This is a genomic window from Pseudomonas sp. TH21 (assembly GCF_016651025.1).
Taxonomy (GTDB): domain Bacteria; phylum Pseudomonadota; class Gammaproteobacteria; order Pseudomonadales; family Pseudomonadaceae; genus Aquipseudomonas; species Aquipseudomonas aylmerensis.
On record NZ_JAEKEQ010000001.1, the window covers coordinates 867,215 to 979,864 of the forward strand.

108 protein-coding genes, 1 other RNA gene, 1 pseudogene and 1 riboswitch (2 of these 111 only partly in view) are annotated in these 112,650 nt (G+C 61.8%); of the genes and pseudogenes, 67 read left to right on the forward strand and 43 right to left on the reverse strand.

The genetic code is table 11. The features are described from left to right. From JFU04_RS03760 to gatC, 6 genes are all read right to left on the reverse strand, one after another. Nucleotides 1–69, reverse strand: the 5' portion of a protein-coding gene (locus JFU04_RS03760) for a carboxymuconolactone decarboxylase family protein (RefSeq protein ID WP_065900684.1). The gene continues 315 nt to the left of window position 1, outside the view; the window shows 69 of its 384 coding nt (coding positions 1–69); it begins with the start codon at nt 67–69; its stop codon lies off the left edge, out of view. Further along, on the reverse strand, nt 66–1,112 hold the full coding sequence (locus JFU04_RS03765) for a calcium/sodium antiporter (protein ID WP_177343924.1): 1,047 nt from the start codon (nt 1,110–1,112) through the stop codon (nt 66–68). The genes JFU04_RS03760 and JFU04_RS03765 overlap by 4 nt, the downstream gene beginning before the upstream one ends. 58 nt (nt 1,113–1,170) lie before the next feature. Continuing rightward, complete coding sequence (locus JFU04_RS03770) at nt 1,171–1,542, reverse strand: septal ring lytic transglycosylase RlpA family protein (RefSeq protein ID WP_106805152.1); 372 nt, start codon at nt 1,540–1,542, stop codon at nt 1,171–1,173. A 144-nt stretch (nt 1,543–1,686) separates the two neighbouring features. Then, nucleotides 1,687–3,132, reverse strand: a complete 1,446-nt coding sequence (gene gatB, locus JFU04_RS03775) for an Asp-tRNA(Asn)/Glu-tRNA(Gln) amidotransferase subunit GatB (RefSeq protein ID WP_106805151.1) — start codon at nt 3,130–3,132, stop codon at nt 1,687–1,689. A 10-nt stretch (nt 3,133–3,142) separates the two neighbouring features. Continuing rightward, nucleotides 3,143–4,594 (reverse strand): Asp-tRNA(Asn)/Glu-tRNA(Gln) amidotransferase subunit GatA, encoded by a 1,452-nt coding sequence (gene gatA, locus JFU04_RS03780; protein ID WP_201143536.1) that lies wholly within the window; start codon nt 4,592–4,594, stop codon nt 3,143–3,145. A gap of 16 nt (nt 4,595–4,610) precedes the next feature. Further along, nucleotides 4,611–4,898, reverse strand: coding sequence for an Asp-tRNA(Asn)/Glu-tRNA(Gln) amidotransferase subunit GatC (gene gatC, locus JFU04_RS03785; RefSeq protein WP_065900690.1), 288 nt, complete (start codon nt 4,896–4,898; stop codon nt 4,611–4,613). Nucleotides 4,899–5,108: 210 nt separating this feature from the next. On the opposite strand from gatC, the gene mreB reads away from it, so the two are divergent. From mreB to tldD, 8 genes are all read left to right on the forward strand, one after another. After that, nucleotides 5,109–6,146 (forward strand): rod shape-determining protein MreB, encoded by a 1,038-nt coding sequence (gene mreB, locus JFU04_RS03790; protein WP_002555108.1) that lies wholly within the window; start codon nt 5,109–5,111, stop codon nt 6,144–6,146. A 140-nt stretch (nt 6,147–6,286) separates the two neighbouring features. Further along, nucleotides 6,287–7,429, forward strand: a complete 1,143-nt coding sequence (mreC, locus tag JFU04_RS03795) for a rod shape-determining protein MreC (protein WP_201146303.1) — start codon at nt 6,287–6,289, stop codon at nt 7,427–7,429. Then, a complete protein-coding gene (mreD, locus tag JFU04_RS03800) occupies nt 7,430–7,918 on the forward strand; it encodes a rod shape-determining protein MreD (protein WP_003171788.1) in 489 nt (162 codons plus the stop codon). A gap of 51 nt (nt 7,919–7,969) precedes the next feature. Further along, nucleotides 7,970–8,566 carry a Maf family protein gene (locus JFU04_RS03805; RefSeq protein WP_201143537.1) on the forward strand — a complete coding sequence of 199 codons (597 nt, stop codon included), beginning with the start codon at nt 7,970–7,972 and terminating at the stop codon, nt 8,564–8,566. Nucleotides 8,567–8,637: 71 nt separating this feature from the next. Next, on the forward strand, nt 8,638–10,095 hold the full coding sequence (gene rng, locus JFU04_RS03810; protein WP_010213134.1) for a ribonuclease G: 1,458 nt from the start codon (nt 8,638–8,640) through the stop codon (nt 10,093–10,095). 76 nt (nt 10,096–10,171) lie between these two features. Next, a complete protein-coding gene (locus JFU04_RS03815; RefSeq protein ID WP_201143538.1) occupies nt 10,172–13,987 on the forward strand; it encodes a YhdP family protein in 3,816 nt (1,271 codons plus the stop codon). Nucleotides 13,988–14,035: 48 nt separating this feature from the next. Then, on the forward strand, nt 14,036–14,884 hold the full coding sequence (locus JFU04_RS03820) for a carbon-nitrogen hydrolase family protein (protein ID WP_106805147.1): 849 nt from the start codon (nt 14,036–14,038) through the stop codon (nt 14,882–14,884). Between the two features lie 16 nt (nt 14,885–14,900). Continuing rightward, nucleotides 14,901–16,343, forward strand: coding sequence for a metalloprotease TldD (gene tldD / locus JFU04_RS03825; protein WP_065900701.1), 1,443 nt, complete (start codon nt 14,901–14,903; stop codon nt 16,341–16,343). A gap of 45 nt (nt 16,344–16,388) precedes the next feature. Here the strand turns inward: tldD and yjgA are convergent, their stop codons facing one another. After that, a complete protein-coding gene (yjgA, locus tag JFU04_RS03830; protein ID WP_065900703.1) occupies nt 16,389–16,910 on the reverse strand; it encodes a ribosome biogenesis factor YjgA in 522 nt (173 codons plus the stop codon). Nucleotides 16,911–17,018: 108 nt separating this feature from the next. Here yjgA and pmbA point away from each other — a divergent pair, with 108 nt between their 5' ends. The 6 genes from pmbA (at nt 17,019) to JFU04_RS03860 (ending at nt 22,287) form a co-directional block, all read left to right on the forward strand. Further along, a complete protein-coding gene (gene pmbA, locus JFU04_RS03835; protein WP_065900704.1) occupies nt 17,019–18,365 on the forward strand; it encodes a metalloprotease PmbA in 1,347 nt (448 codons plus the stop codon). A 145-nt stretch (nt 18,366–18,510) separates the two neighbouring features. Next, nucleotides 18,511–18,906: a FagA protein gene (locus JFU04_RS03840; RefSeq protein ID WP_065900706.1), complete on the forward strand. Its 396-nt coding sequence runs from the start codon at nt 18,511–18,513 to the stop codon at nt 18,904–18,906. After that, nucleotides 18,899–20,275, forward strand: a complete 1,377-nt coding sequence (locus JFU04_RS03845; protein ID WP_106805146.1) for a class II fumarate hydratase — start codon at nt 18,899–18,901, stop codon at nt 20,273–20,275. Before JFU04_RS03840 ends, JFU04_RS03845 begins: the two co-directional genes overlap by 8 nt. Nucleotides 20,276–20,302: 27 nt before the next feature. Next, nucleotides 20,303–20,746: a hypothetical protein gene (locus JFU04_RS03850; RefSeq protein WP_065900711.1), complete on the forward strand. Its 444-nt coding sequence runs from the start codon at nt 20,303–20,305 to the stop codon at nt 20,744–20,746. 1 nt (nt 20,747) lies between these two features. Beyond that, nucleotides 20,748–21,359, forward strand: a complete 612-nt coding sequence (locus tag JFU04_RS03855) for a superoxide dismutase (RefSeq protein ID WP_065900714.1) — start codon at nt 20,748–20,750, stop codon at nt 21,357–21,359. Nucleotides 21,360–21,393: 34 nt separating this feature from the next. Beyond that, complete coding sequence (locus JFU04_RS03860) at nt 21,394–22,287, forward strand: ZIP family metal transporter (RefSeq protein ID WP_065900716.1); 894 nt, start codon at nt 21,394–21,396, stop codon at nt 22,285–22,287. A gap of 87 nt (nt 22,288–22,374) precedes the next feature. Here JFU04_RS03860 and JFU04_RS03865 read toward each other — a convergent pair whose 3' ends face one another. The 10 genes from JFU04_RS03865 to JFU04_RS03910 form a co-directional block, all read right to left on the reverse strand. Beyond that, the gene (locus JFU04_RS03865; RefSeq protein WP_016974292.1) at nt 22,375–22,647 is read right to left on the reverse strand and encodes an HPr family phosphocarrier protein; all 273 of its coding nucleotides are present in this window, start codon (nt 22,645–22,647) and stop codon (nt 22,375–22,377) included. 16 nt (nt 22,648–22,663) lie between these two features. Then, entirely contained in the window at nt 22,664–23,521 is an 858-nt protein-coding gene (rapZ, locus tag JFU04_RS03870; protein ID WP_025856309.1) for an RNase adapter RapZ, read from the reverse strand. A gap of 2 nt (nt 23,522–23,523) precedes the next feature. Next, nucleotides 23,524–23,988: a PTS IIA-like nitrogen regulatory protein PtsN gene (gene ptsN / locus JFU04_RS03875; RefSeq protein WP_065900720.1), complete on the reverse strand. Its 465-nt coding sequence runs from the start codon at nt 23,986–23,988 to the stop codon at nt 23,524–23,526. A 10-nt stretch (nt 23,989–23,998) separates the two neighbouring features. Further along, the gene (hpf, locus tag JFU04_RS03880; protein ID WP_003171804.1) at nt 23,999–24,304 is read right to left on the reverse strand and encodes a ribosome hibernation-promoting factor, HPF/YfiA family; all 306 of its coding nucleotides are present in this window, start codon (nt 24,302–24,304) and stop codon (nt 23,999–24,001) included. 75 nt (nt 24,305–24,379) lie between these two features. After that, nucleotides 24,380–25,873, reverse strand: coding sequence for an RNA polymerase factor sigma-54 (locus JFU04_RS03885; protein ID WP_065900722.1), 1,494 nt, complete (start codon nt 25,871–25,873; stop codon nt 24,380–24,382). 198 nt (nt 25,874–26,071) lie between these two features. Continuing rightward, nucleotides 26,072–26,797: an LPS export ABC transporter ATP-binding protein gene (gene lptB, locus JFU04_RS03890; RefSeq protein ID WP_016974288.1), complete on the reverse strand. Its 726-nt coding sequence runs from the start codon at nt 26,795–26,797 to the stop codon at nt 26,072–26,074. Further along, nucleotides 26,797–27,372 carry a lipopolysaccharide transport periplasmic protein LptA gene (gene lptA, locus JFU04_RS03895; RefSeq protein ID WP_106805144.1) on the reverse strand — a complete coding sequence of 192 codons (576 nt, stop codon included), beginning with the start codon at nt 27,370–27,372 and terminating at the stop codon, nt 26,797–26,799. Before lptA ends, lptB begins: the two co-directional genes overlap by 1 nt. Next, nucleotides 27,359–27,931, reverse strand: coding sequence for an LPS export ABC transporter periplasmic protein LptC (gene lptC, locus JFU04_RS03900; RefSeq protein WP_065900725.1), 573 nt, complete (start codon nt 27,929–27,931; stop codon nt 27,359–27,361). Before lptC ends, lptA begins: the two co-directional genes overlap by 14 nt. An 8-nt stretch (nt 27,932–27,939) precedes the next feature. Continuing rightward, entirely contained in the window at nt 27,940–28,464 is a 525-nt protein-coding gene (locus tag JFU04_RS03905; RefSeq protein WP_034118123.1) for a KdsC family phosphatase, read from the reverse strand. Continuing rightward, entirely contained in the window at nt 28,465–29,439 is a 975-nt protein-coding gene (locus JFU04_RS03910; RefSeq protein ID WP_065900727.1) for a KpsF/GutQ family sugar-phosphate isomerase, read from the reverse strand. It lies immediately after the preceding gene. Between the two features lie 311 nt (nt 29,440–29,750). On the opposite strand from JFU04_RS03910, the gene JFU04_RS03915 reads away from it, so the two are divergent. The 10 genes from JFU04_RS03915 (at nt 29,751) to hisC (ending at nt 37,806) form a co-directional block, all read left to right on the forward strand. Next, nucleotides 29,751–30,560, forward strand: coding sequence for an ATP-binding cassette domain-containing protein (locus tag JFU04_RS03915; protein ID WP_201143539.1), 810 nt, complete (start codon nt 29,751–29,753; stop codon nt 30,558–30,560). Beyond that, nucleotides 30,560–31,357, forward strand: a complete 798-nt coding sequence (gene mlaE, locus JFU04_RS03920) for a lipid asymmetry maintenance ABC transporter permease subunit MlaE (protein ID WP_060754952.1) — start codon at nt 30,560–30,562, stop codon at nt 31,355–31,357. Before JFU04_RS03915 ends, mlaE begins: the two co-directional genes overlap by 1 nt. Beyond that, nucleotides 31,357–31,824 carry an outer membrane lipid asymmetry maintenance protein MlaD gene (mlaD, locus tag JFU04_RS03925; protein WP_003171814.1) on the forward strand — a complete coding sequence of 156 codons (468 nt, stop codon included), beginning with the start codon at nt 31,357–31,359 and terminating at the stop codon, nt 31,822–31,824. The genes mlaE and mlaD overlap by 1 nt, the downstream gene beginning before the upstream one ends. Before the next feature lie 11 nt (nt 31,825–31,835). Continuing rightward, nucleotides 31,836–32,483, forward strand: a complete 648-nt coding sequence (locus tag JFU04_RS03930; RefSeq protein ID WP_065900730.1) for an MlaC/ttg2D family ABC transporter substrate-binding protein — start codon at nt 31,836–31,838, stop codon at nt 32,481–32,483. Next, on the forward strand, nt 32,480–32,785 hold the full coding sequence (locus tag JFU04_RS03935) for an STAS domain-containing protein (protein WP_106805143.1): 306 nt from the start codon (nt 32,480–32,482) through the stop codon (nt 32,783–32,785). The genes JFU04_RS03930 and JFU04_RS03935 overlap by 4 nt, the downstream gene beginning before the upstream one ends. Before the next feature lie 114 nt (nt 32,786–32,899). After that, entirely contained in the window at nt 32,900–33,139 is a 240-nt protein-coding gene (locus JFU04_RS03940; RefSeq protein ID WP_017845972.1) for a BolA family protein, read from the forward strand. A gap of 23 nt (nt 33,140–33,162) precedes the next feature. After that, nucleotides 33,163–34,428, forward strand: a complete 1,266-nt coding sequence (gene murA / locus JFU04_RS03945; protein ID WP_065900737.1) for a UDP-N-acetylglucosamine 1-carboxyvinyltransferase — start codon at nt 33,163–33,165, stop codon at nt 34,426–34,428. 232 nt (nt 34,429–34,660) lie between these two features. Beyond that, nucleotides 34,661–35,296, forward strand: coding sequence for an ATP phosphoribosyltransferase (gene hisG / locus JFU04_RS03950; protein ID WP_003188599.1), 636 nt, complete (start codon nt 34,661–34,663; stop codon nt 35,294–35,296). Nucleotides 35,297–35,424: 128 nt separating this feature from the next. After that, nucleotides 35,425–36,750, forward strand: a complete 1,326-nt coding sequence (hisD, locus tag JFU04_RS03955; RefSeq protein WP_065900740.1) for a histidinol dehydrogenase — start codon at nt 35,425–35,427, stop codon at nt 36,748–36,750. A gap of 3 nt (nt 36,751–36,753) precedes the next feature. After that, nucleotides 36,754–37,806 (forward strand): histidinol-phosphate transaminase, encoded by a 1,053-nt coding sequence (hisC, locus tag JFU04_RS03960; protein WP_065900742.1) that lies wholly within the window; start codon nt 36,754–36,756, stop codon nt 37,804–37,806. 129 nt (nt 37,807–37,935) lie between these two features. On the opposite strand, the gene JFU04_RS03965 is transcribed toward hisC, so the two are convergent. Together JFU04_RS03965 and upp are read right to left on the reverse strand one after the other, a co-directional pair. Beyond that, nucleotides 37,936–39,210 (reverse strand): uracil-xanthine permease family protein, encoded by a 1,275-nt coding sequence (locus tag JFU04_RS03965; protein WP_058422983.1) that lies wholly within the window; start codon nt 39,208–39,210, stop codon nt 37,936–37,938. Nucleotides 39,211–39,212: 2 nt separating this feature from the next. After that, entirely contained in the window at nt 39,213–39,851 is a 639-nt protein-coding gene (gene upp / locus JFU04_RS03970) for a uracil phosphoribosyltransferase (protein WP_024073483.1), read from the reverse strand. A 164-nt stretch (nt 39,852–40,015) separates the two neighbouring features. Between upp and JFU04_RS03975 the strand changes: the two genes are divergently transcribed. The 4 genes from JFU04_RS03975 (at nt 40,016) to JFU04_RS03990 (ending at nt 42,042) form a co-directional block, all read left to right on the forward strand. Then, nucleotides 40,016–40,573, forward strand: coding sequence for a hypoxanthine-guanine phosphoribosyltransferase (locus JFU04_RS03975; protein ID WP_025856323.1), 558 nt, complete (start codon nt 40,016–40,018; stop codon nt 40,571–40,573). Between the two features lie 3 nt (nt 40,574–40,576). Continuing rightward, nucleotides 40,577–41,044 carry a WbuC family cupin fold metalloprotein gene (locus JFU04_RS03980; RefSeq protein WP_120447638.1) on the forward strand — a complete coding sequence of 156 codons (468 nt, stop codon included), beginning with the start codon at nt 40,577–40,579 and terminating at the stop codon, nt 41,042–41,044. A gap of 35 nt (nt 41,045–41,079) precedes the next feature. Then, nucleotides 41,080–41,568 (forward strand): hypothetical protein, encoded by a 489-nt coding sequence (locus tag JFU04_RS03985; protein WP_201143540.1) that lies wholly within the window; start codon nt 41,080–41,082, stop codon nt 41,566–41,568. Between the two features lie 186 nt (nt 41,569–41,754). Next, nucleotides 41,755–42,042 (forward strand): PA4642 family protein, encoded by a 288-nt coding sequence (locus JFU04_RS03990; protein WP_065900748.1) that lies wholly within the window; start codon nt 41,755–41,757, stop codon nt 42,040–42,042. A 69-nt stretch (nt 42,043–42,111) separates the two neighbouring features. Here the strand turns inward: JFU04_RS03990 and mqo are convergent, their stop codons facing one another. Further along, nucleotides 42,112–43,620 carry a malate dehydrogenase (quinone) gene (mqo, locus tag JFU04_RS03995; protein WP_065900751.1) on the reverse strand — a complete coding sequence of 503 codons (1,509 nt, stop codon included), beginning with the start codon at nt 43,618–43,620 and terminating at the stop codon, nt 42,112–42,114. Between the two features lie 727 nt (nt 43,621–44,347). Continuing rightward, complete coding sequence (locus tag JFU04_RS04000; RefSeq protein ID WP_065900757.1) at nt 44,348–44,581, reverse strand: hypothetical protein; 234 nt, start codon at nt 44,579–44,581, stop codon at nt 44,348–44,350. Nucleotides 44,582–44,775: 194 nt separating this feature from the next. On the opposite strand from JFU04_RS04000, the gene JFU04_RS04005 reads away from it, so the two are divergent. Further along, nucleotides 44,776–45,360, forward strand: a complete 585-nt coding sequence (locus tag JFU04_RS04005; protein WP_065900759.1) for a YajG family lipoprotein — start codon at nt 44,776–44,778, stop codon at nt 45,358–45,360. 57 nt (nt 45,361–45,417) lie between these two features. Here the strand turns inward: JFU04_RS04005 and JFU04_RS04010 are convergent, their stop codons facing one another. Then, nucleotides 45,418–45,627 carry a hypothetical protein gene (locus JFU04_RS04010; RefSeq protein ID WP_065900761.1) on the reverse strand — a complete coding sequence of 70 codons (210 nt, stop codon included), beginning with the start codon at nt 45,625–45,627 and terminating at the stop codon, nt 45,418–45,420. 184 nt (nt 45,628–45,811) lie between these two features. On the opposite strand from JFU04_RS04010, the gene JFU04_RS04015 reads away from it, so the two are divergent. Then, a complete protein-coding gene (locus tag JFU04_RS04015) occupies nt 45,812–46,069 on the forward strand; it encodes a hypothetical protein (RefSeq protein WP_065900763.1) in 258 nt (85 codons plus the stop codon). A gap of 157 nt (nt 46,070–46,226) precedes the next feature. Here JFU04_RS04015 and JFU04_RS04020 read toward each other — a convergent pair whose 3' ends face one another. Continuing rightward, the gene (locus JFU04_RS04020) at nt 46,227–47,390 is read right to left on the reverse strand and encodes a 1-acyl-sn-glycerol-3-phosphate acyltransferase (RefSeq protein ID WP_177343919.1); all 1,164 of its coding nucleotides are present in this window, start codon (nt 47,388–47,390) and stop codon (nt 46,227–46,229) included. Nucleotides 47,391–47,523: 133 nt separating this feature from the next. On the opposite strand from JFU04_RS04020, the gene JFU04_RS04025 reads away from it, so the two are divergent. From JFU04_RS04025 to JFU04_RS04040, 4 genes are all read left to right on the forward strand, one after another. Beyond that, nucleotides 47,524–47,706, forward strand: a complete 183-nt coding sequence (locus tag JFU04_RS04025; RefSeq protein WP_201143541.1) for a CPXCG motif-containing cysteine-rich protein — start codon at nt 47,524–47,526, stop codon at nt 47,704–47,706. Between the two features lie 11 nt (nt 47,707–47,717). Further along, nucleotides 47,718–47,978, forward strand: coding sequence for a putative signal transducing protein (locus JFU04_RS04030; RefSeq protein WP_064450739.1), 261 nt, complete (start codon nt 47,718–47,720; stop codon nt 47,976–47,978). A gap of 36 nt (nt 47,979–48,014) precedes the next feature. Beyond that, nucleotides 48,015–48,635 (forward strand): SOS response-associated peptidase, encoded by a 621-nt coding sequence (locus JFU04_RS04035; RefSeq protein WP_065900768.1) that lies wholly within the window; start codon nt 48,015–48,017, stop codon nt 48,633–48,635. 275 nt (nt 48,636–48,910) lie between these two features. Next, complete coding sequence (locus JFU04_RS04040; protein ID WP_065900771.1) at nt 48,911–49,729, forward strand: M48 family metallopeptidase; 819 nt, start codon at nt 48,911–48,913, stop codon at nt 49,727–49,729. A gap of 93 nt (nt 49,730–49,822) precedes the next feature. On the opposite strand, the gene JFU04_RS04045 is transcribed toward JFU04_RS04040, so the two are convergent. The 3 genes from JFU04_RS04045 to JFU04_RS04055 form a co-directional block, all read right to left on the reverse strand. Beyond that, nucleotides 49,823–50,407: a TMEM165/GDT1 family protein gene (locus JFU04_RS04045; protein WP_004372026.1), complete on the reverse strand. Its 585-nt coding sequence runs from the start codon at nt 50,405–50,407 to the stop codon at nt 49,823–49,825. Nucleotides 50,408–50,495: 88 nt separating this feature from the next. Further along, nucleotides 50,496–50,617, reverse strand: a riboswitch (yybP-ykoY riboswitch). Nucleotides 50,618–50,667: 50 nt separating this feature from the next. After that, the gene (locus JFU04_RS04050; RefSeq protein WP_065900774.1) at nt 50,668–51,666 is read right to left on the reverse strand and encodes a class I SAM-dependent methyltransferase; all 999 of its coding nucleotides are present in this window, start codon (nt 51,664–51,666) and stop codon (nt 50,668–50,670) included. 30 nt (nt 51,667–51,696) lie between these two features. Then, the gene (locus JFU04_RS04055) at nt 51,697–52,662 is read right to left on the reverse strand and encodes a 2-hydroxyacid dehydrogenase (RefSeq protein WP_065900777.1); all 966 of its coding nucleotides are present in this window, start codon (nt 52,660–52,662) and stop codon (nt 51,697–51,699) included. An 84-nt stretch (nt 52,663–52,746) separates the two neighbouring features. Here JFU04_RS04055 and JFU04_RS04060 point away from each other — a divergent pair, with 84 nt between their 5' ends. From JFU04_RS04060 to JFU04_RS04090, 7 genes are all read left to right on the forward strand, one after another. Continuing rightward, nucleotides 52,747–53,379: a LysE family translocator gene (locus JFU04_RS04060; protein WP_025855566.1), complete on the forward strand. Its 633-nt coding sequence runs from the start codon at nt 52,747–52,749 to the stop codon at nt 53,377–53,379. 131 nt (nt 53,380–53,510) lie between these two features. Next, nucleotides 53,511–55,193: a fatty acid--CoA ligase gene (locus JFU04_RS04065; protein WP_065900780.1), complete on the forward strand. Its 1,683-nt coding sequence runs from the start codon at nt 53,511–53,513 to the stop codon at nt 55,191–55,193. 330 nt (nt 55,194–55,523) lie between these two features. Continuing rightward, nucleotides 55,524–57,386 (forward strand): DUF1302 domain-containing protein, encoded by a 1,863-nt coding sequence (locus JFU04_RS04070; protein ID WP_201143542.1) that lies wholly within the window; start codon nt 55,524–55,526, stop codon nt 57,384–57,386. Between the two features lie 29 nt (nt 57,387–57,415). Next, entirely contained in the window at nt 57,416–58,780 is a 1,365-nt protein-coding gene (locus JFU04_RS04075) for a DUF1329 domain-containing protein (RefSeq protein ID WP_065900787.1), read from the forward strand. Between the two features lie 250 nt (nt 58,781–59,030). Then, complete coding sequence (locus tag JFU04_RS04080) at nt 59,031–61,760, forward strand: LuxR C-terminal-related transcriptional regulator (protein WP_201143543.1); 2,730 nt, start codon at nt 59,031–59,033, stop codon at nt 61,758–61,760. 148 nt (nt 61,761–61,908) lie between these two features. Continuing rightward, the gene (locus JFU04_RS04085; RefSeq protein ID WP_065900793.1) at nt 61,909–62,553 is read left to right on the forward strand and encodes an MBL fold metallo-hydrolase; all 645 of its coding nucleotides are present in this window, start codon (nt 61,909–61,911) and stop codon (nt 62,551–62,553) included. A 234-nt stretch (nt 62,554–62,787) separates the two neighbouring features. Further along, a complete protein-coding gene (locus JFU04_RS04090; protein ID WP_065900796.1) occupies nt 62,788–63,561 on the forward strand; it encodes an OmpA family protein in 774 nt (257 codons plus the stop codon). Nucleotides 63,562–63,628: 67 nt separating this feature from the next. Here the strand turns inward: JFU04_RS04090 and JFU04_RS04095 are convergent, their stop codons facing one another. The 4 genes from JFU04_RS04095 to JFU04_RS04110 form a co-directional block, all read right to left on the reverse strand. Continuing rightward, nucleotides 63,629–64,210 (reverse strand): BON domain-containing protein, encoded by a 582-nt coding sequence (locus tag JFU04_RS04095; RefSeq protein ID WP_065900799.1) that lies wholly within the window; start codon nt 64,208–64,210, stop codon nt 63,629–63,631. Then, nucleotides 64,207–64,800 (reverse strand): phosphoheptose isomerase, encoded by a 594-nt coding sequence (locus tag JFU04_RS04100; RefSeq protein ID WP_007972584.1) that lies wholly within the window; start codon nt 64,798–64,800, stop codon nt 64,207–64,209. Before JFU04_RS04100 ends, JFU04_RS04095 begins: the two co-directional genes overlap by 4 nt. 92 nt (nt 64,801–64,892) lie before the next feature. Continuing rightward, entirely contained in the window at nt 64,893–65,264 is a 372-nt protein-coding gene (locus JFU04_RS04105) for a YraN family protein (RefSeq protein ID WP_065900802.1), read from the reverse strand. Next, on the reverse strand, nt 65,264–67,075 hold the full coding sequence (locus tag JFU04_RS04110) for a penicillin-binding protein activator (RefSeq protein WP_201143544.1): 1,812 nt from the start codon (nt 67,073–67,075) through the stop codon (nt 65,264–65,266). Before JFU04_RS04110 ends, JFU04_RS04105 begins: the two co-directional genes overlap by 1 nt. Nucleotides 67,076–67,284: 209 nt before the next feature. On the opposite strand from JFU04_RS04110, the gene rsmI reads away from it, so the two are divergent. From rsmI to lpxC, 18 genes are all read left to right on the forward strand, one after another. Further along, on the forward strand, nt 67,285–68,157 hold the full coding sequence (gene rsmI, locus JFU04_RS04115) for a 16S rRNA (cytidine(1402)-2'-O)-methyltransferase (protein ID WP_201143545.1): 873 nt from the start codon (nt 67,285–67,287) through the stop codon (nt 68,155–68,157). A 95-nt stretch (nt 68,158–68,252) separates the two neighbouring features. Further along, an RNA gene (gene rnpB, locus JFU04_RS04120) (RNase P RNA component class A) lies at nt 68,253–68,606 on the forward strand. A 354-nt stretch (nt 68,607–68,960) separates the two neighbouring features. After that, nucleotides 68,961–69,416, forward strand: coding sequence for a division/cell wall cluster transcriptional repressor MraZ (gene mraZ / locus JFU04_RS04125; protein WP_003171868.1), 456 nt, complete (start codon nt 68,961–68,963; stop codon nt 69,414–69,416). After that, nucleotides 69,413–70,360 (forward strand): 16S rRNA (cytosine(1402)-N(4))-methyltransferase RsmH, encoded by a 948-nt coding sequence (gene rsmH, locus JFU04_RS04130; RefSeq protein WP_065900808.1) that lies wholly within the window; start codon nt 69,413–69,415, stop codon nt 70,358–70,360. Before mraZ ends, rsmH begins: the two co-directional genes overlap by 4 nt. After that, the gene (gene ftsL / locus JFU04_RS04135; protein ID WP_003188663.1) at nt 70,357–70,650 is read left to right on the forward strand and encodes a cell division protein FtsL; all 294 of its coding nucleotides are present in this window, start codon (nt 70,357–70,359) and stop codon (nt 70,648–70,650) included. The genes rsmH and ftsL overlap by 4 nt, the downstream gene beginning before the upstream one ends. Next, the gene (locus JFU04_RS04140; RefSeq protein WP_162946142.1) at nt 70,650–72,392 is read left to right on the forward strand and encodes a peptidoglycan D,D-transpeptidase FtsI family protein; all 1,743 of its coding nucleotides are present in this window, start codon (nt 70,650–70,652) and stop codon (nt 72,390–72,392) included. Before ftsL ends, JFU04_RS04140 begins: the two co-directional genes overlap by 1 nt. Then, on the forward strand, nt 72,392–73,855 hold the full coding sequence (locus JFU04_RS04145) for a UDP-N-acetylmuramoyl-L-alanyl-D-glutamate--2,6-diaminopimelate ligase (protein ID WP_106805131.1): 1,464 nt from the start codon (nt 72,392–72,394) through the stop codon (nt 73,853–73,855). The genes JFU04_RS04140 and JFU04_RS04145 overlap by 1 nt, the downstream gene beginning before the upstream one ends. Next, nucleotides 73,848–75,218, forward strand: a complete 1,371-nt coding sequence (locus JFU04_RS04150; protein WP_201143546.1) for a UDP-N-acetylmuramoyl-tripeptide--D-alanyl-D-alanine ligase — start codon at nt 73,848–73,850, stop codon at nt 75,216–75,218. Before JFU04_RS04145 ends, JFU04_RS04150 begins: the two co-directional genes overlap by 8 nt. Further along, nucleotides 75,218–76,300 (forward strand): phospho-N-acetylmuramoyl-pentapeptide-transferase, encoded by a 1,083-nt coding sequence (gene mraY, locus JFU04_RS04155; protein ID WP_003171875.1) that lies wholly within the window; start codon nt 75,218–75,220, stop codon nt 76,298–76,300. Before JFU04_RS04150 ends, mraY begins: the two co-directional genes overlap by 1 nt. A gap of 6 nt (nt 76,301–76,306) precedes the next feature. Beyond that, the gene (gene murD, locus JFU04_RS04160) at nt 76,307–77,653 is read left to right on the forward strand and encodes a UDP-N-acetylmuramoyl-L-alanine--D-glutamate ligase (RefSeq protein ID WP_106805129.1); all 1,347 of its coding nucleotides are present in this window, start codon (nt 76,307–76,309) and stop codon (nt 77,651–77,653) included. Beyond that, a complete protein-coding gene (ftsW, locus tag JFU04_RS04165; RefSeq protein ID WP_065900821.1) occupies nt 77,650–78,867 on the forward strand; it encodes a putative lipid II flippase FtsW in 1,218 nt (405 codons plus the stop codon). The genes murD and ftsW overlap by 4 nt, the downstream gene beginning before the upstream one ends. Next, nucleotides 78,857–79,927: an undecaprenyldiphospho-muramoylpentapeptide beta-N-acetylglucosaminyltransferase gene (murG, locus tag JFU04_RS04170; RefSeq protein ID WP_201143547.1), complete on the forward strand. Its 1,071-nt coding sequence runs from the start codon at nt 78,857–78,859 to the stop codon at nt 79,925–79,927. The genes ftsW and murG overlap by 11 nt, the downstream gene beginning before the upstream one ends. Continuing rightward, nucleotides 79,920–81,365 (forward strand): UDP-N-acetylmuramate--L-alanine ligase, encoded by a 1,446-nt coding sequence (murC, locus tag JFU04_RS04175; RefSeq protein WP_065900827.1) that lies wholly within the window; start codon nt 79,920–79,922, stop codon nt 81,363–81,365. Before murG ends, murC begins: the two co-directional genes overlap by 8 nt. Then, nucleotides 81,362–82,318 carry a D-alanine--D-alanine ligase gene (locus JFU04_RS04180; RefSeq protein WP_201143548.1) on the forward strand — a complete coding sequence of 319 codons (957 nt, stop codon included), beginning with the start codon at nt 81,362–81,364 and terminating at the stop codon, nt 82,316–82,318. The genes murC and JFU04_RS04180 overlap by 4 nt, the downstream gene beginning before the upstream one ends. Before the next feature lie 4 nt (nt 82,319–82,322). Next, a complete protein-coding gene (locus JFU04_RS04185; protein WP_003171882.1) occupies nt 82,323–83,192 on the forward strand; it encodes a cell division protein FtsQ/DivIB in 870 nt (289 codons plus the stop codon). A 15-nt stretch (nt 83,193–83,207) separates the two neighbouring features. After that, nucleotides 83,208–84,470, forward strand: coding sequence for a cell division protein FtsA (ftsA, locus tag JFU04_RS04190; protein WP_025855584.1), 1,263 nt, complete (start codon nt 83,208–83,210; stop codon nt 84,468–84,470). Nucleotides 84,471–84,605: 135 nt separating this feature from the next. Next, nucleotides 84,606–85,802: a cell division protein FtsZ gene (gene ftsZ / locus JFU04_RS04195; RefSeq protein ID WP_065900833.1), complete on the forward strand. Its 1,197-nt coding sequence runs from the start codon at nt 84,606–84,608 to the stop codon at nt 85,800–85,802. A 112-nt stretch (nt 85,803–85,914) separates the two neighbouring features. Continuing rightward, complete coding sequence (gene lpxC, locus JFU04_RS04200; RefSeq protein ID WP_065900836.1) at nt 85,915–86,826, forward strand: UDP-3-O-acyl-N-acetylglucosamine deacetylase; 912 nt, start codon at nt 85,915–85,917, stop codon at nt 86,824–86,826. Nucleotides 86,827–86,943: 117 nt separating this feature from the next. On the opposite strand, the gene JFU04_RS04205 is transcribed toward lpxC, so the two are convergent. The 6 genes from JFU04_RS04205 to JFU04_RS04230 all read right to left on the reverse strand — a co-directional run bounded on the left by JFU04_RS04205 (nt 86,944) and on the right by JFU04_RS04230 (nt 96,535). Continuing rightward, the gene (locus tag JFU04_RS04205) at nt 86,944–88,434 is read right to left on the reverse strand and encodes a diguanylate cyclase (protein WP_201143549.1); all 1,491 of its coding nucleotides are present in this window, start codon (nt 88,432–88,434) and stop codon (nt 86,944–86,946) included. 187 nt (nt 88,435–88,621) lie between these two features. Further along, nucleotides 88,622–89,944 (reverse strand): OprD family porin, encoded by a 1,323-nt coding sequence (locus tag JFU04_RS04210; protein WP_065900840.1) that lies wholly within the window; start codon nt 89,942–89,944, stop codon nt 88,622–88,624. 269 nt (nt 89,945–90,213) lie between these two features. After that, a complete protein-coding gene (locus JFU04_RS04215) occupies nt 90,214–91,578 on the reverse strand; it encodes a heavy metal sensor histidine kinase (RefSeq protein ID WP_201143550.1) in 1,365 nt (454 codons plus the stop codon). Next, complete coding sequence (locus tag JFU04_RS04220) at nt 91,568–92,245, reverse strand: heavy metal response regulator transcription factor (RefSeq protein ID WP_065900845.1); 678 nt, start codon at nt 92,243–92,245, stop codon at nt 91,568–91,570. Before JFU04_RS04220 ends, JFU04_RS04215 begins: the two co-directional genes overlap by 11 nt. A gap of 31 nt (nt 92,246–92,276) precedes the next feature. Beyond that, complete coding sequence (locus JFU04_RS04225) at nt 92,277–95,372, reverse strand: multidrug efflux RND transporter permease subunit (protein WP_120447647.1); 3,096 nt, start codon at nt 95,370–95,372, stop codon at nt 92,277–92,279. Beyond that, complete coding sequence (locus tag JFU04_RS04230) at nt 95,369–96,535, reverse strand: efflux RND transporter periplasmic adaptor subunit (protein ID WP_201143551.1); 1,167 nt, start codon at nt 96,533–96,535, stop codon at nt 95,369–95,371. The genes JFU04_RS04225 and JFU04_RS04230 overlap by 4 nt, the downstream gene beginning before the upstream one ends. 214 nt (nt 96,536–96,749) lie before the next feature. Between JFU04_RS04230 and JFU04_RS04235 the strand changes: the two genes are divergently transcribed. The 4 genes and pseudogenes from JFU04_RS04235 to JFU04_RS04245 all read left to right on the forward strand — a co-directional run bounded on the left by JFU04_RS04235 (nt 96,750) and on the right by JFU04_RS04245 (nt 99,606). Then, nucleotides 96,750–96,983 carry a hypothetical protein gene (locus JFU04_RS04235; RefSeq protein ID WP_201143552.1) on the forward strand — a complete coding sequence of 78 codons (234 nt, stop codon included), beginning with the start codon at nt 96,750–96,752 and terminating at the stop codon, nt 96,981–96,983. 170 nt (nt 96,984–97,153) lie between these two features. Beyond that, nucleotides 97,154–97,924 (forward strand): transporter substrate-binding domain-containing protein, encoded by a 771-nt coding sequence (locus JFU04_RS04240; RefSeq protein ID WP_120447649.1) that lies wholly within the window; start codon nt 97,154–97,156, stop codon nt 97,922–97,924. Nucleotides 97,925–98,031: 107 nt separating this feature from the next. Beyond that, nucleotides 98,032–98,313, forward strand: a pseudogene (locus tag JFU04_RS30535) (PAS domain-containing protein); the annotation flags it as partial. A gap of 246 nt (nt 98,314–98,559) precedes the next feature. After that, nucleotides 98,560–99,606, forward strand: a complete 1,047-nt coding sequence (locus JFU04_RS04245) for a methyl-accepting chemotaxis protein (RefSeq protein WP_446739692.1) — start codon at nt 98,560–98,562, stop codon at nt 99,604–99,606. Nucleotides 99,607–99,673: 67 nt separating this feature from the next. On the opposite strand, the gene JFU04_RS04250 is transcribed toward JFU04_RS04245, so the two are convergent. From JFU04_RS04250 to JFU04_RS04275, 6 genes are all read right to left on the reverse strand, one after another. Next, on the reverse strand, nt 99,674–100,417 hold the full coding sequence (locus JFU04_RS04250; RefSeq protein WP_065900856.1) for a YkgJ family cysteine cluster protein: 744 nt from the start codon (nt 100,415–100,417) through the stop codon (nt 99,674–99,676). Nucleotides 100,418–100,526: 109 nt separating this feature from the next. Continuing rightward, nucleotides 100,527–101,009, reverse strand: coding sequence for a GNAT family N-acetyltransferase (locus JFU04_RS04255; RefSeq protein ID WP_201143554.1), 483 nt, complete (start codon nt 101,007–101,009; stop codon nt 100,527–100,529). A gap of 3 nt (nt 101,010–101,012) precedes the next feature. After that, nucleotides 101,013–101,915 (reverse strand): chemotaxis protein CheV, encoded by a 903-nt coding sequence (locus JFU04_RS04260; protein WP_106805117.1) that lies wholly within the window; start codon nt 101,913–101,915, stop codon nt 101,013–101,015. Nucleotides 101,916–102,203: 288 nt separating this feature from the next. After that, the gene (locus tag JFU04_RS04265) at nt 102,204–103,178 is read right to left on the reverse strand and encodes a 2-hydroxyacid dehydrogenase (protein ID WP_106805116.1); all 975 of its coding nucleotides are present in this window, start codon (nt 103,176–103,178) and stop codon (nt 102,204–102,206) included. A gap of 196 nt (nt 103,179–103,374) precedes the next feature. Continuing rightward, nucleotides 103,375–104,343 carry a LysR family transcriptional regulator gene (locus tag JFU04_RS04270; protein WP_065900869.1) on the reverse strand — a complete coding sequence of 323 codons (969 nt, stop codon included), beginning with the start codon at nt 104,341–104,343 and terminating at the stop codon, nt 103,375–103,377. Nucleotides 104,344–104,440: 97 nt separating this feature from the next. Then, entirely contained in the window at nt 104,441–106,636 is a 2,196-nt protein-coding gene (locus JFU04_RS04275) for a hypothetical protein (protein ID WP_201143555.1), read from the reverse strand. Between the two features lie 230 nt (nt 106,637–106,866). Between JFU04_RS04275 and JFU04_RS04280 the strand changes: the two genes are divergently transcribed. From JFU04_RS04280 to JFU04_RS04295, 4 genes are read left to right on the forward strand one after another with little or no spacing between them, the layout of a single operon-like run. Then, entirely contained in the window at nt 106,867–108,378 is a 1,512-nt protein-coding gene (locus JFU04_RS04280) for an efflux transporter outer membrane subunit (RefSeq protein WP_201143556.1), read from the forward strand. 10 nt (nt 108,379–108,388) lie between these two features. Beyond that, the gene (locus tag JFU04_RS04285) at nt 108,389–110,566 is read left to right on the forward strand and encodes an FUSC family protein (RefSeq protein ID WP_201143557.1); all 2,178 of its coding nucleotides are present in this window, start codon (nt 108,389–108,391) and stop codon (nt 110,564–110,566) included. Continuing rightward, the gene (locus JFU04_RS04290; RefSeq protein ID WP_106805112.1) at nt 110,556–110,756 is read left to right on the forward strand and encodes a DUF1656 domain-containing protein; all 201 of its coding nucleotides are present in this window, start codon (nt 110,556–110,558) and stop codon (nt 110,754–110,756) included. Before JFU04_RS04285 ends, JFU04_RS04290 begins: the two co-directional genes overlap by 11 nt. 10 nt (nt 110,757–110,766) lie before the next feature. Further along, nucleotides 110,767–111,627, forward strand: a complete 861-nt coding sequence (locus JFU04_RS04295) for an efflux RND transporter periplasmic adaptor subunit (RefSeq protein ID WP_065900888.1) — start codon at nt 110,767–110,769, stop codon at nt 111,625–111,627. 483 nt (nt 111,628–112,110) lie between these two features. Here JFU04_RS04295 and JFU04_RS04300 read toward each other — a convergent pair whose 3' ends face one another. Further along, nucleotides 112,111–112,650 carry the 3' portion of an IS3 family transposase gene (locus JFU04_RS04300; protein WP_242485881.1) on the reverse strand. The gene runs 297 nt beyond the window's last position, so the window shows 540 of its 837 coding nt (coding positions 298–837); its start codon lies off the right edge, out of view; its stop codon occupies nt 112,111–112,113.

Here is a 112,650-nt window from a genome sequence, read left to right on the forward strand (position 1 = left end):
ACGGTCGACGAACACATCGCCCATCACCTGGCGACGCATCTCAACCCCGGGCTTTTTCTGATCGGTCATTGCGAATCCCTCTTGTGTTGGCGGCGCCAGGCTCGCAGCGTGCTGAACAACAGGAAAGCGACCAGCACTGGCAGGACGTAATACAGCATCAGTTGTTCAAGCTTGTTGGCGAGGGGCATGCCGGTGGTGAACGACATCACGTGCAGCCCGTACGCCAGGTACAGGCCCAGCAGCACCAGGCCTTCGGCGCGGGTCACGCGGTAACCGGTGTAGAACACCGGCAGGCACAGCACCACCACACCGAGCATCACCGGCAGGTCGAAATCCAGCGCATTGGGCGACACCGACAGCGGCGAGGGCGCGAGCAGGGCGGTGATCCCCAGCACGCCCAGCAGGTTGAACAGGTTGCTGCCGATCACGTTGCCCACGGCAATTTCCCGCTGCCCCCGCAGGGCGGCGATCAGTGAGGTGGCGAGGCAGGGCAGCGAGGTGCCGACGCCGATCAGCGTGAGGCCGATGATGCGTTCCGAGAGGCCCAGGTCCGCTGCCACATCCACCGCCGCGCCCAGCAGCAAGTGCCCGGCCAGGACCAGCACCAGCAGGCCTGCGAGCATCAGCAGAACGCTGCTGAGCCACGGCGCGCGCGCCACGGTGTCGAGGGTGCGCGGGCGGCGGGAGTGGCGCGTCTGGTAGTGCAGCACGCCCAGGTAGGCGACCAGCGCCAACAGCAACCACAAGCCGTCGACGGGTGTCAGTTCTTCATTGGCCGCCAGGGTGAATACCAGCAGACCGGCGAGGATCATCACCGGGATATCCACGCGCACCAGTTGGCGTGAGACGCGCAGGGGAATAATCAGCGCCGACAGGCCCAGGGTCACGAGGATGTTGAAGATACTGCTGCCGATCACGCTGCCCACGGCGATATCGGTGTTGCCGGCCAGGGTGGCCTGCAGGCTGACGGTCATCTGTGGCGCACTGCTGCCAAAGGCGACGATGCTCAAGCCGATAATCAGCGGCCGCACTTTCAGGCTCGCGGCCAGGCGCACGGCGGCGCGCACCAGGACCTCGGCGCCAACGATCAGCAGCAGCAGGCCGCTGACCAGTTCGAGCAGGCTCCAGGGCGAGAGGGCGGTCAATCCGAAAATGGCCACGGCTGCGCCTTCAGTTGCTCATGGCTTGCACGCGCACGCGCGCAGTGCCACTGCCGAGCATGCCCAGTTGTTCGGCAGCCTTGCGTGAAAGGTCGATCAAGCGCCCACGCGTATGCGGGCCGCGATCGTTGATGCGGACCACGACGGATTTGTCGTTGTCCAGATTAGTCACCTTGACCTGGGTGCCGAAGGGCAGTTGCCGATGGGCCGCGGTCAGGGCGTTCTGGTTGAAGGGTTCACCGCTGGCGGTCTTGTTGCCATGGTGTTTGGCGCCGTAATAGGAGGCGGTGCCGGTTTCGTCGTAGCCGTTGGGGTTGATGATGCCGCTGGCGCAACCGGCCAGTAGGGAGAACAGGGCCAGCAGGCCGAGTAGACGCTTCATGCAAGGAGTCCCATTACAAATGTTGGAGTTGGCTTGCGTGGGAGCTGGCTTGCCTGCGATGGCTTCACCTCGGTGTAACTGATGCTCCGAGGCGCCTGCATCGCGGGCGAGCCCGGCTCCCACAGAAGCCGGGTCCTACACGTGTCAGCCTTCGAGCTTGCTCTTCAGCAATTCGTTCACCTGTTGCGGGTTGGCCTTGCCCTTGGAGGCTTTCATGGCCTGGCCGACAAAGAAGCCGAACATCTTGCCGCGCTTGGCTTCGTCTGCCGCACGGTACTGCTCGACCTGCTCGGCGTTGGCCGCCAGCATTTCATCCAGCACGGCCGAGATCGCGCCGCTGTCGGTGACTTGCTTGAGGCCACGTTTCTCGATGATTTCGTCGGCGCTGCCTTCACCGCTGGCCATCGCTTCGAACACGGTCTTGGCGATTTTGCCGGAGATGGTGTTGTCCTTGATGCGCAGCAGCATGCCGCCCAATTGCTCGGCGGACACCGGCGCTTCGTCGATTTCCAGGCCTTGCTTGTTCAGCAGGCTGCCCAGCTCAACCATCACCCAGTTGGCCGCCAACTTGGCGTCACCGGCGATGCTCACGACTTTCTCGAAGTAGTTGGCTTGTTCACGGCTGGAAGCCAGGACGCTGGCATCGTAGACCGACAGGCCGAACTGCTCCTGGAAGCGCTCGCGTTTCTGCTGTGGCAATTCCGGCAGCGTGGCGCGGATGTCGTTGAGGAACGAATCTTCAAGGACGACCGGCAACAGGTCCGGATCGGGGAAGTAACGGTAGTCGTTGGCTTCCTCCTTGCTGCGCATGGCGCGGGTTTCGTCTTTGTTCGGGTCGTACAGGCGGGTCTGCTGGATGACCTTGCCGCCGTCTTCGATCAGCTCGATCTGGCGACGCACTTCGCTGTTGATCGCCTTCTCGATGAAACGGAACGAGTTGACGTTCTTGATCTCGCAACGGGTGCCGAACTCGACCTGGCCCTTGGGCCGGATCGACACGTTGCAGTCACAGCGCAGCGAACCTTCGGCCATGTTGCCGTCGCAGATGCCCAGGTAGCGCACCAGCGCGTGGATGGTCTTGACGTAGGCCACGGCTTCCTTGGCGCTGCGCATGTCCGGCTCGGACACGATCTCCAGCAACGGCGTGCCGGCGCGGTTCAGGTCGATACCGGTGGCACCCGGGAATTCTTCGTGCAGGCTCTTGCCGGCGTCTTCTTCCAGGTGCGCGCGGGTTACGCCGACACGCTTGATGGTGCCGTCTTCCAGCGGGATGTCCAGGTGGCCCTTGCCGACGATCGGCAATTCCATCTGGCTGATTTGGTAGCCCTTGGGCAGGTCCGGGTAGAAGTAGTTCTTGCGCGCGAACACGTTGTGCTGGCCGATCTCGGCGTCGATCGCCAGGCCGAACATCACCGCCATGCGCACCGCTTCCTGGTTCAGCACCGGCAGGACACCGGGCATGCCCAGGTCGACCAGGCTGGCCTGGGTATTGGGCTCGGAGCCGAACGTGGTGGCGCTACCGGAGAAAATCTTCGATTGGGTGGCGAGCTGGGTATGAATCTCCAGCCCGATCACAACTTCCCATTGCATAGTGTTCTCCTCAGAAGCCGGTAGGGGTGCGGGTGTGCCAGTCGGTGTGCAACTGGTACTGGTGCGCCACATTGAGCAGGCGGCCTTCCTGGAAATACGGGGCGAGCAGTTGCACGCCGACCGGCAGGCCATCGACGAAACCGGCGGGCATGGACAAGCCCGGCAGGCCCGCGAGGTTGGCGGTGATGGTGTACAGGTCTTCCAGGTATTCGGCGATCGGGTCGCCGGTCTTGGCGCCGATCTTCCAGGCCGGGTTGGGCGTGGTTGGGCCGAGGATGACGTCGACTTCTTCAAAGGCCGCCATGAAGTCGTTCTTGATCAGGCGCCGGATTTTTTGCGCCTTGAGGTAGTACGCGTCGTAGTAACCGGCCGACAGCGCGTAGGCACCGACCATGATCCGGCGTTGTACTTCGACACCGAAGCCTTCGCCGCGCGAGCGTTTGTACAGGTCGGTAAGGTCTTTCGGGTTTTCGCAGCGATAGCCAAAACGCACGCCGTCGAAGCGCGACAGGTTGGAGGAGGCTTCAGCGGGCGCGATCACGTAGTACGCAGGAATCGCGTGCTGGTTGTTCGGCAGGCTGATTTCCTTGATCACGGCGCCGAGCTTTTCCAGCTCCTTGACGCTGTTGTGCACCAATTCGGCGATACGCGGGTCGAGGCCGGCGCTGAAGTATTCCTTCGGCACGCCGATGCGCAGGCCCTTGAGCGAGGTATTGAGGCTGGCGCTGTAGTCCGGCACCGGCTCATCGATGCTCGTGGAGTCCTGTTTATCGAAGCCTGCCATGCCTTGTAACAAAATCGCGCAGTCTTCGGCGGTGCGAGCCAGGGGGCCGCCCTGATCGAGGCTGGATGCGTAGGCGATCATGCCCCAGCGGGAAACACGACCGTAGGTCGGTTTCAGGCCGGTGAGGTTGGTGAAGGCCGCCGGCTGGCGGATCGAGCCGCCGGTATCGGTGGCGGTGGCAGCCGGCAGGAAGCGAGCCGCCACGGCCGCAGCCGAACCACCGGACGAACCGCCGGGCACGTGCTCCAGGTTCCACGGGTTTTTCACCGCGCCGTAGTAGCTCGACTCGTTGGCCGAGCCCATGGCGAATTCGTCCATGTTGGTCTTGCCCAGGGTCACGGCCCCGGCGGCAGCCAGCTTGGACACCACGGTGGCGTCGTAGGGCGCCTTGAAGTTGTCGAGCATCTTCGAGCCGCAGCTGGTGCGAATGCCCTGGGTGCAGAACAAGTCCTTGTGGGCGATCGGCGCGCCCAGCAGGGTACCGTTCTCACCGTTGGCGCGACGTGCGTCGGCGGCCTTGGCCTGGCTCAGCGCCAGTTCCTCGGTGAGGCTGATGAAACTGTTGACCTTTGGATCGTGCTCGGCGATGCGCGCCAGCAGGGTCTTGGTCAGCTCTTCGGAAGAAAACTTTTTATCGGCGAGACCGCGGGCGATCTCGGCCAGAGTCATGTGATGCATTGCAGGCTCTTTCCCTTTAGTCGATGACTTTCGGAACCAGGTACAGGCCGTTTTCGACCGCTGGCGCGATGGACTGGTAGGCCTCGCGATTATTACTCTCGGTCACGACGTCTGCGCGCAGGCGCTGGCTGGCTTCCAGCGGGTGAGCCAGGGGCTCGATGCCGTCGGTGTCCACGGCCTGCATTTGGTCAACCAGCCCGAGAATGCTGTTCAGGGCTGCGGTGGTCTGTGGAAGATCGGCTTCATTCAGGCCAAGCGAGGCCAGATGAGCGATTTTTTCCACGTCGGAGCGTTCAAGCGCCATGGGAATCTCCAGTGGAAAACAGAACGGAGGCTGTCCGTGTGTTAGATTGTCGGAACACTACCGCATTTCTACGGTCTTACGGCCGCGATTGTGGGGGTTGGTGCACAGAAAGTCGGCCAATTTAGCACATTGGCGCCTTGCCCAAAATCCCTGTCGTTGTTAGAGTTTGCCGCACTTTTTTACCCACGCGTTGCCTAGGGTCCCTTTCCCATGTTCAAGAAACTGCGTGGCATGTTTTCCAGCGATCTTTCCATTGACCTGGGCACTGCCAACACCCTTATTTACGTGCGCGAGCGCGGTATCGTCCTGAATGAGCCATCGGTTGTGGCCATTCGGACCCATGGTAATCAGAAAAGTGTCGTTGCCGTTGGCACCGAGGCCAAGCGCATGCTCGGCCGTACACCAGGCAATATTGCTGCCATTCGTCCGATGAAAGACGGCGTGATCGCCGACTTCAGTGTCTGCGAGAAGATGCTGCAGTATTTCATCAACAAGGTTCACGAAAACAGTTTCCTGCAGCCCAGCCCTCGTGTGCTGATCTGCGTTCCATGCAAGTCCACCCAGGTGGAGCGTCGTGCCATCCGTGAATCGGCGCTCGGTGCCGGTGCCCGCGAAGTGTTCCTGATCGAAGAGCCAATGGCCGCTGCGATCGGTGCCGGCCTGCCGGTTGAAGAAGCCCGCGGTTCGATGGTGGTGGATATCGGTGGCGGTACCACTGAAATCGCCCTGATCTCCCTGAACGGTGTGGTGTATGCCGAATCCGTACGGGTTGGCGGCGACCGCTTCGACGAAGCGATCATCACCTACGTGCGTCGCAACTACGGCAGCCTGATCGGCGAATCCACCGCCGAGCGCATCAAGCAGGAAATCGGTACCGCTTATCCGGGCGGCGAAGTTCGCGAAGTCGATGTTCGCGGTCGCAACCTGGCCGAAGGCGTTCCACGTGCCTTCACCCTGAACTCCAATGAAGTGCTGGAAGCTCTGCAAGAGTCCCTGGCCACCATCGTTCAGGCTGTGAAGAGCGCCCTGGAGCAATCGCCGCCGGAACTGGCTTCCGACATCGCCGAGCGTGGCCTGGTGCTGACCGGTGGTGGCGCCTTGCTGCGCGACCTCGACAAGCTGCTGGCCCAGGAAACCGGCCTGCCGGTGATCGTTGCCGAAGACCCGCTGACCTGCGTCGCTCGTGGCGGTGGCCGTGCACTGGAAATGATGGATAAACACACCATGGACCTGCTCTCCAGCGAATAAGAGTTTGCTGGTTTGCCCATGTTTCGCCCGCAGGCAGCACTTTGCAGTGCTGCCTGTTGGCGTTTATCTTCTTCAATCTGCATCCAGGCCGGTTAGATGCCGTATGAATAAAGAGAACATTTGCCTGGGAGGAGCGGCTTATTAAACCGCTTTTCGCCAAAGGCCCCTCATTGGGCGTGCGCCTGCTGGTGCTGGTCGTGCTTTCGGTCGCGTTGATGGTGGTCGATGCCCGCTTTGCACTGCTCAAGCCTGTGCGTAGCCAGATGTCGCTGGTGTTGATGCAGACATACTGGATCACCGACCTGCCGCAACGTCTGTACCAGGGCGTGGCCAGCCAATTTGGCAGCCGCACCGAGCTGGTCGCCGAGAACGAAAAACTCAAGACTGAAAACCTGCTGTTGCAGGGGCGCATGCAAAAGCTCGCGGCCCTCACCGAGCAGAACGTTCGGCTGCGCGAGTTGCTCAACTCTTCCGCACTGGTCAACGAAAAGGTCGAAGTGGCCGAGTTGATCGGCATGGACCCCAACCCCTTTACCCACCGCATCATCATCAACAAGGGTGAGCGCGATGGCGTGGTGCTCGGTCAGCCGGTGCTCGATGCGCGTGGCCTGATGGGGCAGGTGGTCGAGTTGATGCCCTACACCTCGCGGGTGCTGTTGCTGACGGACACGACCCACAGCATCCCCGTGCAGGTCAACCGTAACGGCCTGCGCGCGATTGCCAGCGGTACCGGCAACCCGGAACGTCTGGAATTGCGCCACGTCGCCGATACGGCCGACATCAAGGAAGGCGACCTGCTGGTCAGTTCCGGCCTGGGCCAGCGCTTCCCGGCGGGTTACCCGGTGGCGACGGTCAAGGAAGTGATCCACGACTCCGGCCAGCCCTTCGCCATTGTGCGCGCGGTGCCGACTGCCGCCTTGAACCGCAGCCGCTACCTGCTGCTGGTGTTCAGTGACAACCGTACCCCGGAAGAGCGCGCCAACGAAGCTGCCCAGGCCCAGGAAGCGGAAGACAAGAAGAACGGCACCACGCCCATCATTCCTGCGACCGTGCCCAAGCCTGCCGCTGCTGCACCGGTTACGCCCGCGGTGGCCCCAGCTGCAGCACCTGTGGCGACCGCCGTGAAGCCCGCGACGCACACCGCGCACCCGGTTAAACCGGCGGCGACCAAACCCCCTGCGTCAACGCCAGCTGCTGCACCGGCGACCAAGCCGCCCGTGACGGCACCGGCCGCCCGCCCAGCGACCACCGCTCCGGCGACCACACGGCAGAGGGAGGAATAAATGGCCGGTACTCATTCGCGCAATGGCTGGATCGTCTGGCTGACGTTCGCCATCGGCTTGTTGCTCAGTGTTTCGCCACTGCCGCAATTCATGGAAATCCTGCGTCCGCTCTGGCTGGCGTTGTTGCTGGCTTTCTGGTCGCTGAACCTGCCGCACAAAGTCGGCATGGTCACGGCCATGTTTCTGGGCTTGGCGGAAGATGTGCTGTATGGCACCTTGCTGGGCCAGAACGCATTGATCCTGACGCTGATCACTTTCCTGGTGCTGTCGTTGCAGCAACGCCTGCGCATGTTTCCCATGTGGCAGCAATGCCTGGTGATCCTGGTGATCTTCGGCCTGGCGCAGCTGGTGCAACTCTGGCTGAGCGCCCTGACCGGCAATCGCCAGCCAACCCTGGCACTGGTGCTGCCGGCCCTGGTCAGCGCCTTGTTGTGGCCATGGATCAGTTTCGGCCTGCGTGGGTTACGTCGTCGCTATAAAATCAATTGAATGGATTGCGAGGCTCTGCCTGGTTATCGAACTCTACAGGGAGAGTCTGCAATGAATTCGCTTTACCTGGCCTCGGGCTCCCCGCGGCGGCGTGAACTGCTGACCCAGATCGGTGTGCCTTTCACCGTGGTCGGCGCCGCCATTGATGAAACCCCTCTTACCAACGAAACCGCCGTTGCCTACGTCGAGCGTCTTGCTCGCGGCAAGGCAGCGGCGGGTTTTGCTGCGCTTGAACACACCGCCGACGCTTGTGTGCTGGGCGCCGACACCGCCGTGATTGTGGACGGCAAGATCCTCGGCAAGCCGGTAGACCAGGCCGACGCGCTGGCGATGCTGATGGCCCTGGCGGGGCGTGAGCATGAAGTGCTGACCGCCATTGCCCTGACTGACGGCCAGCGCTGCGAAACCCACTGTGTAAGCAGTCGCGTACGGTTTCGCGGGATTTCTGTCGAAGAGGCTACAACCTACTGGCACAGTGGCGAACCCCAGGACAAAGCGGGCGGCTATGCTATCCAGGGCCTGGGTTCGGTGTTCGTTGCCGGTCTCAATGGCAGTTATTCCGCCGTGGTGGGCCTGCCGGTGTGCGAAACCGCGCAACTGCTCGCCGAATTCGGCATACCCTGTTGGCAACACCTTACCGCGCGCTGAACGCCTTTAATTGCGCGCCCAGCCTTAAGCGATCGGTCACTATTGTGAAAATGCCTGAACGAGACCCAGCCATGAGTGAAGAGATTCTGATCAATATCACGCCGATGGAATCGCGCGTGGCGGTGGTAGAGAACGGTGTTCTGCAAGAAGTGCACGTCGAGCGCACCCAGAAGCGCGGGATCGTCGGCAATATCTACAAAGGCAAGGTGGTGCGAGTACTGCCGGGGATGCAGGCCGCATTCGTCGACATCGGCCTGGACCGTGCTGCGTTTATCCACGCCTCGGAAATTTCCCTGCGCGAGGGCCCGGCAGTCGAAAGCATCAGCGCCCTGGTGCACGAAGGGCAGAGCCTGGTGGTGCAAGTCACCAAGGACCCCATCGGCTCCAAGGGCGCACGGCTGACAACCCAGCTGTCGATCCCGTCGCGCTACCTGGTGTACATGCCGCGTACCGCGCATGTCGGCATTTCCCTGAAGATCGAAGACGAAGCCGAGCGCGAGCGCCTGAAAAAGGTGGTCAGCGACTGTGTGGCGGCCGAAGGTATCAAGGAGGCCGGCGGTTTTATCCTGCGCACGGCTGCCGAAGGCGCCGGTGCCGATGAAATCCTCATGGATATCCGCTACCTGCGGCGCCTGTGGGACCAGATCGGCGCGCAGATCAAGACCATCGGTGCGCCCAGCGTTATCTACGAAGACCTCGGTCTGGCCCTGCGGACCTTGCGCGACCTGGTCAGCCCGAAGATCGAGAAGATTCGCATCGACTCGCGGGAAACCTTCCAGCGAACCACGCAATTTGTTGCCGAATTGATGCCGGAAATTGCCGACCGCCTGGAGCATTACCCGGGCGAGCGGCCGATCTTCGACCTGTATGGCGTCGAAGACGAAATCCAGAAAGCCCTGGAACGCAAGGTCCCGCTCAAGTCGGGCGGCTACCTGGTGGTGGACCCGGCGGAAGCCATGACCACCATCGACGTCAACACCGGGGCGTTTGTCGGTCACCGCAACCTCGAAGAAACCATCTTCAAGACCAACCTCGAAGCGGCCACCGCGATTGCCCGTCAACTGCGCCTGCGCAATCTGGGCGGCATCATCATCATCGACTTCATCGACATGGAAGACGAAGAGCACCAGCGCCAGGTGTTGCGCACCCTGGAGAAACAGCTGGAACGCGATCACGCCAAGACCAACATCATCGGCATTACCGAGCTGGGCCTGGTGCAGATGACCCGCAAACGCACGCGCGAAAGCCTGGAGCAAGTGCTGTGCGAGCCTTGCAGCAGCTGCCAGGGGCGCGGCAAGTTGAAGACCCCGGAAACGGTTTGCTACGAGATTTTCCGCGAAATCCTACGGGAGGCGCGTGCCTACCAGGCCGAAGGCTATAGAGTGCTCGCCAACCAGAAAGTGGTCGACCGGTTGCTCGACGAGGAGTCCGGCAACGTGGCAGAACTGGAAGGTTTTATCGGGCGCACGATCCGCTTCCAGGTTGAAACCATGTATTCCCAGGAACAATACGACGTGGTGCTGCTCTGATCCCCAATCGTTTTCTTTTTACGAGACCTGCAGACCTTGATCTGCTGTCCGTCTACTGCCTTGAGGGTCGCCTGACATGGAGCGTCTGATACGCTTTTTTGCCGCTTTGACCCGTTGGGGCCTGGGCCTGTGCGCTTTGCTGCTGGTGTTGGCGGCGGTGTACGTGAGCCTGGGTCGTGAATTGACCCCGCTGGTGGCTGAATACCGCGCAGAAATTGAAGCCAAGGCCCAGGCTGCGGTGGACATGCCGCTGCAGATCGGCAGCCTCGAAGGGCGTTGGAGCGGTTTTGCGCCGGTGCTGCTGGCCCATGACGTGATGGTCGGCGAGGGCAGCAGTGCCTTGCGCCTGGACCAGGTCGAAGTGGTGCCGGACCTCTGGGCCAGCCTGATGGCGCGCGAAGTGCGTATTGCCCATCTGGAAGTCAGTGGTCTGCAATTGAGCGTCAAGGAAGACAAGGACGGCCATTGGGCCTTGCAAGGCTTGCCGGTGCAGGATGACCAGCCATTGGACCCGGAGCAGGTGCTCACGCGCATGCAAAGGGTCAAGCGCGTGTCTTTGCTCGACAGCCAGGTCACGTTGCAGCCGTACGGCCAGGCACCGCTGACCCTGACGTACGTGGGCCTGAGCCTGCACACGGGGGCCACACGCCAGCGCCTGGATGCCCGCCTGACACTGCCCGACGGCCAGCCGCTGGCCCTGAGCCTGCGCAGTCGCATTCGCGCGAGCCAGTGGAAAGACGGTGCCGTCGATGCCTACCTGAGCCTGCCGCAAAGCGACTGGGCCAAGTGGCTTCCGGCCCGGCTGACCCAGCAGTGGAAACTCACCCAATTCAAGGCCGGCGGCGAATTCTGGTTGAGCTGGGGCCAGCGCACCGTGCAGAGCGCGGTGGTGCGTCTTAATTCGCCACAGGTGAAGGGCAGCTACGCCGACCGCAAGCCCGTGCATATCGAAAACCTTGCGCTGACAGCGTACGTGCAACGCAGCGAGAGCGGTCTCAAGGTGTTGTTCGACTCGCTGGCCATGAACCTGGGGGACACCCGTTGGGAGTCGCGCCTGCAGCTGCAGCAAAGCCTGCCAACCGACACGGCGCAGGAGGTCTGGAAGCTGCAGGCTGACCGCCTGGACCTCACGCCGATCACCCCACTGTTGAATGCCCTGGCGCCGCTGCCCGAAGGCTTCGCCAAGACTATCGAACACCTCAAGGCCACCGGCTTGCTGCGTAATGTGCTGGTGGATTTCCGTCCCCAGGACAGCACCGACCAGAAGGTCAGCTTCGCCGCCAATCTCGAACGTGTGGGTTTTGATGCGTACTTCGGCGCGCCGGCTGCGCGCAACGTGTCCGGCAGCATCAGCGGTGACTTGGGCCATGGCGAGCTGCGCATGGACAGCAAGGACTTTTCCCTGCACCTCGACCCGATTTTCGCCAAGCCCTGGCAGTACCTCCAGGCCAATGCACGCCTGACCTGGAAACTCGACAAGCAGGGTTTCACCCTGATCGCCCCGTATATCAAGGTGCTGGGTGAGGAGGGCAAGATCGCGGCGGATTTCCTGATTCGCCTGCATTTCGACCATACCCAGGAAGACTACATGGACCTGCGGGTCGGCATGGTCGACGGCGATGGGCGTTTCACCCCCAAGTATTTGCCCGCGGTGCTGAGCCCGGCCCTGGATGAATGGCTGCGCACGGCGATTCTCAAGGGCGCGGTCGACCAGGGTTTCTTCCAGTACCAGGGCTCGCTGAACCACGACGCATTGCCGGCTTCACGCAACATCAGCCTGTTCTTCAAGGTGCACGATGCCGAGCTGGCGTTCCAGCCTGGCTGGCCGCATGTGAGCAAGGTCAAGGGCGAAGTGTTCGTCGAAGAGAGCGGGGTGCGCATCCTGGCCAGCAAGGGCCAACTGCTCGACACCAAGGTCAAGGACGTCTACGTCAATATTCCGCACGCGCCTGAGGGCAAGGACAGCCACCTGTTGCTCACCGGCGAATTTGCCGGCGGGCTTGGCGATGGCCTGAAGATCCTGCAGGAAGCTCCGATCGGTACGGCATCGACCTTTGCCGGCTGGAAAGGCGAGGGCGACCTGAAAGGCAAGCTCGACCTGGATATTCCATTGGCCAAGGGCACCGAGCCCAAGATCGTGGTGGATTTCCAGACCGACAAGGCGCGCCTGCAATTGGCTGAGCCGACCCTGGACCTGACCCAGCTCAAGGGCGATTTCCGTTTTGACAGTGCCAGGGGCCTGAGCGGCCAGAGCATCACGGCCCAGGCGTTTGACCGGCCGATCACCGCGCAGATTTTCGCCGATGGCAAGCCGGGTAGTATCAGCACCCGTGTGACGGCCAAGGGGCAGGTCACGGTCAAGCGGCTGACCGATTGGCTGAAAATCAGCCAGCCATTGCCGGTATCCGGGGATATCCCGTACCAGCTGCAGGTCAACCTGGACGGCGCCGACAGCCAGTTGATGGTCAGTTCCAACCTCAAGGGCGTGGCGGTGGACCTGCCGGCCCCGTTCGGCATGCCGGCCAGCCAGGGCCGCGACAGCACGTTCCGCATGACCTTGCAGGGTGCCGAGCGGCGCTACTGGTTTGACTATGGCGAGTTGGCGAACTTTACCTTTGCCGCGCCGCCGGACAAATTCAACGACGGGCGCGGCGAGTTGTTCCTCGGCGATGGCGATGCGGTGCTGCCCGCAGGCAAGGGCCTGCGGATTCGCGGTGTGCTCTCCGAGTTGGATATCGACCCGTGGAAAAAACTGGTCGACCGCTATGCGGGCAAGGACCCGGGCGGCAGCGCCAAGCAATTGCTCAGCGGCGCAGACTTCAAGGTGGGCAAACTGACCGGCTTTGGCACCCAGTTTGATCAGGTCAGCCTGCAACTGGACCGCAAGCCTGCCGCCTGGGGCCTGCAGCTCGACAGCCAGCAAGCCAAAGGCACGGTGAACCTGCCGGACGCCAAGGGCGCACCGATTGCGGTCAACCTGCAATACGTGAAACTGCCGGCGGTGGACCCGACAGTGCAGGCCGACGAGAACGCCCCGGACCCATTGGCCGACGTCGACCCCAAGGACATTCCGGCCCTGGATATCGCGATTGATCAACTGTTCCAAGGGCCCGACCTTGTCGGGGCGTGGTCACTGAAAATTCGTCCGACCGCCAAGGGCCTGGCCTTCAACAACCTGGACCTGGGGCTCAAGGGCATGCAGCTCAAGGGCGCCGGTGGCTGGGAAGGTGCGCCGGGAGCCAGCGGCAGTTGGTACAAGGGCCGCCTGGATGGCAAGAACATCGGCGATGTGCTCAAGGGCTGGGGCTACGCGCCGACGGTCACCAGCAAGGACTTCCACCTGGATGTGGACGGTCGCTGGCCCGGCTCGCCGGCTTATGTCGGGCCGAAGCGTTTCTCCGGCAGCCTTGACGCGGCTTTCCGCAGCGGCCAGTTCGTTGAAGTGGAAGGCGGCGCCCAGGCGCTGCGGGTGTTCGGCCTGCTTAACTTCAACTCCATCGGCCGCCGTTTGCGCCTGGACTTTTCCGACCTGCTCGGCAAAGGCCTGAGCTATGACCGGGTCAAAGGCTTGTTGGCCGCCAGCAATGGCGTGTTCGTGACCCGTGAGCCCATCACCATGACCGGGCCGTCGACCAACCTGGAGCTCAACGGCACCCTGGACCTGGTGGCCGATCGGGTCGACGCCAAGTTGCTGGTGACCCTGCCCGTCACCAATAACCTGCCGATTGCTGCGCTGATCGTGGGGGCGCCGGCCATTGGCGGCGCGTTGTTCCTGATCGACAAGCTGATCGGCGACCGTGTGGCGCGCTTTGCCAGCGTGCAATACAAGGTGGAAGGCCCGTGGAAGGATCCAAAAATCACCTTCGACAAGCCATTTGAAAAACCAAACTGAGAGCCTGTGGAGTAGCATGGCCGCATGCCTTCTATGGAGTAGCGGCCCATGTCCTTTGCGGTAATTCAAATGGTCAGCCAGAGTGATGTGCTGGCCAATCTCGCCCAGGCCCGGCGTTTGCTGGAGCAAGCGGCGGCAGGCGGTGCGAAGCTGGCGGTACTGCCGGAAAACTTTGCCGCCATGGGCCGCCGCGACGTGGCCGCTATCGGTCGCGCCGAGGCATTGGGTGAAGGCCCGATCCTGCCATGGTTGAAACAGACCGCCCGCGACCTCACCTTATGGATAGTGGCCGGCACTGTACCGTTGCCGCCCAGGGACCATCCGGATGCCAAGGTCAATGCCTGCTCGCTGCTGATCGATGATCAGGGCGAGATCGTTGCCCGCTACGACAAGTTGCACCTGTTCGATGTGGATGTGGCGGATGCCCGGGGTCGTTATCGCGAATCCGACGACTATGCTTTCGGTGGCAACGTGGTGGTGGCGGATACGCCGGTGGGCCGGTTGGGCCTGACTGTGTGCTACGACCTGCGCTTCCCGGAGTTGTACAGCGAGTTGCGTGCGGCGGGGGCTGAATTGATTACGGCGCCCTCGGCCTTCACCGCAGTGACCGGCGCCGCGCACTGGGACGTGCTGATTCGCGCACGCGCCATCGAGACCCAGTGCTACTTGCTGGCGGCAGCCCAGGGGGGCGTGCATCCGGGCCCTCGGGAAACTTACGGCCACGCGGCGATCGTCGACCCGTGGGGGCGTGTGCTGACACAACAGGATCAAGGCGAAGCGGTGTTGCTGGCCGCACGCGACAGCAGTGAACAGGCGTCGATACGGGCGCGCATGCCGGTGGTCAACCATCGGCGCTTTTTCTCGCAGGGCGCGCAGCGACCTGCTTCAGAACGATGAATTTAAGGCCAAACCTATGAGCGAGTTGTTGTCCTCAGTCAGTGAACACCTCCTGGCACCCGGTGGCGTGACCATCGAAAGTCTGCAAACCGTGCTCGGCGATCTGGCCGGACCCGGCATCGACGCCGCCGACCTGTATTTCCAGGGGCAGATTTCCGAGTCCTGGGCGCTGGAAGATGGCATCGTCAAGGAAGGCAGTTTCAACCTCGACCAAGGCGTGGGCGTGCGTGCGCAGTCCGGTGAGAAAACCGGCTTCGCCTACAGCAACGCAATCACCCTGGAGGCCCTCGGCCTGGCTGCGCGTGCTGCGCGTTCGATTTCCCGCGCCGGCCAGAACGGCACGGTGCAGGCGTTCAGCACCCAGGATGTGGCGCAATTGTATGCGCCGGATAACCCCCTGGAAGTGATCAGCCGCGCGGAAAAAGTCGATTTGCTCAAGCGTATCGATGCGGCCACCCGCGCCCTCGACCCGCGTATCCAGCAAGTCACCGTGAGCATGGCCGGTGTGTGGGAGCGCATCCTGGTGGCCTCCACCGACGGCGGCCTGGCGGCGGATGTGCGCCCGCTGGTGCGGTTCAATGTCAGTGTGATCGTCGAGCAGAACGGCCGTCGCGAGCGCGGCGGCCATGGCGGCGGCGGGCGTACCGACTATCGATATTTCCTCACCGATGACCGCGCCATGGGGTATGCCCGTGAGGCGCTGCGCCAGGCGCTGGTTAATCTGGAGGCGATTCCGGCGCCGGCCGGCACGTTGCCGGTGGTGCTGGGGTCGGGCTGGTCCGGTGTGTTGCTGCACGAAGCGGTCGGCCATGGCCTGGAAGGCGACTTCAACCGCAAGGGCAGCTCCGCCTACAGCGGGCGCATGGGCGAGATGGTCGCGTCCAAGCTGTGCACGATCGTCGATGACGGCACCCTGGCCGGTCGCCGTGGCTCGCTGAGTGTCGACGACGAAGGCACTCCGACCGAGTGCACCACCCTGATCGAAAACGGCGTGCTCAAGGGCTACATGCAAGACAAGCTCAACGCCCGCCTGATGGGCGTGGCGCGCACCGGTAACGGCCGTCGCGAGTCCTATGCGCACCTGCCAATGCCGCGCATGACCAACACCTACATGCTCGGTGGCGAAAGCGATCCGGCGGAAATCATCGCCTCGGTGAAACGCGGTATCTACTGCGCCAACCTCGGTGGCGGCCAGGTGGATATCACCAGTGGCAAGTTCGTGTTCTCCACCAGCGAGGCGTACCTGATCGAAGACGGCAAGATTACCGCGCCGGTCAAGGGGGCAACGTTGATTGGCAACGGCCCGGAAGCCATGAGCAAGGTGTCGATGGTCGGCAACGACCTGGCGCTGGACAGCGGCGTGGGCACGTGCGGGAAAGATGGGCAGTCGGTGCCGGTGGGTGTCGGCCAGCCAACGCTGAAGATTGATGCGATCACCGTGGGTGGCACGGGGTCGTAAGCCGTGGAGCGCCGGGTGGCGAAGGTCGCCACCCGGGGAAGAGGATCAACGCAGGCCGCGTTGAGTCTCGTCCAGCTCACGGATGTACTTGAAGATTTTACGGCTGGTGGCCGGAGCCTTGTTTTGCGCCAGTTCGTGCTGGGCCTGACGAATCAGGGAGCGCAGTTGCTGGCGGTCCGCGTCCGGATAATCCACTACAAATTTCTCCAGTACTGCGTCATCGCCCGAGATCAGGCGGTCACGCCAACGTTCCAGGTTATGGAAACGTTCGTTGTACTGGCGAGTGGAGGCATCGAGTTGATCGAGCAAGGTCAGAATGGCGTCAGTGTCCTGGTCGCGCATCAGTTTGCCGATAAACGAGATGTGCCGTTTACGCGCGATATTCGCGGTGTGCTTGGGCGCATCCGCCAGGGCCCGGCGCATTTCGTCGGTCAGTGGCAGTTTTGCAATCAAGTCCGGCTTGAGCGTTGTAAGGCGCTCGCCGAGGTCAACCAGAGCATGCAGCTCACGTTTGACCTGGGATTTGCTTTTCTCCCCATCGAGGGAGTCGTCGTAAGAATCAACCATGGTGGCAGTCCGCAAAGAAACGCCGCCATGATAACCAGTCGGGGGCCGCTTGTCCGGCCCGGTCGCTCGATGGCCTTAACCGAAAGCAGAATTTGAGTGGAGAAAACCATGAGTGCAGCCCAAAGCGTCGGTCCGCAAGCGTTACCGGCACTGCAGGAACAAGTCGAGCAGATCCTTGCCGAGGCCAAGCGCCAGGGGGCCAGCGCCTGTGAAGTTGCGGTGTCGCTGGAGCAGGGGCTGTCGACGTCGGTACGCCAGCGGGAAGTCGAAACCGTCGAATTCAACCGTGACCAGGGCTTTGGCATCACCTTGTACGTGGGCCAGCGCAAGGGTTCGGCCAGCACTTCGGCGAGTGGCCCGGAGGCGATTCGCGAAACCGTGGCCGCCGCCTTGGCAATCGCCAAGCACACCTCCGAGGATGAAAGCTCGGGCCTGGCCGATAAAGCGCTGATGGCCAAGGACCTGAAGGACTTCGATCTGTTCCATGCCTGGGACATCACCCCCGAGCAAGCCATCGAGCAGGCACTGACCTGCGAAGCGGCGGCGTTCGACGCTGATGCCCGCATCAAGAACGCTGATGGCACCACGTTGAGCACCCATCAGGGCTGCCGCGTGTATGGCAACAGCCATGGTTTTATCGGCGGTTATGCATCCACTCGACACAGCTTGAGCTGCGTGATGATCGCCGAGGCCAATGGCCAGATGCAGCGTGACTACTGGTACGACGTGAACCGCCAGGGCGATTTGTTGGCGGACCCTGCCAGTATTGGCCAGCGCGCTGCACAACGTGCCGCGAGCCGCCTGGGCGCGCGCCCGGTGCCGACGTGCGAAGTGCCAGTGCTGTTTTCCGCGGAGTTGGCCGGCGGCTTGTTCGGCAGTTTCCTGGGGGCGATTTCCGGTGGCAACCTGTACCGTAAATCATCGTTCCTGGAAGGTGCGATCGGCCAGCAGCTGTTTCCGGAGTGGCTGACCATCGACGAACGTCCGCACCTGATGCGGGCCATGGGCAGTTCGGCGTTCGACGGCGATGGCCTGGCGACTTATGCCAAGCCGTTCGTCGAGAAAGGTGAATTGGTGTCCTACGTGTTGGGCACCTACTCGGGCCGCAAGCTCGGCCTGCCGAGCACTGCAAACTCCGGTGGCGTACACAACCTGTTTGTCACCCACGGCGACGAAGACCAAGCGGCGTTGTTGCGGCGCATGGGCCGTGGCCTGCTGGTGACCGAGTTAATGGGCCAGGGCCTGAACATGGTCACTGGGGATTATTCGCGCGGTGCGGCGGGGTTCTGGGTTGAAAACGGCGAGATTCAATTTGCCGTCCAGGAAGTCACCATTGCCGGCAATATGCGCGACATGTTCAAGCAGATCGTTGCGGTCGGCAATGACCTGGAACTGCGCAGCAACATTCGCACGGGTTCGGTATTGATCGAACGGATGACCGTCGCCGGCAGCTGACCGTAGCGAGGTTCAACCAAAGCGCGTTATCCCACGGATAGCGCGCTTTTTTTATGCCTGCCTGACAGGTGGATTACTCCGCCGCCATTGCGTTGATTCTCAATATCATTTAATAATAAATATCATTACCGAATGAGTGTCGATCATGAGTTCTGTCCTGCATGAGGATCCGTACCTGGAGAGCTGGCGCTGGATGAGTCGTCAGATTCGCTGTGGCCTGGATCCGAATGAACCTCGCCTGATCGAACATTACCTCAATGAAGGGCGATACCTGGCGTGTTGCACGGCCACCCATCCGTGGACGATCGCTGAAACGTCATTCCGGCTGCTGATCGACACCGCCAGCGATATCGCCTTGCCCTGGCACTGGCGATCCCTGTGCCTGGACCAGGCCTGGCGCCCGCTGCGCGACCTGGAAAAACTCTCCCGCTGTGCCTGCCGCCTCAAGCGCTGGCAGACCTTTGCCTGGCAATTGGCGACCTGCGAATTGCTGCCGTCTATTTCTCACTCCGACCTGGTGCAAGGATCTAACGATGAGTAACACCCGTATCGAACGCGACAGCATGGGCGAACTGCAGGTACCGGCCGAGGCCTTGTACGGTGCGCAAACCCAGCGCGCGGTGAACAACTTTCCGATCAGCCATCAGCGTATGCCGGCGCAGTTCATCCGCGCCCTGATCCTGGCCAAGACGGCGGCCGCCAAGGTCAACGTCGACCTCAAGCAAATCAGCGAAGGACAGGGCAAAGCCATCGTCGATGCCGCCCAGGGCTTGCTCGAAGGCGATTTCATGCAGCACTTCCCGGTGGACATCTTCCAGACCGGTTCCGGCACCAGCTCCAACATGAACGCCAACGAAGTGATCGCGACCCTCGCCAGCCGTTTGCTCGGCGAAGCGGTCAATCCCAATGATCACGTCAACTGCGGGCAAAGCAGCAACGACATCATCCCGACCACGATCCACGTCAGCGCCGCGCTGGTGCTGCACGAGCAAACATTGCCGGCACTGCTGCACCTGGTACAGGTGATCGAGCAGAAGGCCGAAGAAGTCCATCCGTTCATCAAGACCGGCCGTACTCACCTGATGGACGCCATGCCCGTGCGCATGAGCCAGGTGCTCAATGGTTGGGCGCAGCAGCTCAAGGCCAATATCGGTCATTTGCAGGACCTGCTGCCCAGCCTGCAGGCCCTGGCCCAGGGTGGTACGGCGGTGGGCACGGGGATCAATGCGCACCCGGAATTTGCTGCACGCTTCAGCCAGCAACTGAGCAGCCTGACCGGCGTGAAGTTCACCCCGGGCAAGAACCTGTTCGCGTTGATTGGCTCCCAGGACACCGCCGTCGCCGTCTCGGGCCAGTTGAAAGCCGTTGCCGTCTCGCTGATGAAAATCGCCAATGACCTGCGCTGGATGAACTCCGGCCCGCTCGCCGGCCTCGGTGAAATCGAACTGGAGGGCCTGCAGCCTGGGTCGTCGATCATGCCCGGCAAGGTCAATCCGGTGATCCCGGAAGCGACTGCGATGGTCGCCGCGCAGGTGATCGGCAACGACAGTGTGATCACCATCGCCGGCCAGTCGGGCAATTTCGAGCTGAATGTGATGTTGCCGATCATCGCGCAGAACCTGCTCGGCAGCCTGGAACTGCTGGCCAATTCCAGTCGCCTGTTGGCGGACAAGGCCATCGCCAGCTTCAAGGTCAACGAGGCCAAGCTCAAGGAAGCGCTCTCGCGCAACCCGATCCTGGTCACCGCACTCAACCCGATCATTGGTTACCAAAAGGCCGCTGAAATCGCCAAGAAGGCCTATCAGCAAGGCCGCCCGGTGATTGATGTCGCCCTCGAGCACACCGACTTGCCGCGCAGCCAACTGGAGGTCCTGCTGGACCCGGAAAAGCTCACGGCCGGCGGCGTGTAATCACCGACACTGCTTTGGAGGCTCACCATGGAGCATTGGAAACGCACGATCGAACGGGCCAATCGCTGCTTTATGCAGGGCGAGCTGGTAGACGCTCGCGAGGCCTATCTACAGGCCCTGGCCCTGGCTCAGGTGTTGTTCGAACGCTGGGCGGATGCCGACGAAGCGGTGGCGGCTTGCGTCATTTCCCATCACAACCTGGCGGACCTGCACCTGCGCCTGAACCAGCCGGAGGAGAGCGCCGAATACCTTTGCGCCATCCACCAGCGCCTCTTGCAGACCATGCAGGACCCGCGCCTGAGCCCGCAATTGCGTGAAGCGGCCCTGCGCCAGAGCAGCAAGACCTACGTCGAGCTGTTGAATTTCATCAGCGACCACGGCGAGTACCCGCGTACTCATCGGCTGCTGGGCAGCACGGCGGCGCCCTCGGATGCGTCGACTCGCAATAGTCCTTATTACGGAGCACATTGAAATGTCCTACACCTTGCCTGCCTTGCCTTACGCCTACGATGCCCTGGAACCGCATATCGATGCGCAAACCATGGAGATTCACTACACCAAGCACCACCAGACCTACATCAATAACCTCAATGCTGCGGTCGAGGGCACTGAGTTCGCCGGCTGGCCGGTAGAGAAACTGGTCTCCAGCGTGCAACAACTGCCGGAAAAACTGCGTGCGGCGGTCATCAACCAAGGCGGTGGCCACGCCAACCACTCGTTGTTCTGGGCGGTGATGTCGCCCAAGGGTGGCGGCAAGCCAGAAGGTGCGCTGGGCAAGGCCATCGACGAGCAACTGGGCGGTTTCGACAGCTTCAAGGAGGCGTTCACCAAAGCCGCGTTGACGCGTTTCGGCAGTGGCTGGGCCTGGCTGAGCGTGACACCGCAAAAGACCCTGGTGGTGGAAAGCAGTGGTAACCAGGACAGCCCGCTGATGAACGGCAATACGCCGATCCTGGGCCTGGACGTCTGGGAACACGCTTACTACCTGCTGTACCAGAACCGTCGCCCGGAATACATCAATGCCTTCTACAGTGTTATTAACTGGCCGGAAGTTGCCGCGCGCTATCAGGCCGCCCTGGCCTGATCTTCACCCTTCATAACCCGATCTAAGGCCGACTATGGGCACGCAAACACTGGCGATCAGCAGCGGACGAATGTTTCGTTATGCGTTTGGCTCGCTGCTGCTATTGGCAGGTACTGCATTGTTGGTGGCCCATGGGCTGGCCTGGCTGGACCTGGAGCCGCGTATCTTGCGCGCCCTGCAGGGCGGGTCAATCTGTGCACTCGGCACGGCACTCGGCGCGGTGCCGGTGTTGGTGATTCGGCGCATGCCGGTGGCGTTGAGCGATACATTGCTGGGCTTTGGCGCCGGGGTAATGCTGGCGGCGACGGCGTTTTCGCTGATCGTGCCGGGCATTGCCGCGGCTGAAGGCCTCGGGCTCTCGCCCTGGGGCGCCAGTGGCTTGATCAGCTTCGGCATCATGCTGGGTGCATTCGGGTTGTATCTGGTTGACCGCAAGGTCTCCGGCGCAAGCCCGGAAATGTTGGTGGGCACGCCGGACAACCCGGTGATCCCGCCGCGCATCTGGCTGTTCGTGTTTGCCATTATTGCCCACAACATTCCGGAAGGCATGGCGGTGGGCGTTTCCGCCGGCGGCGGCATGCCGGACGCCGACAGCTTGGCCATGGGCATTGCCTTGCAGGACGTGCCCGAAGGGCTGGTGATTGCGCTGGTATTGGCCGGGGCCGGGATGTCGCGGGTCAAGGCCTTCCTGATCGGAGCCGCGTCAGGCTTGGTGGAGCCGGTTTTTGCAGTGCTTTGCGCATGGCTGGTGAGCCTGGCCGAGGTGCTGTTGCCGTTGGGCCTGGCCCTGGCTGCTGGCGCGATGCTGTTGGTGGTGACCCACGAAGTGATCCCGGAGTCGCGGCGCAATGGTCATGAGAAGCTCGCCAGCCTGGGGTTGTGCATCGGGTTCTGCTTGATGATGGTGATGGATACAGCCCTGGGGTAAACCGCTCCCTGTTAAGAGCTGGCTCGCCGGCGCTCGGTCGCGGTCTTGAAGGACGCTATCGCCGGCAAGCCGGGCTCCTACGGAAGGTTATTCGCCTTCGTCGAAGAAGTTATTGATCAATGCCACCAGTGCGGCCATTGCTTCGTCTTCCTGCTCACCTTCGGTCTTCAGATGAATCTTGGTGCCCTTGCCGGCAGCCAGCATCATCATGGCCATGATGCTCTTGCCGTCGACCATGGATTCCGGGGTGCGCCCGGCGCGGATCTGACAGGGAAACTGCCCGGCAACACCGACGAATTTGGCCGAGGCGCGGGCGTGCAGGCCCAGCTTGTTGATGATTTCAATTTCCAGAGCGGGCATCGCGGGGGTGTTCCTTTCAGCTAAGGTCGCGGTGGCGGACCTGGACGTTCTTGAGGGTTTGTTGCAGCACCTGGCCCAGGCGCTCGGTCAGGTAGACGGAGCGGTGGTGGCCGCCGGTGCAGCCGATGGCGATGGTGACATAGGCGCGGTTGCTCGCGGCAAAGCGCGGCAGCCATTTGAGCAGGTAGCTGGAGATGTCCTGGAACATCTCCTCCACATCCGGCTGCGCTGCCAGGTAATCGGCCACCGGCTGATCCAGCCCGGACTGATCACGCAGTTCCGGTTTCCAGTAGGGGTTGGGCAGGCAACGCACATCGAACACCAGGTCAGCGTCCACCGGCATGCCCCGCTTGAAGCCAAAAGACTCCACGAGAAATGCGGTGCCAGGCTCCGGCTGATTCAGCAGGCGCAGCTTGATGGCATCGCGCAGCTGGTACAGGTTGAGGCTGGTGGTGTTGATCTTGAGGTCGGCGAGGTCGATGATCGGCCCCAGCAACGTGGTCTCATCTTCGATGGCTTCAGCCAGCGAGCGATGAGGGCTGCTGAGCGGGTGGCGTCGGCGGGTTTCGGAGAAGCGCTTGAGCAGCGTCTCTTCGTCGGCGTCCAGGTACAGCACATCGCAATGAATGTGTTTGGCGCGCACTTCCTCGAGCAATTGCGGAAAGCGCTCAAGGTGGCTGGGCAGGTTGCGGGCGTCAATCGAAACAGCGACCAGGGGTTGCGCCAGTTCGGTGTGGATCAACGCACGTTCCGCCAATTCCGGCAGCAGGCCGGCGGGCAGGTTGTCGATGCAATAGAAACCGTTGTCCTCAAGAACATTGAGGGCGGTGCTTTTACCCGAGCCGGAGCGGCCGCTGACGATGATCAAACGCATGATTACTGCCCGTTTTGTTCATCCAGGACAACCTGATAGAGCGCCTCACTGGTGGCAGCGCTGCGCAGTTTGTCGCGTACTTCCTTGCGGTCGAGCATGCTGGCGATCTGCCGAAGCAGCTCCAGGTGCGCATCGGTGGCAGCCTGTGGGACCAGCAGTACAAACAGCAGGTCGACCGGGGCGCCGTCGATGGCGTCGAAATCGATAGGTTTTTCCATGTGCAGCAAGGCGCTGACAGGTGTTTCACAGCCTTGCAGGCGGCAGTGTGGAATGGCGATGCCGTTACCAAAACCGGTCGAACCCAGTTTTTCACGGGCGATCAGCGACTCATAGACAACTTGCTCATCCAATTCAGGCACTTGGCCATGGATCAGTTTGGCAATTTCTTCGAGGGCTTTCTTTTTGCTGCCGCCCGGCACGTTCACGAGGGAACGGCCGGGGGTCAGGATGGTTTCAAGTCGGATCATGGGGGGAGAGTTAACGACCTGTACCTTGCATCAGGTGCAGATTCTTTTCCTTATGCTTTATGAGTTGGCGGTCCAGCTTGTCGTAGAGCGAGTCGATCGCCGCGTACATGTCCTCATGTTCCGCATTGGCGACGAGCTTGGCATTCGGTACGTGCAGGGTGGCCTCGATTTTCTGCTTGAGCTTATCGACCTCCATGATGACCTGCACGTTGGTGATCTTGTCAAAATGCCCCGCAAGTTTGTTCAACTTGCTCTCGGTGTACTCACGCAGGGGCTTGGTGACTTCCAGCTGGTGTCCACTGATGTTGACTTGCATACAGCTTCTCCTTCGTTGCCAGTGCATAAAGCGGCAGGCCGGGGTGCCTGCCACTGGAACGCTTTGGCCCGCCCGTCACATCAAACGCTTTCGCTCGCTGGAAGGCGCGATCCCAAGGGATTCGCGGTACTTGGCGACGGTTCGACGGGCGACCTGAATGCCTTGTGCCTCCAGTAAACCAGCGATCTTGCTGTCACTCAACGGCTTTTTCTGATTTTCCGCGGCAACCAGTTTTTTGATGATCGCGCGAATCGCCGTGGACGAGCATTCGCCGCCTTCAGAGGTGCTGACATGGCTGGAGAAAAAGTATTTCAGCTCATATATACCGCGTGGGGTATGCATGAATTTTTGCGTGGTCACCCGCGAGATCGTCGATTCGTGCATGCCCACCGCCTCGGCGATGTCGTGCAGGACCAGCGGTTTCATTGCTTCGTCGCCATATTCCAGGAAGCCGCGCTGATGCTCGACGATCTGGGTGGCGACTTTCATCAGGGTTTCGTTGCGGCTTTGCAGGCTCTTGATGAACCAGCGCGCTTCCTGCAATTGGTTGCGCATGAAGGTGTTGTCGGCGCTGGTGTCGGCGCGGCGCACAAAACCGGCATATTGCGGGTTGACCCGCAGGCGTGGCACGGATTCCTGGTTCAGCTCCACCAGCCAGCGCTCGTTGTCCTTGCGCACGATCACGTCAGGCACCACGTATTCGGCTTCGCTGGACTCGATCTGCGAGCCCGGACGCGGGTTGAGGCTCTGCACCAGTTCGATGACCTGGCGCAGGTCGTCTTCCTTGAGCTTCATGCGGCGCATCAGCTGGCTGTAGTCACGGCTGCCGAGCAAGTCGATATAGTCGGTCACCAGGCGCTGGGCCTCGACCAGCCAAGGGGTCTTGGCTGGCAGTTGGCGCAGTTGCAGCAACAGGCATTCACTGAGGGTGCGCGCGCCAATGCCGGCGGGCTCGAACTGCTGGATGCGGTGCAGGACGGCTTCAATCTCGTCCAGCTCGATATCCAGCTCCGGATCGAAGGCTTCGAGGATCTCTTCGAGCGTTTCGTCCAGATAACCCTGGTTATTGATGCAGTCGATCAGGGTCACGGCGATCAGGCGATCGGTGTCCGACATCGGCGCCAGGTTCAGTTGCCACAGCAGATGGCTCTGCAGGCTCTCGCCGGCTGAGGTGCGCGTGGTGAAGTCCCATTCGTCATCGTCGTTGCTGGGCAGGCTGCTGGCGCTGGTCTGGTAGACGTCTTCCCAGGCGGTGTCCACGGGAAGTTCGTTGGGGATGCGTTCGTTCCAGTCGCCTTCCTCGAGGTTATCCACCGTTGGGGCGGTTTCCTGGTAGGAGGGTTCCTGCACGTCGGAATTGGGTTTTTGCTCGATGTTGTCGGCCAGCGGGTCTGCATTATCGAAGTCGTCGCCTTCTTCCTGGCGTTCGAGCATCGGATTGGACTCCAGGGCCTCCTGGATTTCCTGTTGCAGGTCCAGGGTCGACAATTGGAGCAGGCGGATGGCCTGTTGCAGCTGCGGTGTCATCGTCAGCTGCTGGCCCATTCTCAGGACTAGCGATGGTTTCATGGCAGGGGCTTAACACCTTATTCGCCGGCGCAATGCGCCATCCACGACAGGGCGCGTGAGCGCCAAACATAAGCAAATTATATGCCTGATATCGGGGGCTTTGCCTAGAGCGCGGTAACAATAAAAATCCGGAGGTTTTCATTGACTCCCGCGCACCTTGGCGAACGGCCTGCCACCGCCTTTTTCAAACAGGCAGGCTTACAGGCGGAACTCGTGACCCAGGTACACTTCCTTGACCAGTTCGTTGGCCAGGATAGTGGCGGAGTCGCCTTCGGCGATCAGCTGGCCATCGTTGACGATATACGCGGTTTCGCAGATATCGAGGGTCTCACGGACGTTGTGGTCAGTGATCAATACGCCAATGCCCTTGGCCTTGAGGTGGTGGATGATCTGCTTGATATCACCCACCGAGATCGGGTCGACACCGGCAAACGGTTCGTCCAGCAGGATGAACTTGGGTGCAGTGGCCAGCGCCCGGGCGATTTCCACGCGGCGACGCTCACCACCGGACAGGCTCATGCCGAGGTTGTCGCGGATGTGGTTGATATGGAATTCCTGCAGCAGGCTTTCCAGCTCCTTGCGACGGCCGTCACGGTCGAGTTCCTTGCGGGTCTCGAGGATCGCCATGATGTTGTCGGAAACCGACAGCTTGCGGAAGATCGACGCTTCTTGCGGAAGATAGCCGATGCCCGCGCGGGCGCGGCCGTGCATCGGCTGGTGGCTGACGTCGAGGTCGTCGATCAGGACGCGACCCTGGTCCGCCTGGACCAGGCCGACGATCATGTAGAAGCAGGTGGTCTTGCCGGCGCCGTTGGGGCCGAGCAAGCCGACGATCTGGCCGCTGTCGATCGACAGGCTGACGTCGCGCACGACCTGGCGGCTTTTATAAGCCTTGGCCAGATGCTGGGCTTTCAGGGTTGCCATTAGTTCGCCTTCTTCGCATCGGGTTTAGGCGCAGGCTGGGCAGCACCGTCTTTCTTCTTCGGCTGGATAACCATGTCGATGCGTGGACGCGGTGCGCTGAGCTTGCTGCCAGTGGCGCGGCCGGCGTTGGCGACCTGCTTCACGGTGTCATAGGTGATTTTTTCACCTTCCGTGGAGTTGCCGTCAGGGCTGAGCACCTTGGCCTGGTCGATCAGCACGATGCGATTCTGCTGGGCGTGATACTGGATGGTCTTGCCATAGCCTTTCATCGGGCCGGTATCGGTCGCGGACTGCTTCTGTTCGAAGTAGGCCAGGTTGCCCACTGACGTCACCACGTCTATGTCGCCGGATTGGGTGCGAGTCAGGGTCACCGTGTTGCCGGTGATCTTCATCGAGCCTTGGGTGATGATCACGCCGCCGGTGTAAGTGGCGACGCCTTGCTTGTCATCCAGCTGCGCATCGTCGGCCGAGATGTGGATCGGTTGCTGGCTATCGTTCGGCAGAGCCCAGGCGCTCACGCTTCCCAGTGCTGCGCCCAGACCGAGCAAAATAGGGAGAGTTTTAACGAGCCTCATACTGTCCTCTTACGTTCGATAGCAGGTGTATCCTGCTTTCTTTCAAATACGCTTTCATTCCCTTGCCAGTCGATACACCGCCAGCGCCGTCGATTCTAACGTCTTGCTCGGTCTGCGCATATTGCTTCTGCGGGAATACGGTCATGCGACTGCTGGTAATCACGGTGTCGCGGTTTTTCGCATCGGTGCGTGCAACACGTACCGAGTCGATCAGTTCTACCTGGGTGCCGTCCGGGTTGACCTCGCCACGCTTGCTGGTGACGTGCCATGGAAACTCGGTGCCACGGTAGATGTTCATGTCCGGGTTGGTCAGCAGGGTCACTTCGGTGGCCTTCAAATGCTCGACCTTGTCCGACGTCATCTCGTACTGCACCTTGCCATCGGGCAGGAACTGCACGCTCTTGGCATTGATGGCGTAGTAGTCGATAGCCCCTTCGTCGACCTGCGCAGCAGGCTGGTCGAGAAAGCGCTCCGGGCTGATATTCCAGTAGCCCACCGCCAGGAACAGCGCGGCGATGACCCCGAATAGCAGGAAGTTGCGAATCTTTTTACTCAGCATAAAACGCTCTATAAGTAGGCGGCGTGGGCCGCTTCAAGGCTGCCCTGGGCACGCAGGATCAGCTCGCAGAACTCGCGGGCGGCACCTTCGCCACCACGCGCGGTGGTGATGCCATGGGCGTGCTCGCGGACAAAGGCCGCCGCATTGGCGACGGCCATGCCCAGGCCCACTCGGCGAATGACCGGCAGGTCAGGCAGGTCATCGCCCAAGTAGGCGACCTGCTCATAGCTTAGGTTGAGTTGGCCAAGAAGCTCGTCCAGGACCACCAGTTTATCCTCGCGGCCCTGATACAGGTGAGGAATCCCCAGGTTTTGTGCGCGGCGTTCCACAACGGGAGTCTTTCTGCCGCTGATAATCGCGGTTTGCACGCCCGCTGCCATCAGCATCTTGATGCCTTGGCCGTCGAGGGTGTTGAACGTCTTGAATTCGCTGCCGTCTTCGAGGAAGTACAGGCGGCCATCGGTCAGCACGCCGTCAACGTCGAAAATCGCCAGCTTGATGTTTTTGCCGCGTTGCAACAGGTCGCTGGTCATTTACATCACTCCTGCACGCAGCAAGTCGTGCATGTTCAGGGCGCCGATCGGGCGGTCGTCGGCATTGACCACCACCAGTGCGCCAATCTTGTGGTCTTCCATGATCTTCAGGGCTTCGGCGGCCAGCATGTCCGGGCGCGCGGTCTTGCCATGGGGCGTCATCACGGCATCGATGGTCGCTGTATGAATGTCGATGGTGCGGTCGAGGGTGCGGCGCAGGTCGCCGTCGGTGAAGACCCCGGCCAGGCGCCCGTCGGCTTCCAGGATGACCGTCATGCCCAGGCCCTTGCGGGTCATTTCCATCAGCGCGTCCTTCAGCAGAGTGCCGCGCGGGACGTGGGGCAATTCATCGCCCGAATGCATGACGTTTTCCACTTTGAGCAGCAGGCGCCGGCCCAGGGCGCCGCCTGGGTGGGAAAAAGCGAAGTCTTCCGCGGTAAAACCACGTGCTTCGAGCAATGCCACGGCGAGCGCATCGCCCATCACCAGGGCTGCGGTGGTGGAGGAGGTCGGCGCCAGGTTCAGCGGGCAGGCTTCATGGGCCACGTGAACATTGAGGTTCACTTCGGCGGCCTTGGCCAGCGTCGACTCCGGGTTGCCGGTGATGCTGATCATCTGGATGCCCAGGCGCTTGATCAGCGGCAGCAGGGTCACGATTTCGTTGGTGGTGCCGGAGTTGGACAGTGCCAGGATGATGTCATCCTTGGTGATCATGCCCATGTCGCCGTGGCTGGCTTCGGCCGGGTGCACGAAAAATGCGGTGGTCCCGGTGCTGGCCAGGGTCGCGGCGATCTTGTTGCCGACGTGACCCGATTTGCCCATGCCGACCACGACAACGCGGCCCTTGCTGGCCAGAATCATCTCGCAAGCGCGTACGAAATCCGCGTCGATATGCGCCAGCAAGCCTTCCACGGCTTCAAGCTCTAGGCGGATGGTGCGTTGTGCGGATTGAATAAGGTCGCTGGATTGGCTCATGTCTGAAATCGTATAGCCTGACGAAAAGTCGGCGATTATAACGGTAATGATCGATTCCCTCACGCAAGTTCGTCAGGCTTTATTCACCTGATGCCTGAGATTCCTTCTTCAGTAACACAGCCGGCAACGTTTTTTCGCTGTCCCCAATCTGAACAAGCGCAGTTCCGGCCTTGGGCGCGTTGTACCAGCAGTGATATAGTTCGCCGCCAGTTCGGTCCGCCCAGCCCATGTGGCTATCAATTGCGCAATCGTTGCAAACGTTTGTCGCAAGCGTGGTGTCTGAGTGAGAGGCTGCATCCCAAGGAGTTTAGATGAGTGCCGATAACGCCTACGCGGTCGAGCTGAAGGGACTGACCTTCAAGCGCGGGACGCGCAGCATCTTTGAGAACGTCGATATTCGCATTCCCCGCGGCAAGGTCACGGGCATCATGGGGCCTTCCGGTTGCGGCAAGACCACCCTATTGCGCCTGATGGGCATGCAATTGCGTCCCAGCGCCGGCGAAGTGTGGGTCAACGGCCAGAATCTGCCGACGCTGTCGCGCAGCGATCTGTTCGATGCGCGCAAGCACATGGGTGTGCTGTTCCAGAGCGGCGCGCTGTTCACCGACCTCGATGTGTTCGAGAACGTGGCCTTTCCGCTGCGGGTGCATACGCAGCTGTCTGACGAAATGATTCGTGACATCGTGTTGCTGAAACTGCAGGCCGTCGGCCTTCGCGGTGCCATCGACTTGATGCCCGACGAGCTGTCCGGCGGCATGAAGCGCCGGGTCGCCCTGGCGCGCGCGATTGCCCTCGATCCGCAGATCCTCATGTACGACGAGCCCTTCGTCGGCCAGGACCCGATTGCCATGGGGGTGCTGGTACGCCTGATTCGCCTGCTCAACGACGCCCTCGGCATCACCAGCATCGTGGTGTCCCACGACCTTGCAGAAACCGCGAGCATTGCCGATTACCTCTATGTAGTTGGCGATGGCCAGGTACTGGGCCAGGGCACGCCAGAAGAACTGATGAACGCAGACAATCCGCGCATTCGCCAATTCATGACCGGCGATCCCGATGGCCCGGTGCCTTTTCACTTTCCGGCAGCGGATTACCGCTTAGATCTTCTGGGGAAGCGCTGATGCGCAAGACATCTCTTATCGAAAAGGTCCGCCTTTTCGGTCGCTCCGGCATCGACATTGTCGAAGTCCTGGGCCGCTCGACGATTTTCCTGTTCCACGCCTTGCTCGGCCGCGGCGGCATCGGTGGCGGCTTTGGCCTGCTGGTCAAGCAACTGCATGCCGTGGGCGTCATGTCCCTGGTGATCATCGTGGTCTCCGGTGTGTTCATCGGCATGGTGCTGGCGCTGCAGGGCTTCAATATCCTCTCCAGCTACGGTTCGGAGCAGGCGGTAGGGCAGATGGTTGCCCTGACGTTGCTGCGTGAACTCGGGCCGGTGGTCACCGCGCTGCTGTTCGCGGGGCGTGCGGGTTCGGCGCTGACGGCTGAAATCGGCAACATGAAGTCCACCGAGCAGTTGTCCAGCCTGGAAATGATCGGCGTGGACCCGCTCAAGTACATTGTTGCCCCGCGCCTGTGGGCCGGCTTCATTTCCCTGCCATTGCTGGCGATGATCTTCAGCGTGGTGGGTATCTGGGGCGGTTCATGGGTGGCGGTGGACTGGCTGGGCGTCTATGACGGTTCCTACTGGGCCAACATGCAGAACAGCGTGACCTTCAGCGGCGACGTGCTCAACGGCATCATAAAAAGCATCGTCTTCGCCTTTGTAGTGACCTGGATCGCCGTATTCCAAGGCTACGACTGTGAGCCCACTTCAGAAGGGATCAGTCGCGCCACCACCAAGACCGTTGTGTACGCCTCGCTGGCGGTACTGGGCCTTGACTTCATTTTGACCGCCTTGATGTTTGGAGATTTCTGATGCAAAACCGCACTGTGGAAATCGGTGTCGGCCTTTTCTTGCTGGCTGGCATCCTGGCTTTATTGTTGCTGGCCCTGCGAGTCAGTGGTCTTTCGGCGAGCCCCACCGCCGACACTTATAAACTTTACGCGTACTTCGACAATATCGCCGGTTTGACTGTCAGAGCTAAAGTGACCATGGCCGGTGTCACCATCGGCAAGGTCACGGCAATCGATCTGGATCGCGACAGCTTCACCGGTCGAGTGACGATGCAACTGGACAAGAAGGTAGATAATCTGCCGACCGACTCCACTGCATCTATCCTCACTGCGGGTCTGCTGGGCGAGAAGTACATCGGTGTCAGCGTGGGCGGGGAAACAGCCTTGCTCAAGGATGGCTCGACAATCCACGACACACAGTCGTCGTTGGTACTTGAAGACCTGATCGGTAAATTCCTGCTCAATACGGTCAATAAAGACGCCAAATGAGGAATCTGTACATGATCTCTACCTTGCGACGTGGCCTCCTGGTACTGCTGGCGGCGCTGCCGTTGATGGCTAACGCGGCGGGTTCTGCGCACGATCTGGTGCAGGACACGACCAACAAGATGCTGGCCGACCTGACTGCCCATAAAGAGCAGTACAAGCAGGATCCCAGCAAGTTCTACGACGCGCTCAACACCATCGTCGGCCCGGTCGTCGACGCCGAAGGTATTTCGCGCAGCATCATGACCGTCAAGTATTCGCGCAAGGCGACGCCTGCGCAGATGCAGACGTTCCAGGAAAACTTCAAGAAAGGCCTGTTCCAGTTCTACGGCAATGCACTGCTTGAGTACAACAACCAGGGCATCACCGTTGATCCAGCCAAGGATGAGTCGGGCGATCGCACCAGCGTTGGCATGACCGTCAAGGGCAACAACGGCGCGGTCTATCCTGTGCAGTACACACTGGAGAAGGTCAACGGCGAGTGGAAACTGCGCAACGTGATCATCAACGGTATCAACATCGGCAAGCTGTTCCGTGACCAGTTCGCTGACGCGATGCAGCGCAATGGCAACGACCTGGACAAAACCATCAATGGTTGGGCCGGTGAAGTCGCCAAGGCCAAGGAAGAGACCGACAAAGCCGCCGGGAAGCCCGCGCAATGACCGAGTCGGCTGTTCGTCTCGGCGACGCTGGCGAGCTGTTCATCAGCGGCGTGCTGGATTACCGCACCGGGCCTGACCTGCGCAAGCAGGGCCAGGCGCTGATCAAGACCAGCACCGCGCCTGCGCTGGTGCTGGATTGTTCGGCGGTGACCAAGTCCAGCAGTGTCGGTCTGTCGTTGCTGCTGTGCTTCATGCGCGATGCCGAGGCGGCCAAAAAGCCGGTCAGCATCCGTGCATTGCCCGAAGACATGCGTGAAATTGCCGAAGTTTCCGGTTTGACCGAACTGTTGGCGCATCCTTAATACACATTATTAAAGAAGCCCCCCGTCAGAGTCCTGCTATGCGGGGTTCGCAGGCGCGGGGCTTTTTTGTATGATGTGCGACCCGTGCGCACTGGGCGCCGATAGAGGTTGAGCATGCAGGCCCTAGAAGTTAAAAGCTTCCTTGAAGGAAAGCTGCCGGAAACGAACGTAGAAGTTGAAGGCGAAGGCTGCAACTTCCAGCTGAACGTGATTAGCGATGAACTGGCGGCATTGAGCCCGGTCAAGCGTCAACAGCAGGTCTATGCCCATTTGAACCCGTGGATCACCGATGGCAGCATCCACGCGGTCACTATGAAATTTTTCAGCCGCGCGGCCTGGGCCGAGCGCACCTGAGCCCCCAAGGCGTCGAGATTCTTATGGATAAATTGATTATTACCGGCGGTGCCCGCCTTGATGGCGAGATCCGCATCTCCGGTGCGAAAAACTCCGCCTTGCCGATCCTGGCAGCGACCCTGCTGTGCGATGGCCCGGTGACCGTGGCCAACCTGCCGCACCTGCATGACATCACCACCATGATCGAGTTGTTCGGTCGCATGGGCATTGAGCCGGTGATCGACGAGAAACTGGCCGTCGAGATCGACCCGCGCACCATCAAGACCCTGATCGCTCCGTACGAACTGGTGAAAACCATGCGTGCTTCGATCCTGGTGCTGGGCCCGATGGTTGCCCGTTTCGGCGAAGCTGAAGTAGCCCTGCCTGGCGGTTGCGCGATTGGCTCGCGTCCGGTTGACCTGCACATCCGTGGCCTCGAGGCCATGGGTGCAACCATCGACGTCGAAGGCGGCTACATCAAGGCCAAGGCGCCGGAAGGCGGCTTGCGCGGTGCCAATTTCTTCTTCGATACCGTCAGCGTGACCGGTACCGAGAACATCATGATGGCGGCTGCCCTGGCCAACGGTCGCAGCGTCCTGCAAAACGCCGCGCGCGAGCCGGAAGTGGTCGACCTGGCCAACTTCCTGATCGCCATGGGTGCCAACATCACCGGCGCCGGCACCGACACCATCACCATCGAAGGCGTCAAGCGCCTGCACTCGGCCACCTACAAGGTGATGCCGGACCGCATCGAGACCGGTACCTACCTGGTTGCCGCTGCCGTCACCGGTGGTCGCGTCAAGGTCAAGGACACTGATCCGACCATCCTTGAAGCCGTGCTGGAAAAACTCAAGGAAGCCGGTGCTGAAATCACTACCGGTGCCGACTGGATTGAGCTGAACATGCATGGCAAGCGGCCAAAAGCCGTGAACGTGCGTACCGCTCCGTACCCAGCGTTCCCGACCGACATGCAGGCGCAGTTCATCTCCCTGAACGCGATTGCCGAAGGTACCGGTGCCGTGATCGAGACCATCTTCGAAAACCGCTTCATGCACGTGTACGAACTGCACCGCATGGGCGCGAAGATCCAGGTCGAAGGCAACACCGCTATCGTTACCGGCACCGAGAAGCTCAAGGGCGCGCCAGTGATGGCGACCGACCTGCGCGCTTCGGCCAGCCTGGTGATCTCGGCGCTGATCGCCGAAGGTGACACGTTGATCGACCGCATCTACCACATCGACCGTGGTTATGAGTGCATCGAAGAAAAACTGCAGATGCTCGGCGCGAAAATCCGCCGCGTACCGGGCTAGTCCCGGCACTGCGAGCACCTTCACTGTGGAGAGGGAGCTTGCTCCCGCTGGACTGCGCGGCAGTCCCATTTCCAGAGCCGCTTCGCGCCCCGGCGCGAGCAAGCGTCCTCGCCACGGGAAGGTGTTTGTTGTTAAATGGTTTGTTTCAAATCGAGGCTGTAATGGCCTCGATCTGTGTCTGGCGCCGTTTGTGACCGGACAGCAATAGCCTGATGAAGGACTGACGTTTCCCATGTTGACCATCGCACTGTCCAAGGGCCGCATCCTTGACGACACTTTGCCGCTTCTGGCTGAAGCGGGCATCGTGCCGACCGAGAATCCGGACAAGAGCCGCAAGCTGATCATCCCCACGACCCAGGACGACGTGCGCCTGTTGATCGTGCGGGCTACCGACGTGCCGACCTACGTTGAACATGGCGCGGCCGACCTGGGTGTTGCCGGCAAAGACGTGCTGATGGAATACGGTGGCCAGGGCCTGTACGAGCCGCTGGACCTGCGCATTGCCCTGTGCAAGCTGATGACAGCCGGCCGTGTCGGTGACGTCGAGCCCAAGGGGCGCCTGCGAGTGGCCACCAAGTTCGTCAACGTCGCCAAGCGTTACTACGCCGAGCAAGGCCGCCAGGTCGATATCATCAAGCTCTACGGCTCGATGGAGCTGGCGCCGCTGATTGGCCTCGCCGACAAGATCATCGACGTGGTCGACACCGGCAACACCCTGCGCGCCAACGGTTTGGAGCCGCAGGATTTCATTGCCGACATCAGCTCTCGCCTGATCGTCAACAAAGCCTCCATGAAAATGCAGCACGCCCGTATCCAGGCGTTGATCGACACCCTGCGCAAGGCAGTGGAGTCTCGACACCGCGGTTGACTCACCCGCGTAGCCGGAAGGCTGCGCCCGTCTATCCGCCTCATAGCCAGAATTCTCAGGTGCCCAAGCGGAAACGACTGCTAGTTTAGGGCGCCTGAGTTTTTGCCAATTCTATTGAGGCCCTCGCTATGACCACGTCCACTGCAATTGCCCGACTCAACGCTGCCGACCCGGATTTCGCCCATCATCTGGATCATCTGCTGAGCTGGGAAAGCGTGTCCGACGATTCGGTCAACCAGCGGGTGCTCGACATCATCAAGGCCGTGCGCGAACGCGGTGACGCGGCGTTGGTGGACTTCACACGCCAGTTCGACGGCTTGGACGTGAAGTCCATGGCCGACCTGATCCTGCCGCGCGAACGCCTCGAGCTGGCCCTGACGCGCATCACTGCGCCGCAGCGCGAAGCCCTGGAAGTCGCCGCAGCGCGGGTGCGCAGCTACCACGAAAAGCAGAAGCAGGATTCCTGGAGCTACACCGAAGCTGACGGTACCGTGCTGGGCCAGAAGGTCACGCCACTGGACCGTGCCGGCCTGTACGTGCCGGGCGGCAAGGCGTCGTACCCGTCGTCGGTGCTGATGAACGCGATCCCGGCCAAAGTGGCGGGCGTGACCGAAGTGGTCATGGTGGTACCGACCCCGCGCGGCGAAATCAACGAGCTGGTGCTGGCTGCGGCCTGCATCGCCGGGGTCGACCGCGTCTTCACCATCGGCGGCGCGCAGGCTGTTGCCGCGCTGGCCTACGGCACCGAGAGCGTGCCGAAGGTCGACAAGGTGGTCGGTCCGGGCAACATCTACGTTGCCACTGCCAAGCGCCACGTGTTTGGCCAGGTCGGTATCGACATGATCGCTGGCCCGTCGGAAATCCTCGTGGTGTGTGATGGCCAGACCGATCCGGACTGGATTGCCATGGACCTGTTCTCCCAGGCCGAGCACGACGAAGACGCCCAGGCGATCCTGGTCAGCCCCGACGCCGAATTCCTCGACAAGGTAGCCGCCAGCATCAATAAATTGCTGCCGACCATGGAGCGCGCCGAGATCATCGAGAAGTCGATCAATGGCCGTGGCGCGCTGATCCTGGTGCGTGACATGGAACAGGCTATCGAAGTGGCCAACCGCATTGCGCCGGAGCACCTGGAGCTGTCGGTTGCCGACCCACAAACCTGGCTGCCATCGATTCGTCATGCCGGTGCGATCTTCATGGGCCGCCACACCAGCGAAGCCCTGGGCGACTACTGCGCGGGCCCCAACCATGTGTTGCCGACCTCGGGCACCGCGCGTTTCTCGTCGCCGCTTGGGGTGTATGACTTCCAGAAGCGTTCGTCGATCATCTTCTGCTCGCCACAAGGCGCTTCCGAGCTGGGCAAGACCGCGTCGGTGCTGGCCCGTGGTGAATCCCTCAGCGCGCACGCCCGCAGCGCCGAATATCGCATCCTTGAAGACAAGCAGGGGAACTGAGACATGAGCAAATTCTGGAGCCCCTTCGTCAAGGACCTGGTGCCTTACGTGCCTGGCGAACAGCCCAAGCTGACCAAGCTGGTCAAGCTCAACACCAACGAAAACCCCTACGGCCCGTCGCCCAAGGCGCTCGCGGCGATGCAGGCCGAGTTGAACGACAACCTGCGCCTGTACCCGGACCCCAACAGCGACCTGCTCAAGCAGGCGGTGGCCAAGTATTACGGGATCGACGCCGGCAAGGTGTTCCTTGGCAACGGTTCCGATGAAGTCCTGGCGCACATCTTCCATGGCCTGTTCCAGCACGATCTGCCGCTGCTGTTCCCGGATATCAGCTACAGCTTCTATCCGGTCTACTGCGGCCTTTATGGCATCAAGTCCGCCCCGGTGCCGCTGGACGAGCAGTTCCAGATCCGCGTGTCGGACTACGCCAGGCCCAACGGCGGGATCATCTTCCCCAACCCGAACGCGCCGACCGGCTGCGTGCTGGCGCTGGACGCGGTGGAGCAGATCCTCAAGGCCAGCCCGGACTCGGTGGTGGTGGTCGATGAAGCCTATATCGACTTCGGTGGTGAAACCGCCATCAGCCTGGTGGACCGCTACCCGAACCTGCTGGTGACGCAGACCCTGTCCAAATCGCGCTCACTCGCCGGTTTGCGCGTGGGCCTGGCCGTGGGCCACCCGGACCTGATCGAAGCGCTGGAGCGGGTCAAGAACAGCTTCAACTCCTATCCGCTGGATCGCCTGGCGATTGTCGGCGCGGCGGCGGCGTTCGAGGATCGTGAGTACTTCGAGGCGACCTGCCGATTGGTTGTCGATAGCCGTAACAAGCTAGTCGCTCAATTGGAGGAGAAGGGTTTTGAGGTGTTGCCGTCGGCAGCCAACTTCATCTTTGCGCGTCACCCGCGGCACGACGCGGCGGGTCTTGCCGCCAAGGTGCGTGAGCAGGGCGTGATCGTGCGGCACTTCAAGCAGGAGCGGATTGCCCAGTTCCTGCGGATCAGCATCGGTACGCCGGAGCAGAACCAGGCGTTGATTGATGCGTTGGGCGAGCTCTAAGCCACACTGAGGCTCAAAAAATGTGGGAGCGGGCTTGCTCGCGAAGGCGTTGTATCAGTCACATAGCTGTCGACTGACACTGCGCTTTCGCGAGCAAGCCCGCTCCCACATTTGGTTTTGCGGTGTTAGTTAGATCAACGGCTCATCAGATTTTTTGTTCTTCCAGCCATCGTTGCCCGGCAGCAGCAGGTTCAAGCCAATCGCTACCACCGCACACAGGGCGATGCCCTTGAGGCCGAAATCATCCGGGCCGGTGCCGGTACCGACCAACACCCCGCCAATCCCGAACACCAGGGTCACCGACACAATCACCAGATTGCGCGCCTCACCCAGGTCGATCTTGTGGCGGATCAAGGTGTTCATCCCCACCGCGGCAATCGAGCCGAACAGCAGGCACAGGATCCCGCCCATCACCGGCACCGGGATGCTTTGCAGCAGTGCGCCGAACTTGCCGATAAACGCCAGGCTGATGGCAAAGACCGCCGCCCAGGTCATGATTTTCGGGTTGTAGTTCTTCGTCAGCATCACCGCGCCGGTCACTTCGGCGTACGTGGTGTTCGGCGGGCCGCCGAACAGGCCGGCGGCCGTGGTGGCAATCCCGTCACCCAGCAGGGTGCGGTGCAGGCCGGGCTTCTTCAGGTAGTCGCGACCGGTCACGCTGCCCACCGCAATCACACCGCCGATATGTTCGATCGCCGGGGCCAGGGCCACCGGTACGATGAACAGGATCGCTTGCCAGTTGAACTCCGGCGCGGTGAAATGGGGCAGGGCAAACCAAGGGGCGGCAGCGATTTTTGCCGTGTCGACCACGCCAAAGTAGAACGACATGGCAAACCCCACCAGCACGCCGGAGATGATCGGCACCAGGCGGAAAATGCCTTTGCCGAACACCGCCACGATCAAGGTGGTCAGCAGCGCCGGCATCGAGATCATCATCGCCGTCTGGTAATGGATCAGCTCGGCGCCGTCACCGGCCTTGCCCATCGCCATGTTGGCGGCGATCGGCGCCATGGCCAGGCCGATGGAGATGATCACCGGCCCGATCACCACGGGCGGCAGCAGCCGGTCAATGAAACCGGTGCCCTTGATCTTCACGGCGAGGCCGAGGAAGGTATAAACGAAACCGGCCGCCATCACCCCGCCCATGGTCGCCGCAAGGCCGAACTGGCCCTTGGCGAGAATGATCGGCGTGATAAACGCAAAGCTCGATGCCAGGAATACCGGCACCTGACGACCTGTGACCACCTGGAACAGCAACGTGCCCAGGCCTGCGGTAAACAGTGCGACGTTTGGATCAAGACCTGTGATCAGCGGCATCAACACCAGCGCGCCAAATGCTACGAAGAGCATCTGTGCGCCGGACAGGATCTGGCGCCAAAGCGGGTCGTTGAATTCATCCTGCATGCTCACGCGTCCTTCTGCTTGGTGCCGAAGATCTTGTCACCGGCATCGCCCAGGCCTGGGATGATGTAGCCGTGCTCGTTCAGGCGCTCATCGATGGAGGCGGTGTAGATCTGCACGTCCGGGTGCGCTTTCTCGACGGCAGCGATGCCTTCGGGAGCGGCCACCAGCACCATGGCGCGGATGTCCTTGCAACCGGCCTTTTTCAGCAGGTCAATGGTGGCAACCATGGAGCTGCCGGTGGCGAGCATCGGGTCGATGATCATGGCCAGGCGTTCGTTGATTTCCGGAACGAGTTTTTCCAGGTACGTGTGGGCCTGCAAGGTTTCTTCGTTGCGGGCCACGCCGACGGCGCTGACCTTGGCGCCCGGGATCAGGCTGAGCACGCCTTCGAGCATGCCGATACCGGCGCGCAGGATCGGCACCACGGTAATTTTCTTACCGGCGATTTTCTCCACCTGGACGGGACCGGCCCAACCGGGGATCTCGTAGCTTTCCAGGGGCAAATCCTTGGTGGCTTCGTAAGTGAGCAGCGCTCCGACTTCCTGAGCAAGCTCACGGAAATTCTTCGTGCTAATGTCGGCACGGCGCATAAGGCCGAGTTTGTGTCGGATCAGCGGGTGGCGGATCTCGCGAGTGGGCATGGGAAAGGCTCCGGCGGCGGGCAAAAAAACCGGCCTAGATTAATCTATCCGAGGGTGTTGTCCTATAGACATCAAGTACGTTAGTCCATAAAGGCTTGAACGTTGCGCCTCACATGCGTACCTTTGCCCGCTTTTCTTGCCACAGCACCCCCTTGGAGAGCGCCATGTCCGCTGATCTCGAGCATATCCGTCAAATCATGCGCGAGGCTGACTGCCTGTACACCGAAGCGCAAGTCGAAGAAGCGATCGCCAAGGTCGGCGCACACATCACTCGCGAGATGGCCGACACCAACCCGGTGGTCTTCTGCGTGATGAACGGCGGGCTGATCTTCGCCGGCAAACTGCTCACTCACCTGCAGTTCCCGCTGGAAGCGTCCTACCTGCACGCCACGCGCTATCGCAACGAAACCAGCGGCGGTGACCTGTTCTGGAAAGCCAAGCCGGAAGTCTCGTTCATCGACCGTGACGTGCTGATCATCGACGACATCCTCGACGAAGGTCACACCCTGGGCGCGATCATCGACTTCTGCAAACACGCCGGCGCACGCAAGGTGCACACCGCCGTGCTGATCGACAAAGACCATGACCGCAAGGCCCGCCCGGACCTGAAAGCCGATTACGTCGGCCTGCCGTGCATCGACCGTTACATCTTCGGTTACGGCATGGACTACAAAGGCTACTGGCGCAATGCCAACGGGATTTTCGCCGTCAAGGGGATGTGATTGATGACCCGCTTTCTGGATCAGACGCTGTTCGCCGAATTGACCGAGAAAGCGGCCGCCAGCCCGCGTGGCCGGCACCATCACAACTTCCATCAGATGGATGAGCCCTGCCATCGCCTGGCCGTGGGCCTGCAGCCCGACACCTATGTGCCGCCGCATCGGCACCTGAGCGCCGACAAGGCGGAAACCCTGCTGGTGCTCCAGGGCAGCCTGGGCCTGCTGGTGTTCAGCGACACCGGTGAAGTCATTGCCAAGCGTGTGATGCAGGCGGGCAGCGCGTGTGCCGGTGTCGACCTGCCGCCAGGGGTGTTTCACGGCTTGGTGGTGCTGGCACCGGATACAGTGATGTTCGAGTGCAAAGCCGGGCCTTATCGGCCGGTAGGCGAGGGCGAATCAGCCAGTTGGGCGCCCCGCGAGGGCGATGCCGACGTGGTCGAGTATCAGCGCTGGATGCTTGCCCAGTTCGATTGAGCTACAGTGCTGGGCCATCTCCCATGGAGCGGCCCATGAGCCTGTTGATACGCACCTGCGCCGCCCTGGCGCTGACCCTCAGTTTGCCCCTGGCCGCCGCGCCTGCGCCGATGCACAGTCAGTTCCTGCCGTCGGACGACCTTACCCTGCGCGCCGAGACGCCCGACCAGCAGCAGTTGCTGCAAGTCACTGAATACGCGGTGGTGGTCGGCAACCAGCGTCAATCCAACCAGCAACCGATCCCGGTGACTTCGCCGCTGATGATCCGCCTCAAGGGCAAGCCCCTGAACAAGGGCGCGACCATCGCCCAGGTGGTGCTCAACTTCGACGCCGAAAGCAAAAGCCTGAAAAAGCCGGCATACGACGACAAGATCAAAACCTTGACCTTGTCCTACCCGGTGGCCCAGTACCGCGTGATCGTCGATCTGCTGCGCAATGACACGGTGTATGTGCAATTCCTCAGTTATGCCAATGGGCATATCTGGGCGGACTTGCACACCGGTGTCGTTCGTTCCAGGCAGTGACAGCGCTGCAGAACACATGTGGGAGCTGGCTTGCCTGCGATGGTATCGCCTCGGTTGTACTGACAGGCCGAGTTGGCTGCATCGCAGGCAAGCCAGCTCCCACATTGAACGTGTGTTGCTTCCGCAGCGTGTGCCCCGCAGGTAAACTGCGTTTCCCGTGTAAATGTCCGCAGGCTGGAGTCGGTAATGCGTAAAGATAAGAAACAGGTGATTGGTGACGAGATCGGCGACGATCAGATCAAGTTGTTCCTGGACTTCGAGCCGGTCGACGCGACTTCACCGTCCCTGCACAAACTGATCAAGGCTTACCGTGGCCTGCGTATCGACGATTTCGAACGGTTCCTGGGCTTTTTCAAGGAAGCCGGCCTGGACCTGGACGGCAAGGACGAGCATGGCCAGACCTTTGTCGACCTGATCAAGGACCAGCGCAACGCCGCCGAGTACATCGAGCTGATCGATAACGCGCGCAGCTGATTATCCCGGCCATAAAAAAACGCCCCGTTCTCAGGCCGAGAGCGGGGCGTTTTTTATTGCAGCACGGCCTTAAGCGTAGCTTTCGGCTTCGTTGCTTTGCTCAACCAGTTCCAGGCTGATGTTGTTCTGCGCGTTGATCTTGCGATACAGCTCGGCATCGGTCTCCAGGACCTTTTCGCGAGCCGGGAAGATCTCGTGCAGCTTGGTTGCCCACTCGCCTGCAGCTTTTTGTGGGAAGCAGCGCTCGATCAGTTCCAGCATGATCGACACGGTCACCGAAGCGCCAGGGGAGGCGCCCAGCAGTGCCGCCAAGGAACCGTCCTTGGCCGCGACCAGCTCGGTGCCAAATTGCAGCACGCCGCCTTTTTTCGGGTCTTTCTTGATGATCTGCACCCGTTGGCCGGCCACTTCCAGGCGCCAGTCCTCGGCTTTCGCTTCAGGGTAGAAGCGGCGCAGGGATTCCAGGCGCTGCTCCATGGACTGGCGCACTTCGCTGACCAGGTACTTGGTCAGGTCCATGTTGTCGCGGGCCACGGCGAGCATCGGGCCGATGTTGCCGGCACGGATCGACAGAGGCAGGTCGAGGAACGAGCCGTGCTTGAGGAACTTGGTGGTGAACCCGGCGTATGGCCCGAACAGCAGGGACTTCTTGCCATCGACCACGCGGGTGTCCAGGTGCGGCACGGACATTGGCGGCGAACCCACGGCGGCCTGGCTGTAGACCTTGGCCTGGTGGTGCTTGACCACTTCCGGGTTGTCGCAACGCAGCCACTGGCCACTTACCGGGAAACCGCCAAAACCTTTGCTTTCTTCGATGCCCGAGGCTTGCAGCAACGGCAGGGCCGCACCACCGGCGCCGAGGAACACGAACTTGGCGTCCACCTCGCGGCTGTTGCCGCTGTTGACGTCCTTGATGCTCACGGTCCAGCCGGCGCCGTTGCGCTTGAGGCCGGTCACGCGCTTGCTGTACTTGACCTGGGCATCCGGCGAACTGGTGAGGTGGCTGAGCAGCTGGTTGGTCAGGGCGCCGAAGTTGACGTCGGTGCCGTTCATCACGCGGGTGGCAGCGATTTTTTCGTCGAGCGGGCGGCCCGGCATCATCAACGGCATCCACTCGGCCATCTCATTGCGGTCTTCGGTGTAGTGCATGTCCGAGAACGCGTGGTGCTGGCTGAGGGATTCAAAGCGTTTCTTGAGGAACGACACGCCTTTTTCGCCCTGCACGAAGCTCAGGTGCGGGACTGGGCTGATAAAGGACTTGGACGAGCCAAAGGTGCCCTTTTTGGTCAGGTACGCCCAGAACTGCTTCGAGACCTCGAACTGGGTGTTGATGTGCACGGCTTTCTTGATGTCGATGGAACCATCGGCGGCCTGCGGCGTGTAGTTCAGCTCACACAGGCCGGCGTGGCCGGTACCGGCGTTGTTCCACGGGTTGGAACTCTCCGCGGCACCCGAATCCATCAGCTCAACGACTTCCAGCTTGAGGCCGGGGTCGAGCTCTTTGAGCAATACGGCCAGGGTGGCACTCATGATGCCGGCCCCTACCAGTACTACGTCGACTGCTTCGTTATGCGCCATTTAACGCGTCTCCAAAATCTGCAGCACCAAATTGACGGCATGGCTGCCAGGAGTGACGGGGCGGTTCACGTGTTGCCCCAGGTTACCCATGGCCAGGATCGCCATGTCCGATTCGCAATTCTTTGCAATTTCAGCGCACGCTTCCTGCCGGCTAATCTGCCTATGAACGCATTCATGGGCGCCTGTGGCAATTCGACTTATGGTCAAAGCGTGCGATTCGTGCAACCAATCCGTAGCGGACAGGCTCAAGCTCCGGTTGTTGAGGAGTACTCGGTCCTGTGTGGTTGGGCTGTTCCAGACGCTGATGGTGCTTGTACAAACGCCAAACTATTCATTTGCTCGCCACACTCTTGTGAAGTTGTGAAAACCCGTTTTTTTCACGCTCTTTTGAAGACGTGAACCTCAAAAAAGGGCTGCCCCAGCCTGGCACCTGGCCCGCACAACCTTTGCCGAGACGCGGCAAGACGGGCAAACAACTCAAGTGGCCGAGCGCAATGGCAGCTCTGGCAGATTCGGTAAAGAGGGGTGGTTTGCAAAGAAAACAGCAAGCGCGCCAGCTTCACTCGATCTGTGTGGGCGGCTCTCTGTGGGCGATTCTTGAGGTTACTGCCGAGGCAATAACGATGCTGCGAGGCCCGATCAGGAGACGTCCTTATAATCGGGGGGAGATTGTAGCGAAGAACGCCAAGGAAATGGGCGTGTTTTATGACTTTTATTAGGACTTCGGTCAGGCGGCCAACGGCTGGTGGCGGGGCGACCGCGCAGGGCGCGGGCTGACGCGTGCGCTGGCCGGCAATGGGTGGTGCATCCAGCTCAGGCGAATCTCTTCGATTTCTACCCAGCCTTCGCCGACCGGAGGCTGGTGGCACTCTTTAAAGGCCTGGCAGCGACCTTGCACATCGAGCAGGGCGAACTGGCGAAGGGCGGGCTTGCGGGTAAACAGAGACCAGAGAAAATGCATGGCGATCAACCTCCTGAGATTGGGGCCAAGCATGCCCGCGTGGGATGACGAGCCCATGTAACGGCTGTGACATCTGGGTTACAACGAACCGCGATCTCGGCTACAGGTCACAGGTTGTAACTGGCGCTAGTTCCGCGCAGTGGCGCCCCGCTATACTGCCGGCCTGTCGGTACCTGATTTCTGGAGAGAAGAGCATGTTGCAACGCCTGTTGTTCGGTTTGATCACTGTGACCAGCTTGACCCTGGTTGGCTGCGCCAACAGCCCGCAACAACTGAGCCCTGAGCCGAAAATCACCACGCAACTGGCTCCGGTGGGCCATGGCCAGCCGGTGTCGGTGCGGGTCGTGGATGGTCGTCCGTCGCCAACCCTGGGTTCCCGTGGTGGCCTGTACCCTGAAACCGCCCTGGTGTCGGTGAACGGCCAGGACGTGTTGCCCAAGCTGCAGGCCCAGGCCGAAGCTGCCGTGCGTTTGCTGGGTTTCACCCCGGCCAACTCGCCGGGCGCGCCTCAACTGACCATTACCCTGGCCGAGCTGAAGTACCAGTCGCCCAAGGAAGGCCTGTACGTGACTGAAGCCTCGATTGGCGCGACGTTCAAGTCCGACGTCACTGCCGGCACGCGTCGCTACAGCGGCCGCTACGGCGCTTCGCTCAACCAGCGTTTCGGCATGGCGCCGAACCAGGAAACCAACACCAAGCTGGTCAGCGACGTGCTGAGTGATGCCTTGACTCGCCTGTTCAAGGATCCAAGCATCGGTTCATTGCTCAGCTCGCAATAACCGCTTACTAAAAAAGCCGGGCTCAGCGATGAGCCCGGCTTTTTTTCGCCTTCAGTTTCATGCGGCGGTGTCGATACAGAAATCCAGCAGGCTCACCCCCGTCAACCCATCGGCCTCCGGCAGGTCCGCATGCTGATGCCCGCCCAGGGCGCAATACACCAGCCAATGGCGGTCCTGGACGTTGAACGCCAGGCCGCCGATCAGCGCCTCTTGCTCATCGCTGGGTGCGATCAGATACAACCGATCCTGGTTTTGCGCGTGCAGCATGACAAGCTCCCGAACGTTCGAAGGGCAACAGAGTGGCCTGTTAAGGTGACGTTCAGGTGACGCTGTAAATTACTGGATACATTAGCCGTCAATGGGGGAGGGAGCATTTTCAGGCGCCGGAGGCCACTATCGTTCAGGTTTGTATCTGAATTGATACCAAGACACTGTATTCCTGAGGTTTGCGATGGCGCTGCCCGCACTATTGATCAACGCTGTGGCTTTATTGGTGGCCTGCCCTGGGGCGGCCCTGTTGTTTTTTACCCGCCTGCGCGAACAGCGCGCGATGGCCGACCTGGCCGCGCAAAGCGAAGACCGCGCGATCGACCAACCGATGTTGTTTCTGGATGTGCGCACCGAACGGGCGCATCGACTGGCTTACCGCGTCGGGTTCGCCTGCCTGGGGTTGGCGTTGGCCATCTCGTGGCTGAGCACCCACCTCTGAAAAAACCGCTGAACAAATGTAGGAGCGGGCTTGTGTGGGAGCTGGCTTGCCTGCGATAGCATCACCTCAGTGTGACTGATACACCGAGGTGTCTGCATCGCGGGCATGCACGGCTCCTATACAAGCCCGCTTCTACACAAGATGGTTCGTACAGCGGTTACAGTGGAATTCCCGCCTTGACCCGATATTGATTGCGCACCGGTGTTGCATATTGCACCACCAGGAACGGCCGGTGCTCGGCCGGGCATTCGTTCAGGCGGCGCTCCCATTCAGCCTTGGCCTTGGCCAGTTCGTCCGCCGGGAACACCTCGGCCGCCGTCGGCACCTGTAATTGCGGGTCGGCGTCGCTCCATTGCTGATACGCCAGGTAGTGCACCGGGAACAGCCGGTAACCGCCGAGAATCTGCCGGTCCATTTCCACCGCCAGCAGCTTGGTGTCTTCGAAACGCTCGGTGATCGGCGGCGCGAAGTTGATGTGCACCCGGCCCTTGTAGCCGGTGATACCCAAGGCAATGCTCACGTCATCTTCGCCCGGCGCCTTGGTGTAGGTGCCGGTTGTGGCGCGGATATACAGCTCGCGGGCCTTGGCCGCGTCGCATGGGTCGTACTCGTAGCTGATGGACACCGGCGTCAGGTTCAGCGACTGGATGACCTCGGCAAACGGCTCGTCCTTGCGGCTGACGTGGAACATCTTGAGGATCGCCGACTCGGTGCGATCGTCCCCATCCTTGGCGCGGCCTTCGGCCTGGGCGATCCAGATGGACTGGCAATCGTTGCGGATCGAATGGTTGATGTAGGCCGACAGCAGGTTATACGCCGCCATCTTCTCCTTTCGCCCGGTGATCGAGCGGTGCACGATAAAACTCTTGTTCAAGCGCATCAGGTCGCTGACAAACGGCTTTTGCAGCAGGTTGTCGCCGATGGCGATGCGCGGCGTCGGCAGGCCGGCGTGGTACACGGCGTAGTTGACGAAAGCCGGGTCCATCACGATATCGCGGTGGTTGGCCAGGAACAGGTAGGCGATGCCGGACTTGAGCTGCTCGACGCCGGTATAGGTCACGCCGTCGGTCGCCCGGTCGATGGTGTGATCGACGTAGTACTCGACTTTGTCCTGCAGCGTGGCCACGGTAGTGACGCCGGCAAACTCACGGCGCAATTTGCGGGCGATCATCGGCTTGAGCAGCCAGCCCAGGGCGCCGGCAAAGCGCGGGAAGCGGAAGTGGGTCAGGATGTCCAGAAAGGCCTTGTCACTGAACAGTCGGGCCAGCACTGCCGGGACTTCGCTGTCGTTGTAAGGTCGGATGGTATCGAATTCGCCCATCATGCTCTCTTGTTAGAAACGGCTAGGGTAAGTAGAGGAAATGCCAGGGGGCGGCCGGAGTAATGGGCTCGGCCGAACGATAACCCTGTAAATAGACCGGCGATTATACGCACAAGTCACCTTGGAGGCTGCGATGCTGGAAACCGCGACGTACGATTGTCCTTATTGTGGTGAAGAGGTCGAGACAACGGTGGATTTATCGGGTGGCGATCAGACCTATATAGAAGACTGCCAGGTGTGCTGCCGGCCAATTACCTTCGTTCTTCAGGTCCATGATGAAGAATGGATGCTTGAAACCCTTAGCGAAAATGAATAGCGGGGGCGCCCATGCAGCGAATCTACGAACCGGAAAACCTGATGGAAGGCGAGCTGTTGCAACAGATGCTCGCCAGCGAAGGTATCGAAGCGCACCTGGTGGGCCGCCATTTGCTCGGCGGCACCGGCGAGCTGCCGATCTTCGGCCTGCTGGGGCTGGAGGTGGACAACGACCAGGCGGCCTACGCCCGCGAGCTGATTACCGCCTACATCGGCGCGCAGCCGTTACCCGGCGATGAACCCGACAGCTTCCCCGACGTGCTGGTCTGTTAGGCTGTCGGTCGGTTTACCCAAGAGTCGTGTTGCCCCATGTGTGGACGTTATGCCCTGTTTCGCTGGAACCCCACCTTTGCTGCCTTGCCGGGCTTTCCGGCGGACCAGCAGGCCCAGTGGAACATCTCTCCGAACGATTCGGTGCTGATCCAGCGCCAGAGCGAAGGCCAGCGCACCCTGGCTCGCGCCCGCTGGGGCCTGACGCCGCCGTGGCTGACGGACCTGTCCCGCACGCCGGCTCATGCCCGCGCTGAAACCCTGGCCGAACAACCGATGTTTCGCGAAGCGTTTCGCCAGCGCCGTTGCCTGCTGCCCGCCAATGGTTTCTACGAATGGCGCGGTACCCAGCGTAAACGCCCCTATTGGTTGACGCCGGGGGAGGGCTCCACGTTGTTTTTTGCCGCGATCTGGGAAGCCTACCCGGTGCAGGAGCAGGTGTGGCTGAGCACGGCGGTAGTGACGCAAGCCGCGCAGAGTCAGCGACGACCATTGATCCTGGACGCTGCCGGGCAGGCCGCCTGGCTGGATCCGGAGACCCCACTGCATGTGCTGCAAGGCCTGCTGGCCAGTGAGCCCGTCGCGTTGCGCGAGCGGGTCCTGGCCAATATGGTCAACGATCCCAAGCTCAACGGGCCGGAGTGCCTGACCCCGGCGTGAGCCTGGGGGTTATGGGGTGTAGGTGCGGGCCGCATCGCAGGCAAGCCAGCTCCCACATTTGGATCTGTGAATACACTCCGATGTGGGCGCTGGCTTGCCTGCGACAGGGCCCTCGAGACCGCCAAAAGCTCAATCTTGAACGGATGGATCCGCGGCGCCGCCGCAGTAAGGGCGTGTGGGATGTATCCGAAAATGAGTGGTTAAACGTCTGTTGTATCTGGCGTCGATACACACGAGCGCCTACGATACGCGCCATGTTTTCAGGGAGAGCGTTTATGAAGAAATCATTGGCGGTAAGTGTGTTGGCGGCAGCGGTGTTGCTGGCCGGGTGCCAGTCGGTCAATACCACCAGCGGCGGCGCCGTTGGGGTAGAGCGCAAGCAATACATGTTCAGCATGCTGTCGAGCCAGGAAGTCGACCAGATGTATGCCCAGTCCTACCAGCAGACCCTGGGCGAAGCCAGTGGCAAAGGCCTGGTGGACAAGACCAGCGCCAACGCCAAGCGCGTGCAGGCGATCGCCAACCGCTTGATCGCCCAGGCGCCCACGTTCCGCCCCGATGCGGCGCAGTGGAAGTGGGAAGTGAACCTGATCAAAAGTGATGAGATGAACGCCAACTGCGGGCCTGGCGGCAAGATTTTCGTGTACAGCGCGTTGATCGATAACCTCAAGCTCACCGATGACGAATTGGCCGCGGTGATGGGTCATGAAATTGCCCACGCCTTGCGTGAACATGGCCGCGAAGCCATGTCCAAGGCCTACGGGATCGAGATGGCGAAGCAGGGCGCCGGCGCGTTGTTCGGCCTGGGCCAGGACAGCCTGGCACTCGCGGACACGGTGGCCAACTACGGCATGACCTTGCCCAACAGCCGCAGCAATGAAAACGAAGCGGACCTGATCGGCCTGGAGCTGGCGGCGCGTGCTGGCTACAACCCGAACGCCGCCATCACGCTGTGGAACAAAATGGCCAAGGCTTCCGAAGGCGCGCCACCGGAGTTCATGAGTACTCACCCGGCGTCCGACAGCCGAATCGCCTCGTTGCAGGCGGCGATTCCGAAGGTGATGCCGCTGTACCAGCAAGCCAAGAAATCTTGATTAAACGCTGAACCTTTGTAGGAGTCCGGCTTGCCGGCGATGGCGTCCTGAAGATCGCTATCGCCGGCAAGCCGGACTCCTGCAGGTGGTGTGCTAGATCCAGCCGCTGCTTTGCATGGCCTTGTACACCGCCACGATCGCCAGGATGAAAAACGCCGTGGCGGCCAGTCGACGGATCAAGGTCAGCGGCAGTTTCTCTGCAGCAAAATTCCCCGCCAGAACCACCGGTACGTTGGCAATCAACATGCCCAGGGTGGTGCCGATAATCACCAGCCACAGCTCCGGGTATTGCGCCGCCAGCATCACCGTGGCGATCTGCGTCTTGTCACCGATTTCTGCGAGGAAAAACGCGATCAGCGTGGTCAGGAATGGCCCGAACTTGCGCGTGGTGCTGGCTTCGTCATCGTCGAGTTTGTCCGGTACCAGGGTCCACAACGCCGTGGCGCAGAAGCTCGCCGCGAGTATCCAGTGCAACACTGCATCCGAGAAGAAACTGCCAAACCAGGCCCCCACGGCACCGGCGGCCGCATGGTTGGCCAAGGTTGCGGCGACGATGCCGGCGATGATCGGCCAGGGCTTGCGAAAGCGAGCGGCGAGAATGAGCGCGAGCAGTTGCGTCTTGTCGCCGATTTCGGCCAAGGCAACGATTGCGGTAGGAACGAGTAGTGAATCCAGCATCAGGTAAGTTTCCAGGGGCGGGTCGACACGGCTATGACACGTACAGCCTTCCCGCCCCGGGTAAGGTGTGCGTGTCATAGGTCTTGTCAAACCCCGGTCCGTCTGTGCGGACTCCTGGGTCGCATACGCCATGGCCTGTTGACCAAGTATGTTGACGTATGCCGGACGAGCGTGGCGCTCGTGGGAGACTACTCCCCTAGGACGGAGCGGATTCTGCCTAGGCAAAACCCATTCGGCAAGCCTTCTTTTTCAAATTGCCATTAGCCGCGCTTGGCACGATAAATGCGAAAACCGTTGCCTTCGGCCTTGATCGCACACACGCCCAGATGCTCCTCGATCAGCGGCTGGTACTTCAGGAAGCTATTCGCGACCAGGCGTAGTTCGCCGCCTTTTGCCAGATGTTTGGCAGCTTTTCGCAGCAGGTTCTCGGTGGCGAAATAATCGGTATGCACGCCGACATGGAACGGCGGATTGCTCAGGATCGCGTTCAAACCCATCGGCGCGGCATCGATGCCGTCACCGGTCAACACCTCGGCTTCCAGGCCATTGGCGGCCAGGGTCAGACGGCTGCTGGCGGCGGCAAAGGCATCTACATCCAGCATCGTCACGGTGTTGTGCGGATAGCGACGTTTTACCGCAGCCCCGAGCACGCCGGCGCCGCAACCGAAGTCGAGCAAATGGCCGCTCGGCAACTTATCCAGATGCTCCAGCAACAGCTCGGTACCGCGATCCAGGCGACCGTGGCTGAACACGCCGGGCAGGCTCACGACCTTGAGTGGCCCTTCGGCCAGCGGGACGTCGAAGACCTGCGCGAGGCTTTGCAGGTCGACCGCCTGCGGCGCGTTGGCCACCGTAACCTGCCACAGCTGGCAATGGCGCGCGTTGTCGAGCTTGCGCGGTTTGCCAAAGGGGATCAGCTGTTTGGCGGCGCTTTCGATGCCGCCTTTTTTCTCGCCGACCAGAAACAGCTCGGCGCCGGGCAGTCGCGCGGCCACGGCGTTGAGCAGGTAGTCGGTGAGGTCCTTGGACTTGGGCAGGAAGATCACCGCCGCATCAAACGTACGCTCGGGCACCGTTACGCCGAACTGGCTGCGCGCGGGGAAGCGCGCGTCGAGCGCTGCCTGGTCGCCGGCATGCCAACTCCAGCCGTGGGCGTTGGGCAGGCGACCCAGCAGGTCGTCGGCAGGCAAACCTACCAGCAGCAGGTTGCCTTGAAAAAGTTCGGCCTGACGAAGCAGTACTTCACTGCGCGGATCCATGGTCTGCTCCTTGAAAAGGGGCGCAGTTTATCAACTCACAACGCGCAGCGGGGCGCCGCTGAAAAAGCCCCGGGCGTTTTCCGTCAGTTGCCCGACGATGCGCTGGCGCGCCTCGCGACTGCCCCAGGCATTGTGCGGGGTGACAATCAGCCGAGGGATATCACCGGCCAGCAGCGGGTTGCCGTTGACCGGCGGTTCCACGCTCAATACGTCGGTCGCCGCGCCGCCCAGGTGACCGCTGCGCAACGCGTCTGCCAGGGCCTGCTCGTTGATCAAGCCACCGCGCGCGGTGTTGACGATGAACGCGCCGGGCTTGAGCAGCGCCAGTTCGCGGGCGCCGATAAAGTCGCGGGTGTGCTCGTTGAGCGGGCAGTGCAGGGTCAGCGCGTCGACCTGCGCCAGTAGTTCATCCAGCGGCACGCGGTCGGCGCGGGCAGGGCGGCCCGGGATCGCGCCGAGCAGTACGCGCATGCCAAAGGCTTCGGCCAGGCGTGCGACCGCGCTGCCCAGCTCGCCATGGCCCAGCAGGCCGAGGGTTTTGCCTTCCAGTTCGACAATCGGGTAGTCCAGCAGGCAGAACTGCTTGGCTTGCTGCCATTTGCCGGCGGCCACGTCTCGCTGATAGTCCTTCAAGCGCGTCGCCAGATTGAGCAGCAACATGATCGTGTGTTGTGCCACCGACGGCGTGCCGTAGCCCTGGCAGTTACTCACGGTGATGCCATGCGCGCGGGCGGCCTCAAGGTCGACGTTGTTGGTGCCGGTGGCCGACACCAGGATCAGCTTGAGTTGCGGGCACGCCGCCAGGGTTTCGGTGCTCAGCGCGATTTTGTTGCTGATCACCACGTCGGCGCCCTGCAGGCGCTCGACCACGTTCTGGGGCGTGGTGTCGGTGAACAGCTGCAACTCGCTGAAGGTGTTGCGCAACTCACTGAGGTCAAGGTCCCCCAAGTCCAGGGACGGGTGATCAAGGAAGACGGCGCGGCGATTGTTCGTCATCAACTGTACCTTTTGCGACTGAGTTCGAAGGCGTAATCTGCCGAGCCTATCAGATGAAATAATCAGTTACTTAATGGAGTGAGTATGTACGTCGCCGAGTTTTTGACCGTGGCCTTGATTCACTTGTTGGCGGTGGCCAGCCCTGGCCCGGATTTCGCCGTGGTGGTGCGCGAGAGTGTTACCCACGGCCGTCGCGCCGGCACCTGGACCGCGCTGGGGGTGGGCTCGGCGATTTTCCTGCACGTGGGGTATTCGCTGCTCGGTATCGGTTTGATCGTGTCCCAGTCCATCGTGCTGTTCAACGCGCTCAAATGGGCGGCGGCGGCCTACCTGTTGTACATCGGTTTCAAGGCCCTGCGCGCGCAGCCGGCCAAGCCTGCCGCCGAGGGCGAGTTGCACCGTGAAGCCGGTGAGCGCACCCCGCGCGGCGCGTTTACCGCAGGTTTCGTGACCAATGGCTTGAATCCCAAGGCCACGCTGTTCTTCCTCTCGCTGTTCACCGTCGTCATCAACCCGCACACGCCGCTGGCGATCCAGGCCGGTTACGGCGTGTACCTGGCGGTGGCGACGGCGCTGTGGTTCTGCCTGGTGGCGATGCTGTTCAGCCAGCAGCGCGTGCGCGCAGGTTTTGCGCGGATGGGGCACTGGTTCGATCGGACCATGGGCGCGGTGTTGATTGCGATTGGGGTGAAGCTGGCATTCACCAGCATGAAATAAGGCCAATACTGGCGCAAAGCTAGCATTCACAAGGGTCTGCAAATCATTCCTTTGGCTGATTTGGCTGAAACATAAGGTCTCTAAAGTGCAGGCCTACAAGCCAAGACCGTGCAGTCATTAAAGGGATTCTTATGTTGCAGACCCGTGTTATCCCGCCCGCCGAAGGCGCTTACCAGTACCCGCTGTTGATCAAGCGCCTGTTGATGTCCGGTACCCGTTACGAGAAGACCCGGGAGATCGTCTACCGCGACAAACTGCGCTACACCTACCCGACCCTGACCGAACGGGTTGCCCGCCTGGCCAACGTATTGACCGAGGCCGGGGTCAAGGCCGGTGATACCGTGGCGGTGATGGACTGGGACAGCCACCGTTACCTGGAATGCATGTTCGCCATCCCGATGATCGGCGCGGTGATCCACACCATCAACGTGCGGCTGTCGCCGGAACAGATTCTCTACACCATGAACCACGCCGAGGACCGCTTCGTGCTGGTCAACAGCGAGTTCGTGGGGCTCTACCAGGCCATCGCCTCGCAGCTGACTACCGTCGACAAAACCTTGCTGCTCACCGACGGCGACGCGAAAACCGCCGAGCTGCCCCATCTGGTCGGCGAGTACGAAACCCTGCTGGCGGCCGCCAGCCCGAAGTACGATTTCCAGGATTTCGACGAAAATTCCGTCGCCACCACCTTCTACACCACCGGTACCACCGGTAACCCTAAAGGCGTGTACTTCACCCATCGCCAGTTGGTGCTGCACACGATTGGCGTGGCGACCATCATGGGCAGCGTCGACAGCGTGCGCCTGCTCGGCACCAACGACGTGTACATGCCGATCACGCCGATGTTCCACGTGCATGCCTGGGGCTTGCCGTACGTGGCGACCATGCTCGGCCTGAAACAGGTCTATCCCGGCCGCTACGACCCCGAATACCTGGTGGAGTTGTGGCGCAAGGAAAAGGTCACTTTCTCCCACTGCGTGCCGACCATCCTGCAGATGCTGCTCAACGCCAAGGCCGCCCAGGGCGTGGATTTTGCTGGCTGGAAAATCGTCATCGGCGGCAGCGCCCTCAACCGTTCGCTGTATGAAGCGTCCAAGGCACGCGGGATTCAGCTGACCGCCGCGTACGGCATGTCCGAGACCGGCCCGCTGGTGTCCTGCGCCCACCTCAACGAAGAGCTGATGGCGGGCACCGAGGACGAGCGCACCACGTATCGCATCAAGGCCGGCGTACCCGGGCCGTTGGTGGAGGCGGCGATCATCGACGGCGACGGGAATTTCCTGCCGGCCGATGGCGAGTCCCAGGGCGAGTTGGTGCTGCGCGCGCCGTGGCTCTCGGAAGGCTATTTCAACGAGCCGCAGAAGGGTGCCGAGCTGTGGGCGGGTGGCTGGATGCACACGGGCGACGTGGCCACGCTGGATGCCTTCGGCGTGATCGATATCCGCGACCGCATCAAGGACGTGATCAAGACTGGCGGCGAGTGGATCTCTTCCCTGGCCCTCGAAGACCTGGTCAGCCGGCACCCGGCGGTACGCGAAGTAGCGGTGGTGGGCATCGCCGACCCGCAGTGGGGCGAGCGCCCGTTTGCGTTGCTGGTGGTGCGTGATGGCCATGTGATAGGGGCCCGTGAACTCAAGGAACACCTCAAGCCGTTCGTGGAACTGGGCCATTTGAGCAAGTGGGCGATTCCGAACCAGATCGCCGTTGTTACGGAAATTCCCAAGACCAGTGTCGGCAAACTCGACAAAAAACGTATCCGCATCGACATCATTGAATGGCAGGCGAACAACAGTACGTTCCTGTCCACCCTCTGAGCCGCTTGGCCGTGCCCAAAAGGCACGGCAATGCTCTATCTCGCGCCTTCACTTGTGATTTGCCAATTTTCAGCCATCCTTGCCGCGTCGGCCCTCGCCGACATGGCGAAAGGGTTGTGGCAGACGGGTTGGTGATGCAAATCACACTTTAGAGGGATCAAGCGCTACCCCCTGCTGGCTATAGTCCCTTCCAGAGTTTTTCACGGATGTTCCGCTTCGGGCCATGGGGGCCCGGTTGCCGAGCGGCATTGGAATCGTTGTATTCCGGCCGTTACACGCATCACAGAAAGAACTCACTGCCATAACAATAATGCACATGGAGTAGCGTCGATGACCTCAGTAAACCAGTTCTGGCGCCGGGCGAAGTTGCCCCTGGCCGTCAGTCTCGCCTCTACGCTCGCCGGGCCCGCATTCGGCGTCAGTTTCAATATCGGTGAAATCGAAGGGAGTTTTGACTCGTCTCTTTCCGTGGGGGCCAGTTGGTCTACATCTGAGCGCAACCGCGATCTGATCGGCGTCAACAACGGTGGCAAGGGGTTGTCGCAAACCTCCGATGATGGGCATTTGAACTTCGACAAGGGCGACTCCTTCTCGAAGATCTTCAAGGGCATCCATGACCTTGAGTTGAAGTATGGCGATACCGGTGTGTTTGTACGTGGAAAGTACTGGTATGACTTCAAGCTCAAGGACGATGACCTGGACTTTAAGAACATCAGTGATAAAGGCCGTCCGCAAGGCGCCAGGTCTTCGGGTGGGCAGATTCTCGACGCGTTCATTTATCACAACTACTCGATTGCCGATGAGCCGGGCTCGGTACGTTTCGGCAAGCAGGTAGTGAGTTGGGGCGAAAGTACTTTCATCGGCGGCGGTATCAACTCTGTCAACCCGATTGACGTCGCTGCTTTCCGTCGTCCAGGCGCCGAAATCAAAGAAGGTCTGATTCCGGTCAACATGTTCTACGTGTCGCAGACCCTGACCGATAACTTGTCGGCGGAAGCTTTTTACCAGTTGGATTGGGAAAAGACGGTGACCGACAACTGCGGGACGTTCTTCTCGCAAGCAGACGTGATTACCGGCGGTTGCGATGACAACCTTCGCCTGCTCAGCAAGCGTTCGGTACTCGCGGCAGGGGGGGCTCTGGGACCTCTGGCCCCTTATGGCCTCAACATCAACGAGGAGGGTGTGCTGGTAAGGCGTGATGGCGACCGGGATGCACGCGACGGCGGCCAGTTTGGCGTGGCCATGCACTATAACTTCGAGCCGCTGGACACCGAATTCGGCGCCTTCTTCATGAACTACCACAGCCGGGCACCGATCTTCAGTGCCAAAGGTGCGTCGGCCGCTACCTATGCAGCAGCCAATGCATTCCCGATAGCCAGGTTGCGCCCACTCATCGTTGCGGGTAACTCCAGCTATTTTATCGAATACCCAGAAGATATCCGCCTGTATGGCCTGAGTTTCTCTACAACATTGCCGACAGGCACGGCGTGGAGCGGTGAAGTAAGTTACCGCCCGAATGCGCCGGTGCAACTCAACACCACCGACATCCTCTATGCAGGCGTCACGCCTCTGGCGGGGTTCACTAATGCATCACCCCTCAAGGGTGTGGCGGGGCAGGACCTGAATGGGTACAACCGCAAGGAAATTACCCAGATCCAGACAACCTTCACTCACTTCTTTGATCAGGTCATGGGCGCCAGCCGCTTGACGCTGGTGGGCGAGGTCGGCCTGACTCACGTGGGCGGTCTGGAAAGCAGCTCAAAAGCTCGTTACGGACGTGACCCGGTATTTGGTCCGGGCCGCGGTTCCATGTGCACCGCACTCAACTCCAGCACCTTCGACGGTGCAGGCCCAGGCACCGACCGCAGCAACCTGACCACCAACTGCAACAACGACGGCTTCACCACCGCCAACTCCTGGGGCTACCGTGGCCGTGCCATCTGGGAGTACCCGGATGTGTTCGCCGGTGTGAACCTCAAGCCGAACGTGGCCTGGTCCCATGACGTCAGCGGTTACTCACCTGGCCCTGGCGGTAACTTTGAAGAAGGCCGTAAAGCCGTAAGCCTTGGACTGGATGCCGAATACCAGAATACCTACACCGCGAGCTTGGCCTACACCAACTTCTTCGGCGGCAAGTATTCCACCGTGGATGATCGTGACTTCATCGCACTCAGTGTCGGCGCCAACTTCTAAGCGAATGCATTTCTAGGAAGAACCAGAACATGAAAATAACTAAAAGTCTGTTGCACGTGGGTGTGCTTGGGCTGTCGATCCTGGCGAGCAACGTCATGGCGGCGGTCTCGGCGGATGAAGCGGCCAAGCTGGGTACGACCCTGACGCCGATGGGGGCCGAGATGGCCGGTAACGCGGCGGGTACCATTCCGAAATGGACGCCATTGCCGACCAACGCCGGCGCTGTCGACGCGCGTGGTTTCCTGGCCAACCCTTACGCCAGCGAACAGCCGCAGTTCACCATCACCGCAGCGAACGTCGAGCAGTACAAGGACAAGCTGGCGCCGGGCCAATACGCGATGTTCAAGCGTTATCCGGACACCTTCAAGATGCCGGTCTACCCGACTCATCGCGGCGCCACCGTGCCGGCTGATGTGTTCGCCGCCATCAAGAAGAACGCCACCACCACCAACCTGGTGTCCGGCGGCAACGGCCTGGAAAACTTCGAAACCGCGATTCCGTTCCCAATCCCGAAAAGCGGCGTGGAAGTCATCTGGAACCACATCACCCGCTATCGCGGCGGCAGCGTGACCCGCCTGGTGACCCAGGCCACGCCGCAAACCAACGGCTCGTTCAGCCTGGTGTACTTCAAAGACCAGTTCGTATTCCGCGACAAGATGAAGGATTTCGATCCGAAGAATCCGGGCAACGTGTTGTTCTACTTCAAGCAGCAAGTGACCGCGCCGGCACGTCTGGCCGGTGGTGTACTGCTGGTGCACGAGACCCTGGACCAGGTGAAGGAGCCGCGCTCGGCGTGGGTCTACAACGCTGGCCAGCGCCGTGTGCGCCGGGCGCCGCAAGTGTCCTATGACGGCCCGGGTACCGCCGCCGACGGCCTGCGTACCTCCGACAACCTCGACATGTACAACGGTGCGCCGGATCGCTACGACTGGAAACTGGAAGGCAAGAAGGAAATCTACATCGCCTCCAACAGCTACAAGATCGACGATCCGAAGCTCAAGTACGCCGACATCATCAAGGCCGGCCACATCAACCAGGACCTGGCACGCTACGAGCTGCGCCGCGTGTGGCACGTGGTTGCGACCCTGAAGGAAGGCCAGCGCCACATCTATGCCAAGCGTGACTTCTTCATCGACGAAGACACCTGGCAAGCCGCGGTCATCGACCACTACGACGGTCGTGGCCAACTGTGGCGCGTCGCCGAAGCGCATGCCGAGAACTACTACGACAAGCAAGTGCCGTGGTACGCCCTGGAAACCCTCTACGACCTGCAGTCCGGCCGCTACCTGGCCCTGGGCATGAAGAACGAAGAGAAGCAGGCCTATGACTTCGGTTTCACCGCCACCACCAGCGACTTCACCCCCGCAGCCCTGCGCCAGGATGGTGTTCGCTAAGCCCGCAATCCCTCGATAGGGAAGCCGGCCCCGTGTAGGAGCTGGCTTGCCAGCGATAGCATCCCCTCGGTGCAACTGACAGACCGAGGCGCCTGCATCGCCGGCAAGCCAGCTCCTGCTTTTTTGTGGTGAGATTTTTTGTCGCAGTTCTTTTCAGTCATTTGTTGCAAAGATCTACAAACCTGCCGCTTTTACCGCTAGTCTGCGGACATCTGCAATGCCGACAACAGCCTTCTACAAGAGCCCGGCGATGACTGATCTGTCCCGAATCCAAGGGCCTGCCAGCGCGGTAATCCCGACCCTGGAAGGTCGTTTCTACAGGCCACCGCTGCCTGACGGCTATGTGCTGCGACCGCGTTTGTGCGAACGCCTGGCTGCTGGGCTGGAAGGTCGCCTGCTCTTGGTCAGCGCGCCGGCGGGGTTCGGCAAGAGTTCGTTGGCGGTGGAGTTCTGCCAGGGCTTGCCTGCTCACTGGCAAAGCCTGTGGTTGGGCCTGAGCCCGCGCGACAATGACCCCGGGCGTTTCCTCGAGCGCCTGCTCGATGGCTTGCAGCAATTCTTCCCGCAACTTGGCGCCCAATCCCTGGGCCTGCTGAAGATGCGCCAGCGTCACCAACCTTTCGCCTTTGAAGAGTGGCTCGATGGCCTACTCGATGAACTGACCGTACACCTGTCCAGCCGTGCACCGCTGTTGCTGGTGCTGGATGACTACCATCTGGCCCAGGGCCCGGTGCTCGACCGCTGCCTGCAATTTTTCCTCAATCATTTGCCTGATGGGCTGGTGGTGCTGGTCACCAGTCGCCAGCGGCCGGATTGGCATTTGGCGCGCCTGCGCCTGTCGCGGCACTTGCTCGAGTTGCATGAACAGGACTTGCGCCTGACCCATGCAGAATCCCTGGCCGTGCTGGACCACCACAGCAGTTCATTGCGCGGCGAGGCCCTCGACAACCTGATCCGGCGCAGCGAGGGCTGGGTTGCCGGCCTGCGTTTCTGGTTGCTGGCCGCGTCCGAAGCCGGCAGTGAAGGCGCCTTGCCGCAAAGCCTGCATGGCGGTGAAGGGCTGATTCGCGATTACCTGTTGGAAGAGGTGATCGACTGCCTGCCGGCCGAAGTGCAGGCCTTCCTGTTCGACACCGCCCCCCAGGAGCGCTTTTGCAGCGAGCTGTGCGATGCGGTGCGCGAAGCCCACGACAGCGCGGAAATCCTGCGGTACCTGCAATCCCACCAGGTGTTCCTGGTGCCGCTGGATGAGCAGGGCCATTGGTTCCGGTATCACCATCTGTTCTCCGACCTGCTGCGCACTCGCCGTGCCAGCAGCAATGTGTTGCCTGCCGCCAGCCTGCACCTGCGTGCCTGCCGTTGGTTCAACGCCCAGGGCTTGATCGACGAGGCGGTAGAGCAGGCGCTGCGCGCCGGGCATCTGGACGTGGCCGCCAACCTGGTACAAAACCTGTCCGAGGAGCAGCTGCTGGCCGAGCAGAATGTCGGCATGCTGCTGCGCTGGAAAATGGACTTGCCCGACAGCCTGTTGATCAGTACGCCGCGCTTGATCGTGCTGTACAGCTGGGCCTTGGGCCTGGCCTGCCAGTTGGACGCGGCGGAAGAGTTGTCGAGCTACCTCAGTCGTTTCCTGCCGGCACCGTCGGCAACCGCGCAGAAATCGATGCTGGCCCAATGGCTGGCGCTGAGCGGGATCATCGCGCGTGGGCGGGGCGATCGCGAGCTGACCCAGCGTTATTGCAGCGAAGCCTTGGAAAGCCTGCCGCAACGCCGTTATGGCCAACGGCTGATGTGCCTGTCGACCCTTTCGAACCTGGCCATCGTCGACGCCGACCTGTGGCGCGCGCGCGGCTTGAATCGCGAGTCGCTGGAGCTGGCGCAGCGCGTCGGCAACCCGCTGTTCGAGGCGCTGGCGCATTACGACCGCGCGCGGGTACTGCAGGCGCGCGGTGAAATCCTGCGGTCTTTGGATGAGGTTCGCCAAGGCCTGCAGCGCCTGCACGGGCTGGCTCCACAGCGGCTTTACGCGGTGCGCGCGCGGTTATCGCTCTATGAAGGTTATCTGTTGCTGGTGCGGTTCGAGCCCGAGGCCGGCCTGGCTCGCCTGCGTGCCGGTCTCGCCGAGGCCCGTGCGTGCCGCGACATCAGTGTGCTGATCGGACATTGTGTGATCGCCAGTTTCGAAGGGCGCCGCGCGGATTTCCCCAAGGCCTTCGCCGAACTCGCCGAAGCCGAACGCCTGATGCACATCTGGGACGTGCCGCCGATCTACTACCTGGCGATGATTACCCTGATCAAATGCGAACTCTGGCTGGCCCAGGGCCGCACCGACCTGGCTGACGCCTGGCTGACGCGCCTGGGGCAAACCTACAACGGTGAACACGCCGCCGCGGCGCCGGAGTTTCATCCTCATTTGCCGCAACATATCGGGCTGCAACAGGCTGCACTGGATGCCACTCGCCATCAGCCCGAGGCGGCGCTGCAACGGCTTGAAGCGCTGGCGCAACAGGCCCACAACAGCGGGCGCCAGATGATTGCGCTGATGGCCCTGACCCAACAGGCGCAGTTGTTGCTCGAGAACGGCGACGAGGCCAAGGCTCGACCGGTAGTGGCACAGGCGCTGGAGGCGGGCGCGGGCGGCGCGCTGCAACCGTTCCAGCGGCTGCTGGAAAACCACCCGGACTGGATGCGCGAGCAACTCGGCAAGGATCCCCACGGTTTGCTCAATCAGAGCCTCCTGGCCCGGCTGCCGGCGGTCATCGTGGTCGAGGCGTCACCCAACCACGAAACCTTGAGCGCCCGCGAGCTGGCGGTCCTGCAATTGATCGCCCAGGGCTGTTCGAACCAGGAAATCAGCAACCGATTGTTCATCTCCCTGCACACGGTCAAGACCCACGCGAGCCATATCAACAGCAAGCTCGGGGTAGAGCGGCGCACCCAGGCGGTGGCGCGGGCGCAGGAATTGAGGCTGATTGGGTAAAGAATCCAGCTTCCTGCCGACCGAGCCTGTCAGGGTGAGCAAGCGTTCTGTGGCGAGCGAGCTTGCTCGCGTTCGGCTGCGCCGCCGCGCCATTCTGTTTTAATAGTGCAATCAGAACATCACCTTGCACTTGCACCAGAGGCCCGCCATGAACACCCCCAAGCCGACACTCATCCGCGAAACCTTTCCCGTCGGCCCGTTGCAGTGCAACTGCACCATCATCGGCGATCCCGTCACTAAAAAGGCCATCGTGGTCGACCCGGGCGGCAATCACGAATTGATCCTGGCACGTCTCGATGCGCTGGGCCTGAAAGTGGTGAGCATCATCCACACTCACGCTCATCTCGATCACTTCCTGGCATCGGGCCAGTTGAAAGAGAAAACCGGCGCCACCCTGCATCTGCACAAGGAGGACCAATTCCTCTGGGACAACCTGGAAATGCAATGCCAGATGTTTGGTGTGCCCTACACCCCGGTGCCCGCGCCGGACCGCTGGCTGGCCGATGACGAAGAGCTGGCCTGCGGTTGCGGTGTGGCACTGCATACGCCGGGGCACACGCCGGGGTCGATGAGTTTCTGGTTTGCGGAAGCCAAGCTGCTGATTGCCGGCGACACGCTGTTTCGGCGCGGAGTCGGCCGCACGGACTTGTGGGGCGGCGACCAGGCGACAATCGTGCGTTCGATCAAGCAGCGGCTTTACACACTCGACGAAGGTGCGACGGTGGTGACGGGGCATGGACCGGATACGCGCCTGGGGGATGAGATGCGCGAGAACCCGTTTGTGAGGGCGTGAAGGACTAATCCCAAGGGCAGGGCTGACCTTTAGCGGGCAAACGTTGTAGCAAAAAACACAGGTCGCATTCAGGAACCGTCTGCTACGGTTTCTGTAGCGGCGATGGTGGCCAATGTTTTGTTACAGGCCCGCACGTGGTCGCGGAATTTTTACCGTCTGTCGTGTTCCAAACTCGGCACAGGTCCATTGCCAATGTCCTTTGCACCACAGAATGCAAAAGTAGGAGCTCCCCTCATGTTCACTTCGCGTCGTCTGCTTGTTGTCGCTACTGTCGTAGCCCTGTTATCCGGCTGCGCTTCACCTAATCCTTATGACGGCAGCAGCCAGGGACAGGCGAGTAATGAATCCGGCGGTATCAGCAAGACCGCCAAGTACGGTGGCCTGGGCGCCCTGGCAGGCGCATTGGCAGGTGCGGCCATCGACCATAACAACCGTGGCAAGGGCGCACTGATCGGTGGCGCCATCGCTGGTATCGGCGCTGCAGGCTACGGCTACTACGCCGACCAGCAGGAAAAGAAACTGCGCGAGAGCATGGCCAACACCGGGGTTGAAGTTCAGCGCCAGGGTGACCAGATCAAGCTGATCATGCCGGGCAACATCACCTTCGCCACCAACTCGGATGCGATCTCCAGCAGCTTTTACCAGCCGCTGAACAACCTGGCCAACTCGCTCAAGCAGTTCAACCAGAACACCATTCAGATCGTTGGCTACACCGACAGCACCGGCAGCCGCCAGCTGAACATGGATCTGTCCCAGCGTCGTGCGCAGAGCGTGGCCAACTACCTGACCTCGCAAGGCGTCAGCCCGACCAACCTGAGTGCCCGCGGTGCCGGCCCGGATAACCCGATTGCCAGCAACGCTGACGTCAACGGTCGTGCCCAGAACCGTCGCGTCGAAGTGAACCTCGGCCCGATCCCTGGCCAGCAATACGGGCAGCCAGGTGCCCAGCAACAAGCGCCGCAGCAGAACAACCAGTTCCAGGGCAACCCGTACTCGCAGTACCAGTAAACTTTCGCCAATAAAAAGGGCGCCGTGCAGTCAATGCACGGCGCCCTTTTTGTGGCTGTCGGTTACATCAGTCGATGTACTCGAACACCTTCACGATTTTTTGCACGCCGGACACGCCTTGCACCAGGTTGGCTGCGCGAGTGGCTTCGGCCTGGGTCAGCAGGCCCATCAGGTAGACGATACCGTTGTCGGTGACGACCTTGATGCGCGAACCGGGGATCGCATTGTCGGTGAGCATCTGCGCCTTGATCTTGGTGGTCAGCAGGGCGTCATTGCTGATGGCCAGCAGGGTGATCGGTTCCATGACCTGCAATTCGTTGTGGACCTTCTTGACCCGCTGCACGGCCGACGCCGCTTGTTCGGCCTGGGCCTTGAGGTCGGCGCGCGGGGTCTGGCCGGCAAGCAGCACCACACCGTTGAAGCTGGTGACGACGATGCGCGAGGCGCCGTTGCCCAGGTCCGTGGCGGCCTTGGCGACGTTCACTTCGACCTTGGTTTCGATCAGCGAGTCATCAATCTTGCTGCCGAAGGTGCGGGTACCCTTGTCATCCTGAATGGGGGTGTCTCGTGTCGCGGTGATGGCCGTGCTGCAACCGCTGATGCCGAGGCACAGCGCAATAGCCAATAGGCTGAGACGTTTAACGGTCATTCTTCACTCCCGAACAGTTGGCTGTCGATCAGATCGCACAGGCAGTGGATCGCCAGCAGGTGGACTTCCTGAATACGTGCGGTGACATTGGCCGGGACGCGAATTTCCACGTCTTCAGGCAGCAATAGCGAGGCCATGCCGCCGCCATCGCGTCCGGTCAATGCTACGACAATCATTTCGCGATCATGTGCGGCCTGGATCGCTTGAATAATATTCGCCGAGTTGCCGCTGGTGGAAATCGCCAGCAGCACATCGCCCGGTTGGCCCAGGGCGCGGATCTGCTTGGAGAAGATTTCGTTGTAGCTGTAGTCGTTGGCGATCGAGGTGATCGTCGACGAGTCGGTCGTCAGGGCGATGGCCGGCAGGCTCGGGCGTTCACGCTCGAAGCGGTTGAGCAGTTCGGACGAGAAATGCTGGGCATCGCCGGCTGAACCGCCATTGCCGCACGAAAGCATTTTGCCCTCGTTGAGCAAGGCGTTGACCATGACCTGACTGGCTTGCTCGATGTGCGGTGCAAGTACTTCCATCGCCTGTTGCTTGGTGTCGATGCTGGCCTGGAAAAGCTGGCGAATTCGGGATTGCATGTCCATCTGTGTGACCTTAAGTAGCGCGGCTGTTTGGCACAGGAATGTGCAGCCCGCAAAGCAAAGAGCAAAAGTGTGTGGTGAAGATGTCCGGTGAATCAGCTGTCGAAGGCACTCTTGAGCCATCTCAGATCAGCAGAACCCGACGGTGTGCTTTCTATGGCAACCACATCGAAACGGCAGGGGGAATCGGCCCAGCGATGCTCTTTCTGCAGGAAAAACTGCGCGGCGAGTATCAGCTTCTGACGCTTGCGCCCGTCAATACTGGCGAGCGCGCCACCCCATTGTGCGTGTTTTCTGTAGCGGACTTCGACGAATACTACTGTATCGCCGTCAAGCATGACCAGATCAAGCTCGCCGCGTTTACATAACCAGTTCTGCGCCAGAAGGCGCAGACCCTGTTGTTGCAGATGTTTCAGAGCTTGAAGTTCGGCATCCTTGCCGCTTTGCGCGCGGGACCGCTCGGGCATCAGCGCGGGGTGTCCGGCAGGCGTTGGATATCGCCACCGACGAACTTGGCCCACGGCATCTGGCGGTCAACGCGCTGGTTGGCGTTGATGCCCAGGCTGCCCGAAAGGCCGTCAACGCGGGTATCCGGGAGCGCCTTGAGCTGACCCAGGCGCGGCGCCAGGCGGTAGGCATCGACACCCATCGCATACAGGCGGCCGAGGCTGCCATTGGCTTGTGGCCATTGCGCGGCAACCTGGTTGCGCAGTGGGTCGGTGGTGTTCAGCAGCCAAGGGGTTTCGCAGAACATCACGTTGGTCATGTCCAGGTACTGGTTCTTGTCACCGCTGGCGCTGAACACGTGGGAGGTCGCGTACACCGGCACGTCACCGGCATATTGGAAGTTCAGGGTCGGCTTGATCTGCTGGGCCAGTTGCGGGGTCACGGCCAGGAAGATGAACTCAATGTCCTGGCGACGCGACGGCTGTGCCGCTACGTCGGTGCCCACCGTGCTTTGCAGGCTCTTGGCGCGGCCTTCGCTTTTACGCAGCTGGAACAAGTCGGCAATTTGCTGGGCGAGGGCAACAGGCTGGTCGACATACTCGACACCGACGACGGTGCCGCCGTTGGCTTCCCAATCCTGGCGGAAGGCCTTGTAGACACGCTCGCCCCATTCGCCACGCGGCACCATGGCGGCAGCGCGATGCAGGCCGTCGGCGCGGGCGCGGCGCGACACTTCGCGAGCTTCGTCTTCAGCCGCGAGGCCGAACTGGAACAGTTGCGCCGGGCTCTGATCGGTCTCGCTGTAGTTCAGCGCCAGGGTAGTGATCGGCAATTGCGGGCGTGCGCTCAGCTGTTTGACCAGTGGCTTCTCCAGCGGGCCGACCACCAGTTGCACGCCGGCAGCCTGGGCCTTGGCGTAGAAGTCGTCGAGGGAAGTGAGGCGCGAGCTGTCATAGAACTCGATAACCGGCGGCTTCTGCCCGGCTTGTTCAGCCTGGTAGTGCGCGGCCATGAAACCTTCACGCAGCGCCTTGCCGACACCGGCCAGCGGGCCGTCCTGTGGCAGCAGCAGGGCGATCTTGTTCAAGGGCTGGCTGGCCAGCTCCTTGAGCTTGGTCAGCGGCGTCGGCAGCTGCACGGCCGCCGGGTGACCCGGGTTCTGCGCGCGCCAGGTGTCGATGGCTGCTTGCTGCTGTTCCAGCGTACCAGCGCCCTTGACCGACTGGGCCAGGGTGATCCAGCCGTCGAGCACCGGGTTGCCGCTGGCTTGCAGCTGATCGGCAGGCAGGGCGGCGATCAAGGTCCAGATGGCTTCGTGGTTGCTGCGGGCGGCGTCGCCGGTCAGCAGCGGGGCCATGGCCACGCGTTCGCGGGCGGCGACCAACGTCTGGCCATCGGCTTCATACGCGCGGGCATGCACGCTGCCGGTGCGGATCTGCTGTTCGGCCGGCAGGTCCTTCAGGCTTTGCAGGCTCGGATGGTTCAGGGCCGTCAACGCCGCCTTGGGCTGGTTGCGAGCCATCGCCAGCTCAGCGGCCAGGGTGCTGGCAAAGACTTGCGCAGCTGGCTTGAGGACGTCCAGTGGCACCTGCGCAAGGATCTGCGCCGAGCGGCCAGGATTGTTCTGCTTATAGGCCATGTCAGCCGCACTCAGGCGCAGCAATGCGGCCTTTTCTGGCGTCTTGGCGGTAGTGGCCTGTTCGAGCAGTTGCTCGATACTGGCGTCCGGGGTCCGTGGAAGGTCGCCAAGGCTGGACGAGGGCGAGCTGGCGCAAGCGGCCAGCAAGGCAGCGAGGCAGAGGGCGGAGAGCAGCCGCAGGCAAGCGATCATGTAAGTGTTCCTGATACCGATCAAATTAGCGTGGAATTGTACCCAAGCACTGGCCCAGGCGCGATGTTACTGGCGTGAAACCGTCGATTTAGGTGGTGCAAATGTTGCTGTCGGGCGTCGACGGCTGAAAAGGCATCGGCCTTGATGGCATTTTTTCAAAGCGCCTACGCGCTACAATATGGCTTTTGCCAACCATCGAGGTGTGCGTTTTGACTGCTCCAGGTCCTTTGAATTCCACTGCAGGCTCGCTTTTTGTCGTGGCGACGCCCATTGGCAACCTGGACGACATCAGTGCCCGGGCGCTGAAAGTGTTGCGCGAGGTTAAATTGATCGCGGCCGAAGACACACGGCACTCCCAACGCTTGATGCAGCATTTTGGTATCAGCACGCCATTGGCCGCCTGCCACGAGCACAACGAGCGCGAGGAAGGCAGCCGTTTTATCGTGCGTTTGCTGGCCGGCGACGATGTGGCGCTGATCTCCGACGCGGGCACGCCGCTGATTTCCGACCCGGGCTATCACTTGGTCCGCCAGGCGCGGGCCGCTGGTATCAATGTAGTGCCTGTTCCGGGAGCGTGCGCGCTGATCGCTGCATTATCCGCGGCGGGGTTGCCGTCGGACCGCTTTATTTTCGAGGGTTTCCTGCCCGCCAAGGCGGTGGGGCGGCGTGCGCGTCTTCAGGCCTTGAAGGAAGAGCCGCGCACCCTGATCTTCTACGAAGCCCCTCATCGGATTCTCGAATGCCTGCAGGACATGGAGCTGGTGTTCGGCGGCGAGCGCCTGGCGCTGCTCGCCCGTGAGCTGACCAAGACCTTCGAAACCCTCAAGGGGCTGCCGCTTGAAGAGCTGCGCGCCTTTGTCGAGGATGACAGTAACCAGCAGCGCGGCGAGTGCGTGGTGCTGGTGGCAGGCTGGACTGCGCCGGAAGCGGACGACGCCGTGGGCAGTGAGGCGATGCGCATCCTCGATTTGTTGCTCAAGGAAATGCCACTCAAGCGCGCGGCAGCCCTGGCGGCGGAAATTACCGGGGTGCGCAAGAACCTGTTGTATCAAGTTGCGCTGGATAAACAGAAAACCGAATAGTTCCGCAGCTAATCCTGTATTCCGTCTGAACGTGATGGCAATGCTGCACTTTAATACTTGTCCTCAAGCCGCCGTGCCGTTAACCTGCGCGGCGGAGAGTCGATTGGACAGTCGCTGCCCTCTATGAAAATTAGGGGGGGGAGGAAAGTCCGGGCTCCATAGGGCGAAGTGCCAGGTAATGCCTGGGAGGCGTGAGCCTACGGAAAGTGCCACAGAAAATAACCGCCTAAGCACTTCGGTGCCGGTAAGGGTGAAAAGGTGCGGTAAGAGCGCACCGCACGTCTGGCAACAGTTCGTGGCTAGGTAAACCCCACTTGGAGCAAGACCAAATAGGGTCCCAAGGCGTGGCCCGCGCTGGGACCGGGTAGGTTGCTAAAGATGTCCAGTGATGGCCATCGTAGACGAATGACTGTTCAAGACAGAACCCGGCTTACAGATCGACTCTCCACCTTTTTCCTTTTGTCCGAATCTCGGGCAGAAACCCGGTAATAACGCAAGAATCCCTCCCTGCCGAATCATTGGCAGATGCATCTTCGTAATACCAAAAAAATCTTACTCTTAATAAATCACTTTAACTTTAAGCCATAGCTCTTTGAGCTAACTGCGCTTGCTGGGCCCAAAACATCGCCGAACTCTGGTTTCTCCTCCTTTTACGCTCCTAAATCTCCGTTCTGTAAGGCTTTTCCTTGAATCCGCGCCTTGACGGTGTGGTAGGCGCATTCCTATAGTGTGCGCAAGTGGCGGAAAGTGGCACAAAGTGGGTTTTTTGAACGTAAAACGCTAAAATTTGGAGAAACGCATCTGTGTTTCGCGGAGCTAACGCTATCAGTCTCGATGCAAAAGGCCGTCTCGCCATGCCGAGCCGGTATCGTGACGAGCTCATTTCGCGAAGTTCCGGACAGTTAATCATCACCATCGATGCCGTTGACCCTTGTTTGTGCGTTTACCCCCTCGATGAGTGGGAGTTGATTGAAACCAAGTTGCGCGCCCTGCCTTCATTGCGTGAAGAAAACCGCCGTCTGCAGCGATTGCTGATTGGTAATGCCGTCGACCTCGAACTCGATGGCAGCGGTCGTTTCCTGGTGCCCCCGCGTTTGCGCGAGTACGCCAAGCTCGATAAGCGCGCAATGCTGGTCGGCCAACTGAACAAGTTCCAATTGTGGGACGAAGATGCCTGGGATGCTGTTTCTGCAGCTGACCTGGCTGCTATTCAACAACCGGGCGCGATGCCTGATGAACTGCGTGATTTGATCCTGTGACTATTGATAGCGGCTTTAACCACATCACCGTACTGCTTGACGAAGCCGTTGAGGCTCTCGCCGTACGCGCGGATGGCTGCTATCTGGATGGCACCTTCGGCAGGGGCGGGCATAGCCGCTTGATACTCAGCCAGCTCGGATCCGACGGTAAGCTCCTCGGGTTCGACAAAGACCCTCAAGCGATTGCCACCGGGCAAGCGCTAGCGGCCGAAGACGGCCGCTTTGTCGTTGTGCAGCGCAGCTTTGCCGAGCTGGGTGCCGAAGTGGCCGAGCGCGGCATGGCGGGCAAGGTGGCCGGGGTTTTGCTCGACCTGGGCGTGTCCTCGCCACAGCTTGACGACCCGGAGCGCGGTTTCAGTTTCATGAACGACGGTCCGCTCGACATGCGCATGGACCCCACCCGGGGTGTCAGTGCCGCACAGTTCATCGCCACCGCACCGGTGGAAGAAATCGCCCGTGTGTTCAAGGAATACGGTGAAGAACGCTTCGCCGGTCGCATGGCCCGTGCCGTGGTCGAGCGCCGTGAAATCCAGCCGTTCGAGCGCACTGCCGATCTGGCCGAGGTGCTGAAAGTCGCCAACCCCGCGTGGGAAAAGGGCAAGAACCCGGCAACTCGCGCGTTCCAGGGCCTGCGCATTCACGTCAACAACGAATTGGGCGACCTGGAGGCTGGCCTCGAGGCGGCCCTCGAGGCGCTGGAAGTGGGCGGTCGCCTGGTGGTGATCAGCTTCCACTCCCTGGAAGACCGCATCGTCAAACTGTTCATGCGTCGCCTGGTCAAGGGCGAGTCCGATAACCTGCCGCGCAACCTGCCGGTGCGTTTCGAAGCCTTTGTGCCGAAAATCAAAATCCATGGCAAAGCGCAGTTCGCTTCCGAAGCCGAACTCAAGGCCAACCCGCGTGCCCGCAGTGCCGTCATGCGTGTTGCGGAGAAGTTGCGGTGAGCAAGCTTTTCGCCAAGCCCCTCCCGGGCGGCAGCTTCTTTATGTTGCTGCTGTTTGTCGGCGTGCTGGTGTCCGCGATTGCGGTGTCTTACAGCGCCCACTGGAACCGCCAGTTGCTCAACACCCTCTACGGGGAGTTGAGCGTGCGCGATAAGGCCCAGGCGGAATGGGGTCGGTTGATCCTGGAACAAAGCACCTGGACCGCCCACAGCCGTATCGAAGTGCTGGCCACCGAACAGCTGAAGATGCACATCCCGGGCGCGGCTGAAGTTCGGATGGTGGCGCCATGATGAAACTCGAAGGCGCACTCTACCCTTGGCGCTTCCGCCTGGTGCTCGGCTTGCTGGCACTGATGGTGGGGGCGATCGCCTGGCGGATCATCGACCTGCAAGTGGTCGACCGCGACTTCCTGATCGGCCAGGGCGATGCCCGCAGCCTGCGTCATATTCCTATTCCTGCACACCGCGGCCTGATCACCGATCGTAACGGCGAACCCCTGGCCGTCAGTACGCCGGTGACGACCCTGTGGGCCAACGCCAAAGAGCTGCAGGTGGCCAAGGACCGCTGGCCGGCACTCGCCGCCGCCCTCGGCCAGGACCCGAAAGCCTTGGCTGAGCGCCTGGAAGCCCAGGCCAACAAAGAATTCATCTACTTGGTTCGCGGCCTGACTCCCGAGCAGGGCCAGCAGGTGCTCGACCTTAAAGTCCCCGGTGTGTATGGCATCGAGGAATTCCGTCGTTTCTACCCGGCCGGTGAAACCACCGCGCATATGGTGGGCTTCACCGATATCGATGACCACGGCCGCGAAGGCGTGGAGCTGGCCTACGATGAATGGCTGGCCGGGGTTCCCGGCAAACGACAAGTCATCAAGGATCGGCGCGGCAGACTGATCAAGGATGTCCAGGTCACCAAAAACGCCAAGGCCGGTAAGCCCTTGGCGTTGTCCATTGACCTGCGCCTGCAATACCTGGCCAACCGCGAGCTGCGTAACGCGATCATCGAGAACGGCGCCAAGGCCGGCAGCCTGGTGATCATGGACGTGAAGACCGGCGAGATCCTGGCCATGGTCAACCAGCCGACCTACAACCCGAACAACCGTCGCAACCTGCAACCGGCGATGATGCGTAACCGCGCCATGATCGACGTGTTCGAGCCGGGTTCGACCATGAAAGCCATCTCCATGAGTGCTGCCCTGGAAACCGGGCGCTGGAAACCCAGCGACAAGGTCGAGGTGTATCCGGGTACCTTGCAGTTGGGCAAATACACCATTCGTGACGTATCCCGTACCGAAGGTCCGGTGCTGGATTTGACAGGTATCCTGATCAACTCCAGTAACGTGGGCATGAGTAAGGTCGCCTTCGATATCGGCGGCGAGACCATCTACCACCTGGCACAGAAAATCGGCCTCGGCCAGCCGACCGGCCTGGACTTCCCAGGCGAGCGCGTCGGCAACCTGCCCAACTACCGCGACTGGAAAAAGGCCGAGACGGCCACGCTTTCCTATGGCTACGGCCTGTCGGTGACGGCGATTCAATTGGCGCACGCTTTCTCTGTATTGGCCAACAACGGCCGCATGGTTCCGTTGAGCCTGATCCATGTCGACGAGGCACCGAAAGCCACCCAGGTGATCCCGGAAAACGTCGCCAAGACCATGCAAGGCATGCTGCAACAAGTGATCGAAGCACCCCGCGGTGTGTTCCGTGCGCAGGTGCCGGCGTATCACGTGGCCGGCAAGTCGGGTACTGCGCGTAAGACCTCGGTGGGTACCAAGGGCTACGCCGAAAACTCCTACCGTTCGTTGTTCGCAGGCTTCGGCCCGATGAGCGATCCACGCTACGCCATCGTCGTGGTCATCGATGAACCGAGCAAAGCCGGTTACTTCGGTGGCCTGGTCTCGGCACCGGTGTTCAGCAAAGTGATGTCCGGCACCCTGCGCCTGATGAACATCACGCCGGACAATCTGCCGCCGACCCAACAAGCGAACGCCGGACCACCGGCCGCTGCTGCAAAAGCCAATGGAGGGCGCGGCTGATGTCTCTTAGCCTGAACAAGATTTTTGCCCATGCCGGTCGCGATCTGTTGATCCGCGAGCTGAGCCTGGACAGCCGTAATGTGCGCGCCGGTGACCTGTTCCTGGCGGTGCCTGGCGGCAAGTACGATGGTCGTGCGCATATCGCCGATGCCCTGCAGCGCGGTGCGGCTGCCGTGGCCTATGAAGTCGAAGGCGCCACCGTGCTGCCGATCACTGACGTGCCGTTGATTCCGGTCAAAGGCCTGGCTGCGCAGCTGTCGGACATTGCAGGGCGCTTTTATGGTGACCCGAGCCGTCACTTGAACCTGGTCGGCGTGACCGGCACCAATGGCAAGACCAGCGTGACCCAGCTTGTCGCGCAAGCGCTGGACCTGTTGGGCCAGCATTGCGGCATCGTCGGCACGTTGGGCACCGGTTTCTACGGCGCGCTGCAAAGCGGCCTGCACACCACGCCGAACCCGATTGCCGTGCAGGCGACCCTGGCCGACCTGAAGAAGGCCGGCGCCAAGGCGGTTGCCATGGAGGTTTCGTCCCATGGGCTGCACCAGGGGCGTGTTGCCGCGTTGGCCTTCGATGTGGCGGTGATGACCAACCTGTCCCGCGATCACTTGGACTACCACGGCACCATGCAAGCCTACGCCGCCGAGAAGGCCAAGCTGTTTGCCTGGAATGACCTTAAGTGCCGGGTAGTGAACCTGGACGACGAATTCGGTCGGCAGCTGGCGGCTGAAGACCGTGAGTCGCGCCTGATCAGCTACAGCCTGGAAGATGCCAGCGCCTACCTGTATTGCCGCGACGCCCAGTTCAATGACGAAGGCGTGCGCGCCACGCTGGTGACGCCACAAGGCGAACACCATCTGCGCAGCAGCCTGCTCGGTCGGTTCAACTTGAGTAACGTTCTCGCCGCCGTCGGCGCGTTGCTCGGCCTGGATTACGCGCTGGACGAAATCCTGCGCGTGCTGCCGAAGCTGGAAGGTCCGGTCGGCCGCATGCAGCGCCTGGGTGGGGGCAAGCAGCCGTTGGTGGTGGTCGACTACGCGCACACGCCGGATGCCCTGGAAAAAGTCCTGGTGGCCCTGCGTCCGCACGCCAAGGGCAAATTGCTCTGCCTGTTCGGCTGTGGCGGTGATCGCGATCGCGGCAAGCGTCCGTTGATGGCCGAGATCGTCGAGCGCCTGGCCGATGGCGTGCTGGTCACCGACGACAACCCGCGCAGCGAAGACCCGAGCCAGATTTTCGACGATATCCGCGTTGGTTTCAAAGATCCGTCCAAGGCCGCTTTCGTTGCCGGTCGCGGTGCAGCCATTGCCCAATTGATCGCCAGCGCCAGTGCTGATGACGTGGTGGTGCTGGCCGGTAAAGGTCACGAGGACTACCAGGAAATCAACGGCGAACGCCATGCCTTCTCCGATCTGGTCGAGGCTGATCACGCCTTGACGGCCTGGGAGGTCGCCCATGCTTAAGGCGATGAAATTCAGCGAACTGACCCAGGCCTTGTCGGCCCGTGTACTGTCGAGCGATTGCAACTTCGACGGCGTCAGTATCGACAGCCGCAACATCAAGCCGGGGCAACTGTTTGTCGCCTTGGCCGGCCCGCGTTTCGACGGCCACGACTACCTGAATGACGTCGCCGCCAAAGGCGCCGTGGGTGCCTTGGTGCAGCGCGAAGTGGCGGACTCGACACTCCCGCAATTGCTGGTTGCCGATACGCGCCTGGCCTTGGGTCAATTGGGCGCGCTGAACCGTGCCGCATTTACCCAGCCTGTGGCGGCCGTCACCGGCTCCAGCGGCAAGACCACGGTCAAGGAGCTGCTCGCCGGCATCCTGCGCACGCGCGGACCGGTGCTCGCCACCCGTGGCAACCTCAACAATGATTTTGGCGCACCGCTGACCCTGCTCGAACTGGCCCCGGAACACACTGCGGCGGTGATCGAACTGGGCGCATCTCGCGTCGGCGAAATCGCCTACACCGTGGCGCTGACCAAGCCCCACGTGGCAATCATCAGCAACGCCGGTACCGCCCATGTCGGCGAGTTCGGCGGCCCGGAAAAAATCGTCGAAGCCAAGGGTGAAATCCTCGAAGGCCTCGATGCCTCCGGGACGGCGGTATTGAACCTGGACGACAAGGCCTTCGACACCTGGCGTGTACGCGCCGCCGGTCGCAAGGTCCTGACGTTTTCCGTGCTCAACGCCGCGGCTGATTTCCACGCCTCCAACATCAGCGTCGATGCCCGTGGTTGCCCGTCCTTCACCTTGCATACCCCGCAAGGCAGCGAGCACGTGCAACTGAATCTGCTCGGCAACCATAACGTCGCCAACGCCTTGGCGGCTGCCGCTGCAGCATCCGCCCTGGGCGTGTCGCTGTTCGGTATCGCCACCGGGCTGGGTGCCGTGCAGCCGGTCAAGGGCCGCACTGTCGCGCAGCTGGCAACCAATGGCATGCGCGTGATTGATGACACCTACAACGCCAACCCGTCCTCCATCAATGCCGCTGTCGACCTGCTCAAAGGCTTTGCCGGGCGCAAGGTGCTGGTGCTGGGCGATATCGGTGAGCTGGGCGACTGGGCGGAGCAAGGCCATCGCGAAGTCGGCGCGTATGCCGCCGGCAAAGTCGACGCCCTCTACGCCGTGGGGCCGAACATGGCCCACGCCGTCAATGCCTTCGGGCCCGGTGCGCAGCATTTCGCGACCCAGGCCGAGTTGATCCAGGCGCTGGGTGCCGCTGAACAAGACAAACACACAACCATTTTGATCAAGGGATCGCGCAGCGCGGTGATGGAAAACGTCGTCGCGGCCTTGTGTGGCTCAAGTACGGAGAAACATTAATGCTGCTGCTGCTGGCTGAGTATCTGCAACAGTTCCACAAAGGCTTCGCGGTCTTTCAGTACCTGACCCTGCGCGGGATCCTGGGTGTGCTGACTGCGCTGTCTTTGTCGCTGTTTCTGGGGCCGTGGATGATCCGCACCCTGCAGAACCTGCAAATTGGTCAATCGGTTCGCAATGACGGCCCGCAGTCGCACCTGTCCAAATCCGGCACCCCGACCATGGGCGGTGCGTTGATCCTGTCGTCCATCGGTATCAGCACCTTGCTGTGGGCCGACCTGCACAACCGCTACGTGTGGGTAGTGCTGCTGGTGACTCTGCTGTTCGGCGCCATCGGCTGGGTGGACGACTACCGCAAAGTCATCGAGAAAAACTCCAAGGGGCTGCCTAGCCGCTGGAAGTATTTCTGGCAGTCGGTGTTCGGTCTTGCCGCAGCGATCTTCCTCTACACCACGGCGCCAAGCGCAGTCGAAACCACCTTGATCATCCCGATGCTCAAGGACGCCAGCATTCCACTGGGCATCGGCTTCGTGGTGCTGACCTATTTCGTGATCGTCGGCTCCAGCAACGCGGTCAACCTCACCGACGGCCTCGACGGCCTGGCGATCATGCCAACGGTGATGGTCGGCGGCGCACTCGGCATCTTCTGCTACCTGTCGGGCAACGTGAAATTCGCCGAATACCTGCTGATCCCGTACGTACCGGGCGCGGGTGAGCTGATCGTGTTCTGCGGCGCACTGATCGGTGCGGGCCTGGGGTTCCTGTGGTTCAACACCTACCCCGCACAAGTCTTCATGGGCGACGTCGGCGCACTGGCGCTGGGCGCGGCCCTGGGCACCATCGCGGTGATCGTTCGCCAGGAAATCGTGCTGTTCATCATGGGCGGTGTGTTCGTGATGGAAACCCTGTCGGTGGTCATCCAGGTGGCCTCCTTCAAATTGACCGGGCGCCGCGTGTTCCGCATGGCGCCGATTCACCACCACTTTGAACTCAAGGGCTGGCCCGAGCCACGCGTGATTGTCCGCTTCTGGATCATCACCGTGATTCTGGTACTGGTCGGCCTTGCCACCCTGAAACTGAGGTAGAAACGAGTGTCCCTGATCGCTTCAGACCACTTCCGCATCGTTGTCGGCCTCGGCAAGAGCGGCATGTCCCTGGTTCGCTTCCTGGCGAACCGGGGCACGTCGTTTGCCGTGGCCGATACGCGGGAAAATCCACCGGAGCTGGTCACGCTGCGCCGTGACTACCCGCACGTGGAAGTGCGTTGTGGCGAGCTGGATGTCGAGTTTCTGTGCCGCGCCGATGAGCTCTACGTGAGCCCTGGCCTGGCCCTGGCGACACCGGCCCTGCAAGCTGCAGCGGCGCGTGGCGTGAAGCTGTCCGGCGATATCGACCTGTTCGCGCGTAACGCGAAGGCGCCGATCGTGGCCATCAGCGGTTCCAACGCCAAGAGCACCGTGACCACCCTGGTCGGCGAGATGGCGGCTGCGGCCGGCAAGCGCGTCGCCGTCGGTGGCAACCTCGGCACCCCGGCACTCGATTTGCTCAGCGACGACGTCGAGCTGTACGTGATGGAACTGTCGAGCTTCCAGCTGGAAACCACCCACGACCTCGGCGCCGAAGTGGCCACCGTGCTGAACGTGAGTGAAGACCACATGGACCGCTACAGCGGGCTGCCGGCCTATCACCTGGCCAAGCACCGGATCTTCCGCGGCGCCCGGCAAGTGGTGGTTAATCGCCAGGATGCCCTGAGCCGTCCGCTGATGGGCGAGGGCCTACCCTGCTGGACCTTCGGCCTGAGCAAACCTGATTTCAAGGCATTCGGCATTCGTGAAGAGAACGGCGAGAAATACCTCGCCTTCGAATTCCAGAATCTGATGCCGGTGCGCGAGCTGAAAATCCGTGGCGCGCATAACCAATCCAACGCCCTCGCGGCATTGGCGCTCGGGCATGCCGTCGGCTTGCCATTCGACGCGATGCTGGCGAGCCTGCGCAGCTTTGGCGGTCTCGAGCATCGCTGCCAATGGGTACGCGATCTGGATGGCGTCAGCTACTACAACGATTCCAAGGCCACCAACGTCGGTGCGGCCCTGGCAGCCATCGAAGGCCTCGGCGCCGATATCGAAGGCAAGCTGGTGCTGATTGCCGGTGGCGACGGCAAGGGCGCCGACTTCAAGGACCTCAAAGGCCCGGTGGCCGAGCATTGCCGCGCCGTGGTGCTGATGGGCCGCGATGCCGACCTGATCGCCGCTGCCCTGGGCGATGCCGTGCCGCAAGTGCGCGCGACCTCGCTGGACGACGCCATCGCCCACTGCAAGGCCCTGGCCCAGCCGGGTGACGCCGTGTTGCTGTCGCCGGCGTGCGCCAGTTTCGACATGTTCAAGAACTACGAAGAGCGCGGCCTGCTGTTCGCTCGCGCCGTGGAGGCCTTGGCATGAATTTGCGCAATATCATCAAGCCCTATCCGTCGCCGATCATTACCGGGCGCGGTATCGACCTGGATTTCCCGATGCTCGCCGGTTGCCTGGCGCTGCTCGGCCTGGGCCTGGTGATGATCACTTCGGCGTCTTCCGAAGTGGCTGCCGTGCAGTCGGGCAACACCCTGTACATGATGATTCGTCACCTGGTGTACCTGGTGATCGGCCTCGGCGCGTGCATCGTGACCATGATGATCCCCATCGCCACCTGGCAGCGCCTGGGCTGGCTGATGCTGATCGGGGCGTTCGGCTTGCTGATCATGGTGATCCTGCCCGGCATCGGCCGCGAGGTGAACGGTTCTATGCGCTGGATCGGCTTCGGCGCCTTCAACGTGCAACCCTCGGAAATCGCCAAGGTGTTCGTGGTGATCTACCTCGCCGGCTACCTGGTGCGGCGCCAGAAAGAAGTGCGCGAAAGCTGGATGGGCTTCTTCAAGCCGTTCATCGTGCTGCTGCCAATGGCCGGCCTGTTGCTGATGGAACCCGACTTCGGGGCCACCGTGGTGATGATGGGCGCGGCGGCGGCGATGCTGTTCCTCGGCGGCGTGGGCCTGTTCCGCTTCACCCTGATGGTGCTGCTGGCCGTGGCTGCCGTGACCATCCTGGTGCAGGCGCAACCCTACCGGATGGCGCGCCTGATTACCTTTACCGACCCGTGGTCCGATCAATTCGGCTCCGGCTACCAGCTGACCCAGGCGCTGATCGCCTTCGGTCGCGGCGAGTGGCTGGGCGTGGGCCTGGGCAACAGCGTGCAGAAGCAGTTCTACCTGCCGGAAGCGCACACCGACTTCGTGTTCTCGGTACTCGCCGAAGAGCTCGGCGTGGTCGGCTCGCTGTGCACCGTCGCGCTGTTCGTGTTCGTGTGTGTACGCGGCATGTACATCGGCTTGTGGGCCGAGAAGGCCAAACAGTATTTCGCCGCTTATGTGGCGTACGGCTTGTCGTTCCTGTGGATCGGCCAGTTCCTGATCAACATCGGCGTGAACGTCGGCCTGCTGCCGACCAAGGGCCTGACCTTGCCGTTCCTCAGTTACGGCGGCAGTTCGTTGGTGATTTGCTGCGCGTGCCTGGGCCTGTTGCTGCGCATCGAGTGGGAGAGTCGAACCCACCTGGGCAGCGAAGAGATGGAATTCAGCGAAAGCGATTTTGCCGAGGAGCCATCCCATGGGCGCTAACGTGCTGATCATGGCGGGCGGCACCGGGGGCCATGTGTTCCCGGCCCTGGCCTGCGCGCGGGAGTTCCAGAACCGTGGCTACACCGTGCACTGGCTGGGAACACCGCGCGGTATCGAAAACGAACTGGTACCGAATGCCGGCTTGCCGCTGCACTTGATCAACGTCACCGGGCTGCGTGGCAAGGGCAAGCTGTCCCTGCTCAAGGCGCCGTTCGTGTTGCTCAAGGCGGTGTGGCAGGCGCGCAAGGTCATTCGCGAATTGAAGCCGATGTGTGTGCTCGGTTTTGGCGGTTATGTGACCGGTCCTGGTGGTGTCGCGGCGAAGCTCGCCGGTGTGCCGGTGATCGTGCATGAACAGAACGCCGTCGCCGGTACCGCCAACCGTTTGCTGGTGCCCCTGGCGGCGCGGGTCTGCGAGGCATTCCCCGACACCTTCAGCGCCGCGGACAAGCGCCGCACCACCGGCAACCCGGTGCGCACCGAATTGTTCATGGATATCGCCCGCGAGCCCCTGGCCGGGCGCAAGGCGCACCTGCTGGTCCTGGGCGGAAGCCTGGGGGCTGAGCCGCTGAACAAATTACTGCCCGAAGCACTCGCGCAACTGCCTGTGGACCTGCGCCCGGAGATCTTCCACCAGGCCGGCAAGAACCACGATGAAGTCACCGCCACGCGCTATCGCGAGGCCGGTGTCGAGGCGAATGTGCAGCCCTTCATCAAAGACATGGCCCATGCCTATGGCTGGGCCGACCTGGTGGTCTGTCGCGCTGGTGCGCTGACCGTCAGTGAACTGGCCGCCGCCGGTCTGCCGTCCTTGCTGGTGCCTTTGCCCCATGCAATCGACGATCACCAGACCCGCAACGCCGAATATTTGGCCGGGGAGGGCGCTGCCTTCCTGCTGCCGCAAAGAACGACTGGCGCCGCCGATTTGGCCGCACGCCTGACCGAGGTTTTGATGCAACCGGAACGACTCAACAGCATGGCGAGCACCGCAAGCCGCCTGGCCAAACCTGACGCAACCCGCACCGTGGTCGATATCTGCCTGGAGGTGGCCCATGGTTGAGAATCAGAAAGCCATGCCACAACCCGAGATGCGTCGCATCCGTCGTATCCACTTCGTCGGTATCGGCGGCGTGGGCATGTGCGGGATTGCCGAAGTATTGCTGAACCTGGGTTACCAGGTGTCCGGCTCCGACTTGAAAGAGTCGCCGGTCACGGATCGCCTGAAGTCCTTTGGCGCGCAGATCTATATCGGTCACCGTGCCGAGAACGCCGCCGAGGCCGACGTACTGGTGGTTTCCAGCGCCGTGAACACCTCCAACCCGGAAGTGGCCACTGCCCTTGAGCGCCGTATCCCGGTGGTGCCACGCGCCGAGATGCTCGCCGAGCTGATGCGCTACCGCCACGGCATCGCCGTCGCCGGTACCCATGGCAAAACCACCACCACCAGCCTGATCGCCTCGGTGTTCGCCGCCGGTGGCCTGGACCCGACCTTCGTGATCGGTGGCCGCCTGAATGCAGCGGGTACCAATGCCCAGCTCGGTACCAGCCGCTACCTGATCGCCGAAGCCGATGAAAGCGACGCCAGCTTCCTGCACCTGCAGCCGCTGGTCGCTGTTGTCACCAACATCGACGAAGACCACATGGCCACCTACGATGGCGACTTCAACAAGTTGAAGAAAACCTTCGTCGAGTTCCTGCACAACCTGCCGTTCTACGGTCTGGCCGTGGTGTGCCTGGACGACCCGGTGGTGCGCGAAATCCTGCCCTTGGTCAAGCGTCCGACCGTGACCTACGGCTTCAGCGAAGACGCTGACGTGCGTGCGATCAATGTGCGCCAGGAAGGCATGCAGACCTTCTTCACCGTGCTGCGCCCTGACCGCGAGCCGCTGGATGTCTCGGTGAACATGCCGGGCAACCACAACGTCCTGAACTCCCTGGCGACCATCTGCATCGCCTCCGATGAAGGCGTCAGCGATGAAGCCATCGTCGAAGGCCTGTCGCGCTTTGCCGGTGTCGGCCGGCGTTTCCAGGTCTACGGCCAGTTGCCGGTAGAAGGTGGCGACGTGATGCTGGTGGACGACTACGGTCACCACCCGACCGAAGTCGCTGCCGTGATCAAGGCCGTGCGCGGCGGCTGGCCGGAGCGCCGCCTGGTGATGGTCTACCAGCCGCACCGCTACAGCCGCACCCGCGACCTGTACGACGACTTTGTAAATGTATTGGCCGATGCCAACGTGCTGCTGCTGATGGAAGTCTACCCGGCCGGTGAAGAGCCGATCCCGGGCGCCGACAGCCGCAAGCTGTGCAACAGCATCCGCCAGCGCGGCCAGTTGGACCCGATCTACATCGAGCGTGGCGTGGACCTGGCGCCGATCGTCAAGCCGCTGTTGCGCGCCGGTGACATCCTGCTGTGCCAGGGTGCCGGGGATATCGGCGGCCTTGCCCCTAAATTGCTTGCGAGCCCATTGTTCGCGGCCGTACAGGGGAAGTCGAAATGACCACCAACTACGACGCCCTGTTTTCCACCCTCGCGCCCGCCGACTTCGGCCACGTGGCGGTGCTGTTCGGCGGCAAGAGCGCCGAGCGTGAAGTCTCGCTCAAGTCCGGCAATGCCGTGCTTGAAGCCCTGCAAAGCGCCGGCGTGAATGCGTTCGGTATCGACGTGGGCGATGACTTCCTCGCGCGCCTGCAGGCCGAGAAGATCGACCGTGCGTTCATCATCCTGCACGGCCGTGGCGGCGAAGACGGCAGCATGCAGGGCCTGCTGGAGTGCGCCGGCATCCCTTACACCGGCAGCGGCATCCTTGCCTCGGCACTGGCGATGGACAAGTTGCGCACCAAGCAGGTGTGGCACAGCCTGGGTATTCCAACCCCGCGCCACAGTGTGCTGTGCAGCGAAGACGATTGTATTTCTGCGGCCAAGGAACTGGGCCTGCCTTTGATCGTCAAACCAGCCCATGAAGGCTCCAGTATCGGCATGGCCAAAGTGAACTCGGCCGCCGAATTGATCGACGCATGGAAAGCGGCAAGTACCTACGATTCGCAAGTGTTGGTGGAACAGTGGATCCAGGGTCCCGAGTACACCATCGCCACCCTGCGTGGCCAGGTATTGCCGCCTATCGCATTGGGCACGCCCCACACCTTTTACGACTACGACGCCAAGTACGTGGCTTCCGATACCCAGTACCGGATCCCCTGCGGCCTCGACGCAACCAAGGAAAAACAATTGATGGACCTCACGGCGAAAGCCTGTGAGGCGCTGGGTATCGCCGGTTGGGCGCGGGCAGATGTGATGCAGGATGAGCAAGGGAATTTCTGGTTCCTGGAAGTCAACACCGCACCGGGTATGACCGATCACAGCCTGGTACCTATGGCCGCTCGCGCAGCCGGTCTGGATTTCCAGCAGTTGGTGCTGGCGATTCTTGCCGCAAGCATTGAGCCACGAGGCTAAGGACATGAAAGGCGCATCGCTTCGTCATCAGCCCCCACAAGCACCGAGCCGCAAGCCGGTGCCCCGGGGTGCCAGCCGAATGGTGGCTAAAGAGCCGATGTCGGCGCGCCTGCCGAAAGCCAATTTTGGTTTCCTCAAGGCGCTGTTCTGGCCGGTGCTGCTGGTAGTCCTGGGCTTTGGCACTTACGAGGGCGCGCAGCGTCTATTGCCGTATGCCGATCGTCCCATCACCAAGATCAGTGTGCAGGGCGACTTGAGCTACATCAGCCAGCAAGCGGTGCAGCAGCGTATCGGGCCGTACCTGGCGGCGAGCTTCTTCACCATCGACCTGGCCGGTATGCGCTCGGAGCTGGAGCAGATGCCGTGGATCGCCCACGCCGAAGTCCGCCGTGTCTGGCCGGACCAGGTGACGATCCGCCTGGAAGAACAACTGCCGGTGGCCCGCTGGGGCGACGAGGCACTGTTGAACAACCAGGGCCAGGCGTTCACCCCGCGTGAGCTGGCCAACTACGAGCACCTGCCGCAGCTGTTCGGGCCGCAGCGGGCGCAGCAGCAAGTGATGCAGCAGTACCAGGCCCTGAGCCAGATGCTGCGGCCACTGGGCTTCTCCATTGCACGCCTGGAATTGCGTGAGCGGGGCAGCTGGTTTTTGACCACCGGGGCAGGCAGTTCCGGCCCGGGCATCCAGTTGTTGCTGGGACGCGACCGCTTGGTGGAAAAGATGCGCCGCTTCATTGCCATCTATGACAAGACCTTGAAAGAACAGATTACGAACATTGCGAGCGTCGACCTGCGTTACGCCAACGGCCTTGCCGTCGGCTGGCGTGAACCGGCTGCGCCCACGGCAGCGCAACCCGCTGTCGCGAAGAATTAAGAAGAGGCAGGACCCATGGCAAACGTGCAAAGCGGCAAAATGATCGTCGGTCTCGATATCGGCACCTCCAAGGTGGTGGCGCTGGTGGGCGAGGTCGGGGAAGACGGCACGATCGAAATCGTCGGTATTGGCACGCATCCGTCCCGGGGCCTGAAGAAGGGCGTGGTGGTGAACATTGAGTCCACCGTGCAATCGATCCAGCGCGCGATTGAAGAAGCGCAGCTGATGGCCGGTTGCCGGATCCACTCGGCGTTCGTCGGCGTAGCCGGCAATCACATCCGCAGCCTGAACTCCCACGGCATCGTGGCGATCCGCGACCGCGAAGTCAGCTCGGCTGACCTCGAGCGTGTGCTCGACGCTGCCCAGGCCGTGGCGATCCCGGCTGACCAGCGCGTCCTGCACACCCTGCCGCAGGACTACGTGATCGATAACCAGGAAGGCGTGCGCGAACCCCTGGGCATGTCGGGCGTGCGCCTGGAAGCCAAGGTCCACGTGGTGACCTGCGCCGTCAACGCCGCACAGAACATTGAAAAATGCGTGCGTCGCTGCGGCCTGGAAATCGACGACATCATTCTTGAGCAACTGGCGTCGGCCTACTCGGTACTGACCGACGACGAAAAAGAACTGGGCGTATGCCTGGTGGACATCGGCGGCGGCACCACCGACATCGCGATCTTCACCGAGGGTGCGATCCGTCACACCGCCGTGATCCCGATTGCGGGCGACCAGGTCACCAACGACATCGCCATGGCGCTGCGTACGCCGACCCAGTACGCCGAAGAAATCAAGATCCGCTACGCCTGCGCCCTGGCGAAGCTGGCCGGTGCCGGTGAGACCATCAAGGTGCCAAGCGTTGGCGACCGTCCACCGCGCGAACTGTCGCGCCAGGCCCTGGCCGAAGTGGTCGAGCCGCGCTACGACGAGCTGTTCACCCTGATCCAGGCTGAACTGCGCCGCAGCGGCTACGAAGATTTGATCCCGGCCGGCATTGTGCTGACCGGTGGCACCTCGAAGATGGAAGGCGCGGTCGAACTGGCCGAGGAAATCTTCCACATGCCGGTGCGCCTGGGCGTTCCCCATGGCGTGAAAGGCCTGGGTGACGTGGTGCGCAACCCGATTTATTCGACTGGCGTGGGCTTGCTGTTGTACGGGCTGCAGAAGCAGACCGATGGCATTTCCCTGTCGGGCCCGAGCAACCGTGACAGCTACCGCAGTGACGACGAGGCGAAAGCGCCGTTGTTCGAGCGTCTGCAGGCATGGGTCAAGGGCAACTTCTAAAGAAGCTGCGGCGAGCGCCAAGCCGCAAGCTTCAAGAGTATGGCGTTCCGAGCTTGCAGCTTATGGCTTGAAGCTTGGAACTCCTGCAGCAGTAGGCGTAGGCGAAAAAACTAGAGAAATGAAAGGAGAGGGAACATGTTCGAACTCGTAGACAACATCCCCGCAAGCCCGGTCATCAAAGTGATCGGTGTCGGCGGTGGCGGCGGCAACGCTGTCAACCATATGGTCAAGAGCAACATTGAAGGCGTTGAGTTCATCTGCGCCAACACTGATGCCCAGGCGCTGAAAAGCATCGGCGCGCGGACCATCCTGCAACTGGGCACTGCCGTGACCAAGGGCCTCGGCGCTGGCGCCAACCCGGAAGTCGGCCGTCAAGCCGCACTCGAAGACCGCGAGCGTATCGCTGAAGTGCTGCAAGGCACCAACATGGTGTTCATCACCACCGGCATGGGCGGCGGTACCGGTACCGGTGCGGCACCTATCATTGCTGAAGTGGCCAAGGAAATGGGGATCCTGACGGTTGCCGTCGTGACCCGTCCGTTCCCGTTCGAAGGCCGCAAGCGCATGCAGATCGCCGACGAAGGCATCCGTCTGCTGTCTGAAAGCGTCGACTCGTTGATCACCATCCCCAACGAGAAGCTGCTGACCATCCTGGGCAAGGACGCAAGCCTGCTGTCCGCGTTCGCCAAGGCTGACGATGTACTGGCCGGTGCCGTTCGCGGTATTTCCGACATCATCAAGCGTCCAGGCATGATCAACGTCGACTTTGCCGACGTACGTACTGTCATGAGCGAAATGGGCATGGCGATGATGGGCACTGGCTGCGCCAGCGGTCCGAACCGTGCACGCGAGGCCACCGAAGCGGCCATTCGCAACCCGTTGCTGGAAGACGTGAACCTGCAAGGCGCACGCGGCATCCTGGTGAACATCACCGCCGGTCCTGACCTGTCCCTGGGTGAGTACTCCGACGTGGGTAGCATCATCGAAGCCTTCGCTTCCGAGCACGCGATGGTCAAGGTCGGTACCGTGATCGATCCGGACATGCGCGACGAACTGCACGTGACCGTGGTTGCTACCGGTCTGGGCGCGAAAATCGAGAAGCCTGTGAAGGTCATCGACAACACGCTTCACAACAGCCAGGCCAGCCAGCAAGCTGCCGCTCCAGCACCTGCGCGTCAGGAACTGCCGTCGGTCAACTACCGTGACCTGGATCGTCCGACCGTGATGCGCAACCAGGCCCAGGCCGGTGCTGCGGCGTCTCGTAGCCCGAATCCGCAAGATGATCTGGACTACCTGGACATCCCGGCATTCCTGCGTCGTCAGGCCGATTAATGGAATGTATCAGGGCTATGAAGGTGATTGGTGTTCAGCAAAGGTCTGGTCTGCTATTATCGCCAGCCTTTGTTGATACCAGTTCGCAATTTGCGCTGAAGCGGTCCAAGCCATGATTAAACAACGCACTCTGAAGAATATTATTCGTGCCACAGGTGTAGGTCTGCACTCCGGGGAGAAGGTATACCTGACCCTCAAGCCTGCACCTGTCGACACCGGCATCGTGTTTGTGCGTGCCGACCTGGACCCTGCGGTGCAGATTCCTGCTCGCGCGGAAAACGTTGGCGAAACCACTATGTCGACCACATTGGTCAACGGTGACGTCAAAGTGGACACGGTGGAGCACTTGCTCTCGGCCATGGCTGGCCTGGGCATCGATAACGCCTACGTCGAGCTCTCCGCGTCCGAAGTCCCGATCATGGATGGCAGCGCTGGACCCTTCGTATTCTTGATTCAATCTGCCGGCCTGGAAGAACAGGACGCAGCCAAGAAGTTCATTCGCATTCTGCGGGAAGTGACAGTAGAAGACGGCGACAAGCGCGCCACCTTCGTCCCGTTCGAAGGCTTTAAAGTGAGCTTTGAGATCGATTTCGATCACCCGGTATTCCGTGACCGCACCCAAAGTGCAAGCGTGGATTTTTCCAGCACTTCGTTCGTAAAAGAAGTCAGCCGCGCCCGTACCTTTGGTTTCATGAGTGACATCGAGTACCTGCGCAAGCACAACCTCGCACTCGGCGGCAGCGTTGAAAACGCCATTGTGGTCGACGCGGATGGTGTACTGAACGAAGACGGCCTTCGCTATGAAGACGAATTCGTGAAGCACAAGATCCTCGATGCAATCGGTGACCTCTACCTGCTGGGCAATAGCCTGATAGGCGAGTTCAAAGGCTTCAAGTCGGGCCACGCCCTTAACAACCAGCTGCTGCGCAAGTTGATTGAGCAGACAGACGCTTGGGAAGTCGTGACCTTCGAAGATGCCAGCACCGCACCGATCTCTTACATGCGTCCCGTCGCGGCGGTGTAAGTAACAACTCTCTTTCTTTAGTTTTGAAAGGCTGCCTTCGGGTGGCCTTTTTTTATGCTTGATGGGTTTGCAGTGGGAGTAAGCAAGCGCCCTCATCCCAGCAAACCTGCTCCCACCCTAGATCTGTCCCGCATCCACGATCCGGTTGCGCCCGCTGTGCTTGGCCTCATACAACGCCTGGTCAGCCTTGAGCAGCAACGCCTCAAGAGTCATACGGCTGCGTTTGTCCCAGGTGCTCATGCCGATGCTCACCGTAATCGGCCGGTCGGCACCGTTCACCCGGGGCAAATGTTCGACGCTGCTGCGGATATGCTCGGCGATGACCCAGGCGCCCTTGGCATCGGTATGGGGCAGGATTACCGCGAACTCTTCGCCGCCATACCGCGCGGCAAGGTCGGCCGGGCGGCGGATGTTGTCGCCGATCACCTGGGCGACCGTGCGCAATGCCGCGTCGCCGCCGTGATGGCCATGGCGGTCATTGAAGGCCTTGAAGTGGTCCACATCAATCATCAGCAGCGTCAACGGCTCCGTCGAGCGTTGGGCGCGATCCCACTCCAGGCGCAGGCGCTGGTCGAGAATGCGACGGTTGGCCAGGCCGGTGAGCGGGTCGGTGGCTGCAAGTTCTGACAGCACCTGCTCGGCGTGATGGCGGCGGCGCAGTTCACTGCAGAGCATCCAGGTCAGCCACAGCAGGCCCATGCACAGAATGCCCGTCGCGATGCTGACCAGCCAGGCCGCGCGGCGCCAGGGAGCGAAAATCTCATCACTGGACAGCGCCACCACGACGATCAGCGGCAAGTTGCCCACAGTCGAAAAACTGTACAGCCGCGGCTGGTTATCGACGCTGGAGATGCTGCTGAAACTGCCATCGCGCTCGCGCAGCATGCGCGCCACGTTCGGGCGTTGGCTCAGGTCCTTGCCCACCATATCCAGTTCCAGCATGGGTTCCTGCGCCAGCAGGATGCCCTGGTGATTGATCAGGTTGATGGTGCTGTCACTGCCGATATTCAGGCTGCTGAACAGTTGGTGAAAGTACGACAGGCGCATGGAGGCCACTGCTACGCCGAGGAAGCGCCCGTCTGCCGACGAAACGCGCCGACTGAATGCAATGCGCCACTGGTCGTCGCACACGCAGCGGGCCAGGAACGGACGGCTGATATACAGGCCCACATCCGGGTTGTTGCGGTGTACCTGGAAATAGTCACGATCGGCGAAGTTGCCGGTCTTGGGGGTCAGCAACGAGGAGTCGGCAAGCACCTCGCCCTCGGGGTCGAGCAGCAGGATATCGCCCTTGTAGGGTGCGGCGGCGGAGCGGTCGAACAGCACCAGGTGCCGGATGCTCGCGGAAACGTCCAGCAAGTCATTGCGTTCAGTGGCGGTGATCAGGCCCTTGATGGACATGTCGTAGAGTTCGACGTTGCGCAACACATCGGCGTCGATCAGCTGTGTGATGTTGTTGGCCGTGCGTTTGGCGCTCTGCAAGGTATTGGCGTGTTCACGAATCAATAACGCGGTCACCACCGCGACGATCATCAGGACCGTGAGGGTGCTGCCCAGTATCAGCAAGCGTTCCGGGCGGCGGGTAGGGCGGGCGAGGCTTGGGCTCATCGGGCGTACTTCTGCTTCGAGGATGCCAATAGCGTAGTAGCAACTCTGGAATATGGCGCCCGGCAAAACGGTGCGAGGGGACTTGCTCGCCAATGCGATGCGACAGTAACGGCTGGGTTGGCTGCTCCACCGCATTCGCGAGCGAATCCGCGCCCATCCTGGTTCTGCCTGGGCGACAGGGTGCGTGTCAGAACACGTTGATCGGGTAGTCGATGATCACGCGGTATTCATCCACATCGCGGTCCACCGCCGAATAGCCGTTGCTGCCGCGATTGACCGCCCACTGCAGGCGCACCGCCAGGTCTTTGGCCTTGCCGCCCTGCACGACGTATTTGAGGTCGATATCGCGTTCCCAGTGCTTGGCGTCCTTGCCGTCGGCGCTGTACCAGGCGCTGTAGCCACGGCTTTGCGGGTCGACTGTGGTGAGGTCGGTCTTGCCGCTGATGTAGGACACGGCCGAGGTCAGGCCGGGCAGGCCCAGGCCGCCGAAGTTATAGGCGTACTTGAGTTTCCACGAGCGCTCATTGGGGCCATTGAAGTCGGAGTATTGCTGGGAGTTGTCCAGGTACACGCTGTCGCCCTGGGCAATGTAGTCGAACGGAGTATTGCCGTTGACCCGCTGGTACGCGGCAGTGACGCTGTGATGGCCGACGTCGACGGTGAAGTGCAGGCTGTAGGTGTTGTTGTCGATGTTGCCTAGCAGCGCCTGCCCGGTGTCCTGGGTGTGGTAGTAATGCAGGCCGGGGTTGAGGCTGACCATTTCGTTGACCACATAGGTGTAGTCGAGGTCGTAGTAGTACTGGTGCCACACGTCCTTGAGTTCGGAGGCGTAGAGGTTGCTGGTCAGCCCGTCGATGCCGCTGAACGACACACCGGCCCAATTCATGTGCTGGCTGTCCGTGTTGTTAGGCAGCGCACCATAGCTGGTGCCAATGCGCCGGTGGCCGCTCTGGTTGTAGAGCTTGGTAAAGCTGGCCTGGCCGCCCTCGAACATCCAGCCGTCGACGCTGTGGTTGGTCAGGCTCACGCCACGGAAGGTCTGCGGCAGCATGCGGGTCATGCCGCCGGCGATCACCGGGTTGTTCAGGAACAGGTCGCCGGCCTTCAACTCGGTGTCGAAGGCGCGCATTTTCAGGGTGCCACCTGCGGTGGAGAACGAGCCCGGCGCCTTGCCGTTGCCACTGCCGTACGGAAGGATGCTGGAGCCATCAGTGCCGCCTCCGCCGTCGAGCTTGAGGCCGAGCATGGCGTGGGCGTCCAGGCCGAAGCCAACGGTGCCCTGGGTGTAGCCGGATTCGAAGGTGCCGATAAAACCCTGGCCCCATTCCTTGCTGTCATCGGTGTGGATATCGCGACGGTCGCGGTTCATGTAGTAGTTGCGGGTGTTGATGTTGAGGTGCGAGCCTTCGACGAAACCGTCGGTGGGGGTGGTGTCTGCCGCGTGGGCAAGGGGGACGATCGTTGCTGCAATCGCGAGGAATAACGGGGTGAACGTCAGCGAGTTCTTCACCGATGGAGCTCCTTTGATCAATCGAAAACGGCCAATGTCGTGGGGGTGTGCCTGGCCTTTTTTTACCGCAAAAAAAAGCCGCTGAAGTCAGCGGCTTTAAGACAGATTCCCAGTGTAGAGCCCTGGAAATAAGTCGAGGGAAATTCGGGTAAGCGGGTCAGCTGTCTATGCCGTCGCGCTCATCGATGCGTCAAATTAACGCAGGTGAGCGGTGGGATACAGAGTGTAACAAGATAATGACTGTTGCCCAAATCGCAACAGTTCGGCCGTCAGACGGGCAGGGTAATGCCAAAGGTATTGCCGCCGCCGGCACTGCGCACAAACACATCGCCGCCGTGCATCAATGCGATGGCCTTGACGATGGCCAACCCCAACCCATGATTCGCCCCACTGTTGCTGCGTGACGCATCCACCCGATAAAAGCGTTCGAACAGCCGGGGCAGGTGTTCGCTGGCAATCTCATCGCCAGGGTTGGTCACCCCGATCGCCACCTGATGCCCCTGCACCTCGATGCTCACCTCGATAACTTGCCCCGGCGCCGTGTGTTGCACCGCATTGCTCAGCAGGTTGATCAGCGCGCGGCGCAGGTGGGCTTTTTCGATCTGCACCAGGGCGTCGCCGCGCACGCGCACCTGGACCTGGGCGTCTTCGAGGATGAAGTCCAGGTAGTCGAGGGTGGTCGCCACTTCGTCGGCCAGGGAGCTTTCGATCAGCTTGGTGGCCTTGCTGCCCTGGTCGGCGCTGGCGAGGAACAGCATGTCGTTGATGATCGAACGCAGGCGCTCGAGTTCTTCGAGGTTGGATTGCAGCACTTCGAAATAATGCTCGGCCGAACGCCCGCGCGTCAGGGCGACCTGGGTCTGGCCGATCAGGTTGGTCAGCGGTGAGCGCAGTTCGTGGGCCACGTCGGCGTTGAACGACTCCAGGCGTGAATAGGCCTGCTCCACTCGGTCGAGGGTGGAGTTGAACGAGTTGACGAACTGGCTCAGTTCCGGCGGCAGCGGCGACAGCTGCAGGCGCCCGGAAAGTTTCGGCGGCGCGAGTTTCTGCGCCTCATCCGACAGGGTGATCAGCGGCTTGAGGCCGATACGCGAGACCCAGAAGCCCAGCAGCGAGGCCATCACCACCCCGACGAATGCCAGGCCGATCAGGGCCATCAGCAACTGGTGCTGGGTAGCCCGAAAGTTCTCGGTATCAATGGCGATCATGAAGCGCAGCGGCGGGCGCTGGTCCTTGGCCGCAAATTGGCTGACCAACACCTTGAACGGGTATTCACGCCCCGGCAGGCGCAGGTCGCGCTTGCCCGTTGGCCCGGCGGCAAAGGCGCGAATCTGCGCGTCGGGGTTGCCGTATTCATAGGCCGGGTTGCTGCTGACCACCCAGAAGCGGATGCGCTTGTCTTCCTCGCCCAACAGCTTGAGCTTGGCCTGGATCTTCACCCAGTGGTCCGGCGTGCCAAAGCGGTTCACCGAGGATTCGAGCACGCTGTAGCGCGCGTCCAACTCCGCCCCCGGCAACAAGCCCAGGCCGCGGTCGACCTGCTGGTACAACGCGCCGCCGATCAACAGGAAGATCAGCAGCGCCACCAGGGTGAACATGCCGCTCAGGCGCAGGGCGATGGAGTTAGCCGACACTGCGGTTCTCCAGCACATAACCCATGCCGCGAATGGTGTGCAGCAGTTTGGTGTCGAACGGCCCATCGAGCTTGGCGCGCAGGCGCTTGATCGCGACTTCGACCACGTTGGCGTCGCTGTCGAAATTGATGTCCCAGACCATCTCCGCGATGGCGGTCTTGGACAGGATTTCACCCTGGCGCCGCGCGAGTACGCTGAGCAGCGAGAACTCCTTGGCGGTCAGGTCCAGGCGCAGGCCGTTGCGGCTGGCCTTGCGGCTGATTAAGTCGATCCACAGGTCGGCGACCGTGACCTGCACCGGTTCGTGGCCGCCGCTGCGGCGGGTCAACGCCTGCAGGCGCGCCACCAGTTCGAGGAACGAGAACGGCTTGCCGAGGTAATCATCGGCCCCTTCGCGCAGGCCGCGAATGCGGTCTTCCACGCGCTCACGGGCGGTGAGCATGATCACCGGGGTCTGCTTGCGTGCCCGCAAGGCACGCAGCACGCCAAAGCCATCGAGGCCGGGCAGCATCACGTCGAGCACGATCACCGCGTAGTCGTTCTCCAGCGCCAGGTGCAACCCCTCGACGCCTTCGCGGGCGACATCGACGGTGTAGCCTTGTTCTGTCAGGCCGCGGTGCAGGTAGTCCGCGGTTTTTTCTTCGTCTTCAATAATCAGGACGCGCATGAGCCTTTTGCTCCAGGGCGGGGCCTCAGCCTCATTGTGTGGTCGCCAACGCAGGCGTTGGTTTGGGCCGGTGGAAAAACTTCTCGAGGTACAAGTATATGACCGGTGTAGTGAACAACGTCAGCGCCTGGCTCACCAGCAGTCCGCCGACCACCGCAATGCCCAGCGGCTGGCGCATTTCCGCGCCTGGGCCGGCGCCGAGCATCAACGGCACTGCGCCGAGCAGGGCGGCGAGGGTGGTCATGATGATCGGCCGGAACCGCGTGACACAGGCTTCGTAGATCGCATCCTCCGGCGACAGGCCCCTGACGCGCTGGGCCTCCAGGGCAAAGTCGATCATCAGGATGCCGTTTTTCTTCACGATCCCGATCAGCAGCACCAGGCCGATCAGCGCCATGATCGAAAAGTCCTGGCCCATCAGCGACAGCATGATCAGCGCACCCAGGCCTGCCGAGGGCAGGGTGGAAATGATCGTCAGCGGGTGGACAAAACTTTCATACAGCACGCCGAGGATGATGTAGACCGCCACCAGCGCCGCGAGGATCAGCCACGGCTGGCTGGCCAGCGAACTCTGGAACGCCTGCGCCGCGCCCTGGAAGTTGCCGATGATGGTGGTCGGCATGCCGATTTCATTCTTCGCCTGGTTGAGCATGATCACCGCATCGCCCAACGCCACGCCGGGCGCGAGGTTGAACGACAGGTTGGCGGCCGGGAACATGCCGTCATGGCTGATGGACAACGGCCCGACGGTCGGCGGGTCGACCTTGGCCAGTGCCGACAGCGGCACCATCTCGTTGGTCAGCGGTGAGCGCAGGTAGAAATAATTCAGGCTCTCGGCCTTGCCGCGTTGCTTGGTGTCGAGTTCCAGCACCACCTGGTACTGGTTGATCTCGGTCTGGAATTCGTTGATCTGGCGCTGGCCGAACGCGTCATACAGCGCCTGGTCGACGTCGGTGGCGGTCAGGCCGAAACGTGCGGCGGCCTGACGGTCGATGCTGATGTGGGTAATGCTGCCGCCCAGTTGCAGGTCGTTGGAGAGGTCACGAAAGGCCGGGTTGGCGCGCAGTTTCTCCGTCAGGCGCTGGGTCCAGGTGTTGAGCGTCGGGCCGTCGTTGCTCTTGAGCACGTACTGGTACTGGGCGCGGCTGGGGCCGGAACTGAGGTTGATGTCCTGGCCGGCGCGCAGGTACAGCACGATGCCCGGCACCTTGGCCAGTTTCGGTCGGATGCGGTCGATGAACTGGCTGGCGGAGACATCGCGGTCGCCGCGGTCTTTCAGGGCAATCCAGAAGCGGCCGTTGGCGATGGTCTGGTTGCTGCCGGTCACACCCACCGAATGGGAGAACGCTTCCACTGCCGGATCGTCCTTGACGATCTCGGCCAGGGCCTTGTGCTTGGCGACCATGTCCGGGTACGACACGTCCGCCGCCGCCTCGCTGGTGCCGAGCACAAAACCGGTGTCTTGTACCGGGAAGAAACCCTTGGGGATAAACACGTAGCCGACCACGGCGAGCGCCAGGGTCACGATGAAAATCGCCGCCATGGTGCGCTGGTGCGCGAGGGCCCGGCGCAGGTTGCGCGCATAGCCCGCGAGCAGGCGTTCGCTGAAACCGGGTTTGTCGTGGGCATGATGGGTGGGCGCGCGCATGAACAGCGCGGCCAGGGTCGGTGCCAGGGTCAGCGACACCACCACCGAAATCAGGATGGTCGAGGTAGCCGTCAGCGCGAACTCCTTGAACAGCCGCCCGACCACGCCGCCCATGAACAGCAGCGGAATAAATGCGGCCACCAGCGAGAAACTGATGGAGACCACGGTGAAGCCGATCTCGCCGGCGCCCTTGATCGCCGCCTCGCGCTTGTCGAGCCCCGCTTCGAGGTGGCGGTGAATGTTTTCCACCACCACGATCGCATCGTCCACCACAAACCCCACGGCGATCACGATCGCCACCAGGGTCAGGTTGTTCAGGCTGAAGCCCATCAGGTACATCAACGCAAAACTGGCGACCAGCGACACGCCGAGCACGCTGGACACAATCAGCGTCGCCGACAACTGGCGCAGGAACAGCGCCATCACCGCCACCACCAGCAGGATGGCAATCAGCAGGGTCACTTCGACTTCATGCAGGGACGCGCGGATGGTCTTGGTGCGGTCGGTCAGCACGCTGACCTGCACCGACGCCGGCAGCATGGCTTGCAGGCGCGGCAGTTCGGACTGGATGCGGTCCACCGTCTCGACAATGTTGGCGCCGGGTTGGCGCGAAATCACCAGGTTGACGCCGGGGGTATCGCCGGACCAGGCCTGCACGTAGGCGTTTTCCGAACCGTTGATGACTTTGGCGATATCACGCAACTGAACCGGTGCACCGTCCTTGTAGGACACGATCAATTGCGCGTAGTCATTGGGGTGGAACAACTGGTCATTGGTCGACAGGGTCGACACGCTGTTCTCGCCGTAGATCGCACCCTTGGCCAGGTTGAGGCTCGATTGCTGGATGGCCAGGCGGATATCGGCCAGGGTCAGGCCGATGGCCGCTAGTTTGTCGGGGGAGGCCTGTACACGAATCGCCGGGCGTTGCTGGCCGGTGATGTTGATCTGGCCGACGCCATCGATCTGGCTGATCTGCCGGGCCAGCAGGGTTTCCACGTAGTCACTCAGCTCGGTGCTGGGCATGCTGTTGGAGCTGACGCTGAGGATCAGCACCGGGCTGTCCGCCGGGTTGACCTTTTTCCAGGTCGGCAGGCTCGGCATGTCGCTGGGCAACTTGCCGGACGCGGTGTTGATCGCCGCCTGGACTTCCTGTGCAGCCGTGTCGATGCTCTTGTTCAGGGTGAATTGCAGGGTCAGCAGGCTTGAGCCCAAGGCGCTGCTGGAGGTCATCTGGGTCATGCCGGGGATGGCACTGAATTGCACCTCCAGGGGCGTGGCCACGGATGAAGCCATGGTGTCCGGGCTGGCGCCGGGCAGGGTGGCGGTCACCTGGATCGTCGGAAATTCCGCTTCCGGCAGTGGGGCGATGGCCAGGCGCGGGAAGGCAATCATCCCGAGCAGCACCAGGGCGAAGGTCAGCAGCAGGGTGGCGACCGGGTGGTCGACGCACCAGGCCGACGGCGAACGGCTGCCACTCATGGCTGCACCTTGGCGTCGACGGTCTGGATCACTTGCGGTGGCTCCTTGAGCACCTCCACCTGGGCGCCGGCCTTGAGCCGCGACTGGCCGTCACTGACCAGTACATCGCCGGCCTGCACCCCCTTGATGATGTTCACGTCGCTGTTCTGGTACGTCACCTGCACCGGCACCACGTCGACCTTGTCCCCGTTGATCCGGTACACGAAGTGCGAATCCAGGCCGCGTTGCACCACCGTCGGCGGTACCACCAGGGCGTTTTTGTCGAGGGCGGTCTGGATCTTGATCGTGACCAGTTGCCCCGGCCACAGGCGCTGCGAGGCGTTGTTGAACTCGGCCTTGGCACGCAGGGTGCCGGTGGTCGAGCTGATCTGGTTGTCGATCAGGCTCAAGTGGCCTTCACCCAGCAGGTCGCCGGTCTGGCCGTCGGTGTCGGCGCCCATGTAGGCGTCGACGCTGGCCCTGGTCGGTGCCGCGATCAAGCCTTGCAGGGTCGGCAGCATTTGTTGCGGCAGGGAGAACTCGACGGCAATCGGGTCGATCTGGGTCACTGTGAACAGGCCCTGGGTATCGCTCATGCGCAGGAAGTTGCCTTCGTCCACGGTACGAATACCCACGCGGCCAGTGACCGGCGAGCGAATCTGGGTGTAGGAAAGCTGTACCTGGGCCGAATCGATGGCGGCCTGGTTGCCTTGGGCGGTGGCCTTGAGCTGGTTGACCAGTGCTTGCTGCTGATCATAGGTCTGCTTGGAGACGCCGTCGTCGACGCTCAACTCCTTGTAGCGCTTGAGGTTGACCTGCGCCACTTGCAACTGCGCCTGGCTCTCGCCCAGCTGTGCCTTGGCTTGCTCCAGGCTGGCGCGGATCGAGCGGTCATCGATGGTCGCAAGCAAGTCCCCGGCCTTGACCAGTTGGCCTTCCTTCACCAGCAATTTGGTGAGAATGCCGTCCACTTGCGGGCGGATCACCACACTGTGCAACGACAACACCGAGCCAATCCCGCTGACAAACCGAGGAATATCCTGCTGCACCACGCTCACCACCCGCACCGGAATCGCAGTCGGCGCTGCCAGTCTGGTCTTGGCCGGGCGCGTCAGGGCCCAGGCGGCAACGGCCAGCACTACGAGGACACCCACGATCAGGGCGGTTTTTCGTTGTATTTGCATGGAGGTGAGGCGCCAGGGCAAAGGAGTGGGAGACTAAGGGCCTTTATAGCCTGCGAACCCGGTCAGCAAGGTGACTGCTAACTGACAGCGCTGTCAGTAAGCGCAGACCATTCGTACAGGCGGTGGTTAAAGATCCGAGGCGGGCAGGTATACTGCGCGCCAGCGAGGCCCGCAAGCAGGCCTCGCGTCATTTTTTGCACGTTCCGGAGCTTCCATGACTTCCCCGACACAACCCACTGTTGAAGCGACCGACCTGGTCGATCCGGCCAGCGCCGAAGGCGTTGAAAAAGCCGAGATCCCGGCGTTCAAGTTTCCGTTCAAGCCGGGTGAACTGGCCGGGGCCAAGCAAGCCGCCCAGCCCTGGTACAAGAACGGCGCCAAGAACGGCCACACCAAGTCCCCAGGCATGGCCCCGCCGGGAACGCGTCGCTCCATGGGTAAACGTTAAGATTAACTAGCTGCAACATTTGGCGGAAGCTGCCTACAGCTTTCGCGGATGTTTCTGCTTGTGGGGCAGCAACCATTTCTTGAAAGCTTCCACAGCCTCTGCTCCGCCCCGTCGTTATTTCCCGGGACGGAGTGTGTCGAGGCTGGTCTTTCCGGAAAAGGACGCTTCCCGTGGCCCTGATACACATATGTGTAATGCTTGTCCTGTTGTGCGCGGCTGAAGCCGTCGCCGCTGATGATCCCCCTCGGCAGGAAATCCGCTTCGCGGTTGCCGCGCAATTCCCCCCCTTCCAGAGCCGTGATGCGCAAGGTCAGTTGGTCGGCCTGAATATCGACCTGGGCAATGCCCTCTGCCAGCAACTGAATGTGCGCTGTACCTGGGTCGACCAGGTGGTCGTCGAAGACTTTCCTGCCCTTGAGGCCCGGCAATTCGATGCAATCATGGGCATGGCACCGACGTCGCTGCGCCGCCGTCGGGCGGGCTTCACCGACACCCTTTATCCCTTCACGACACGGCTGGTCGCCCGCCGGACCTCTGGCCTGCTGCCGCACGTCAAGTCGCTCAAGGGCAAGCGCGTCGGCGTTTTGCTCGGCAGCAATCGTGAAGCCTTTGTGCGCTCGAAGTGGGCGCCCAGGGGCGTGATCATCAAGAGCTTCTGGCTCAATGATGAACTGGTGCGCAGCCTGGTGGCCGGTGATATCGATGCGACCCTGCAGGGCACCGTGGAAATCCGCCAGGCCCTGCTCGACACCGATGATGGCCAGGACTTCGACTTCCTCGGCCCGCCTGTCTCGGCCGCGCTGTTGGGCGATGGCGTGGCGATTGCGGTGCGCAAGACCGATACGGCGTTGCTCAATGACCTCAATCGCGCCCTCGAAGAGTTGATGCAAAACGGTGAGTACCGGCGAATCCTCGCGCCCTACCGCCTGGAAACTCCGTGATGGCTAATTAATTGCGCAGAACATGAGCTGGATCAGTATTTGCCCCATGGGTGCGCTTAGAGTCGACGCCCTGCCGACTCCTCCAATAATCACGAGCGCGCTTCTCCATGAAGATCAATCTGCCGGTCACCGGTCGGAATGTGGACTTTGCCCCCGACGCCAACATCCTCTCGACCACTGACCTGACCAGCGCGATTACCTACGCCAACCAGGATTTCATCGACATCAGCGGCTACCACCGTGACGAGTTGCTGGGGATGGCCCATAACGTCCTGCGCCATCCTGACATGCCGTCCGAGGCCTTTGCCCATATGTGGCAGACCTTGAAACGCGGCCGGTCGTGGATGGGCATGGTGAAAAACCGCTGCAAGAATGGCGACCATTATTGGGTCAGCGCGTATGCCACGCCGGTGACCCGCGACGGGGCGACGGTGGAGTACCAATCGGTGCGCACCAAGCCGGATGCGTCCAGGGTGGCGGCGGCAGAACGGGCGTATGCGCGACTGCGGGCGGGCAAGGCGCGCGCGTGGCCGGCGGTTGGTCTCCAACTGAAGCTGTCGGGCTGGGCGGCTGCCAGCTGCGCGGTGGCGTGGGTGCTCGGCGTAGGCCTGGCGGCGTACGCGCCAGTCTGGCAACTGCTGGGCCTGGTGGCAGGATGTGCAGTCGGCGCGGCCGGGGTGAGACTGATCGTGCGGCCCCTGGCCCAGTTGAGCCAGCGCGCCCGCCAGATTGCCGATAACCCCCTGAGCCAGGCGATCTACACCGGGCGCCGCGATGAATGCGGGCAGATCGAGTTTGCCCTGCAGATGCTCGAAGCCCAGGTGGGCGCGGTGGTCGGGCGCATCGGCGATGCCTCCCAGCGCCTGTCGGGGCACGCGGCGCAACTGGTGCGGCATCTGGACAGCAGCCAGGCCAGCACGCAGGGCCAACAGACCCAGACCGATCAGATAGCGACGGCCATTCACCAGATGGCCGCCAGCGTGGCGCAAATGGCCAGCCATGCCCAGCAGGCGTCCAGGGCGGCGGACCAGGCTGGCAACGAAACCCTTGAAGGCCATCAACGCGTGGATGAAAGCCGGGACGCGGTGATGCGCTTGTCCCAGGAGTTGGCGCGGGCCACAGACGTCATCCACCAACTGGAAAGCCACAGCGGTGAAATCAGCGGCGTGCTGGAGGTGATCCGCACGATTGCCGAGCAGACCAACCTGCTGGCCCTGAATGCGGCCATCGAAGCCGCGCGGGCCGGTGAGCAGGGCCGTGGCTTTGCCGTGGTGGCCGACGAAGTGCGTGGCCTGGCCCAGCGCACGCAGCAATCGACCGATGAAATCCAGCGCATGATCAGCACCCTGCAGGGCGGCGCGCGCGACGCGGTGCAGGCCATGGCGCAGAGCAGCGAACATGTGCACGCCAGCGTCGAGCAGGCGCAACGCGCGGCGGCTGCGCTGGATGGCATCAGCCAGCGGGTCATGCAGATCACCGCCATGAGCCAGCAGATCGCGACCGCCGTGGAAGAGCAGAGCGCGGTGAGCGAGGACATCAACCGCAATATCCTCGGCATCCGCGATGCCGGTGAAGCCACGGTCAGCGCCGGCCAGCAGAGCCAGCTCAGCTCCGGTGACGTGGCGGCCCTGGCGGAGGATTTGCGCCAGTTGGCGCGGGAGTTCTGGAGTGGACGGCGCTAACCGGGTGCCCACGTTGAAATGCAGCCACCTGTGGGCGTGGGCTTGCCCGCGAAGAGGCCCGCAAGCCCTACGCTGCGCGCAGCGGAATAAACGCGTAGTTGGCCGGCACCTCAGTCGCAATCTGCGCGCCGGCATCCAGCAGTTGCTCGGCGATGTCCATGCCGGACACATGGAACACCCACTCGTTGGCCACGGATGGCTGATCCACCGCCAGCTCGATTGCCTGGGCGAACGCGTTCATGTCCGGCAGGTAGGCGGTGAAGCCATCCCCCTTGAGCGCCGTGGTGCGAATACCCAGCAAGGCGCACACCGCCTCCTTGGTCTGCACATCGTCACGGTCGGCCTGGCGCGAGCGCAGGATCAGGTCCGCCAGCGCCGGGTCGGCCAACTCGCCGCCGACGATCAGCGCCGGGCCCTGTTCCCAGGATTCCGGCGGGCAGTCCTTGGCGGCGGGGTTCAGTGGGATATGCGGGTTGATCTCCATCGGATAGATCCGGCACACCAACGGACGGCGTTCATAGATGCGGCACAGGTTGTCTTCGTCAAGATTCCGGCAGCGGCCGGCGTTATAGGCGGCAAAGGTGATGGCTACAAACGCCTCGGTGTTGCCGCTGGGCACCACCACTGAACGCCGCTCGGCATGTTCGCGTTGCTGCTGTGGCAAGCCCAGGCCATTGCCCAGGAAACCCTCTACCAGAACGATGACGTTGCCGCCGTCCGCCGCCCACATACGGGCTTCGGCGAGGGTCAGGGGGACGTGATGGTCGGTGCAGCATTTGCCGCAGCCAACGCAGGAAAAATGGGTATTCATGGGCGGATCTGTCACCAGGCAAGGTCAGAGGGCACGCGTGAACGGTGACGGGTTTTGACCTCTATGCACCGTTCGGTGTCTCTGGAAGCAAGTTATGCGCCAGTGCCTGTCAGTCCTCGGCGACTGCATCGCGCAGTACAAAGAACATGCCTGCGCTTGCGTATAACTGCCGGGCGCGCTGGTTGCTCTCCAGCACCTTGAGGTCGACGCAGGGTTCGCCGCGTTGCTTGAACACCTGGAAGGCCTGCAGCAACAAGGCGCGGCCCAGCCCCTGGCCCTGGGCGCAAGGGTGTATGGAAAGGTTCTTGATAAAGGCGCTGGTCCAGCACTGGGCCACGCCGAGAATGCCTTCTGCGTTGCTGGCCACCAGGCACAGCGTGGGGTCGAATTCGGCATCGGTGATGAACTGCTGCTGCCAGGTTTCCAGCGAGGGCACGCGTCCACCGCCTTGCTCCTGGGTCATGCGCAATACCGCATGAATCGCCGGGGCCAGCTCATCGCGGTAGTGGTCCAGCTGCGTACCCGCCGGCCACTGCGGGGCCGGCAGGCTGCCGGTGAGGTCGCGACGCAGCAACTGGTAATACGTGCTCACGCGTTACAGGCCTTTTTGCGCCACGGTCTGGGCCGCCACCACCAGGCACTTGGTCAGCTCGGGCGACGAAAATTTGGTCAGTACCGCGTCGGCACCGGCCAGGCGCGCTTTTTCGCTGTTCATCGCGCTGTCGAGCGAGGTGTGCAGCAGCACATAGAGGTCTTTGAAATCCGGGGTTTCGCGCAGGGTGCGGGTGAGGGCGTAGCCGTCCATTTCCGACATCTCGATGTCGGACACCACCACGTTGATCTGCTCGACCGTGCCTTGCAGCTCCAGCAGCACATCGATGGCTTCCTTGGCACTGCGCGCGGTGTGGCAGGTGAGGCCGAGGTTGCGCAGGGTGTGTACGGATTGCTGCAGGGCCACCTGGCTGTCGTCGACCACCAGGATGCGCGCGTTGCCGAGTACTTCGGCTTCTTCCATGGTCAGGTCGGTGGGCGCCGCTTCAATCGGGGCCGGCGCGATGCCGTGGATGACTTTTTCGATGTCCAGCACCTGCACGAGGCCGCCTTCGACCTGGGTGACCCCGGTGATGAACGCGCGGTTACCGCCGGAGCCGTAGGGCGGCGGACGGATGTCGGTGGTCAGGCAATGCACGATCTTGCTCACCGCCTGCACATGCAGGCCCTGCTTGGATCGGCTAACATCGGTGACGATCAGGCAGCCACCGTCTGGGTCCTGCAGGGGCATTTCACCCAGGGCACGGCTCAGGTCGATGACCGCCAGCGAGTTGCCGCGCAGGGTGGCGATGCCTTTGACGTGGGGGTGCGACTCCGGCAGCTTGGTCAGCGGCGGGCAGGGGATGATTTCACTGACTTTCAGCAGGTTGATCGCCATCAGCTTGCCGCTGCGCAAGGTAAAGAGCAGAAGCGAGAGAGAGTCTGCGCGGGCTTTGGTGGTGGACATAAAAACCTTCTGTGGATCAGGGATGACGATCTATAGAGAGTTATCGACTTGGGGAGGCCAGGCTTTAACCGGATTTTGTGTCGGGATGGGTCTGTAGGAGCTGGCTTGCCTGCGATAGCATCACCCCCGGTTCCGCAGAAAGACCGAGGCGCTGCTATCGCAGGCAAGCCAGCTCCCACACAAGCCAGCTCCCACACAAGCTAGCTCCCACACAAGCCAGCTCCCACACAAGCCAGCTCTTACACAAGCTGGCTCCTACACAAGTCCCTATTTCACCGGGGGGATGAATCAGCCTTTCCAGACCTGCGGGTTCACCAGGTCCTGGGGACGCTGGCCGAGCAGGGCGCTGCGCAGGTTGTCGAGGGCGCGGTTGGCCATGGCTTCGCGGGTTTCATGGGTGGCCGAGCCGATGTGCGGCAGGGTCACGGCGTTGCTCAGTTGGAACAGCGGCGACGCGGCCAGCGGCTCCTGCTCGTACACATCCAGCCCGGCGCCGCGGATGCGCTGGGTTTGCAGGGCCTCGATCAGCGCCGGTTCGTCGACCACCGGGCCACGGGAAATATTGATCAGGATCGCGCTGGATTTCATCAGCCCCAGCTCGCGGGTGCTGATCAGGTGGCGGGTCTTGTCGCTCAATGGCACCACCAGGCACACGAAGTCCGCCTCGGCCAGCAGCTCGTCCAGGCTGCGAAATTGCGCGCCCAGTGCCTGCTCCAGCGCCGGCTTGCGGCTGTTGCCGCTGTACAGGATCGGCATGTTGAAGCCCAAGTGCCCGCGGCGGGCCACGGCCGCGCCAATGTTGCCCATGCCGACGATGCCCAGCGTCTTGCCATGCACGTCGCAGCCGAACAACGGCGCGCCGACACTGGCTTTCCACTCGCCGGCCTTGGTCCAGGCGTCCAGCTCGGCGACCCGGCGCGCGCTGCTCATCAGCAGGGCGAAGGCCAGGTCGGCGGTGCTTTCGGTGAGTACGTCAGGGGTGTTGGTGAGCATGATCCCGCGCTCGTTGAAGTACGGCACGTCGTAGTTGTCGTAGCCCACCGAGACGCTGGACACCACCTCCAGCTTGCTCGCGCCCTGCAATTGCTCGCGTCCCAGCTTGCGGCCCACGCCGATCAGGCCGTGGGCGTGGGGCAGGGCTTCATTGAATTGAGCGTTGATGTCGCCCAGCTTGGGGTTGGGCGCGATCACCTCGAAATCCTGTTGCAGGCGTTCGATCATTTGCGGGGTGACACGGCTGAAGGCGAGGACAGTCTTTTTCATTGCAGGCGGGCTCATCGACTACGGAAGAATGCCAAGCAAGCTAACATTCTTGCGGGTGATTGTCAGGACACCGCCAAACCAATGTGGGAGCGGGCTTGCTCGCGAATGCGCAGTGTCAGCCACTACATCTGTGGCTGGACTACCGTATTCGCGAGCAAGCCCGCTCCCACCTTTGATTTAGATCGACAGGTGGAAATCAGTTTGTCAGGCGCGCGCCACTCAGGCTGCCGCTCAATTCATACGCCACCAGCTCCGCCTGGTGCGCCGCCAGGATCTCCGGCAGCGAGCCGCGCAGGTATTCGACCCAGGTCTTGATCTTCGCGTCCAGGTATTGGCGCGACGGGTAGATGGCGTACAGGTTCAGCTCCTGGGAGCGGTAGTTGGGCATGACCCGCACCAGTGTGCCGTTGCGCAGGCCTTCGATGGCCGCGTACACCGGCAACAGCCCGACGCCCATGCCGCTGGTGATCGCGGTTTTCATCGCATCGGCCGAGTTCACCAGGAAGGGCGAGGTGTTGATCGCCACGCTCTCCTGGCCTTCGGGGCCGTTGAAGGTCCATTTATCCAGCTGGATCACCGGGCTGACCAGGCGCAGGCAGGCGTGATTGAGCAAATCCTGGGGCCGTTGCGCGCAGCCCTTGGCCTTGACGTAATCGGGCGAGGCGCAGGCGATGCTGTAGGTGATGCCCAGGCGTTGCGAGACGAAGCCCGAATCCGGCAGCTCGCTGGCCAGCACGATGGACACGTCGTAGCCCTCGTCGAGCAGGTCCGGCACGCGGTTGGCCAGGGTCAGGTCGAAAGTCACGTCCGGGTGGGTGCGGCGGTAGCGGGCAATCGCATCAATCACGAAGTGCTGGCCGATGCCGGTCATGGTGTGCACTTTCAACTGCCCGGCGGGGCGCGCGTGGGCGTCGCTGGCTTCGGCCTCGGCTTCCTCGACGTAGGCGAGGATCTGCTCGCAGCGCAGCAAATAGCGTTTGCCGGCTTCGGTCAGCGCGATGCGGCGGGTAGTGCGGTTGAGCAAGCGGGTTTGCAGATGGGCCTCAAGGTTGGAGACCGCGCGCGAAACGTTGGCGGTGGTGGTGTCCAGTTGCACGGCGGCGGCGGTGAAGCTGCCGGCTTCGGCCACGCAACTGAAGGCGCGCATGTTTTGCAAAGTGTCCATGGAGTGTTCTCAAGGGAGATGCCAAATTGTGACATGAAGTTGCGCACAGGTGTGTATCCGCTGGGCGCTGCTCTCCCCGGAGCACGGTGACGAAGGATCAGGACAAGGTCCAGGCCTCACTGACTTTGGCCTGGTAGTGCGGCAGATACTCGCGCAGCAAGTGATTGAAGGCCTCCTGCGTGCTGGCGCGGTTTTCGCCGGTAGGCGCTTCAAGGGCGGTGTGCGCGTGTTGTACCAGGGTTTCGGCGGCGCGGCTGAGTGCCGGGCTGAGGCGTTTGAGCGCGTCAATCTCGGCGGTCAGCGGCGTACCGTGCGCCTGTCGGCCAAGGGTATCGAACAACGCGTGAAAGTCGTCGGCGTGTCGCGCGACGTAAGCGTCCCAGCCCGGCTGCTGATCAGGGGTTTCCAGGTAGCGACGGGCGATGGGCAGCAGATGATCCAGCGAGTCGCTGCCCAGCTGTTCTTTGTGCAGGGTTTGCCGGGTACGCAGCGACTGCGCCGCTACGCCGAAGAACTGCTCGACCGGCGCCGGGAGCTTCAGGTCACGGCTCTTATTCAGCGTATGGCGGGTATGCAGCAGCACCGGTTGGCCGTGCTTTATTTTCACCAGTACTTGAGTGGACGACGGCCTGGCGGGATCGAGCACCGATTCGCTGATCGAGCGGACCAGGTTTTCCCAGTCGAACGTTTGCTCGCCAATCGCGCCCAGTACGCGAAGCAAGGTTTTCTTCACGACCTGCCGCGAATCTATCGGGGCGATGTCGATTGTCAGGTAATCACCGCTCAGGTGCGGGTCATCAAGCTTGCGGTGGCTGGCTTCAATCGCTACCCCTTTGCCTGCCCCGGCCCGTGCCGAGGCCGTTACTGCGGCGCTGAAGCTCACTATTCGGGTCTCGGCTGTCAGCGTGTGGACTTTTAATTCGTCGGGGCGAAGCAGTGCCGGGTTGCGCTGGATCAGGCTGCGTATCTCAGCATCCTGCTGCGGAGTCAGGCGCGAGTGGGTCTTGAGCAGCACATAGCGCTCCAGCAGGGATTGGGCCTGTTTGTGGCGGGCGTGCCGGGCAGCGTGCAACGCGGACGCCGGCACGGGTGTACAGGCCTGCTGGGTGAAGTGTTGGCTGGTGTCGGCAATGTGGCGTTGCATGGCATTCAACAACGCCGCAGGGTCGTCGTTGTAGTGCTTGGACGAGGCCAGGCGCAGCCGTGCCATCTCAGGTGCTGTTTCGTGCAGGCTCAGGATATCCAGGGTGATCTGGCGCTGGGTACGCTGCAGGGTCGGCTTTATCGTGGTATTGAGCTTCAGGGCGCTGAAGACATCCACCGTGACCTTGTTTCGCGCATTCAGGAGGAGGCCTCTTTCGGTGGTAACCGGCTGTGAGGTGCTTCTCATGCTGGGCAACTCAACATCGACAAGGCCGGCGCTGGCCAGGGTATCCCGGACATAGGGTTGGCTCAGTGCTGAGCAGGCGAGGTGTTTCTGCAGGTTATGGCTATCACGCACCAAGCTGGGCAGGTTTTGAACGGTTCGCCGGATGCTCTCGCTCAGGGAAGTGCGCACCGAATGGCTGCGGGCATCGGCGTACGCTTCCAGGTTTGCGTATTCGCGAGACGATACATAGCCTACGCCGAGCTGGCTGTGGGTCTGGAACTGGTTTGCGATCGATGACTTCAGATGGGCCTGCAGGCTGAGGGTGCGCGTGCTTTTGACGCGTTGGTCAGCGGTGATTGCCAGGCGCGAGTCGGCTGCCAGCTGTGGCCCGGCCCGGTTCTGCAGCGCGGGGTCCAACACAAAGTTGTAGCCGATATGACGGTGGTTGCTGCGCTCGCCGCCGTTGCGCACGTAGGCAAGCGCCGGCAACAACTTCTGCGTCAGGTGCAGGTGTCGGTCATTGCTGACCGCCGCGCGAAACTGCCATTTCAGCGCGCGACACAAGGCATAGTCGGCTTCGACGTCCGGCCGCTGGCTGGAGCGATGTTGGCCAAGCACCTGCTCGGCCTTTTTGAAAAACGCGTAGTAGTCCGGTAACTCCTCTACCGACACCTCCAGCCTCGACGGGCTGCTGGACAATTTGTGGTGAAGCGCTTCTATCTGCGCTTGATCGCGATGATAGCCCGCGAGCGGGACCAGCTTGTCCAGGACCAGGTCGGCGATCCAGCGCACGTCCCGTTGCAAAGGGAACATGCCCGGCTGCAAAGGCTCGGGCGAGAGGTGCAGTTGCCTGCGCAGGGCATCAGCGGAGGCGGGTGCGGGTGTCGGCGCTATGCGGGCGCGCGTGCTGGGGGCTGAAAACATTCGGGCACTCCAGAAGGGTGGGATGCTCGTCATTCTGCTGGTGGGCACTTCGGCACGCTGTAGGGGAATAGCCTGGCGTCGGGATAAACATCCCAACTTGCCTTGAGCCGGCGCGGATTATCGCCTGAACGGTAACAAAGATTCACAGGAATACCCGCTTATCGTTCCCCATGCCGCCCCCTAGAATTGCGCCACCTCTCCCCGCATCACCACCTCAGGAATTCGCAGCAGTGCCGCGTCGCATCAGCAGAGAGCTGAAGACTCTCAGTGTTTGGGCCTTATCGTTAGCAATCAGCGGCTGCATCGGAACCGGAGGAATCGCCCCACAGGGCCAGGCGCTCGACGCCAATCACCTGGCCACCGACGAGGCGATCCAGCAGGCCGCCCAGGACGCCCACTGGCCCACCGCGCAATGGTGGCAGGCCTTTGGCGACCCGCAACTCAACCGCTGGGTGGCACTCGCCACTCACAACAGCCCGAGTATGGCCATCGCCGCCGCGCGAGTGCGCGAGGCGCGGGCCATGGCCGGGATTGCCGAGTCGGCCGAGTCGCTGCAGATCAACAGTGACACCACCCTCAAACGCCACAATTGGCCGAAGGATCAGTTCTATGGCCCGGGCGAGTTGAGTGGCCAGACCACCTGGGACAACAACTCGTCCCTGGGCCTGAGCTACGCGCTCGACCTGTGGGGCCGTGAAAGCAATGCCTCCGAGCGTGCCGTCGACCTGGCGCACATGAGCGCTGCCGAAGCCCGCCAGGCCCAGCTCGAATTGCAGAACAACGTGGTGCGCGCCTATATCCAGCTGTCGTTGCATTACGCCAACCGCGATATCGTCGCGGCGACCCTGGCCCAGCAACAGCAGATCCTCGACCTGGCCAACAAACGCCTGAACGCCGGGATCGGCACGCACTTCGACGTGAGCCAGGCCGAAACCCCGTTGCCGGAAACCCATCGCCAATTGGACGCCCTGGACGAGGAAATCGCCCTGAGCCGCAACCAGTTGGCGGCATTGGCCGGCAAGGGGCCGGGCGCGGGCGCGCAACTGCAGCGCCCGACCTTGTCCCTGGCCGCGCCGCTGAAACTGCCGTCTTCCTTGCCTGCACAACTGCTCGGCCAGCGCCCGGACGTGGTCGCCAGCCGCTGGCAGGTCGCGGCGCAGGCGCGTGGCATTGATGTGGCGAATGCCGGCTTCTACCCCAACGTCGACCTGGTCGGCAGCCTTGGCTACATGGCCACCGGCGGCGGCATGCTGGAGTTCCTGGCCGGCAAGAAATTCAACTACAACGTCGGCCCGGCGATCACCTTGCCGATCTTCGACGGCGGCCGTTTGCGTGGCGAGTTGGGCGAGGCCAGCGCCGGTTACGACATCGCCGTGGCGAAGTACAACCAGACCCTGGTCACTGCGCTCAAGGGCATCAGTGACCAGTTGATCCGCCGCGAGTCCATGGACAAGCAAGCGGGCTTCGCCGCGCAGTCGGTGGCCTCGGCGCAGAAAACCTATGACATCGCGATGATCGCCTACCAGCGCGGGCTCACCGATTACCTCAATGTGCTGAATGCCCAGACCCTGCTGTTCCGTCAGCAGCAGGTCGAGCAACAGGTGCAGGCCGCCCGCCTGAGCGCGTACGCCGAACTGGTGACAGCCCTGGGCGGCGGCCTCGGTGCCGGCAACGATGTGCCCGACGACGCCAAGACCCTCCCGAGCAAGACCCCGGCGGCACTCGCCGTGTTTGATCACTGAGTAGGATTGAATGACTCCCTTGCCTGCACCGCTGCGCTGGCTGCATGCCCTTGAGTGGCGCCGTGGCTTTTTCGACTGGGCACGCAGTGATGGCGTGACCTGGGTGTATATCTTCAAGGTACTGATCGCCGCGTTCCTGACGCTATGGCTGGCCATGCGCCTGGAACTGCCGCAACCGCGCACGGCAATGATCACCGTGTTCATCGTGATGCAACCGCAGAGCGGCCAGGTATTCGCCAAGAGCTTTTACCGCTTCCTCGGCACCCTGGCGGGCTCGGCGGTGATGGTGCTGTTGATTGCCTTGTTTGCACAGAACACCGAGTTGTTTCTTGGCGCGCTGGCGATCTGGGTCGGCATTTGCACCGCCGGTGCGACCCGCAACCGTAACTTTCGCGCCTATGGGTTTGTGCTGGCCGGCTACACCGCGGCGATGGTTGGTTTGCCGGCGCTGGCGCACCCCGACGGCGCCTTCATGGCGGCGGTGTGGCGCGTGCTGGAAATCTCCCTGGGGATTCTGTGCTCGACGCTGGTCAGCGCCGCGATCCTGCCGCAAACCAGCAGCGCCGCGATGCGCAACGCCCTGTACCAGCGCTTTGGCGTGTTCGCGCTGTTTGTCACCGATGGCTTGCGGGGGCGCAGCCAGCGCGAAGGGTTCGAGGCCAGCAACGTGCGCTTTATCGCCGAAGCCGTGGGCCTGGAAGGGCTGCGCAGCATCACCGTGTTTGAAGACCCGCACATGCGTCGGCGCAACGGTCGGCTCAGTCGCCTCAACAGCGAGTTCATGAGCATCACCACGCGCTTCAACGCCTTGCACCAGTTGCTCGAACGCCTGCGCACCGACGCGGCCGATCACGTGGTAGCGGCGATCAAGCCCGGCCTGCAGGACCTGGCCGAACTGCTCGACGGCTTTTCCGGCCGCGCCCTCACCAGCCCCGATGCCGCACGCCTGGTCAATCAACTGAGTGCCTACAAGGACGGCTTGCCCGCCACGGTGCGCAGCCTGCGCGCGGCGTTCCAGGAGGGCAACCCGAGCGAAGCCGAGCAGCTGGATTTCCACACCGCCTACGAGCTGCTGTACCGCTTCGTCGATGACCTGCACAACTATGCGCAAACCCACGCCTCCCTGGCCGATCACAGTCATGCGCGCGAGCAGTGGGACGAAACCTTCATCCCCAAGACCAACTGGCTGGCCTGCGCCGCTTCGGGGATTCGCGCTTCATTCATCCTGATCGTGCTGGGCAGCTACTGGGTGGCGACCGCCTGGCCCAGCGGTGCGACCATGACCCTGATCGCGGCGGCCACCGTCGGCTTGTCCGCCGCCACGCCGAACCCTAAGCGCATGGCGTTCCAGATGGCCTGCGGCACCTTGATCGGCGCGTTGGTGGGCTTTGTCGAAATGTTCTTCGTGTTCCCCTGGATCGACGGCTTCCCGCTGCTGTGCGTGATGCTCGCCCCGGTCATCATCTTCGGTGCGTTTCTCGCCTCACGCCCGCAATACGCCGGCGTCGGTGTGGGCCTGTTGATCTTCTTCAGCACCGGTTCGGTGCCGGATAACTTCACGGTCTACAACCCCTACACCTTTATCAACGACTACATCGCGATGGTCATCGGCATGCTGGTGTGCGCGGCGGCGGGGGCGATCATCCTGCCGCCCAACAGCCGCTGGCTGTGGCGCCGCCTGGAGCAGGACCTGCGCGAGCAAGTGGTGTACGCGATCAGCGGCAAGCTCAAGGGCCTGGCCTCGAGTTTTGAAAGCCGCACCCGTGACCTGCTGCACCAGGCTTACGGCCTTGCCGTCGGCCAGCCGCAAGTGCAACGCGACCTGCTGCGCTGGATGTTCGTGGTGCTGGAGGTCGGCCACGCGATCATCGAGCTGCGCAAGGAACAGGCGATCCTGCCGGTGCACCCGGCGTATGCCGAGTCCCAGCCGTGGCGCCAGGCGATCCGCGTGATGGGCCGCTCGCTGGTGCGGCTGTTCCTGCAGCCCAGCACGAGCAACCTGGAGCGCGGACTGATCGCCGTCGACCATGCGATCAGCCGCGTGCAGGCCACCGACGAACCCTTCGCCCCGCACTTCGATACGTCGGCCCTGCGCCGGGTGAAAAGCTACCTGCACTTTATCCGCACTTCGCTGCTCGACCCGCAATCGCCACTGGCGGCCCTCAAAGGAGCCCCGCATGCCCCGTGAAATCGCGTTCCACGGCCTCTACATGCCGACCATGACCCTGATGTTTCTGATCGCGGCCGTCCTGGCCTGGGCTTTGGACCGCTTCCTGGCCGGGTACGACCTGTACCGTTTTTTCTGGCACCCGGCGTTGCTGCGCCTGAGCCTGTTCGTTTGCTTGTTCGGCGCATTGGCGCTGACCGTCTACCGTTGAGAATGCCCCGATGAAAAAGTTTTTCAGCCTGCTCGCGACCTTGCTGGTACTGGCTCTGGCAATCTGGATTGGCCGCACGCTGTGGGTGCATTACATGCAAACGCCGTGGACCCGCGATGGTCGCGTGCGCGCCGACATCATCAACGTCGCCGCCGACGTGACGGGCGAGGTGGTCGACGTGCCGGTGCGTGACAACCAGTTGGTCAAGAAGGGCGACCTGCTGATGCAGATCGACCCCGAGCACTACCGCATCGCGGTCAAGCAGGCGCAGTCCCTGGTTGCCTCGCGCAAAGCCACCTGGGAGATGCGCAAGGTCAATGCCCACCGCCGCGCCGACCTCGACGCCCTGGTGATCTCCAAGGAAAACCGCGACGACGCCAGCAACATCGCCGACTCGGCCCTCGCCGATTACCAGCACGCACTGGCGCAGCTGGAAGCCGCCGAACTCAACCTCAAGCGCACGCAAGTGGTAGCGGCGGTGGACGGCTACGTCACCAACCTCAACGTCCACCGTGGCGACTACGCGCGTATCGGCGAAGCCAAGATGGCCGTGGTCGATATGAACTCGTTCTGGGTCTATGGCTTCTTTGAAGAAACGAAATTGCCGCATGTGAAAATCGGCGATAAAGCCGACATGCAACTGATGAGCGGCGAGACCTTGAAGGGCCACGTGGAAAGCATCTCGCGCGGCATCTACGACCGTGACAACCCCGAGAGCCGCGAGTTGATCGCTGACGTGAACCCGACGTTCAACTGGGTGCGCCTGGCCCAGCGCGTGCCGGTGCGGATTCACATCGATCAAGTGCCGGAGGGCGTGTTGCTGGCGGCAGGCATCACCTGCACGGTGATCGTCAACCAAACACAAGACTAAAAGGTGAAGCCGGGGGTTTGGCGGCGTGGCTGGAATAGTCGGGCCTTGCACCGCAGGCATGGACAACGCCTCTCTCCCTGTGGGAGCGGGCTTGCTCGCGAATACGGTGTGTCAGTCAACGAATATGCGGGCTGATCCATCGCCTTCGCGAGCAAGCCCGCTCCCACCTTTTTGATCGCGGTGAAGCCTGGGGTTTGGCGGTGTGGCTGGAATAGGCGGGCCTTGCACCGCAAGCATGGACAACGCCTCTCTCCCTGTGGGAGCGGGCTTGCCCGCGAATACGGTGTGTCAGTCAACGAATATGCGGGCTGATCCACCGCCTTCGCGAGCAAGCCCGCTCCCACCTTTTTGATCGCGGTGAAGCCTGGGGTTTGGCGGTGTGGCTGGAATAGGCGGGCCTTGCACCGCAGGCGTGGACAACGCCTCTCTCCCTGTGGGAGCGGGCTTGAACTGGTCAAGTAATCTTGGACACCGATTAAGGGTTCACGCCACCAGCTTCTCCCTGGCGACTGGTGACCGATAGTCGTTGTAGCTATGCGGCCTGGTGATGTTGTAGCGCGATACATAGCGCTGCACATCCGCTCGGGCCTCATGTTCCGACCCGTAGCCTGCTTCTGGCACCCACTCTGATTTCAAACTTCCAAAGAAACGCTCCATCGGAGCGTTGTCCCAGCATTCGCCTTTACGGCTCATGCTTTGTCGGAGTCCATGTTCCAGCAGTTCATTTCTGAATTTATGGCTGGTGTACTGGCAACCTTGGTCGGAGTGAAACAGTACGTCTTTTGGGCGACCGCGCAGTTCAATCGCCATGCGCAGGGCTTCGCAGGTCAGCGTGGCATCAGAGATCATCGAAAACGACCAGCCCACAATCCGGCGAGCGAACAAGTCCAGAACCGCCGCGAAATACAGCCAACGCTTGCCGACTTTGATGTACGTCACGTCCCCACACCACACCTGATTGACCGTCGCAACATCAAACTTGCGTTTGAGCACATGCGGTGCCACCAAAGCCTCCACGCCAGG

Excerpts from the sequence above, each read along its gene's own strand:
- JFU04_RS03770 (WP_106805152.1), bottom strand. The coding sequence starts at position 1,542 with ATGAAGCGTCTACTCGGCCTGCTGGCCCTGTTCTCCCTACTGGCCGGT.
- gatB (WP_106805151.1), bottom strand. The coding sequence starts at position 3,132 with ATGCAATGGGAAGTTGTGATCGGGCTGGAGATTCATACCCAGCTCGCC.
- gatA (WP_201143536.1), bottom strand. The coding sequence starts at position 4,594 with ATGCATCACATGACTCTGGCCGAGATCGCCCGCGGTCTCGCCGATAAA.
- gatC (WP_065900690.1), bottom strand. The coding sequence starts at position 4,898 with ATGGCGCTTGAACGCTCCGACGTGGAAAAAATCGCTCATCTGGCCTCG.
- mreB (WP_002555108.1), top strand. The coding sequence starts at position 5,109 with ATGTTCAAGAAACTGCGTGGCATGTTTTCCAGCGATCTTTCCATTGAC.
- mreD (WP_003171788.1), top strand. The coding sequence starts at position 7,430 with ATGGCCGGTACTCATTCGCGCAATGGCTGGATCGTCTGGCTGACGTTC.
- JFU04_RS03805 (WP_201143537.1), top strand. The coding sequence starts at position 7,970 with ATGAATTCGCTTTACCTGGCCTCGGGCTCCCCGCGGCGGCGTGAACTG.
- rng (WP_010213134.1), top strand. The coding sequence starts at position 8,638 with ATGAGTGAAGAGATTCTGATCAATATCACGCCGATGGAATCGCGCGTG.
- JFU04_RS03815 (WP_201143538.1), top strand. The coding sequence starts at position 10,172 with ATGGAGCGTCTGATACGCTTTTTTGCCGCTTTGACCCGTTGGGGCCTG.
- JFU04_RS03820 (WP_106805147.1), top strand. The coding sequence starts at position 14,036 with ATGTCCTTTGCGGTAATTCAAATGGTCAGCCAGAGTGATGTGCTGGCC.
- tldD (WP_065900701.1), top strand. The coding sequence starts at position 14,901 with ATGAGCGAGTTGTTGTCCTCAGTCAGTGAACACCTCCTGGCACCCGGT.
- yjgA (WP_065900703.1), bottom strand. The coding sequence starts at position 16,910 with ATGGTTGATTCTTACGACGACTCCCTCGATGGGGAGAAAAGCAAATCC.
- pmbA (WP_065900704.1), top strand. The coding sequence starts at position 17,019 with ATGAGTGCAGCCCAAAGCGTCGGTCCGCAAGCGTTACCGGCACTGCAG.
- JFU04_RS03840 (WP_065900706.1), top strand. The coding sequence starts at position 18,511 with ATGAGTTCTGTCCTGCATGAGGATCCGTACCTGGAGAGCTGGCGCTGG.
- JFU04_RS03845 (WP_106805146.1), top strand. The coding sequence starts at position 18,899 with ATGAGTAACACCCGTATCGAACGCGACAGCATGGGCGAACTGCAGGTA.
- JFU04_RS03850 (WP_065900711.1), top strand. The coding sequence starts at position 20,303 with ATGGAGCATTGGAAACGCACGATCGAACGGGCCAATCGCTGCTTTATG.
- JFU04_RS03855 (WP_065900714.1), top strand. The coding sequence starts at position 20,748 with ATGTCCTACACCTTGCCTGCCTTGCCTTACGCCTACGATGCCCTGGAA.
- JFU04_RS03860 (WP_065900716.1), top strand. The coding sequence starts at position 21,394 with ATGGGCACGCAAACACTGGCGATCAGCAGCGGACGAATGTTTCGTTAT.
- JFU04_RS03865 (WP_016974292.1), bottom strand. The coding sequence starts at position 22,647 with ATGCCCGCTCTGGAAATTGAAATCATCAACAAGCTGGGCCTGCACGCC.
- rapZ (WP_025856309.1), bottom strand. The coding sequence starts at position 23,521 with ATGCGTTTGATCATCGTCAGCGGCCGCTCCGGCTCGGGTAAAAGCACC.
- ptsN (WP_065900720.1), bottom strand. The coding sequence starts at position 23,988 with ATGATCCGACTTGAAACCATCCTGACCCCCGGCCGTTCCCTCGTGAAC.
- hpf (WP_003171804.1), bottom strand. The coding sequence starts at position 24,304 with ATGCAAGTCAACATCAGTGGACACCAGCTGGAAGTCACCAAGCCCCTG.
- JFU04_RS03885 (WP_065900722.1), bottom strand. The coding sequence starts at position 25,873 with ATGAAACCATCGCTAGTCCTGAGAATGGGCCAGCAGCTGACGATGACA.
- lptB (WP_016974288.1), bottom strand. The coding sequence starts at position 26,797 with ATGGCAACCCTGAAAGCCCAGCATCTGGCCAAGGCTTATAAAAGCCGC.
- lptA (WP_106805144.1), bottom strand. The coding sequence starts at position 27,372 with ATGAGGCTCGTTAAAACTCTCCCTATTTTGCTCGGTCTGGGCGCAGCA.
- lptC (WP_065900725.1), bottom strand. The coding sequence starts at position 27,931 with ATGCTGAGTAAAAAGATTCGCAACTTCCTGCTATTCGGGGTCATCGCC.
- JFU04_RS03905 (WP_034118123.1), bottom strand. The coding sequence starts at position 28,464 with ATGACCAGCGACCTGTTGCAACGCGGCAAAAACATCAAGCTGGCGATT.
- JFU04_RS03910 (WP_065900727.1), bottom strand. The coding sequence starts at position 29,439 with ATGAGCCAATCCAGCGACCTTATTCAATCCGCACAACGCACCATCCGC.
- JFU04_RS03915 (WP_201143539.1), top strand. The coding sequence starts at position 29,751 with ATGAGTGCCGATAACGCCTACGCGGTCGAGCTGAAGGGACTGACCTTC.
- mlaE (WP_060754952.1), top strand. The coding sequence starts at position 30,560 with ATGCGCAAGACATCTCTTATCGAAAAGGTCCGCCTTTTCGGTCGCTCC.
- mlaD (WP_003171814.1), top strand. The coding sequence starts at position 31,357 with ATGCAAAACCGCACTGTGGAAATCGGTGTCGGCCTTTTCTTGCTGGCT.
- JFU04_RS03930 (WP_065900730.1), top strand. The coding sequence starts at position 31,836 with ATGATCTCTACCTTGCGACGTGGCCTCCTGGTACTGCTGGCGGCGCTG.
- JFU04_RS03935 (WP_106805143.1), top strand. The coding sequence starts at position 32,480 with ATGACCGAGTCGGCTGTTCGTCTCGGCGACGCTGGCGAGCTGTTCATC.
- JFU04_RS03940 (WP_017845972.1), top strand. The coding sequence starts at position 32,900 with ATGCAGGCCCTAGAAGTTAAAAGCTTCCTTGAAGGAAAGCTGCCGGAA.
- murA (WP_065900737.1), top strand. The coding sequence starts at position 33,163 with ATGGATAAATTGATTATTACCGGCGGTGCCCGCCTTGATGGCGAGATC.
- hisG (WP_003188599.1), top strand. The coding sequence starts at position 34,661 with ATGTTGACCATCGCACTGTCCAAGGGCCGCATCCTTGACGACACTTTG.
- hisD (WP_065900740.1), top strand. The coding sequence starts at position 35,425 with ATGACCACGTCCACTGCAATTGCCCGACTCAACGCTGCCGACCCGGAT.
- hisC (WP_065900742.1), top strand. The coding sequence starts at position 36,754 with ATGAGCAAATTCTGGAGCCCCTTCGTCAAGGACCTGGTGCCTTACGTG.
- JFU04_RS03965 (WP_058422983.1), bottom strand. The coding sequence starts at position 39,210 with ATGCAGGATGAATTCAACGACCCGCTTTGGCGCCAGATCCTGTCCGGC.
- upp (WP_024073483.1), bottom strand. The coding sequence starts at position 39,851 with ATGCCCACTCGCGAGATCCGCCACCCGCTGATCCGACACAAACTCGGC.
- JFU04_RS03975 (WP_025856323.1), top strand. The coding sequence starts at position 40,016 with ATGTCCGCTGATCTCGAGCATATCCGTCAAATCATGCGCGAGGCTGAC.
- JFU04_RS03980 (WP_120447638.1), top strand. The coding sequence starts at position 40,577 with ATGACCCGCTTTCTGGATCAGACGCTGTTCGCCGAATTGACCGAGAAA.
- JFU04_RS03985 (WP_201143540.1), top strand. The coding sequence starts at position 41,080 with ATGAGCCTGTTGATACGCACCTGCGCCGCCCTGGCGCTGACCCTCAGT.
- JFU04_RS03990 (WP_065900748.1), top strand. The coding sequence starts at position 41,755 with ATGCGTAAAGATAAGAAACAGGTGATTGGTGACGAGATCGGCGACGAT.
- mqo (WP_065900751.1), bottom strand. The coding sequence starts at position 43,620 with ATGGCGCATAACGAAGCAGTCGACGTAGTACTGGTAGGGGCCGGCATC.
- JFU04_RS04000 (WP_065900757.1), bottom strand. The coding sequence starts at position 44,581 with ATGCATTTTCTCTGGTCTCTGTTTACCCGCAAGCCCGCCCTTCGCCAG.
- JFU04_RS04005 (WP_065900759.1), top strand. The coding sequence starts at position 44,776 with ATGTTGCAACGCCTGTTGTTCGGTTTGATCACTGTGACCAGCTTGACC.
- JFU04_RS04010 (WP_065900761.1), bottom strand. The coding sequence starts at position 45,627 with ATGCTGCACGCGCAAAACCAGGATCGGTTGTATCTGATCGCACCCAGC.
- JFU04_RS04015 (WP_065900763.1), top strand. The coding sequence starts at position 45,812 with ATGGCGCTGCCCGCACTATTGATCAACGCTGTGGCTTTATTGGTGGCC.
- JFU04_RS04020 (WP_177343919.1), bottom strand. The coding sequence starts at position 47,390 with ATGGGCGAATTCGATACCATCCGACCTTACAACGACAGCGAAGTCCCG.
- JFU04_RS04025 (WP_201143541.1), top strand. The coding sequence starts at position 47,524 with ATGCTGGAAACCGCGACGTACGATTGTCCTTATTGTGGTGAAGAGGTC.
- JFU04_RS04030 (WP_064450739.1), top strand. The coding sequence starts at position 47,718 with ATGCAGCGAATCTACGAACCGGAAAACCTGATGGAAGGCGAGCTGTTG.
- JFU04_RS04035 (WP_065900768.1), top strand. The coding sequence starts at position 48,015 with ATGTGTGGACGTTATGCCCTGTTTCGCTGGAACCCCACCTTTGCTGCC.
- JFU04_RS04040 (WP_065900771.1), top strand. The coding sequence starts at position 48,911 with ATGAAGAAATCATTGGCGGTAAGTGTGTTGGCGGCAGCGGTGTTGCTG.
- JFU04_RS04045 (WP_004372026.1), bottom strand. The coding sequence starts at position 50,407 with ATGCTGGATTCACTACTCGTTCCTACCGCAATCGTTGCCTTGGCCGAA.
- JFU04_RS04050 (WP_065900774.1), bottom strand. The coding sequence starts at position 51,666 with ATGGATCCGCGCAGTGAAGTACTGCTTCGTCAGGCCGAACTTTTTCAA.
- JFU04_RS04055 (WP_065900777.1), bottom strand. The coding sequence starts at position 52,662 with ATGACGAACAATCGCCGCGCCGTCTTCCTTGATCACCCGTCCCTGGAC.
- JFU04_RS04060 (WP_025855566.1), top strand. The coding sequence starts at position 52,747 with ATGTACGTCGCCGAGTTTTTGACCGTGGCCTTGATTCACTTGTTGGCG.
- JFU04_RS04065 (WP_065900780.1), top strand. The coding sequence starts at position 53,511 with ATGTTGCAGACCCGTGTTATCCCGCCCGCCGAAGGCGCTTACCAGTAC.
- JFU04_RS04070 (WP_201143542.1), top strand. The coding sequence starts at position 55,524 with ATGACCTCAGTAAACCAGTTCTGGCGCCGGGCGAAGTTGCCCCTGGCC.
- JFU04_RS04075 (WP_065900787.1), top strand. The coding sequence starts at position 57,416 with ATGAAAATAACTAAAAGTCTGTTGCACGTGGGTGTGCTTGGGCTGTCG.
- JFU04_RS04080 (WP_201143543.1), top strand. The coding sequence starts at position 59,031 with ATGACTGATCTGTCCCGAATCCAAGGGCCTGCCAGCGCGGTAATCCCG.
- JFU04_RS04085 (WP_065900793.1), top strand. The coding sequence starts at position 61,909 with ATGAACACCCCCAAGCCGACACTCATCCGCGAAACCTTTCCCGTCGGC.
- JFU04_RS04090 (WP_065900796.1), top strand. The coding sequence starts at position 62,788 with ATGTTCACTTCGCGTCGTCTGCTTGTTGTCGCTACTGTCGTAGCCCTG.
- JFU04_RS04095 (WP_065900799.1), bottom strand. The coding sequence starts at position 64,210 with ATGACCGTTAAACGTCTCAGCCTATTGGCTATTGCGCTGTGCCTCGGC.
- JFU04_RS04100 (WP_007972584.1), bottom strand. The coding sequence starts at position 64,800 with ATGGACATGCAATCCCGAATTCGCCAGCTTTTCCAGGCCAGCATCGAC.
- JFU04_RS04105 (WP_065900802.1), bottom strand. The coding sequence starts at position 65,264 with ATGCCCGAGCGGTCCCGCGCGCAAAGCGGCAAGGATGCCGAACTTCAA.
- JFU04_RS04110 (WP_201143544.1), bottom strand. The coding sequence starts at position 67,075 with ATGATCGCTTGCCTGCGGCTGCTCTCCGCCCTCTGCCTCGCTGCCTTG.
- JFU04_RS04140 (WP_162946142.1), top strand. The coding sequence starts at position 70,650 with ATGAAACTCGAAGGCGCACTCTACCCTTGGCGCTTCCGCCTGGTGCTC.
- JFU04_RS04145 (WP_106805131.1), top strand. The coding sequence starts at position 72,392 with ATGTCTCTTAGCCTGAACAAGATTTTTGCCCATGCCGGTCGCGATCTG.
- JFU04_RS04150 (WP_201143546.1), top strand. The coding sequence starts at position 73,848 with ATGCTTAAGGCGATGAAATTCAGCGAACTGACCCAGGCCTTGTCGGCC.
- mraY (WP_003171875.1), top strand. The coding sequence starts at position 75,218 with ATGCTGCTGCTGCTGGCTGAGTATCTGCAACAGTTCCACAAAGGCTTC.
- ftsW (WP_065900821.1), top strand. The coding sequence starts at position 77,650 with ATGAATTTGCGCAATATCATCAAGCCCTATCCGTCGCCGATCATTACC.
- murG (WP_201143547.1), top strand. The coding sequence starts at position 78,857 with ATGGGCGCTAACGTGCTGATCATGGCGGGCGGCACCGGGGGCCATGTG.
- murC (WP_065900827.1), top strand. The coding sequence starts at position 79,920 with ATGGTTGAGAATCAGAAAGCCATGCCACAACCCGAGATGCGTCGCATC.
- JFU04_RS04180 (WP_201143548.1), top strand. The coding sequence starts at position 81,362 with ATGACCACCAACTACGACGCCCTGTTTTCCACCCTCGCGCCCGCCGAC.
- JFU04_RS04185 (WP_003171882.1), top strand. The coding sequence starts at position 82,323 with ATGAAAGGCGCATCGCTTCGTCATCAGCCCCCACAAGCACCGAGCCGC.
- ftsA (WP_025855584.1), top strand. The coding sequence starts at position 83,208 with ATGGCAAACGTGCAAAGCGGCAAAATGATCGTCGGTCTCGATATCGGC.
- ftsZ (WP_065900833.1), top strand. The coding sequence starts at position 84,606 with ATGTTCGAACTCGTAGACAACATCCCCGCAAGCCCGGTCATCAAAGTG.
- lpxC (WP_065900836.1), top strand. The coding sequence starts at position 85,915 with ATGATTAAACAACGCACTCTGAAGAATATTATTCGTGCCACAGGTGTA.
- JFU04_RS04205 (WP_201143549.1), bottom strand. The coding sequence starts at position 88,434 with ATGAGCCCAAGCCTCGCCCGCCCTACCCGCCGCCCGGAACGCTTGCTG.
- JFU04_RS04220 (WP_065900845.1), bottom strand. The coding sequence starts at position 92,245 with ATGCGCGTCCTGATTATTGAAGACGAAGAAAAAACCGCGGACTACCTG.
- JFU04_RS04225 (WP_120447647.1), bottom strand. The coding sequence starts at position 95,372 with ATGAGTGGCAGCCGTTCGCCGTCGGCCTGGTGCGTCGACCACCCGGTC.
- JFU04_RS04230 (WP_201143551.1), bottom strand. The coding sequence starts at position 96,535 with ATGCAAATACAACGAAAAACCGCCCTGATCGTGGGTGTCCTCGTAGTG.
- JFU04_RS04235 (WP_201143552.1), top strand. The coding sequence starts at position 96,750 with ATGACTTCCCCGACACAACCCACTGTTGAAGCGACCGACCTGGTCGAT.
- JFU04_RS04250 (WP_065900856.1), bottom strand. The coding sequence starts at position 100,417 with ATGAATACCCATTTTTCCTGCGTTGGCTGCGGCAAATGCTGCACCGAC.
- JFU04_RS04260 (WP_106805117.1), bottom strand. The coding sequence starts at position 101,915 with ATGTCCACCACCAAAGCCCGCGCAGACTCTCTCTCGCTTCTGCTCTTT.
- JFU04_RS04265 (WP_106805116.1), bottom strand. The coding sequence starts at position 103,178 with ATGAAAAAGACTGTCCTCGCCTTCAGCCGTGTCACCCCGCAAATGATC.
- JFU04_RS04270 (WP_065900869.1), bottom strand. The coding sequence starts at position 104,343 with ATGGACACTTTGCAAAACATGCGCGCCTTCAGTTGCGTGGCCGAAGCC.
- JFU04_RS04275 (WP_201143555.1), bottom strand. The coding sequence starts at position 106,636 with ATGTTTTCAGCCCCCAGCACGCGCGCCCGCATAGCGCCGACACCCGCA.
- JFU04_RS04285 (WP_201143557.1), top strand. The coding sequence starts at position 108,389 with ATGACTCCCTTGCCTGCACCGCTGCGCTGGCTGCATGCCCTTGAGTGG.
- JFU04_RS04290 (WP_106805112.1), top strand. The coding sequence starts at position 110,556 with ATGCCCCGTGAAATCGCGTTCCACGGCCTCTACATGCCGACCATGACC.
- JFU04_RS04295 (WP_065900888.1), top strand. The coding sequence starts at position 110,767 with ATGAAAAAGTTTTTCAGCCTGCTCGCGACCTTGCTGGTACTGGCTCTG.